Below are 110,114 nucleotides of genomic sequence, written 5' to 3' on the forward strand. Positions count from 1 at the left end.
CGGGGTCTCCCGCAGGAAGGCTTCGACGCGGGCGAGGTCGGCCGCATCGCCGAGATCGGCGGGCAGGACATCGACCTTGCGGCCGGTCTTCGCGCTGATCCGGCCGGCGACCTCGGCCAGCTTGTCCGCGCTGCGCGCCACCAGGACGAGATCATAGCCCCGCTGCGCCAGGCGGTCGGCATAGACCGCGCCGATGCCGCTCGATGCGCCGGTGATGACGGCGGTTCCCAATAGTTCTGACATGTTCGTTTTCCTCATCGATCCGACGGCGACGCCGTCGGGCGCTTCGTGATGCGGAGGAAACTAGGCGCGCCGGATTACATGCGGCAGCCGGCGAGACTGAAAGCCTGCCTCTCAAAAACGACCTCTGGGAATGTGCCGTCGCGAGCCCGGGCTCGCATCGGCCGAACGGCGCAACAATGCCCCCGGCGGCCTGTCGGGGCTGGTCGGTGCGTGGCATGGGCGGGGCGTCGGCGACTGACGCTTCCGCGGCCCGCAAGGCATGACCAGCGTGCGCGGGCGCTCTGGCTTGCGCGTCAACACCGGCGCCTCTCGGCCAAGCTGCGCGCCTTTGCCGATTGCCTCCGCGAGGCCTTAAGCAGCCCGCCTTACTGGGAGGCCTGAGCTTGCCGGGCCGACGGCGTTGAGGCGAATGCCGCGGCCGATCAGTTCTCCCGACAGGGTCCGGATGAAGGATTGCAGGGCGGCTTTCGAGGCGGCGTAAACGCTCGAATTCGGCATGCCGATATGGGCATTGACCGAGGTGTTCAGCACGATCGAAGCTGGATTGGCCAGGATCGGCAGAAGGACCTGTCCGGACCGCGTCGTCAAGCCAGTCGAGCCGGCCGAACAAGCCCGCCGGACGCGCCGCGAGCTCGACGATCCAGCCGCGCGCCGGCTTCGTGCCCGTGATCATTGCCATCTCGGGCTCGGAGATGAAGACCTGGCCATCGCGGGCGGTGACCTGGCCGCGCGGCATCAGCTGGACCCATCCGGGAGCGGTGCGGGCGCCGTCCTGCCCCGCCGGCCTCGACGGCGAACGCGACGCCGTCGAGGCCGGCGGGCAGCTAGTTGCAGAGGGCGAGATGCTTGGACCATGGCGGCGGCCCAAAACGAAAAGGCCCCGGACGCGCGTCCGGGGCCATCAGCTGTTCAGTCGAGATTGCTCACTGCGGCTGTTGTATAACGATATCGCCGGTTTTCGAGCCAGGGGCAATCTTGCCGACGTATCGAACGGTGAAGCCGCCCTTGCTGGACGGCGTGGTGGTGATATCGACCCAACGCCACATATGGCCCTCTTGAGTGTCCAAGATCAGCACCATGCTCGCGACGTTCCCACTACTGGGCAGCGGAACCATCTGATACCGATCGCCCTGAGCGAAGACGGAGCTAGCGCTCAAGGACAGGAGCCCAGCGACCAATAACGAGTGTTTCACGGGCTCGCGTTCTCCACTTGTTGGCTCGCGTCGAAGATTGACGTATATTTGCCTTGCGGTCGAGCCACGGATAACCGGCCCCGTGCCGAGGAGGAGTGCCAACCTCCCGACCGCTAGCCCCCCTTCGCGCATAAGCCTCTCCAGAACCGCATCACAGCCCCGATGCACGCTGTTGACGAAGATCTCGCCCTCGGTGCTGGCCTTCAGGATGACGCGCCAGGCGATGCCGTCGATCCGCTTCCAGAGTGCGGTCTTCTCCCCGCCGCCGACGGTGTCCGGCTCGTCGAGGACATCCTGCAGCCGCGGCCAGGATCGTGACGGGCGGGAAACTGCGGTTGAGGCAAACGGGGCTTCTCGGAAGGGAGCAAAGGTCCAATCCAAGGTCCAAAAACGCGAAAAGCCCGGCAGATGCCCAGGCTTTCAGCGGAATTCCATATAAGGGAGAAGTGGTAGCGGGAGAGGGACTTGAACCCCCGACACGCGGATTATGATTCCGCTGCTCTAACCAGCTGAGCTACCCCGCCACAGGGCCGAAGCCGGCAAGCCGGCTCGTCGTCGAGGCGCGATATAGGCGCCACGACCCGGCCTCGTCAAGCCTCGTGCTCAGCTCTTGTCAACAGAGGCGAGCTTGCGCAGCCGGACGACCTTGAAATAGCCGCGCCCGACATGGACCGTCTCGTAGCGGCCCGTCGCCTTCGCCCAGTCGGTCAGGCGGCTGACCTTGAAGTCGGAGCTCCAGCCGACAGCCTTCGACAGCGGCGCGACCGCGCTCCAGAACGGCGCCAGCACGCCGCCATCATCGACGAGGCGGCTGGAGATGATGATCTCGCCGCCCGGCTTCAGGACGCGGTCCATCTCGGCCAGGGCCTGTTCGGGATCGGGAACGAGCGTGATCACGAATTGCGCGGTGACGGCGTCGAAGCGCTCGTCGCCGAAGCCGAGCCGGCAGGCATCCATCACCATCAGGCCGCGGACATGGTCGAGCCTTTGGTTCACCACCTTGCGATGGGCGACCCTGAGCATGTCGAGCGAGAGATCGGCGCCCAGAACACGCGAACTCGGCGTGAAATAGGGCAGGGTGAGACCGGTGCCGACGCCGATCTCGAGGATGTCGGGGCCGCAGGCGCAGGCCGCTTCCACCGCCTCGCGCTGCGGGCGCGCCAGCATCTTCTGATAGATCCGGTCGTAGAACTTGGCCCAGGTCGCGTAGACGCGCTTCTGGCCGTCGAGATCGTAAGTCACCGGCATGATGGGGAATCCGAGCGGAAGAGCGGGCCTGAGCGGTCAGGACAGGGCGAGGGCGGCCGGCGAGGGCGCGGCAGGCAAGGCGAGGGGGCGCCGCAGGATGGTGCCACCGCCAAGGACGCGGGAGCCGGGGCCGGCATCGGCATAGATTACGCAGGCCTGGCCCGGCGACACGCCTTCCTCGTCGCTGGCGAGCTCGATACGCAGGCCGTCCGCGTCGCGGAAGAGCCGGGCCTCGCGCGGGGCGCGGGTCGAGCGCACGCGCACGGCGACATCGAGCCCTGCCAGCGGCAGGGCGTCGAGCGACGTCTCGCCCAGCCAGTTGAGGTCGCGCAGGCGAACCTCGCGCACGCTCAGCGCCTCGCGTGGACCGACGATGACGCGAGCGGCGTCGGCATCGAGCCGGAGCACGTAGAGCGGTTCGCTCGCGCTGATGCCGAGGCCCTTGCGCTGGCCGACGGTGTAGTGGAGCACGCCGTCGTGATGACCGAGGATGCGGCCGTCGAGATGAACGATGTCGCCGGGACGGGAAGCGCCGGGCTTCAGCCGCTCGATGACATCGGCATAGCGCCCGTTCGGCACGAAGCAGATATCCTGGCTGTCGGGCTTGTCGGCGATGGCGAGGCCGAGCTCGGCCGCGAGAGCGCGGGTTTGCGTCTTGTCGATATGGCCGAGCGGGAAGCGCAGCAGGTCGAGCTGCTCCTGCGTCGTGGCATAGAGGAAATAGCTCTGGTCGCGGCTGGCATCGGCGGCGCGGAACAGGCCGCGATGGCCGTTGCCGAGATCGCGGCTCAGCACGTAATGGCCGGTCGCCAGCGCGTCGGCGCCGAGCTCCCTGGCCAGATCGAGCAGGTCGCGGAACTTCACGGTCCGGTTGCATTCGACGCAAGGGATCGGCGTCTCGCCGGCGAGATAGCTCTCGGCGAAGCGCTCGATCACCGCGTCGCGGAAGCGGCTTTCGTAATCGAGCACGTAATGCGGGATGCCGATCGTCTCGGCGACGCGGCGGGCATCGTGGATGTCCTGCCCGGCGCAGCAGGCGCCCGCGCGATGGACGGCCGCGCCATGGTCATAGAGCTGGAGCGTGACGCCGATGACATCGTATCCCTCGCGCTTGAGCAGGGCCGCGACCACGGAGGAATCGACGCCGCCGGACATCGCCGCGACGACGCGCGTTGCCGAGGGCGGCTTGGCGATGTCGAGGGAATTACGGAGGGGCGCGGTCATTCTCGGCTGTGTCGTGGCTGGCTCGGGGGGCTCGAAAGGCGGCGTCGGCGCGTCTGCCGGCTCTATACCGGCTTTGCTCCGATGCCGCCAGCAGGATCGGCAAATCTTGCCGGTCTGGGCTCATGGAACCGGGCTCATATTGCCCGCTCCTGATGCCAGATGATTGTAAGCCTTTGATTCAGCAAGGGGTGTTTCTGGCTCGCAACTTGCTGGACCGGGTCGGGCGCGTTGTTGCCCGCGTCACGGGACCGTTCATGCCGATCCAGTCTGCGTTCACAAGTCAGGCCCCAGCCGAAGCGCCGGTTGCCCGGTCGCGCGCCGGTCAAACCGAGCAGCGCGAGAGCGGCGAGGTCTTTGCGCTGCCCGAAGCCGAGACGGCAACCGCCGGGTCGAGCAAGGCGGGCGCGGCCGGCAAGGGCGCGGTTTCGCCGGAAGCCGCAGCGGCCAAGGATGTGACCTCTGCGGAGCAGGTCGTCGATCCCGCCAAGGTGAAGGCGCAGCTGGAAGCTTCGAAGGCCGTCGTCTCGTCTGCCGTTCCGACCTCCTCCCCTGCCCAGACCGGCACCGCTGCGCCGCAGGAGCTAAAGACCGATGCGAGCGGGGTTGCTTTCCTGCTCGCGATGGCTGCTGCCCAGATGGAGGCGCAGGCCAAGCCTGTCGGCGAAGGCGAGGCGGCTGAGACCGGCGAGGCGCAGGACGGTTCGACGAAGAAGGACGCGAAGGCCGCAGGCGAGGGCGAGGCTGCGGTCGCGACTTCAGTCCCTGTCGTCGAAACCCAGACCCCGGCTGTACCGGTTCCGGTCGCTATTGCGCCTGCGCTGTTGCCGCAGGGCCCGCTCCTGGCCGTCGATGCCGCCGAGGGCGAGGCTGTCGAAGCGATGGCCGCGGAAGGCGGCGCGAAGAAAAATGCCGCTTGGCCGCAATTTGCAGCCGCTGAACTGTCTGTTGCGATGCCGGCGACGGACCAGGCGTCTGCCGCAAGCGCCGTCGCCGATGCGAGCAAGACCGCGCAGAGCGTGCATGCCGTCGGAACTGCCGGGCTGGGCGTGAAAGAGCTTGCGGACATCCTGACCAAGGTAGACCAGCCTGCGATCGCCAACGGCACGCAGGCGGCCCCCGAGCCTAAGGCGCTCGACAGCCTTCAGCAGCCGGCAACGCCGTTCGATCTCTCGACCTTGCTGCAGCAGACATCCGGAAAATCCGGGCAAGACCGCCTTGTCCAGTCGTTCGATCCGAATGCCACTCCCGGCGCTCCGGGGCAGGGCACGGCGAGCGGTCAGCCGACGCCGATCCATGTCGTGCCGATCGAGATCGGCCTGCGCGCGATGGCGGGCTCGCGGCAATTCGACATTCGGCTCGATCCGGATGAGCTCGGCCGCGTCGATGTCAACCTGTCGATCTCGGACAAGGGCGAGGTCAGCGCCAAGCTGGTCGTCGACCGGGTCGAGACCCTGCATCTCCTGCAGCGCGATGCGCGTACGCTGGAGCGTGCCTTCGAGCAGGCGGGCCTGAAACCGTCCGATGGCGGCGTCGATATCACCTTGCGCGACCCGTCCGACCAGTCGGCCTTCCGCCAGAACCGTCAGCAGGACGAGGCGCCGCAGCGCGCGCGCCAGCCCGACGGCACCGAGCTGGCCGAGGACGCTCCCCTTTCCATCGACCCCGTCCCGCAGCGCCGCTTCGTTCGGCTCGGCGGCGTCGATCTCAGTATCTGAACGAGGACAAGCGCCATGGCGGTCTCCGGTACATCGGGCACATCAGGCACATCGGGCACCAGCAACAGCACGGTGACCGGCTCCACGAGCGGCATTGCCAACAATTTCGACCAGTTCCTGCTGCTGCTGACGACGCAGCTCAAGAACCAGTCACCGCTGGACCCGCTCGACACCAACCAGTTCACCCAGCAGCTCGTGCAGTTCGCCGGCGTCGAGCAGCAGCTCAAGACCAACGAGACGCTGGGCTCGCTGCTCAGCCTCAGCGCTGCGGGAACGGCGACGAACGCGGTCGGCTTCATCGGGGCCACGATCACAGCCGACGGCACCACGACGCGGCTGGCCAACAACAAGGCCGACTGGAAGGTCAACATGGCCTCGGCCGGCACAGCCACGATCACGATCAAGGATTCGAAGGGCAGCGTCGTCCAGACGATGACCCGGACGCTGACCGCCGGCGATCAGACCTTCAGCTGGGATGGCTCGACCTCGCTCGGCACCAAGGCGCCGGACGGCGAATACAGCATCTCGATCGACGCCAAGAACGTCGCTGGCGAGAGCATCACGGCGAAGACGCAGATCAGCGGCGTGGTCGACGGCGTCGATTTCACCTCGTCGATCCCGATGCTCAAGATCGGCGGGATCAGCGTCCCGATCGACAAGGTCAAGAGCGTGGTGCGCAGCGAGTGAGCGGGCGCGAATCAGTCGTGGACATCCGAGGCGATCGTTTTAGCCAATTCTTAAAGCCACCCGCCTATGCTGCCCTCAGTAGCTCTGTTGAGTTGTGTGAGAGTACCATGACCGAGCCATTGCGACCGCGGGTAAAGTACGTGATCGGACCGGACGGAAGTCCGCTGACGATCGCGGACCTGCCCCCGATGAATACCAGGCGCTGGGTCATCCGGCGAAAGGCCGAGGTGGTGGCTGCCGTACGCGGCGGGCTGCTCAGCCTCGAAGAGGCCTGCCAGCGTTACACGCTGACCGTCGATGAGTTCCTGAGCTGGCAGATGTCGATCGACCAGCACGGCCTCGCCGGCCTGCGGACGACCCGCATCCAGCACTACCGCCAGTAAGAAGCAGATATTCTCGTTTCCTTTCAAAGGCGTCGGCCCGAACAGGGTCGGCGCCTTCGGCGTTTAGCTCACCAGAGCGGTTCCGTGTTCCTTCGGAACGCTGAACCGCTCTGAATTATTGTCTGGCGCATTTTCTTCACGCGAACCGGTTCCCACTTCGCTCGAAAATGCTCTGGCCTGCGAGAAAGTTTAACGACCCGCACCCAAAAATTAACCAGCCGCTAACCATGCACCGGGAAAAACTTGCCTAGTGGGGCGGGACAGGTGTGCCGTCTCCTGCGATTCTGTGGGACGGATGGCGGCGTGAACGGCCTGATCGAGCAGTTTGCCAAATTCGGCGCGGCGCGCCTGGCGGCCATGCTTGCCGTCACGCTGGTGCTCGTCGGCTTCTTCGGCTTCGTCATGCTCCGGATGTCGCAGCCGGCGATGAGCGTGCTGTTCTCCGAGCTGGGTAGCCAGGACGTGAGCGCCATCCTCAAGGACCTCGATGCGCGCGGCATCAAGTACGAGCTGCGCGGCGACGGCCAGACCGTGCTGGTGCCGAAGGCCGACGTACCGCGCCTGCGGCTCGACCTCGCCAGCAAGGGCATCCCGGCCGGCGGCGGCGTCGGCTACGAGATCTTCGACAAGGGCGACGCCTTCTCCTCGACCAGCTTCGTCCAGAACATCAACCATCTGCGCGCGCTCGAAGGCGAGCTGTCGCGCACCATCCGCTCGATCGGGCGGGTGCAGTCGGCGCGTGTTCATCTCGTCATCCCGGAGCGGCGCCTGTTCGAGCGCGACCGCGAGCCGCCGCGCGCCTCGATCGCGCTCAAGCTCGCCGGCGAGCTCGATGCCGCGCAGGTCCGGGCCGTGCGCCATCTCGTCGCCTCGGCGGTCGATGGCCTGAAGCCGGAGCGGGTTTCGATCGTCGACGAGCGCGGCCGGCTCCTGGCCGACGGCGCACAGAGCGACCAGGGCCTGATCGGGCTCGGCATCGAGGAGCGCCAGACCGCGATCGAGAAGCGCATCAAGAGCCAGGTCGAGGACATCGTCGCCAGCGTCGTCGGTTACGGCCGGGCGCGGGTGCAGGTCTCGGCCGCGCTCGACACCAACCGCGTCGAGAGCCGTTCCGAGAGCTACGATCCGGAAAGCCGCGTCCTGCGGTCGAGCCAGAACCGCACGGAAGCCTCGACCACGACCGAGGGCGGCAACGGCACGGTCACCGTGGGCAACGAACTGCCGGGCGCGCAGCAGACGCAAGGCGCGCAGCAGAACCAGCGCGAGAACTCCCAGAAGAACGAGGAAGTCGCCAATTACGAGATATCGCGCACGACCCGCACCGAGGTGTTGGAAGGCGGGCGCGTCAGGAAGCTGTCGGTCGCGGTCCTCGTCGACGGCAACTACACGCGCAGCCCGGCCGGCGAGATGTCCTACCAGCCGCGCAACAACGAGGAGCTGGAACGCATCGGCGAGCTGGTGCGCACCGCGGTCGGCTTCGACCAGGGCCGTGGCGACAAGGTCGAGGTCGTCAACCTGCGCTTTGCCGAGGCGCCACCGCCGCCGGCCGATCTCACCGAGCAGACGCTGCTGCAGCAGCTCACCTCCTTCACCCGGGAGGACCTGATCCGCTTCGCCGAGCTCGGCGTGATCTCGCTGCTCACCGTGATCGTGCTGATGACCGTGGTGCGCCCGCTGCTGAAGCAGGTGCTGGCAGCCGACAACAGCAATGTCCGCGCGATCCCCTCCTTCATGCGCAATGGCGCCGTCCTGGCCGGCCCCCCCGGCGAGACCGGCGATCCGGCCGGCAGCGGGCGGGCGATGACGGTTGGTGCCGATGGCGCGCCGCTGCCCGTCGACGTCGATGTGCCGCCCTCCGAGCGGATGCTGGCGATCGCCCAGGTCAAGGGGCAGCTCAAGGCGCAGTCCGTGGAAAAGATCGGGGCCCTGGTCTCGCAGAATCCGGCCGACTCGGTCGCGGTGCTGCGAAGCTGGATCCACGAGAAGTCCGCGGCGTGACGGGGCGCTGAGACATGGCCGATACCCGATCGATCGCAACCCGCAATCCCGGCCTCCCGGATGCCATCGAAGGCGGCGGCTTCGGTGTGACCACCGTCGCCGAGATGACCGGCCCGCAGCGGGCCGCCGTCATCCTGCTCGTGCTGGGCGAAGAGCACGGCCGCAAGATCTGGCAGGAATTCGACGACGACGAGATCCGCATCATCACGCGCGCCATGGCTGAGCTCGGCACGGTCGATGCCGACGAGGTCGAGCGCCTGATGCTCGATTTCGTCGGCAAGCTCTCCAGCGCCGGCGCGGTGACGGGCTCCTTCGACCGCACGATCTCGCTGCTCGAGAAGATCCTGCCGACCGATCAGGTCGCGCTGATCATGGAGGAAATCCGCGGGCCTGCCGGCCGCAACATGTGGCAGAAGCTCGGCAATATCGACGCGGTCGTGCTCGCGAACTTCCTCAAGAACGAGTATCCGCAGACCATCGCCGTGATCCTGTCGAAGATCCGGGCCGAGCATGCCGCCAATGTGCTGCGCAATTTGCCGAACGATCTCTCGATCGAGGTCGTCGGGCGCATGCTGCGGTTGGAATCGGTGCAGAAGGAGGCGCTCGACCATATCGAGAATACGCTGCGCACCGAGTTCGTCTCGACGCTGACCCAAACGCGCCGCCGTGATCCGCACGAGATGATGGCCGAGATCTTCAACGGCTTCGACCGGCAGACCGAGCTGCGCTTCCTGTCTGCGCTCGACGCCTCGAACCAGGAAGCGGCGGAGCGCATCCGCACCCTGATGTTCACCTTCGAGGACCTCGGCAAGCTCGACTCGGCCGGGCTGCAGACGCTGGTGAGCCAGGCCGACAAGGAAACGTTGGCGCGCGCGCTCAAGGGCGCCAGCCAGTCGATGCGCGACTTCTTCTTCGGCGCCATGTCGCAGCGCGCCTCGAAGAACATGCAGGACGACCTGGAATCCATGGGGCCCTTGCGCCTCAAGGAGGTCGACGAGGCGCAGACCAAGCTCGTGCAACTGACCAAGGACCTCGCCGAGAAGGGCGAGATCGTGCTGTCCAAGGGCAGCGCCGAAGACGAGCTGGTGTACTGACATGGCATCCGCGACCAAGTTCATGTTCGGGACGGATTTCCGCGAAGGCAGCCGCAAGGCCGCTGGCGAGGCCGATATTGCCGCGGCGCGGGCCGAGGGCTTCCATGCCGGGCACGAGCAGGCGCATCGCGAGGCGCAGGCCCAGCTCGTCGGCCTGACCGGGCAGCTCGCGCGTTCCGCCGAGCGGCTTTTCGCGCAGGAGGCTGCGCGCATGGCCGCTATCGAGGAACATGCGGCCCAGGTCGCGCTCGTGACGGCGAAGGCGCTGGCCGGGGCGGCGCTTGCCGAGAAGCCGCTGGCCTTGCTTGCCGGCGCGATCCGCGAGTGCCTGAGCCATGCCCGCATGGCGCCGCATCTGGTGCTGCGCGTGCATGAGAGCATGGTCGAGGCCGCCGAGGAGCTGGTCCGCAAGCTCGCAGCCGAACACGGCTTCTCCGGCAAGCTGATCGTGCTCGGGCAATCCGACATCACGCCCGGCGACGGGCGCATCGAATGGGCGGAGGGCGGCTTCGTCCTCGACAGCCAGCAACTCACGGCTCTGGTCGAACAGGCGGTCTCGCGCGTGTTTGGCCATGGTCATGCGGAACCATGAAGGTCTGAGCCATGAGCCAGGAGAACGATCTCAACCTGCCGCCGCTGAACCAGGCCGACCTGTCCTTCGACCAGGGGGACATGTCTGTTGCGCGCTCGGGCCCGGTCCCGGTCAAGACGGCCGAGGACCTGGAACAGGTCTTCGACGTGCCGGTCACGGTTTCAGCGGTGCTCGGCTCTTCGAAAGTGGCGGTCGGGGACCTGCTCCAGATCGTGCCGGGTGCGGTGCTCGAACTCGATCGGCGCGTCGGCGAGGCCATCGACATCTTCGTCAATGAGCGTCTGGTCGCGCGCGGCGAGGTCGTCGTGGTCGAGGACCGGCTCGGCGTGACCATGACGGAAATCATCAAGGCGGACCGGTGACGGCCCGCCCCATGACATCGACGAACGGAAGGACCTGAGCCATGCGCCTCATCATCGCCGGCGGTCTCAAGGGACAGATCATCGCAGCCGCCAAGATCGCCATGTCGCATGGCGCGGCCGTGACCCACACCGAAAGCCTCGACCAGACGCTCGCAGTGCTGCGCGCCAAGGGTGCCGACCTGCTGATGGTCGACGTCGCCCAGCCGATCGCGGGCTATGTCGCGGCGCTGGAGGGCGAGCGCATCCGCACGCCGATCGTCGCCTGCGGCACCTCGACCGATACCCGCGCCGCCGTGGCCGCGATCCAGGCCGGCGCGCGCGAATACGTGCCGCTGCCGCCCGATCCGGAGCTGATCGCGGCGGTGCTGGAGGCGGTGGCCGCCGACCAGTCCAGCCTGATCTGGCGCGATCCGGCGATGGAGCGGGTCGTGCAGCTCGCCTCGCAGATCGCGCGCTCGGAAGCGCCGGTGCTGGTCACCGGCGAGAGCGGCACCGGCAAGGAGGTGATCGCACGGCACCTTCACCAGAAATCCGGCCGCAAGGACCGTCCGTTCGTCGCGGTGAACTGCGCCGCGATCCCTGACAACCTGCTCGAGTCCGAACTGTTCGGCCATGAGAAGGGCGCCTTCACCGGCGCCATCGCGCGGCGCATCGGCAAGTTCGAGGAGGCCAATGGCGGCACGCTGCTGCTCGACGAAATCTCGGAGATGGATGTCCGCCTGCAGGCCAAGCTGCTGCGCGCGCTGCAGGAACGGATGATCGACCGCGTCGGCGGCACGCAGCCGGTCAAGGTCGATATCCGGATCATCGCGACCTCGAACCGCAACCTGGCCGATGCGGTGCGCGAGGGCTCCTTCCGCGAGGACCTGCTCTACCGGCTCAATGTCGTGCATCTGCGCCTGCCGGCGCTGCGCGAGCGCCCGAGCGACATCCTGGCTCTGGCGGACCATTTCGCCAAGAAATACGCGGATCTGAACGGGCTGCCGGCGCGGCCGATCGCGGCCGACGCCCGCAAGTTGCTGCTGGCCAGCGCCTGGCGCGGCAACGTTCGCGAGCTGGAGAACACGATGCACCGGGCGGTGCTGCTGGCGAGCGGAACCGAGATCGCGGCCTCAGCCGTGCTCAGCCCGGAAGGGGAAGCGCTCTCACCGGCGCCGTCCCGCGACCCCGCGGCGCGCGCAGCCCAGACGGCGGAGGCGATGACGCGCTCGCTGGTTGGGCATACGGTCGCCGATGTCGAGCGCGAGCTGATCCTCGATACGCTGGATCACTGCCTCGGCAACCGGACTCATGCGGCCAAGATCCTGGGGATCTCGATCCGCACGCTACGCAACAAGCTCAGCGAATATACCTCGGCCGGCATCACGGTCGCCGAGCCGGGTCAGACGCGCATCAGCGCAGCCTGACCCGAGAGCCGGTCAATAGTAGCGCCGACGGTAATAGTAGCGCGGCCGGGCATAATAGCGCGGGCGGTAGTAGTAGCGCGGGCGCACATAGTAGCGGGGTCGGGCATAGTAGCGCGGCCGGCGATAGTAGTAGTACTGGCTGAACTCGGCGTCGGTCTTGTCGAGCGCCTCCTTCACCTCGGCGGTTACGGCCTCGCCATCCTTGGCGGGCTCGGCTTCCGGCTTCGGTGCCAGCACAGGCTGGGCGGCCTCGGCTGCGGCGATCCCGCCCATGCCAGCCGCGGCGAAGCCACCGACCAATGTCATCAGGAATGAGCGTCTGTCCACGACGGCCTCCAGACTGTTGTCACCACATCTCCAACGACATTCTTAGAGAGGGAATGCCGGTGGGGAATAATGCATTTAAATGATGCTTTGTTCCATCGGGCCGGTTTTCGCCCGCGATGGTTACGGAATGCCATGGCGTCAGTCGACGGCGTTGAGCGGCCGCGCCACGCTTTCGAGCGGCTTGCGCTCGGCCGGAAAGGCGAAGCGCGCGGCGATGGCCGCAGCGGCCAGCATCAGGAACGCGCCGAGCAGATAGCCGCCGAAGACGCTGCCGCGCGAGCCGGTATCGATCAGGATGCCAAAGAGCCAGGGGCCCGCGATGCCGCCCGCGCCGGTGCCGATCGCATAGAACATCGCGATGGCCAGCGCGCGCATCTCGACCGGGAAGGTCTCGGAAACCGTGAGATAGGCCGAACTCGCGGCAGCTGAGGCGAAGAAGAAGACGACGCTCCAGCAGAGGGTGAGCTGCGAAGCGGTGAGCCAGTCTTTCCAGAACAGATAGCCGGTGCCGGTGAGCAGCAGGCCCGACAGTGCATAGGTCGCGGCGATCATCACGCGGCGGCCGATCGTGTCGAAGAGCCGGCCGATCAGGAGGGGTCCGAGGAAATTGCCGGCGGCGAAGGGCAGGATGAACCAGCCGATGTTCTGCGCGGGCACGGCGTAGAAATCGGTCAGGATCAGCGCGTAGGTGAAGAAGATCGCGTTATAGAAGAAGGCCTGCGATAGCATCAGCGCGAGGCCCACCAGCGCGCGCTCGCGATGGACGACGAAGAGGGCGTGGAAGACCTCGCCGAGTGGCGTCGCGGCGCGCGGGCGCAGGCGGGTCAGCGGCAGGACCTCGCCGGCCGGCGCGACGAAGCCGGCGCGGCGCTCGATATCGGCGACGATGGCCGCTGCACGCTCGGGTTGGCCGTGGCTGATCAGCCAGCGCGGGCTTTCCGGAATCCATTGCCTGAGGAAGAGGATGATCAGGCCGAGCGCCGCGCCGATGAAGAAGGCGAGGCGCCAGCCATGTTCGGGGTCGATCCAGGCGGGGTCGAGCAGGACGATGGAGCCCAGCGCACCAATGGCGGCACCGACCCAGAACGAGCCGTTGATGACGAGATCGGTCCAGCCGCGCACACGGGCCGGGATCAGCTCCTGGATTGTCGAGTTGATCGCGGTGTATTCTCCGCCGATACCCATGCCGGTCAGGAAGCGGAAGAGGATGAAGCTCCAGACGTTCCAGGAGAAGGCGGTGGCCGCCGTCGCCGAGAGATAGACGAGAACCGTGATCGTGAAGAGTTTCTTGCGCCCGAGCCGGTCAGTCAGCCAGCCGAAGAAGATGGCGCCCAGCACCGCGCCGGCGATATAGGCGGCGCCGGCAAGCCCGATCTCGGTATTGGTGAATTTGAGGACCGGGCTTTCCTTTAGGGCGCCGGAGACCGAGCCGGCGAGGGTGACCTCAAGCCCGTCGAGAATCCAGGTGATGCCGAGCGCGGCGACGACGAGCGTGTGGAAGCGCGACCAGGGCAGGCGGTCGAGCCGTGCGGGCACATCCGTGGTGACGATGCCGGGGTCGGTTCCCTGAAGCTGAGTCTGTTGCACGGGTTGCCCCCGGATGGAAACGGCGCTCTTGCGGCGCTTTGAAAGGCGGGCCGACGCGGCGGAGATGGCGTCCGAAGGCAACGGCCTCCGGCGGCTAAGGTTCCGGTGACGCATTCGGGGACAGGCTCCTGAGGCCCGGCTTAACCAATCGTTCACCATAGGCCCGGCAAGAATTGCCGAGCTGCGCCCTGCTTCGGGGCGCGTCCTGTCATGGACAGGCAACGGGCGTGGGGCGGAACGGTCGATGACCGATGTGACGGCAGGGCAAGGCAGAGGCTTTACCGTTCCCGACCGGGGGGCGCTCGGAAAGCTTTTCAACCGTCCGGACCTGTTCCTCGCCATCGGCGTCATGGGCATCCTGGTGGTGCTCGTATTCCCGATGCCGGCGGTCCTGCTCGACCTGTTGCTGGCGCTGTCGATCATCCTGTCCGTACTGGTGCTGATGACCGCGCTCTTCATCGAGGAGCCGCTGGAATTCTCGGCCTTCCCGACGGTGCTGCTGATCGTCACCATGTTCCGGCTGGCGCTGAACCTCGCCTCGACGCGCCTGATCCTCGCTCATGGCCATGAAGGCACCTCGGCTGCCGGTCACGTCATCGAGGCCTTCGCCGGCTTCGTGATGAGCGGCAATTTCGTGATCGGCGTGATCGTCTTCACGATCCTGATCATCGTGAACTTCGTCGTCATCACCAAGGGCTCGGGCCGTATCGCCGAAGTCGCAGCCCGGTTCAGCCTCGATGCCATGCCCGGCAAGCAGATGGCGATCGACGCCGACCTCTCCGCCGGCCTGATCGACCAGGAGACCGCGAAGGTCCGCCGCAGGGCGCTGGAGGACGAGTCGTCCTTCTTCGGCTCGATGGACGGCGCCTCGAAATTCGTACGCGGCGACGCCATCGCCGGCCTGCTGATCACCTTCATCAACGTACTCGGCGGCATCGTCATCGGCGTCGCGCAGCAGGGGCTGAGCTTCGGCCAGGCGGCGACGAATTATACCTTGCTCACCGTCGGCGACGGCCTCGTCAGCCAGGTCCCGGCGCTGATCGTCTCGACCGCGGCCGGCCTGCTCGTCTCGAAGGCGGGCGTGCGCGGCGCGGCCGACAAGGCGCTCGGCAAGCAGCTCTCGGGCTATCCCAAGGCGCTCGGCATGTCGGCGGCTGTGATGCTGCTGATCGCGCTCTTGCCGGGCATCCCGATGCTGCCCTTCCTGCTGCTGGCAGGTGGTGCGGGTTACCTGGCCTATCGTTTCGGCAAGGCGGCCAAGGCCCGCGAGGCGGAGCAGGGCGTGCTCGATCCGGCACAGGCCGGCGGCGCGGTCTCGGCCGACGGCACGCCGCGCGAGGAGACGCTGAACGACCTCCTCAAGATGGATGAGCTCAAGATCGAGATCGGCTACGGGCTCCTGCCGCTGGTCAATGCGCCGAGCGGGCAGGACCGGCTGACGGATCAGGTCCGGGCGCTGCGCCGGCAGCTCGCGGCCGAGCTCGGCTTCGTCATGCCCGCGGTGCGCATCGTCGACAACGTCCAGCTCGAGGCGAACCACTATTTCATCAAGATCAAGGAGATCGATGCCGGGCAGGGCATCGTCTATGCCGGCCAGTACATGGCGATGGACCCGATGGGCGGCGCCGTGAACCTGCCCGGCCACAACGTGCTGGAACCGACCTTCGGCCTGCCGGCGACCTGGATCGACGCGGCCTTGCAGGACGAGGCGCAGCTGCGCGGCTACACCGTGGTCGATGCCGCCACCGTGATCTCGACGCATCTCACCGAGGTGCTGAAGTCGAACATGCCGGAGCTGCTCTCGCATTCCGAGGTGCAGAAACTGCTGCGCGAATTGCCGAAGGACCATGCCGATCTCGTCAAGGAGATCGTACCGAGCCAGATCTCGACCACCGGCATCCAGCGCGTGCTCCAGCTCCTGCTCTCCGAGCGCATCTCGATCCGCGATCTCCCGACCATCATCGAGGGGATCGCCGAGGTCTCGTCCGGCATGCGCAATCCCCGAGAGATCGCCGAGCATGTCCGCGCCCGGCTCGCCCGCCAGATCTGCGCCCAGTTCTCGAACGGGCTCGGCGTGCTGCCGATCATCACGCTCTCGCCGGCCTGGGAGGGCGTCTTCGCCGAGTCGATCATCGGCCAGGGCGAGGAGCGGCATCTGGCCATGCAGCCCTCGCGGCTGCAGGAATTCGTGCATCACGTCCGCGACAAGTTCGAGGATGCGGCCCGCATCGGCGAGATGCCGGCGCTGGTCACCTCGGCGATGGCGCGGCCCTTCGCCCGCCAGATCATCGAGCGCTTCCGCCGGGAGACGCCGGTGCTGTCGCAGGCGGAGATCCATCCGCGCGTGCGGCTCAAGACGGTCGGCAGCGTCTGAGGCGCGCCTCCGCTTTCCACGGGGCCCCGATGCCTGCCGCGCAATGGTCAGCCTGAGGGCCCGGGGCTAAGCGGGAGAGATGTCGCGCAACGCCGCCCTCTTCGCCGTGATGTGTCTCGTCTGGGGGCTGACCTGGCTGCCGGTCAAGGTCGGCTCAATGTATGTTCCGCCGGTTTTCCTGGCGGCGGCGCGTTTTTCGCTCGCCGGACTCATCATGTTGCTCTGGGCCGGGCGCGATGCGCCGAAGGTTTCGGCCGGGGCCTGGCCCCGGTTGATCGCTACCGCGCTCTTGCTCAACACCGCCAATTACGCGCTGCTGTTCTGGGGCACGAAGCATGCCCCGAGCGGGCTCGCGGCCATTGTCAATTTTGCGACCATCCCGATCTACACGCTGCTGGCCAGCCGCGCGATCGAGGGCGTGCGGATCGACGGGCGTAAGCTTGTTGCGATCGCGCTCGGCACCGTGGGCCTGGGTTTCCTGTTCGCGACGCGGGCCATGGGCGGGCTCGCTGCGGCCCATGGCGATCCGCTGGAGGCGATGGGGCTCGCGGCGGTGGCCGGCGGCACATTGTTCTATTGCGTCGGCGCCGTGCTCTCGCGGCCGATCGCCGGGACGATGCCGACATTGACGCTGGCGGGCTGGCAGACGCTGATCGGTGGCATCGGGCTGACCGCAGTGTCGCTCACGCTGGAGCCGGTCGGGCTTGCCGATGTCCGGGCGCTGGCGAGCTGGCCGGTGTTGCCGGCCGTGCTCTTCCTGATCGTCGGCGGCTCGCTGATGGGCTTCACCATCTATATGCGGCTGCTGCGCGACTGGGGGGCGTTCCGGGCTGGGCTCTATGCCTTCGTCAGCCCCGCCATCGCGGTCGCGGTCGGCGTCGTCGCGCTGAGCGAGCCCTTCGGCTGGTCGGAAGCGATCGGCGCGCTGCTGATGTTCGGCGCGGCCGCGATCGCGCTCAAGCGGTAAGGTCGGCTCTCAAGGCGGCGGGGCGATGCGGGTGCTGCGCTTGAGCTGTGTCCGTTCGAAGGCGAGCACGATCGGCAGCGAGAAGACCAGCGGCAGGATGAGATAGAACATCCGCCAGACCAGCAGCGCGGCGAAGACGGCCGGCGCCGGAACGCCCGGCATCACCGCCAGGAAGACCGCCTCCATCACGCCGACGCCGCCGGGAACCTGGCTGAGCAGTCCTGCCGAGAAGGAGAGCAGGAAGGCGCCGAGCACGATCAGGAAGCCCGGATTGCCCTGGTCCGGCAGCGCGAAATAGATGATGCCGGCGGCGCCCGCGAGCTCGAGCGGAGCCGCGAGATATTGCCGGGCGACGATCGGCAGGCGCGGATAGATGATCTCGAACTTGCCGATCTTGAGCGGCTTGAAGCGCAGCCAGGAACCGATCGTGTAGAGCGCGACGAAGGCGAGCATGCCGACGCCGATCAGGCGCGCGGTATTGTCCGATATCGCGAACCATTTCGACATCCGTTCCAGCGGATGCAGGATCTGCGGCTCGTAGATGAGCACGAGCCCCATCAGGAAGATCGTGCCGAAGGCGAAGGTGAAGGAGCAGAGCGCGACGAGCACCGCGACCTCCGCCGCCGTCAGGCCCTTCGCCGTATAGGCGCGGTAGCGCACCATGCCGCCCGAGAAGACCGAGGCGCCGATATTGTGGGAGAGCGCATAGGTCACGAAGGAGCAGAGCGAGATATAGAACCAGGAGATGCCCTTCTCCTTGCCGAGATGGATCAGGGCGATGCGGTCGTACCAGGCGAGTGCCGCATAGGCGACCAGGGTTGCAAGCGCGGCATGGAGGAAGGCCTCGGGCGGGATCACCGCGATCTTGTGGCCGATCCGGAGAGCGATGATCTTCACGCTCTGCCAGAGCCCGGCATCGGCGAGCAGCGCCTCGATCGCGGCGTCCGATCCCGCCTCGGCCTTCAGCTTGTCCCAGAGCAATTCGACGGACCAGACGACCGCGATGAGCCCGATGATCGGCCAGAGGTAATCGAGATAGCGTTTCATGAAAGGCCGCGGGCTCGGGACAAGGTGGCGACGGGTAGGATGGTCCACGTCGTCACCGCTGCGGCGCGAACCTTCCCTCTCTGTGCCAGCGGGGAAGGGCGAGGGCAAGCGCCTGAGCTTGCTCGCCCTCACCCAAGGTCAGGGGGCGAAACTGAGGTCACCTGCCGTTCTTCTTCAGCCAGTCCCGCATCATCGCGACTTCCTTCTCCTGGTCGCGGATGACGTTCTCGGCGAGCTTGCGGATTACAGGGTCCTTGCCATGGGCGAGGACGATTTTGGCCATGTCGATCGCGCCCTGATGATGCGGGATCATGCCGCGGACGAAATCGGCATCTGCATCGCCGGAATAGGGGATGTCCATGTCCTTATGCATCTTGGTGTTTGCGTCGCGATAGGCCTTGGTCGAGGCGCTGTCGCCGGGCTTGGCGGCCGCAGCGGCCCCGTGGCCGGCATGGCCGCCATGGGATGGCTGGGCCTTGGCCGCGCCGGCAAGCAGGCCGGCGGCGAGAAGGGCTGCCAGGACGGCGGCGGTGCGGTTCATCTGGTCTCATCCTCGGTCAGGCGTGAAGGCGGATCGCGCCTTCCCGGCGGTTCGATCCATCGTGATGTCCGGCCGGGGAGGCGGGACGGGGCGCGATGCCGTGACGCCGGGCATGCATCGGCGTGCGGTGATCTTTCGACCTCGATCATGTCATGATCGCGGCAGATTCCCTTGTGAGCCGATCGAACAGCCTTTCATGACCCAGAGCCTGACCATCACCCTGACCGGAACGACCGACCTGCCGCCCGGCAAGATCGCGACCATCGTGACCTCGCTGGAAATGTTGGGGCGTCCTCCCGAGCGGCCCGACCCGGCCGGGATCGCAGGCTTTTCGCTCGATGCGATCGGCCGCTCCGATGTCGAGCGCTATCTTGCCGTCTATCGGCTGCTCGGCGAGCGCTGGATGTGGTTCAGCCGCCTGACCAAGCCGCGCGCCGAGATCGAGGCGATCCTCGCTGACCCCGCAGTCGAGTTCTACGCGGTTCGCTTCGAAGGGCGCGATGTCGGCCTGCTCGAGCTGGATTTCCGGGTGGCCGGCGAAGGCGAACTCGCCTTCTTCGGGTTGGACGAGGCCGTGGTGGGCAAGGGTGCCGGCCGCTGGCTGATGAACCGGGCGCTGGCGCTCGCCTGGGCCAAGCCGATCGCGCGTTTCTGGGTGCATACCTGCACGCTCGACCACCCCGCCGCGCTCGCCTTCTACCAGCGCTCGGGCTTCACGGTGTTCAAGCGCGGGGTCGAGGTCGACGATGACCCGCGCCTGACGGGCAAGCTGCGGCGCGACTCCGTCGAGCACCATCCCGTCATCGCATGACAAAAGGGCGGCGCCCCGAGGACGCCGCCCTTTCGTCTGAACTCTGGAAACCGGCTCAGACGCGCGAGCGCAGCCCGATCGCGTCCATGGTGGCCTGGTCGCGGGCGGCTTCCGCCGCACGCTCCGAAGCTCGCTCGCGATCGTCGAGGATCTCGACCTTCTTCATGTCCTCGAAGGCTTCCTGCAACTCGGCCTTGGCCTCGTCGAGCTGGCCCTTCAGGTTGTCGGCCGACTGGCGCAGGTTGTCGCGGCGGCCGAGCGCGGCCTTGGCATAGGTCGGATAGGCAAAATGGGCGGGGTCCGCGATGCCGGCGCGCGATTCCTCGGCCTGGATCTCGCGATCGAGATCGCTCGCCATCCGGTGAAAATCGGCGATCATCATCTCGATCTGGCTTACCCGGCGACGTTTCTCGTCGACCTGGAAGCGCTTGAGCCGAAGAAGCGTCTCTCGCGACTTCATGTCGTTTTCAACTCCTGATTACGCATCGGCGGCACCGACCCCTCGGCGCACGCCAGAACTCCATCCGCGAGACGAGGAGCAACATGGCGCAAGGAGGTTGACCTTTCCTTACCGGAACGGGCTGCCTTTGACGCATGATCCGCCCGCGTGGCGGCTGCTGCCGCCGGCTGTCGGGATGATCTAGTGAGTGAGGGGGCGTGGCCGTTCGGCCGATTTGCCTCCCGCGGATATCCTGTCTTGGCTGCCTCTTCTCGTTTCGGCGGGCACGGCCCCCTGCTTTCCGGCCTGGCGCTGACCCGCATCATCGGCTGGGGCTCGACCTTCTATTCGCCCTCGGTTCTGGTCGGCGCGCTCGACCGCGAGATCGGGCTCAATGCCGAGATCGTCTTCGGCGGCATCACCATCCTGCTGATCACCGGGGCGCTGGTCGCGCCCGCGATCGGGCGCATCCTCGATCGCGAGGGCACGCGCCGTTCCATGTGCATCGGCGCGGTGATCTGCGCGCTCGGCCTCGGCGTGCTGTCGCTGGCGCAGGGGCCGGTTAGCTATCTCGCGAGCTGGTTCGTGATCGGGCTCGGCCATGCGATGTCGCTGGCCAATACCGGCAACGTCACGATCTCCCAGTTGATGGGCGACCGGACGCGGCGCGTGATCGGCCTGATGATGCTGGTCACCGGGCTTGCCTCCAGCGTGTTCTGGCCCCTGACCGCTGCACTGATGAATGCCTTCGGCTGGCGGATGACGCTCGTCATCTTCGCCGCGATGCAGCTTCTGATCGTGCTGCCGATCTATGCGGCGATCCCGCGCTACCACCGCGCTGCCGCGCCGGCGCCCACCTCGGCGACCGTTCAGGGAGCCGGATCGGCGGGCGAACATGGCAGCGTGCCGGCGCATGCGCGGCGAGCGGCGTTCTGGCTGGTGGCGCTCGCCTTCTCCGCCAGCGGGCTTGTTTCCTGGGGACTGCCGCTGCACCTGATCAGCCTGTTCCAGGAGGCCGGGCTGACGCAGGCCGAAGCGGTTTGGGTCGCGACGCTCAGCGGCCCGGCGACGCTCGCGGCGCGGGCCATCGACGCGACGCTCGGCGAGCGGCTGCCGGCCGAGAAGGTTGCGCTGTTCGGCCTGCTGCTGGGGCCGGTCCTGTGTCTGGCGCTGCCCTTCGTGGCGATGACGATCACGGCGGCGGCGATCTTCGTCACGCTGTTCAGCGCGGCGCTCGGCGTGATCTCGATCGCGCGGGCGACGCTGCCGCTGGCGCTGTTCGGGCGAAACGGCTTCGCGACGATGCTCGGCAAGCTCACCGTGCCGCAGAACATGACCTTCGCCGCCGCGCCGCTGCTCTTCGCGGTGATGGTCGAGCGGCTCGGCGCCAGCCCGACGCTGATGATCTCGGCGGCCATTCAGGCCGTCGGCTTCATCGCGATGTTCGTTCTGGTGCGGGTGGTGGCGCGAGGCTGAGGCCGCTCATATCCGGGCCAGCAGGGCTGCGATGGCCAATGCGGCGGGCAGGGCCTGGATGTAGAGGATCTTGCGGCTGGCGGTCGCCGCGCCGAACAGTCCGGCGATGAGGACGCAGGCCAGGAAGAACAGCTTGATCGCGAAGCCTTCCGGGCCGAGCCAGAGCCCCCAGATGAGGCCGGCGACGAGGAAGCCGTTATAGAGCCCCTGATTGGCGGCGAGCACCTTCGTGCGCGCGGCGAAATCCGGCGTGAGGCCGAAGGCCTTGTGGCCGCGCGGGGTGTCCCACCAGACCACCTCCAGGATGACGATGTAGACGTGGATGAGGGCGACGAGGCCGATCAGAAGGGCTGCGATCATCGGTCGGACATCCTGCGGCGGGAGATTCTGGCGCCCATCAGACCGTGCCGCTCATGATGGCGGCAAGGCGGGCGTAGCATTCATGCAGCGGGGTCGCGTCGTCCTTGGCCTGCTTGAGGAAGGCTTCGAGCGCGGGATGGAGGCGGATCGCCTCGTCGACCTCGGCCGAGGCGCCCTGGCGATAGGCGCCGAGGCGAATCAGTTCTTCCATGTCGGCATAGGTCGCGAGCGTCGAGCGCGCCTTCTGCACGACCGGATAGTAGGCCGGGTCGCAGGAACGCGGCATCGTGCGCGAGACCGACTTCAGGATGTTGACTGCCGGATAGCGGCCGCGCTCTGCGATGGAGCGTTCCATGACGATATGGCCGTCGAGGATGCCGCGCACCGCGTCGGCGACGGGCTCGTCATGGTCGCCACCGTCGACCAGCACGGTGAAGAGGCCTGTGATCGCGCCGTCGCCGGTGCCGGGGCCGGCGCGTTCGAGCAGGCGCGGCAGTTCGGCGAAGACGGTCGGGGTATAGCCCTTGGTGGTCGGCGGCTCGCCGGCGGCCAGCCCGATCTCGCGCATCGCCATGGCGAAGCGCGTCACCGAATCCATCAGGCACATCACCTGCAGGCCGCGATCCCGGAAATATTCGGCGAGCGTCAGCGTGGTGAGCGCCGCCTGCTTGCGCATCAGGGCCGGTTCGTCGGAGGTCGCGACGACGACGATCGAGCGGGCGAGGCCCTGCGGCCCGAGGTCCTCCTGCAAGAACTCCTGCACCTCGCGGCCGCGCTCGCCGACGAGGCCGATGATGTTGACATCGGCCTGGGCATAGCGGGCGAGCATCGAGAGCAGCACGGACTTGCCGACGCCGGAGCCGGCGAAGATGCCCATGCGCTGGCCGATGCAGCAGGTCAGGAAGGTGTTGAGCGCGCGCACGCCGAGATCGAGCGGGCGCCCGACCCGGCGCCGCTTATGGGCGTTCGGGGGATCGTTGCGATAGGCGAAGAGCGTGTCGCCTTGCGGCAAGGGCGGGCCGCCATCGACCGGCCGTCCGAGCGCATCGACGACGCGGCCGAGCCAGGCTGGCGTGGGACGCAGGCCCGGCTGGGCCCGGTCGACATGGACGGGGCAGCCGCGGCGGACGCCGTCGAGCCCGCCGAAGGGCATGACCAGCGCCTTGTCGCCGGAGAAGCCGACGACCTCGCAGGGAACGCGCGTGCCCGGCGCGATCTCGATGCCGACGCGCCCGCCCAGGCTCATCGCGCCGATCGGCCCGGCGACCTCGACCAGCAGGCCGCGTACGCCGATGACGCGGCCATAGATGGTCACGCCCTCGATATGCTCGATGGCGGTCGCCAAAGCGGACAGGCGGTCATGGCCGTGGGAGGGCGAATTCATCGGGTCGTGTCAGCTTGATCGGCAGGGTTCGCGCATATCATAGCCGCCGCCGGGAGCCCTGTGGATGATTTGGTAAGGGTTCCTAACAAATTGCGCTCATTTACCAGCTGTTAAGCTCTGTGGTTAAGACTGCAAATCGAGGCTGCCGCGTGTCGCAAGGCGATTATCGCCCTGTTTCCCGAAGCTAGCTTCCGCGAAAGGCGCTTTCGCGGCCGAGAAGTTCAGCGATCCGTGTCAAATTCGACTCACCTCGACAAGGATCGTTCACTTTCTCCGAGGAAGCGCTTGCGCTCGGGAATCACGGTTTGTTAACCAGTTTCCTCGTAGCGTGTCGCGTGGCGTTTCATTGGGCAAGTGCGTCGTCGCCGAGGGCCGGGAAGGCTCGGGCGGAAACAACGGTCAAACCTGCCCTGCGGGCGAAATTGGGGACGTGGACATGCGGGTTCTGCTGATCGAGGACGATAGCGCGACCGCTCAAAGCATCGAGCTCATGCTCAAATCGGAGAGCTTCAACGTCTATACGACGGACCTCGGCGAAGAGGGCGTCGATCTCGGCAAGCTCTACGATTACGACATCATCCTGCTCGACCTGAACCTCCCCGACATGTCGGGTTACGAGGTTCTGCGCAGCCTGCGCGTGGCGAAGGTCAAGACGCCGATCCTGATCCTCTCCGGCCTTGCCGGCATCGAGGACAAGGTAAAGGGCCTCGGCTTCGGCGCCGACGACTACCTCACCAAGCCGTTCCACAAGGACGAGCTGGTTGCCCGCATCCACGCGATCGTGCGCCGCTCGAAGGGCCACGCCCAGTCGGTCATCACCACCGGCGACCTGGTCGTCAATCTCGACACCAAGACGGTCGAGGTCGATGCCGCCCGCGTGCACCTGACCGGCAAGGAATACCAGATGCTGGAGCTGCTCTCGCTCCGCAAGGGCACGACGCTCACCAAGGAGATGTTCCTCAACCATCTCTATGGCGGCATGGACGAGCCCGAGCTCAAGATCATCGACGTCTTCATCTGCAAGCTGCGCAAGAAGCTCGCCAACGCGTCGGACGGCAAGAACTACATCGAGACCGTCTGGGGCCGTGGCTACGTCCTGCGCGAGCCGTCCGATGTCGACGAGCGCATCCCTGCCTGACGCATTTCCGTCGCCCGCCCGTCATCGGGCGGTCATGAAGCGACGCTAGACCAGTTCTTGACCTGATCGTCGGATGTACACGACAGGTCGATGGGGACCCCGCCGAGAGGCGGGGTTTTTGTTTGTGCGATGAGCCTCGGGAGCCGTAAGGCCGCTTCAGCCGCGTAGTGCGGAGACGGCGACGACAGGGCGCGGCCGCAGACCCGGCGCGGGGGAAGAGGCAAGGGGAGCCGCCGTCATCGCTGGATGCCGGTAAAGACCGCGGTGCTGCGGGTCGCAGGTGAGCTTCGTCGCCAGCCCCAGCACGGTTTCGGCGGCGCCGAGCACGAAGGCTCCATCCGGCACGAGGCGTGGCGTCAGCAGCTCCAGCACCTTCACCTTGGTCGGCACGTCGAAATAGATCAGCACGTTGCGGCAGAAGATCACGTCGAAGCGGCCGAACGGGTCGTTGCGCTCCAGCAGGTTGTGCGGCTTGAACTCGACCATCGAACGGATGCGCTGCGACACCTGCCATTTGTCGCCGACCTGCTGGAAATGCTTCAGCAGCATCTGGATCGGCAGGCCGCGCTGGATCTCGAACTGGCTGTAGATGCCGGCGCGGGCCTTTTCCAGGATCTCCGAGGAGATATCGGTGCCGAGAATCTCGATCTTCCAGCCGGCGAGCCGGTCGCCCAACTCGTCGATCAGCATGGCCAGCGAATAGGCTTCCTGGCCGCTGGAGACGGCGGCGCACCAGATCCGCAGCGAGCGACTGGCGGCATTGGCGGCGAGCCGCTCCGGCAGGATCACGTCGCGGAACAGGTTGAACGGCGTCTGGTCGCGGAAGAACAGGGTCTCGTTCGTGGTCATGGCATCGACCACTGCGCTTTCCAGGCCCGGATCGCGCGAGAGCCTGAGCTGGCGGACGAGGGCCTCGAGATCGGCGATGCCTCGGCGCCGGCAGAGGATGCCGAGCCGGCTCTCGGCGAGATAGCGCTTGTCCGCTGTCAGCGACAGGCCGGAGCGCTGTTGCAGCAGGAGGCGCAGGAAGGCGAAATCGGCTTCGGTCATGCCGTTTGCACCCCCCGCACGAGGCAGCGGATCGAAGCGCCGATCTCGTCGAGCGCGACGACGGTGCTGGCATGGCGGGCCCGCACGACTGAACCCGGCATGCCCCAGATCGTGCTGCTCGGCTCGTCCTGGGCGATGACGGCGGCGCCAGCCTTGCGCAAGGCCCCGGCGCCGTCGGTGCCATCGCTGCCCATGCCGGTGAGAACGAGCCCGAGCGCGGCCGCGCCGAGATGGCGGGCGGCATCGCTGAACAGCACATCGACGGCCGGACGGCAGAAATTGACGGGCGGCTCGTCGCCGATGCGGGCGACGATATGGCCGAGCCGGCGGTCGATGCCGAGATGGCGGCCGCCGGGCGCGATATAGACGGTGCCGCGCATCAGGCGCTCACCGTCGAAAGGCTCGCGGGCGGGAACCCCGATATGGTTGGCGACCTGCTCGGCGAAGGAGGCGGTGAAGAGCGGTGGCATATGCTGGACGACGATCGTCGTCAGGTCGTTGAGCCCCTCGCCGATGTCGAACAGCACCTTGGCAACGGCGCGAGGGCCACCCGTCGAGGCGCCGATCACGAGATAGCGCGGCATTACCGAGACGAGGGGGCGCAGGTTCGTCGGCCCGGCATGCGGCAGGTCGGTGTCGAGCTCCGGCGGCAGCGCGCCTGGTCTGATCGGCGTGTGGACGATGTTGCCGAGCTTGAGCAGGAACTCGCTGCGGAAGTCGAGCGACAAGGTCATGCCGCTGCGGCTGTCCGGCTTGGAGACGACATCCATCGCACCCCGGGTCATGCATTCCAGAGCGAGGCGCGTGTTGCGCTCGTTCAGCGTCGCCGCGAGCAGTACGCCCGTATTCGGGCTTTCCTTGAGAATCTGGGGCAGGGCGGCGGCGCCGTCGACGCCGGGCATGTCGAGGTCGAGCACCATAACGTCGGGCTTGAAGCGGGTCGCGTGGGCGACCGCGGTCTCGCCGTCGCCAGCGACCGCGACGACATGAAAATTGCCGGCCTCGCCCAGCCAGCGCGCGAAGAGCCCGCGCACGACGACGGAATCGTCGGCGATCACCACGGTCTTGTGCCGTGAGGCGGGGCTTGCGGGAAGCGCGCGGGGAGACAACATCGGCATGTTTCTCTCTAGGCCGGCTACATAGGCGAAGGCGTCTCGGTCAAGGCGCGGCCGATGCGGGATCGCATCGGCACACCCTCGTTCAGAGCAGTCCGACCTGATGGAATTTCGAAGCCACGATCTCCTTGTCGAAGGGCTTCATGATGTATTCGTCGGCGCCGGCATGCATGGCGCGCGCGATATGGGCGATGTCGTTCTCGGTGGTGCAGAACACGACCTTGGGGCGCTTGCCGCCCGGCATCTGGCGCAGGGTCCGCAGGAACTCGTAGCCGTCCATGATCGGCATGTTCCAGTCGAGCAGCACGGCATCCGGCATCTCGCCCTTGCAGGCGTCGATGGCGCGCGCGCCGTCCTCGGCCTCGGCGATGCGGAACTGCAGCCCTTCCAGGATGCGGCGGGCCACCTTGCGGATCACCGCTGAGTCGTCGACGACGAGGCAGTATTTCATGACTGGGTCTCCAAAAGCTGTGGCGCCGCCGTCAGGCCGCGCTGCGAAGGTCGAGATCGAGGACGGCGTCGAGGTCGAGGACGACGAGAAGCTCGTCGGCGAGGCGATGGATGCCCGTCGCCAGCGCCGCCCAGACGCGATCGAGATGGACCGGAAGCGGCTCGAAGGTGGAGCGGTCGAGCCGGATGACTTCGCCGACCGCATCGACGATGAGCGCATAGGCCTCGCCGCCGTGGTCGATGCCGATCGCCGTCAATTCGGTGCGGCCCTGGCCGTCGAGCCGCAGGGGAGCGGGGCGCCCGAGCCGCTTGCGCAGGCAGATCGCCGTGACGATGCGGCCGCGCAGGTTGATCAGGCCGACGATCTCGTCGGGCGCGCGCGGGACGACCGTGATGCGGTTGGCGATGAAGACGTCCTGGACGCGGCCGATCGGCAGACCGAGCAGCTGCTCGCCGACGCGGATCGTCACGTAGTCGAGCGAATCGCCGAAGCCAGGCGCGGCGGGCACGGGAGAATGAGGTTCGTTCGCCATCATGCTGCATGCCTCAGGTCGGCGCTGGCCGTATTGAGCTCGCTCAGCAGGGCGCGGCGGTCGAATTTCGCGACGACATCGTCCAAACCGGCCTGGACAGCCCGCATGTGCAGATCCGGCGTGGCACAGGTGGTGAGCCCGATGATGCGCAGGCGCTCGCCCGTGGCGCGCTCGCGCAGGATCGCGGCAAAGGCGAAGGCGGCGTCGCTGTCGCGATCGAGATCGAGCATCGCGGTCATGACCGGCTCGCCGCCGGTCAATCCCGTCTCGCTGAAGTCGGACAGTGTCGCGATGGTCCGGCCCGAAGCCTTCAGGACTGGGCCGAGCATGTCGCGCAGGAAGTCGGAGGGCTCGACCAGCAGGATCCGGCCGGGAAGCTCCGCGCTACGCCCGGCGGCGAACCAGCCGGGCTCGTTCAGCGGCAGGTAATGGGCGAGGTCGAGCACGTCGGTGGCGCGGCCGCGGATCATGGCCGAGCCGATGATGCCACGCTCCTCCGCCGCCGCCATTTCCAGCTCGAAGGTATCCTCGACGATGTCGACGATCGCCTCGACGGCAAGCGCCACGGTGAGATCGCCATTCGAGACGATGACCAGTGGCTGGATGCCCTTGTCGCGCAGCTGCGTGTCAGCCACCGGTGTCACCGGAACGAGGCGTCCGCGATAATGCAGGAGCGTCCGGCTGCCGCTGCGCTGGAACTCGCCGGCCTCGATCTCCTCCAGCCGCGTCACGAGAGAGAGCGGCAGGGCCTGCAGGGTGCCGGTACCGGCCCGGAAGACGAGCATCGTCGTGCGCTCGCCGCGATGTACCTGGGCCGCGGCCTCGCGCGGCTCCTGCTCGACATCCTCGCTGATCGCCGCTCCGACCAGGCGGGCGACGCCGTTGGGGTCGACGATGAGCACCACGGTGCCGTCGCCGAGGATCGTGTTGCCGGAAAACAGGTGGATGTGGCGCAGCTTGCTCGACATCGGCTTCACCACGATTTCCTCGGTGTGGAAGACGCTGTCGACAAGAATGCCGAATTGCCGCTCGCCGATCTGGGTAACGACGATAAAGCCCTCGCCATCCGTTCGCCCGGCATGCTCCTCGCCGTTGGAGGCCATCAGTCCCGGCAGGGAGACGATCGGCAGCAGGCGCCCGCGCAGCCGCAGCACGGGAGCACCGTTGATCTCCTCGATACGGTTGTCGTCGCCCGCTTTCGCCCGCACCAGCTCGCGGACGGCGATCTGGGGGATCGCGTAGCGGTCCTCGCCCGCGACCACGATCAGGGCGGAGATGATGGCAAGGGTCAGCGGAATCTTGATGGTGATGGTCGTGCCGAGCCCGGGGCGGCTCGCGACATCGACCGTGCCGCCGATCGAATCGACATTCGCCTTGACGACATCCATGCCGACGCCGCGACCCGAGACCGCCGTCACGTTGTCGGCGGTGGAGAAGCCGGGATGGAAGATGAAGCGGCCGATCTGCCCGTCGCTCAGCCGTTCAAGCTCCGCCTCCGTGGCGAGGCCCTTGGCGATCGCCTTGCCGCGGATGCGCTCGATGTTGAGGCCGCGCCCGTCATCGGCGATCGAGATCGTGACCGAGCCGCCCTCGTGATAGGCGGCAAGGCGGATCGTGCCGTGCTCGGGCTTGCCGGCCTCGCGCCGGTCGGCCGGCAGTTCGATGGCATGGTCGGCGCAGTTGCGGACCATGTGGATGAGCGGGTCCTTGATCAGGTCGAGGATCTGCCGGTCGAGTTCGGTCTCGGCGCCTTCGGTGATCAGCTCGATACGCTTGCCCAACTCGGCGCTGAGATCGCGCACGATACGCGGCAGCTTGGACCAGGCGTTGCCGATCGGCTGCATGCGCGTCTTCATCACGCCGTCCTGCAGTTCGGCCGTGATCAGCGACAGGCGCTGGAGCGGGGCCTTGAGACCGGCATCCTCTTGCCGCCTTGAGACCTCGAGGAGCTGGTTGCGCGTCAGCACGAGCTCCGAGACCATCGTCATCAGATGCTCGATCGTATCGACGTTGACGCGCAGCGTGGCCGGGCCCGGGTTGCTGCTGCGCGCCGGGCCATGCGTCTCCTCGGCCGGGGCGGCGATTTCGGTGCCTTCGATCCGGCCATCGGGGCCACGCTGCGGGCCCGGCGCGCTGCGAAAGATGATGTCTTCCGCGCTGCTCGCGACAGGAGCGGCCTGGCCGTGGCGCGCGAGATAGGCGGCGACCGGATCGAGCGAAGGATCGGCCGGCGGATTCAGCTTGAGTTCGCCCTTGGCGTGCTCGGCAAGCGCGAACAATTCGCCGATCAGCGTCTCGTCATTGCCTTCCGGCTCCTGCCCCTTCTCGGCGAGCTCGGCGAGGATGTCCTTGATCCGGTCGATGGTCTCAAGGATCGCGGTGACGGCGCTGGGCTTGACGGTCGCGCCGTCACGGAACTGCCCGATCACCGACTCGGCGGCATGGGTCAGCGCTTCCAGCCGGGGCAGGCCGATGAAGCCGCAGGTGCCCTTGACCGTGTGGACCAGCCGGAAAATGTTCCGCAGGATATCGCGGTTATTGGGGTCCTGCTCGAAGCGAACGAGTTCCCGATCAACCGTGTCGAGATTCTCGCCGGTCTCCGTCAGGAACTCTTGCAGCAGCTCGTCCATGCAGGAACTTCACTCAACGCGGAACGCTGCAGGAACTAAAGCAGGAGAACGGTTTATGATCGGTTGAGATCGCGTCTCGACCGGTAACGATCATTCAGGCCGCTTTCGCGGCCTTGATCGTCACCGTGTCGCCCTCGATGGCGAAGGTGATGCCCATTCCGGCGGCGCGGGCGACCATGCCGGTATAGAGCGGCTGGACGGCGTGGGCGTCGATCGTGCCGGTCTCGGAACGGCCGGCGATGAGCTCCTCGACATGAGCCGGAATCCGGGCATGCGAGCCGGTCGCGGTGATCTCGAACGTGCCCTGCTCGCCCTCGACCGTGGCGCGCGAGACGAGCTTGCCGCCGCGCGGAACGGCTTGCGTCGCCAGCACCAGCAGGTTGAGCAGGAGCTTGACCTGGTTCTTCGGCAGCAGGGCGCGCGGGGCCTCCCAGTCCAGCGAGAGCTTCTCGTCGTTGAGGAAGCCGTTGGCGACATTGCCGGCATCGCCGAGATCGATCATCGCGCCAGCAGAGCCGGCCGCGCCGAAGGCGAGACGGGCGAATTGCAGCCGGGCCGAGGCGGCGCGCGCGCTCTTCTTGATCAGCTCCAGCGCGAAATCGCGCATCGACGGATCGTCTTCCTCCAGAACCTCGAGAGCGTTGACAATCGCGCCGACCGGGCTGATCACGTCATGACAGACGCGGCTGCAGAGAAGCGCAGCCAGATCGAGCGGCTCGAGCGAGATGTCGGTCATGGGGGCGAGGTCCTGGAAACGGGGGCGCGCCCGGATTGGGGCGTCGTTGCCGCTTGATATGCTGCTATCTTGGTTTTCATGTGGTTAATCGCCATATGAGGGCGGTTATGAGAAGGACAGGCCGCGATGATCGGCCATGATGATCCCCGCCTGCGCGACCGTGACGGGCTTGGGCGCAAATTGGCGGAAGCTGCCGGCGTGAGCGCCGCCGTCCTGCTGGCGAAGCGGGCGGCGCGCGATGTCAGGCTGAAGAGCGATGGCACGCCGGTCTGCTCCGCCGATCTTGCGGCGGACCATGCCGCGAAGGACGCCCTGGCGCGTCTGCTGCCGGGCTTTCCGATCGTCAGCGAGGAAACCGCGCAGGACGCGGCGCCCGGCGCGATCTTCATCCTGCTCGATCCGCTCGACGGCACGCGCGAGTTCCTTGCGGGCGGCGACAGCTATTGCGTGGCGATCGCTGTCGTCAGCGACGGCCGGCCGATCGCGGGCGCGATCGCGGCCCCGGCCATCGGGCGGCTCTGGTTCTCGGGCGAGCATGCCTTTGAACAGGACTTTGCTCCGGACGGTGCCCTTCTGGGCGAAGCGCGGCGGACGAGCGTCAGGGCCGTGCCGGGCGAGGGGCCGGTCGCGCTGGTCAGCCGCTTCCATGGCGACGGCCGCAGCGACGGCATCGCGGCCTCGATGTGCTGCAGCAAGGGCATCCCGGTCTCGTCGGCGGTGAAATTCGGGATGATCGCCTCGGGCGAGGCCGATATCCATGTCCGCTGCGGGCAGACGATGGAATGGGACATCGCCGCCGGCGATGCCATCCTCTCGGCGGCGGGCGGGATCGTGCTGACGCTGGACGGCGCACTGCCCGATTACGGCCGCAGCGAGCGGCAATTCCGCAATCCGCCCTTCGTGGCAGCATCGAGCGAAGCGTTGGCCCGACAGGCGATCGCCGGGGATTGCGGCGGCTGAGGCAGGGCGGCTAGCGGGCGACGGAGCGCAGCACGGCGTTCCAGCGGCTTTCAGCCTGGGCCAGCAAGCCGGCTTCCCGCAGGAAGCGCTGACGATTGTCGGCCGAGCGGAACAGGTAAAGGCGCGATCCGATCACCGCGAACTGGCTGGGATCGCTCTCGATTGCGAGGCCATTGGCGACGCCGGTCGGATCGAAGCCGCCAAAGGCGGGCGCGTAGACCTGTGGAGCGTCGCGGAAGGCTTCGAGATTGGCCTGCGAGGCGAAACGCCAGACGAAGCGGTCCTGGATGAGTTCGTGCTCGGCGCGTCCTGCCAGTGGCTTGGATCCCAGACGATAGGAAACAGGGTCGAGGCCGTTGATGGCGAGGCCGGTGTGCAGGTCCCGCTGCATCACCTCGCCGAGGGAGGGCATGTCCGGCAAGGCCGGGAAGGGCACGGGTGTTGCCGTGTTGGGCGCGGCGGGCGGAGTGCTCGCGAGGGCTGGCCCTCCGATCGGGGAGAGGATTGCGAGGCCGGCTGCGAGCAAGACCCAGCGCTGCCTTGTTGCGGCCTTCATCGCATCAAATCCTCAATGGGACCTCATCCCGGGCCGAGCGGCTCTCCGGAATCTTCACGCCTTGGATAGATTTACGGCGTATCAAATCCGTTACCGAATTGATTCGCATTCGCCGAGCGTCACGATTCGACGTTCGGTCGGGCGGCGGATGGCCCAGGATCGGCCCGCCCCCCGGCCCGTATCGCATCCATCCCGGGCCGGCTGCCGCGCAGTCGCCGCCGGTGCCGAGCGGACGGACGATCGAACCGCCCCGGCGCTCTGCCTTGTCTGGCGCCCTGCCTGGAGATGTCGCTGATGACCCAGACCCGCCGCAACCTGATCACGGGCGGTCTCGCCGTGGCCGGCGCGAGCCTGACCGGGGCGCCGCTTCCCGCGCTCGCCCAGAACTACAAGAACCAGCAATCGTTCAGCCAGAACGAACTCGTCGGCTCCGGCCACAAGTTCTTCGGCAACGTGTCGCGCGGCCTCGCGCTGACGATCGAGGAAGCGGTGCGTCGCTGGGGCGAGCCGAACGGTTATGTCCTCGGCCAGGAAGCCTCCGGCGCTTTCGTCGGCGGTTTGCGCTTCGGCGAGGGACAGCTCTACACCCGCAATGCCGGCGACCGCCGCGTGTTCTGGCAGGGCCCCTCGATCGGCTTCGATTTCGGCGGCGAAGGCGCCCGCACGATGATGCTGGTCTACAACCTGCCGGTGGTCGATGCGCTCTACCAGCGCTTCGCCGGTATCGACGGCTCGGCCTATTTCATCGGCGGCTTCGGCTTTACCGCTCTGACGGCGGAAGGCATCATGGTGGTACCGATCCGCACCGGCGTCGGCTGGCGGCTCGGCGTCAATCTCGGCTATCTCAAGTTCACGCCGCAGGCGACCTGGAATCCGTTCTAGGCCGGGGCGACTATCTCTGGCCATGGCGCCGTCGCCATGGCAGATTCGGCCTCAGCCCATAGCCGGGAGTCCTGAGACTTGATCGAAGCCGTCATGCTGTTCGCGCTCGGCTTCCTCTGTGCCGCCCTCATGGCCCTGGCGGCCGTGCCGGCGCTGGCGCGGCGGGCCGACAGGCTGGCGCGCAAGCGGGCCGAGGCCGCGTTTCCGCTGTCGCTCGCCGAAATCGCCGCCGATCGCGACCACCTGCGCGCCGAGCTTGCCTTGCGCATGCGCTCGGCGGAGCAGGATGCCGAGCGCGGCTTCGCCGCCAAGGCCGGTGCGATGCAGGAACTCGGCCGGCGCGACATGACGATCGGCCGGCTGGAACGCGAGCTTGGCGAGCGTGATACACGGATCGGCGGGCTCGAGGGCGATCTCGCGCAGACACGCGGCGAGCTTGCCGATACGCAGGGCGCTCTCGCGACTGAGCGCACGGGCCATGCCGAAACCACTGCTACGCTGGAGAAGCGGGTGGCGGACCTTGCGAGCCTCGAGCGCAACCTGGAAGAGACGCGCTCGGCTTTGACCGGTACCGGGGCCGACCTCGTCGCGCGCAACGGCGAGCTGGAGCGCGAGCGCGAGACCGTCAGACGGATCGAGACCCTGCTGGCGGAGCGCGAACGGGAGCTGGCCGAGAGCCGCAGCGGCTTCGAGAAGCTGCGCGTCGCGCATGTCGAGGACGGAACCCGCATCATGGTGCTGCAAACCAAGGGTGACGAGCTTGCCGGCAAGCTCGCATCGACCGAGGAGCGTCTTGCCCAGAGCGAGACGGCCCTTCGCACGATGACCGGCGAGCGTGATGGCGAGCGGGTGCGGGCCGATGCCTTCGATGCGCGGGCCGCACAGGCTGAGGCCGGGCTCGCGGCGGCCGATGCCCGCGCCAGCGGGGCGGGCGTGGCGGCGCAGCAGCTCGACACGCAACTCCGGCAGGAACGGGCCGAACATGCCGCGACCCAGGACCTACGCGAAGCATTGAACCTGGCGCTGACCGCCGCGAAGACCGATCACGAGGCCGCCATGCAGAAGAACCGGGAGGAGATCGCGAGCTTGCAGGACGCCCAGATCGAGCGGGACGGCCAGATTGCGATGCTGCGGGCCGAACTTCAGACGCTTCAGGGCGCGCTGGCCCAGGCGCGGACCGACCGGACCCAGCTGATGGACGAGATATCGACCTTGCGCAGGGCCGGAAGCGAAGGCGCGAGGGTCAACCATGCAGCGTTGCGCCAGGAGATCGTTTCACTGGCGGACCGGCTCATGAGCACGGCGCCGAAGCGGGAAGCGGCGGAGTAGCCGGTCGAGCCCGGGCATCCCCGGCTGCCCAATTCTTCGCCGACAGCGGATTTCACTTTGCCATTCGATGTTCTAGGAAGGCTGTGTTCCCCGGCGTTCCCGCGCCATCTGAATGGTTTGAAACGTGACCGATAGCCGCTTCGATCTCCTTTGCCTCGGCGAACCGCTCGGCGAGTTCAACGCGACCCGCGCCGAGAGCGGTGCCTTCCTGTTCGGTCATGGCGGCGATACCTCGAACTGCGCGGTCGCGGCGGCGCGCCAGGGCATGTCGGTCGGCTATCTCGGGGCGCTCGGCGATGACAGCGCCGGCCATTCGATCCGCGGCCTGTGGAAGCGCGAAGGTGTCGACGACAGCCATGTCTCGACCCATCCGAGCGCACCGACCGGGCTCTATTTCGTCGATCACGGCCCTTCCGGCCATGTCTTCTCCTATCTGCGCGCCGGCTCGGCCGCGAGCCTCTACGGCCCGCGCGACCTGCCGCGCGAGCTGATCCGTTCCGCCCGAATCATCCAGGCCTCCGGCATCAGCCAGGCGATCTCGGCCAGCGCCTGCGACGCGGTGTTCGACGCGTTCGATACCGCCCGCAAGGCCGGGGTGCTCACCGCTTACGACACCAACCTGCGCCTGAAGCTCTGGCCGCTGACCCGCGCGAGGGCAATCATCCATGCCGCCTGCGCCATGGCCGACATCATCCTGCCCGGCCTCGACGACGCGGCGCAGCTCACGGGCCTGAACAACCCCGATGCCATCGTCGATTTCTATCTCGGCCTCGGCGCGCGGGTCGTGGCCCTGACGCTCGGCCATGAGGGCTCGCTGGTGGCGACGCCGGTCCGCCGCGAGCGCTTCCGGCCGATCAAGGTCGATGCGATCGATGCGACCGGTGCGGGCGATTGCTATGACGGCGCTTTCCTCGCCGAATACCTGCGCACGGGCGATGCCTTCGCAGCCGGGGCCTACGCCAATGTCGCGGCAGCCCTGTCGACGCTGGGCTATGGCGCGGTGGCGCCTTTGCCGCGCCGCGCCGATGTCGAGGCGCGCATCGCCGCGGAGGCGCGTTCCTGATGAGCGTTCCGGTTCTGAAGCGGGCGGGCGATCTTCTCGCCCGCTACGATGTGCTGATCAGCGATGTCTGGGGCGTGGTGCATGACGGGCTCTGGGCGCTGGAGCCGGCTTGCGAGGCGCTGATGGCCTATCGCGAGCGCGGCGGCACGGTGGTGCTGCTCTCGAATGCGCCGGGGCCGTCGCAGCAGGTCGCCGGGTTGCTCGACGCCAAGCGCGTGCCGCGCGAGGCCTGGGACCGGCTGGTCACCTCCGGCGACGTCACGCGCGCCCTGATCGCGCAGAGCCACCACAAGCGCGCCTATCATATCGGCTGGCAGAGCGACCGGGCCGTGTTCGACGGACTCGATGTCGAACTGGTGGGCGAGGACAAGGCCGATATCGTCGTCGCGACCGAACTCAACGACTACCGCACCGAGACGCCGGAGCAGTACCGCCCGCTGCTGGAGCGCTTCGCCCGGCGCGGCCTGCCCTTCATCTGCGGCAATCCCGATCTCGTCGTGCATGTCGGCGAGGACCTGCTGCCCTGCGCCGGTGCGCTGGCGACGATCTACGAAGAACTCGGCGGCTCCGTCGCCTGGGCCGGCAAGCCCTACCGCCCGGCCTATGACCTCGCATTGGCAGCCGCTGCCGACGCGCGAGGCGGCCGCTCGGTCGAGCCCAGCAAGGTGCTGGTGATCGGCGATGCGGTGCGCACCGATCTGGCCGGCGCGCGCCTGATGGGCTTCGACAGCCTCTTCATTGCGGGAGGCATCCATCGCGACGAGACGATGCGAGGCGGGGAGGTCGACGCGGCCGGCCTCGCCAGGGTGCTGGACGAGCTTCCCGTCCAGCCGATCGCGGCGATGGGCGCGCTGGCCTGAAGGCCAGCGCTATTAGTGCGCGTCGCCCGTGCGGGCGTCGCGCAGGGTCGTCAGCGTGATGACGATGCAGAGCAGCATGCCGATGATCGACAGGATCGCTGCCGCGCGGAAGCCGACCATGAAGGCTTCGCTGGCCCGCGCCAGCATCGGCCCGGCCTGATCGGGCGAGAGCCCCGTTGCCAGTGCCAGCGCACCGCCCAAAGTCGAGCGTGCGGGAGCCAGCGCATCCGCACTGACGCCGGACACCGCGACATCCGCCATGCGGCTGCGATAGAGCGCGGCGCCCAGGCTGCCGAGCACGGCGATGCCGAGCGCGCCGCCCAGTTCGGCTGACGTCTCCGACATGGCCGAGGCCGCGCCGGTGCGCTCGGGCGGGGCGGAGCCGACGACGATGCCGGTCGTCAGCGTGATCACCGGCGTGAAGCCGATCGAGAACACGACCGAGGCCGCGACGATCTGGATCAGATTCGGAGCGAAGACGAGCCAGACGAAGCCAAGCGCCGAGAGCGCCATGCCGCCGGCCATCAATGTCGCGGGCTTGTAGCGCCCGACGAGCGCAGGCGTGACGAAGGAGGCGAGCGTGAAGGCGATAGCCGAAGGCAGTGACCAGAGCCCGGCCTGAAGCGGCGTCAAACCGGCGACGAGCTGGAAATACTGCGCCATGAAGATGAAGCTGCCGAACATGAAGAGGATGCCGGCGAGGTTGATCGCCAGCGCCGCCCGGAAGGCGGGAATCCGGAACATCGCGAGATCGACCATCGGATCGGCGAGCCGCTTCTGACGGCGAATGAAGATCAGGACGAAAGCAAGGCCGACAAGGATGGCCGCTGCGGCCAGCCAGTCGAAGCCTTCGGCTGCCCAATGCTTGATGCCGTAGACAAGGCTCAGCACGGCGGCGAGCGAGAGTAATGCGCTGAAGACATCCAGGTTGCCGGCGTTGGGGGCGCGGTATTCCGGCAGCAGGATCGGGCCGATCGCGAGTAGCAGCAGCATCGGCGGCACGGCGATCAGGAAGACCGAGCCCCACCAAAAATACTCGATCAGGAAGCCGCCGACGACCGGGCCGATGATGGCGCCGGCCGAGAAGCTGGCGATCCACATCGAGATCGCGAAGGTGCGTTCCTTCTCGTCGGTGAACATCACGGTGATCAGCGAGAGGGTGGAGGGCGCCAGCGTCGCGCCAGCGATGCCGAGCACGGCGCGCATCGCGATCAGCATCTCCGCGCTGTTCGAGAAGGCTGCGACCGTCGAGGCGACGCCGAAGAAGGCGGCGCCGATCATCAGCAGGCGGCGCCGGCCGATGCGGTCTCCCAGCGTGCCCATGGTCATCAGGAAGCCGGCGACCATGAAGCCGTAGATGTCGATGATCCAGAGGAGCTGGCTGGCGCTCGGCCTCAACTCGCGCGTCAGCGTCGGCACCGCGAGGTTCAGCACCGTCAGATCCATCGAATAGAGCATGCAGGGCAGGGCGATCGCGATCAGGCCGAGCCATTCGCGCCGCGTCGCCTTCTCACCCCGGGTCGAAGCGGGTGCCGCCGTCATGGTTGTCTCGCAAGTCTGGTTATCACGCGGGGCTCTCTGCCACGACAGCGCGGCCAAAACTGGCAGGAGAGGCGTTTTCGCCGCTTGGCCGAGGCCCGCCGCTAGCCCGGCTGTGTTGCCGGAGGCTTGCGCAGATGCGTGGCGATGTCCTGCCAGAGGCCGTGCAGCGGGCGGAAGACGAAGCGCACCGTCGACTTGCCGGGCGGCACGACGACCGCCCGGAACAGGACGTTGGCGCGCAGCAATTCGGCCGGCTGGCCGTCGATCTCGACCTGCCACCAATGATGCCAGACATCGTTGAGCACTAGATAGCCGCCGCGCGCCGTCTCGGCCGCGAGCGTCACGGTCGTGGTTCCGTAGTCGCGGATCGCGACGCTGTTTTGCCCGAGCGGGCCGGTTGGCAGCGGCGGGGGATCACGGTCGAGCAGGACGGTCCGGCGTGGATCGAAACCTTCGGGCCATGCACCGGTCCTGAGGATCGCGTCGAAATCCGCCTTCCGGGCGTCGGTCACCAGCAGCACGCGCGGCAGGGCGCGCGGGTTCTCGTAGACGAAGGCGTCCTTGGTGCGGGCGATCTGCCTGAGGTCGCCGGGCTTCAGGCGCTTGTCGATCTGCTCGGCGGGTACGCCCGTCGCGATGAAACGCAGGCCGAGCATGTCGGCGAGCAGCGAGCGGTAGCCCGGCATCAGGGCTGAGAAGGCGCGCTGGTCGGGCAGGGCGACATGGTCTCCGGCACCGGTCGCCTTGCTGTAGAGGCCGAGCCGCAGCGGGTTGTACCCCAGCGTGTTGTCGAGATCGTGCACGAGGCTGGCATTGGGCCAATGGAAGTCGATGCCCGCGAGCTCGATGCGGTCGCGCCGGTCGGGAGCGGCCGTGCGAGCCGTCTCGCGCTTCAACAGGGCGATGGTATCGTTGCTGCTGTCCTTGCGCAGGACGTCATAGGTCTTGGCGGGCAGGGCAGTGGATTCGCTTGGGCCGTTGTTGACCGAGAGGTCCATGGTCAGCGTCGCCGCCAGAACCATGGTCGCGGCCAGAACGGAACCGCGTTGCGCCAGTCCGCGCGCGGCGACGAGGCCGCCGAGCGAGAGCAGGCCGCAGAGCGCCGCGATGACGAGCGGCATGGTTGCGACAGGGATGCGCCCGACCGTCCAGGCCAGCCAGAGCGCGAGCGCGAGCGCGCCGGCGAAGATGAGCGCCTCCAGGGCGCGATGCCAAGGCCGCGCCTTGGGCGCCGTGCCGGTCATGACGAGATGGGTCAGATAGCCGCCGAGCAGGGCGAGCAAGGCGCCGAGGATGAAGAGCGCATCGGCGGGACGGCGGTAGAAGCTGATGCCGGGCAGCTCGAACAGTACGCGGAAGGCCGGCGTGTAGCGGCCGAGCGCGAAGAGCAGGACGATGATCGCCGCGACGGTGAGCGGGACGATCTCGCGACGCCAGAGCGCGCCGCGGACGAGGCCGATGGTGAGGATCAGGCCCATCGGCAGCAGGCCGAGATAGAGCTGGCTCATGTTGCGCGCGAGGAAGAGGCTGAGGGGGCCGAAGCGCGCTTCCCAGGCCGGGCTAGGGGCACCCCAGAAATCGGCGAGTGGCCCGGCCGCGCCATAGAGATTGGCGAAAAGCCCGGTCAGCAAGGCAGCCGGATGGAGCGAGCCCTTGCCGGCCTCGACGAAATCGATGACGGGACGGTTCGATTCCTGCGCGATGAAGGCAGTCAGCAGGATCGGCACGGTCGCGACGAGGATGGCACCGAGCGTTCCGGCGACGAGCGGCGGCAGGCTGGCGCGGAAGGCCCGCCATGGGCTTCGCGCCATCAGGATGGCGGCGATGGTGAGCCCAGCGAGGACATAGACGCCGAGGAGTGCGACCTGATCGCGCCCCAGCACCATGAAGCCGGAGACGATGCCGGCGGCGAAGCCATAGCCGATCGAGCTGCGCTCCAGCGCCCGCGAGAGCAGGAAGAGCGTGATCGCGAAATAGCCGAGGCTCAGCACTTGCCCGACATGCTGGATACGCCAGGCCGCCGCTGCGCCAAAGGCGAAGGACAGGGCCGCAACCACTGCTCCCGCTGGATGCCAGCCGCGATCCCGAAAGATCACGACGATCGACAGCGCTCCAAGCAGCAAGGTGCCGAGCAGGGCACCGTCGCTCCAGCGGAAATCCGGAGCCGGGTTCAGCGCCGCGATCAGGGCGAAGGAGGGCGAGAAGATCAGCGATTGCGGATCGGCGACCTGTGGCGAGCCGGAAAAGACATAGGGCGTCCAGAAGGGCGAGAGGCCCTTGTGGAAGGTATCGGCGAGAAACTGGAGCTGCGGATGGAAATGCGCCTTGGCATCCCAGGGGATGGTCAGCGTGCCCGAAAGCCAGGGCCAGGACAGAGCGAGCCAGGCGATGAACACGATCGCGCAGACGCTGGCGAGCGGCCAGCGTCCGGGGCTGTCGGGCAGGGTGTCGTCGGGCGCGGGCATCAGCCTGGCCTGATCACGGGCGGGATCGGGGTCAATCCGTCGGGGCGGCGCGCGCCATCAGCGCGTCCATGTCGATGAAATGGCCGGCGCGGTCGCGCTTGGAGGCGAGATAGCGGACGTTGTGTGCGTTCGGGCGCCCGAGCACGCGCTGGGTCGCGGCGACCTCGAGCCCGGCGGCCTCGATCGCGCCGATCTTCTGTGGGTTGTTGGTCAGCGCCACGACGCTGGCAACGCCGAGCTGCTTCAGCATGGTCGCGGCGAAGTCGAAATGGCGCTGGTCGAGATCGAAGCCGAGGACCTCGTCGGCGTCATAGGTGTCCCAGCCCTGGCTCTGCAGCTTGTAGGCGCGCATCTTGTTGGAGATGCCGTTGCCGCGGCCTTCCTGGTCGAGATAGAGCAGGATGCCGCCCTCGTTCTCGGCCATCCACTGCACGGTCTCGCGGAGCTGGTCGCCGCAATCGCATTTCAGCGAACCGAACAGGTCCCCGGTCAGGCAGGCTGAGTGCAGGCGCACCGGCACGGCAGACGCAAGGTCGGGCTTGCCGACGATGATCGCGACCTGATCGCGCAGGCCCTCACCGCCGCGGAAGACGACGAATTCGGTGTCGGGCGCGCCTTCGAGCGGCACCGGGGCGCGGCCGACGATCTTCAGCGTCGCCGCCTGCTCGGCGCGGTAGCCGTTTACGGCGGCGATCGCGACCTCGACGAGCGGCTCGTTCGCGACGGTCTCGGCGCTTACGGGAACGAGGATCACGGCCGGCAGCACGAGCGAGAGGCGGGCGAGTTCCAGCGCGGCCTCGTCCAAGGCCGAGGCCGGGGCGACGGGCGCATCCATGCGGCCGTCGAGCTTGAGTGCGAGTGTTTCGATGCGGCTGGTGTCGATGGTCGGAAGTGCAAAAATCCCGGTCTCCAGGCGCCCCTTGGCACCGAGCCGGCGCAAGCGCGCAGCGCTCAGCACGAGATGGCCGCGGCCCTGTGCCAGGCCATCGAAGCGGCGGGCGAGTTCGGCGTCGGCGAGCTCGGCGGCAAGGGCGAGCGCCAATCGCTCGCCATCGCGGAGCAGGACGGGGCGGCCGGCGCGAAACTCGGCGATCGCCCGTTCGACCTTCACGAGATCCGTCTGGAGGGATGGGCCGAAGAGCGTACGCGACTCAGGCATCGAAAAGTCCGTCAGATTGGGCCGGCGAACGGCCGAGGGGGCATCCAGGGCACCATCGGGTATCGATATAGGGCCTTGCAGTGCGCTCTGCCAGCAACGTGGCGGGCGGGGCGCCGGTTCCATGATCAAAACCGCGTCAGATGATGTCCGTCGGCAAGCGAAAACGGGAACTTTCGGAGCATGTCGTCGTCCTATGGGCGCACGCGCTTGAACGTGAGATGAATATCGTTTCGGCAGCAGGTGAGGAGGCTTTCCGATGCAAGGCGACATGCCGGCAACCCGCGTCTACAGCCCGGTTGCCCGGGCCCTGCACTGGATCACCGTGGTCGCGGTCTTCGCGATGATCCCGGTCGGGCTCGCGATGAGCTATCGCGGCAATGTCCTGAATATCTGGGATGGGCTGACCAACGGGCTCTACAGCGCCCATAAGCTCGTCGGTTTCCTGTTGCTCTGGCTGATGGTCGGGCGCCTGGCCTATCGCCTGCTGCACGGTGCGCCGCTGGACGAGCCGACTCTGGCCTGGTGGCAGAAGGCCGCCTCGCATCTGGTGCACTGGTTGCTCTACGGCCTGCTGATCGTCGTGCCGCTGCTCGGCTGGATCGGAGTGTCATTGTTTCCGGCACTGACGATCTTCGATCTGTTCAACCTGCCGGCGCTGGCGAAGCCCAACGAGGACGCGGCCAAGCGCGTGCTCGACATCCACGGCAAGCTCGCGCTGGCGATCGGGGCGCTCGCGCTGATGCATATCGGCGCCGCCCTGCATCACTACCTGATCCTCAAGGATGGCGTGATGCGGCGCATGCTGCCATGGCTGAAGTAGCGCCCGGCTAGATCGGCCGAGCCCAGAGGTCCTGATGGCCGACCATAGCTGATTGGGCTTCGCGGCGTGCGGCGAGCCAATCCGCGATCGTTTTGGCATCGAGGCGGCCAGTTTCGCCGACGGCCATGGCGATGCCTTCAGCCAAGGCCTCCTGCAGAGGCCGGCGCTTCGCATCGAGCAGCCAGTTGCTGTCGCCGCTGGAAACGGCGAAGCCCGACTTGCGGAAGGCTTCGGCCATGAGCTCGCAGGCATCCGGGCCAGCGGCGGGGCCAAAGCCCTTGTCGCGATGCTGATGATCGGTGAAGGCGGCATGGATGCCGATATCGGCCGGATGCTCCGGCAGCCAGGTCTCGTGGCCGTCATGAGTCAGCACGGCGTAGAGGGGTAGATGCTGGCTGGCGAGCGCGGCGACGAAGCGCTCGATCCAGCGCTTCGAGGCGATATCGAACAGCGCGGCGGCGGTGACGAGGTCAGGCTGCCAACCCAGTACCCATTCTAGATCGGTGTTCAGGTCGACCTTACGGGTGTCGACCGTGATCGTCTTGTCGCCCTTGGCGAGAACGAGTTCCTCGCCCTGCTCGCGCGCTTCGTCGGCCCAGCCCGTCAGGCGCTCGCGGGCGAAGGCGAGGAGTTCCGCGTCATGGTCCACGAGCGTCCAGTGCTGGCGGTCGGGCAGGGCGGCGTAGGTCGCGCGCAGGTTGGAGCCGGCGCCGCAGCCGAGATCGAGCACCGAGAGCGAGGCCTTGTCGGCGAAGTAGCTGCCGACCGCCGCGAGAACCTGCGGATTGCGCGCCGCATGATCTGCGGGCTCGCGCAAGGCGAGCCATTCCGGAGAGAAACCAGCCATTACCCCACCTTTCGGCCGTCGCCGCGCAGGCAGACGTCTGCGACGATGCGCGCGGTCTCGCTCCAACGCGTCAAGTCGCCGGCTGCGGTCCACGCTGCATCGGCACGCTGCCGACGCTCTGCCGGCGCATCAATCAGTCTCGCGAGTGCCTTGGCAAGTGCCGCTGCGTCGCCGGGCGGCACCTTGAGGGCTGCAGCATCGGGCAGGGCCTCGGCGCCGGCGCCGCTCAGCGTGGTGACGATCGGCAGGCCGCGTGCCAGCGCCTCGGTCAGCACCATGCCGTAACCTTCATAGAGCGATGACATCACGAAAAGATCCGCTTCGTCATAGAGTTGCGCGAGCCTGTCGGCACCGATACCTCCGGCCAGCAAGATCCGTTCCGAGAGGCCGGCACGGGCGATGCCATCGCGCAATTCCGCTGCCGTCGCGGGCGCGTGATCGGGCGTGCCAGCGATGGTCAGGGTCCAGGGCCGGTCCGCGATGGCCGTCAGCGCGGCGATGAGGACGCTGTAGCCTTTGCGCGGGATCAGCGAGCCGACGGCGAGAATATGCAGCGCCTCGCCGCGACCGGACCCCTTCGATCGTGGCGCCGGGTCCGTGCCGGGGATCGCGACGGCGATCTTGTCGGCGGGGACATCGAATTCCGTCGCCAGGGTCAGCTTCGTCGCGGGGCTGGAGGCCACGACGGCGCGTGCATGGCGCAGCGCCAGGGTTTCGCTGCGACGCAGTGCCGTGGCTACTGCCGGATTGTGTCCGGTCTCCAGCGCCAACGGATGGTGGACCAGTGCGACCAACCGGTCCGCAAACCGTGCGGCAAGTGCTTCCGGAAAGGCGCCATAGGCGAGGCCATCGACGAGCAGGATGTCGTCGGGTGCGGTTGCAGCGAGGAGCTTTTCCGTTGCTGTGAAATCGGCCTCAGTCGGAAAGGGGAAGGAGCTGGGCAGCGCGAGATGGCGGGCTTCGATACCCGCTTCACGCCATTCGCGCAGGAGACGCCGGTCGTAACCGTAGCCGCCTGTCGGCGCGTCGATGTCGCCGGGGATGGCGAAGACGATGGCACTCACGCCAGCGCGCCCTCATAGCTGGCGCGGGCGAGGTCGGTCTCGTGCAAGGTGACGCGAATCCTGTCCAGCCCCGCGCCGTCGGCGCCGAGCGCGCCGGATTTCGCCGCCGCCGCCATGGCATCGAAGATGTGCTTGCAGAGGAATTCGGTGGTGGTCAGCACGCCGGCGAATTGCGGGAGGGCGTCGAGGTTCTGATACTTTAACGGCTTCAGCGTCTCCGCGAGGGTGTCGAGCGCGGCGCCGATATCGACGACGACGTTCTGCCTGTTCAGCGTCTCCCGGAAGAAGGCGACATCGACCACGAAGGTGGCGCCGTGCATTTTCTGCGCCGGACCGAAGAAGGGATCGGGCAGGGAATGGCCGATCATGATGCGGTCGCGGACTTCGACGGAAAACATGCGATCTCCCGGAGATGGGTTGGCGATGCGGCCCGGTCAGGGCCGCGTTTCATAGCAAATCGCGGCGGTCAGGCCAGCCGCTCCGGGCGCGAGCAGGCCGGGCAGCCTTTGCGGCAGATCGGGGAAAGCGATCTCGTCGGTGATCAGCGCATCGAGCCGGTCGTCGGCGAGCAGGGCCATCGCGGCTTCCGCTCGGCGGGCATAGCTCCATCGCGCGCGCCGCGAGGCCGAGACAAGGCCGACCTGCGAGGAGATGAGCTGGAGGCGCCGCGCATGGAAGGCGCCGCCGAGAGCGGCGGGAACGGCGCCTTCGCCATACCAGCTGAGCTCGACGATCCGCGCTTCGGTGCCCGCTGCTGTGATGGCGGTGGCGAGGCCCGCCGCTGTCGCGCTGGCGTGGAAGACGATGTCGGCATCGCGCGGCGTGGCATCGGGTAGCGCGAAGCCGAAGCCCAGTTCGGCGGCGAGCGCGGCGCGGCTTGGTTCGACATCGACGAGCGTGACCTCGGCTCCGGGCAACCGGGCCGCCAGCCAGGCGACGAGCAGGCCGAGAACGCCACCGCCGACGATCACGATCCTGTCAGCGGGGCCGGAACCGGCATCCCAATGGGCATTGAGCGCGGTCTCCATGTTGGCGGCGAGGATGGCGCGCCGGGGCGGGACGCTAGCGGGCACGAGGACGAGCCTGTCGCGCGGGGCGACGAAGCGGTCCTGATGCGGATGCAGGCAGAAGGCGACGCGGCCGAGTATGTCCCGAGGGCCGGCATCGACGCGGCCGACGGCGCAATAGCCGTATTTGACGGGGAACGGGAAGCTGCCCTCCTGGAAGGGGGCGCGCATGCGCTTGTGCTCGGAACAGGGCACGCGGCCCTCGCAGACCAGCCGCTCGGTGCCGCGACTGACGCCGCTCCAGAGTGTCGTGAGCAGGCAATCCTGCGGCCCCAGCGCGGGCAGGGCGACCTCGTTCAGGTTGCATTCACGGGGCGCTGTATACCAAAGCGCAAGAGCCTTGGTCCTTGCGTCAATCGGTGTTGCAGGCTTTAGCTCCCGCGCCATTCGCGTCCGATCCCGTCCGTCCGAGCCTGTCTGCCTACCATGACAGAGACCGCCATGAACCAGCGTCCCGCTCCGACCACGTTCCGGCGGGCGGCGCAAGAGGCCGGGCCGAACGGTCTGACCCCGGCCGGGCTGCAGGCGGAAACGGTGCTGCGCCGCCGGCGGTTCCTCGTCCTTGTCCTGAATCTCGTCACGCTGGCCCTGCTGCTTGCCGGGCTTGCTCGCGTGCTGGGTGCGGGCGGCTGGAGCGTCGCGGATGTCGCGATCTTCATCGCCTTCCTGTTCGGCGCTCCCTGGACCGTGCTCGGCTTCTGGAATGCCGCGATCGGGCTTTGGCTCCTGCATGGCAAGGCGGACGGGCTCGCCGAGGTCACGCCCTTTGCCTCGGCCAACGCAGAGGCGGTGCCGCTCACCCTGCGCACGGCCGTGCTGATGACCTTGCGCAACGAAGACCCGGCGCGCGCCTTCCGTCGCCTGAAGGTCGTCAAGGACAGTCTCGATGCGACCGGCGAGGGCGGCTGGTTCGATTATTTCGTGCTGTCGGACACGAACGATCCGGCGGTTGCCGAAGCCGAGAAAAGGCTGGCCGAGGCCTGGGCGCGAGAACTCGGCGATCCGGCGAGGCTGACCTATCGCCGTCGCAGCGACAATGCCGGGTTCAAGGCCGGCAATCTCCGCGATTTCTGCGAGCGCTGGGGCGAGCGCTACGAACTGATGCTGCCGCTCGATGCCGACAGCGTCATGGCGGGCGAGACGATCCTTGGGATGGCCCGAATGATGCAGGCCCATCCGAAGCTCGGAATCCTGCAGAGTCTCGTGGTCGGCATGCCCAGCCGTTCGGCCTTCGCCCGTATCTTCCAGTTCGGCATGCGTCATGGCATGCGGCCCTACACCATGGGCTCGGCCTGGTGGGGCGGCGATTGCGGGCCGTTCTGGGGACATAACGCGCTGGTGCGGATCGCGCCGTTCCGCGATCACTGCCATCTGCCGCTACTGCCGGGCGGGCCGCCGCTGGGCGGCGCGGTGATGAGCCATGACCAGGTCGAGGCGACCCTGATGCGCCGCGCCGGCTATGAGGTGCGCGTGCTGCCGGTCGAGGGCGGAAGCTGGGAAGAGAACCCGCCGACCATGCTCGACTTCGCCACGCGCGACCTGCGCTGGTGCCTCGGCAACCTGCAATATCTCAAGCTCCTCGACCTCCCCGGCCTCAAGCCGATGAGCCGCTTCCAGCTGGTCTGGGCGATTCTGATGTTCCTCGGGCTGCCGGCCTGGACGCTGATGATCGCGCTTCTCCCGCTCAAGGTCTTCGAGGATCGGGCGATTGCCGACTACCCGGTCGTGCTGGCCGGCGGGCTCTACCTGCTGTTCCTGGCGATGTACCTCTCGCCGAAGCTCGCGGGCTTTGCCGACATCCTGCTGACGCGCGGCGGCGTCGCACGCTATGGCGGCAAGGCGCGGTTCCTCGTCTCGGCGGCGATCGAACTCGTCTTTGCCTTCTTGCAGGGCGCTGTGTCGAGCTTCCGGACGACGCTGTTCATGATCGGGCTCGCGTTCGGGCGGGTGAGGATCGGCTGGAACGGGCAGGCGCGCGACGCCCGCGCGCTGTCCTTCGCCACCGCTTTAGCAGGGCTGTGGCCGCATCTGCTGTTCGGGGCTTATCTCTTCGTCACGCTGGGCCTGATGGCGCCGGCTGTGCTGGTCTGGTCGCTGCCGCTGACCGCGGGCTATGTGCTGGCGATCCCCTTCGCGATGCTGACGGCAGCGCCGGCTTGCGGCGCCTTTCTGGCGCGGCGCGGGCTCTGCGGCATCCCCGAGGATTTCGACCTGCCGCCCGTGCTCGCGGCGATCCGCGATGGAGAGGCGGCATGAACGCCGTCACCTACCCCAAGGGAACGGTGAAGGCACTGTCGCGCTCGCTGCGCATCTATCACGGCGACAAGGAGCGCCATGCGGCGATGGACCGCCTCTACGGGGCCTTCCTGAAGCCGGGCGACCTCGCCTTCGATATCGGCGCCCATGTCGGTGACCGGATCTCCTCCTTCCGTCGGCTGGGCGCGCGTGTCGTCGCGCTGGAGCCGCAGCCGGGCCCCGCCCGCGTCATCCGCCTGATCCATCGGCGCGACCCGCTGGTGACGCTGGTCGAGGCGGCCTGCGGCGACCATGAGGGCTCGATCGCGCTCCGGATCAACAGCAAGAACCCCACGGTCTCGACCGCCTCGGCCGCCTTCATCGGCGCCGCCGCGGGGGCCGGAGGCTGGGAGGGACAGGTCTGGGATCATGAGATCACCGTTCCCTGCACGACGCTCGATCGGTTGATCCAGCGCTATGGCCTGCCGAAGCTGCTCAAGATCGATGTCGAGGGCTTCGAGGCGCATGTGCTGGCCGGGCTGACCAAGGCGGTGCCGGTGATTTCCTTCGAGTTCACGACGATCCAGCGCGATGTCGCGGAGGCTTGCCTCGTGCTGCTGGAAACGCTCGGCCCCTATCGCTTCAATGTCGCGATCGGCGAGAGCCAGGTGCTCGAGCTCGCTGAGCCGGCGAGCGCCGAGGCGATGGGCGATTACTTGCGCAGCCTGCCGCATGAGGCCAATTCGGGCGATGTCTACGCCATCTTGACGGGCTGAAGCGCGGCTTCAGAGGCTGCTACCGCCGAGCCAGGCCAGGATCGCGGCGACCAGCAGGCTGAACCAGCCGGGATGGCGCCCGCGCGTCGCGAACAGCACCAGAGCCGAGCCTGCCAGCGAGGCGGCAATCGCGACCTTCAGCAGCCACGCGTTCGGCAGAGGCGTGGCCGGCGTCTGCGCCATCGCGATCAGGATCGCGGCGAGCGCCCAGCCCAGGATACTGACGAGGTGCCAGCTCGCCCAGAGAATCCTGACATGGCGCTCCCGGAGCAGCGGGCCGCCTTCGGTCGGAACGATGTTGCCGCGGCGCAGTTGCCGGAAGATCAGGAGTTCGCCGACGACCGAATGGACCAGCGCCGTCAACGCCATCACCACCCCGGCACCCAAAAGCAGCGGCTGCATCGATCGCTCCGTGCGTTGCGGAAATGGGAACTTCTGCGTCTCCCGTTCGTAGCAGTGCGGTGCCGGCTGCCGGAAGCGGGCTCGTTGTCGCGGCTGCCGCCGTTTCGCCACAAGCCGGTCAGCCGCGGTTCATCTCATAGCGCTCAGGCTGGCCGAACCTCATTATCAGGGATCACCATGACTCGCTGTCTTCGCCCACTCGCGGTTTCGCTCGCTCTCCTTGCCTCGCTGACGGTCGCGCGGGCAGCAGGCGAGGTTGCCGTCGAGGTGAAGAACGAATCCGAGCCGGTGCTCTGCGCCGAGAAGGACAACGTCACGATCAAGGCGGTCTCGCCCGAGGTGCGGCGCTTCCAGATCGAGGCAGCGCATCCGGCCTATGTCGCGGGGCTCGTGCGCGACAACTGGGATGCCGACTGGACGAATTGCGACATGAAGGGCGATCCGTCCTTCGCGCCGCCGACGCCGCCGCGCCGCGTCACCTTCTACGAATCGATCGACTACTGGCTGGTCGGGTATACCTTCCCGAGCTTCTGGCGCCCGGCCGAGGCGACCTTCCGCGTCGGCGAGCGCGTGGAAAAGGGGCTGCACCTCGTCCAGCTCTGGAAGCTCGGCAAGGACAAGTCGCATGAGGTGCTCGTCGTCTATCCGCAGGACGGCAACTGGCGCGCAAGGCCGCTGCCGCCGGAGCATCTCGGCTTCTCCTCCTATGGCTCCTCCTTCCTGTTCGGGCCGATCGAGCAAGAGGGGCGCCCGGTCGTGAACATCAAGGAGATCGAATTCGATCCGAAGACGCTGACCTTCAAGCTGAACTTCAAGGACGGCTCGTCCGGCAGCCTCAAGCTGGACAGCGTCGACGAGAACCGGATGGTGCTCGATGCCGTGCTCGACAAGCCGGTGACGGGGGGCAAGGGCTTCCTGGCGCTGCGCTCGATGTATGTCACCGAGTTCAACAACGACGTCGCCCGCATCGCGCTGCGCGAGCCTGGCGCCAAGGGCTGGCGCGAGGAGGCGCTGATGTCCTATCCCGGCGGCAAGGCGACCGACATCTGGATGGGGCGCACGACGCATTCGCGCCACAACACCTCTTCGCCCGACATGGTGTTCCGGCGCTTCTCGACCGATCCCAACCCGCCGCCGAAGCCCGAGAAGAAGTGAGGCCAGGCGGGTCGTAGCGGAACGCATTGCCTCCCCGTCGCGTTTGGCCATGACGCGGCGGGCGCATCGGTTTAGCCTGCGGCGACCGATACCGCCGAGCCTGCAGAGAGACCCATGCCGCGTTTTGCCGCCAACCTGTCGATGATGTTCACCGAATGGGAATTCCTCGATCGCTTCAAGGCGGCCGCCGAGGCGGGGTTCGAGGCGGTCGAATTCCTGTTTCCCTATGAGCATACGCCCGAGCAGGTCGGGCTCGCGCTGACGGGCGGCAACCTCACGCAGGCGCTCTACAACCTGCCGCCCGGCGATTTCGCCAAGGGTGAGCGTGGTATCGCCTCGCTGGCGGGCCGCGAGGACGAATTCAGGGCCTCGGTCGAGACCGCGCTGTCCTATGTGCACGAGACCGGGGTCAAGCGCCTGCACATGATGGCGGGGCTTGCCGACCCCAACGACCCCATCGCGCAGAAGACCTACCGGGCTTCGCTCGCCTATGCCGCCGACAAGCTCGGCGAGCAGGGCATCGACCTCCTGCTGGAGCCGATCAACGGCAAGGACATGCCGGGCTATTTCCTCAACGATTTCGATCAGGCGGCGGCTTTTGTCCGTGAATCCGGTCGGCCGAATGTGCGGCTGCAATTCGACATGTATCATTGCGAGCTGATCCATGGCGACGTCTCGGCCAGGCTGAAGGCGCTCTACCCGCTCGTCGGCCATGTCCAGATCGCCCGCGCCAACGGCCGGCATGAGCCGGACGCCTCGGGACCGGACTATCCGACGCTGTTCAACCAGCTCGACGGCCTTGGCTATGACGGCTTCGTCGGCTGCGAGTACCGTCCGGAGGCCGGCACGCTCGAAGGGCTCGGCTGGTTCGCGCCCTGGCGGAAGCCGCTCTGATGCGCCCGCCCTCGATCTCCTATCCGGTGCTGGTCGCCGATATCGGCGGTACGAACTGCCGCTTGTCGCTGGTGAGCGATGCGGATTGCGTGCACCGGCCGTTGGCACGGATCGGCACGGGCAGCCACCCGACGGCGGAAGCAGCCTTTGCCGCCGTCCTCGCCGATCTCCCGGAGAAGCCGCGCTCCGCCGTGCTGGCGGTGGCCGGCCCGCTCGATGGCCGGCAGGCGCAACTGACGAACGCGGTCTGGCATCTCGACGGGCCGCGGATCGCGGAAGCGCTCGGCTTGACTCAAGGGCTGATGGTCAATGATTTCGAGGCGCTCTCGGCCTCGCTCGCGGTGCTCAAGCCCGGCGATCTCACGACATTGGTCGAGGGTGATCCCGAGCCCGAAGGCGTTAAGTTGGTGCTGGGGCCGGGGACCGGATTTGGCGCGGCCGCCCTGCTGATGCGGGGCGAGCGCGGCGTGCTGATCCCCACCGAATCCGGCCATATCGGCATCGGACCGGAAGACCAGACCGAGCAGAAGATCTGGCCGGCGCTGAGCGAAGGCATTCCACGCCTGACGGTCGAGCATCTCCTGAGCGGCGACGGGCTCGTGCGCCTGCACAAGGCGGTGGCCCGGACCTCCGGCATGCTGGAGGCGGAGGTCAGCGCGGCGGATGTCTCCCGCCTCGCGCATGACGGCGATCCGGCGGCCTTGATGGCGGTGGTCTGCTTCTGGCGCCTGCTGGCGCGTGTCGCCGGCGATCTTGCCCTCGTCTTCAAGGCGACCGGCGGCGTCTACATCGCTGGCGGCATCGCGCCGCATCTGCTGCCGCTCGCCGACAAGACGGCGATTCGCACGGCCTTCGCCGGCAAGCCGCCGATGGAGGAGCTTGCGGAGCGTTTCGCGCTGCATGTGATCACCGCGACGGACGCGGCCGAGCAGGGGCTGGCGGCGATCGCCGCCAATCTGCATCGCTTCGGGCTCGACGATCCCAAGCGGCTGTGGTTTGGCTGAGCGGCCTTCTCACCACGTCGCATAGGTTCGCGTGCAGCCCATCCATTCGATCCAGGTCCTGCGCGCGCTCGCGGCCTTCATGGTCGCGATTCACCATGTCCAGCCGGATGCGGCCGTGGTCGCGGCGCGCGCGGGCCTGAGCTTCACGCGCAGCGACCTCTTGCCCTGGATGGCGGGCGTCGACATCTTCTTTGTCGTCTCCGGCTTCATCATGGTCCATGCTTCGCAGGACCTGTTCGGCCGGGATGGCGCCTCCAGCCTGTTCCTGAAACGGCGGCTGGCCCGGATCGTGCCGCTCTACTGGGCGATGACGACGCTGTTCCTGCTGGTCGGTCTCGCCGTTCCGGCCGTGCTCAACTCGGGCGTGCCGAACCTCCAGCAAATCCTCGGCTCCTACCTGTTCTGGCCGGTGGTCTCGACGCAAGGCTTCGTCCAGCCGGTCTATTCGCTGGGCTGGACGCTCAATTACGAGATGCTGTTCTACGTCCTGTTCGCGGCCGGGCTGATGCTGCCGCGACGCTGGACACTGCCGGCGATCACGCTCGTGCTGGCGCTGCTGGTCTCGGCCGAGAGCCTGAAGGGGCCGCTCTCGCTGCCCTTCGGCTTCTGGGGCCAGCCGATCGTGCTCGAATTCGCGGCGGGTATGGGGATCGCGGTTCTCAGGCAGAAGGGCCTTCGGCTGCATGGGGCATTGCGGATAGCCATTGCGATGGCCGGTGCCGCACTATTGGTCGCGGCTGCCCATATTCCCGGCACGGATGGGCCGTGGAGCAGCGTGTTGTGGCGCGGTGGGGCCGCCGTCCTGCTGATGCTCGCCGCCGGCTGCGGCCGTGAGGGCATAGTGCCCTTGCCGCCGGTGAAGGCGCTGGCAGCGGTCGGCGACGCCTCCTATGCGCTCTATCTCGTCCACCCCTTCGTGATCCGGGGGGTGCGCGAGGTCGTGCTGCGGCTCGGACTGCATTCGCCGGCGCTCTATATCGCGCTGGCGCTCGTCGGTTCCGTCATTGCCGCGCTGCTGCTCTACCGCTTCTTCGAGAAGCCGGCGACGCGTCTGGCCCGGCGCTGGCTCGGTGGCTGAGGCGGCTCAGCTCAGCTTCATGCCCTTCAGGGACTGGCCGACCACGCCGCCATCCTTGCGTCGCTGGGCCCGTTTCGACTTGATCGTTTCGACATGTTCGGGCTGCGGGAAATACCCGCGCTCCATGACCTCCAGCGAATATTCCTCATAGGTGAGGCCGAGCGCCGAGGCCTTCTCCTCGCGCCGAAGCGCGATCTCGCGCGGCTTCTTCCAGGCCTTGCGATGGGCGAAGCGCCAATCGAAATAGCGGCCGATACTGCCTGAGCCGGTGGCGGCGCGGCGCTTGCGCTCCTTCAAGGGCGGGCCGCCATTATGGCCGATCCCGATCGGGCGTTCGCTGGGCATCGCTCTTGGACTCATCAGGCCCCGCTCCCGATCACGATAAGGGGTGGGTAGGAGCTGGCAAGGGCCGTGCCATGGCATGCGGGCGTGACAGCGGAGCAGTGGCGGTCTATCCCGCAGGCGAACACAGGACGGATCATGGCCCCCTTGCTGCATCTGCGCGACGTCGCGCTCACTTTCGGCGGACAGCCTCTGCTCGAAGCCGCCGAGATCGCGGTCTCGGCCGGGGAGCGCGTCTGCCTTGTCGGCCGCAATGGCTCGGGCAAGTCGACGCTGCTCAAGATCGCGGCGGGGCTCGTCGAGCCCGACCATGCCGAGCGCTTCGTCCAGCCGGGCTCGACCATCCGCTACCTGCCGCAGGAGCCTGACTTCACCGGGTTCGATACGGCGCTCGCCTATGTCGAGGCTGGCCTTGGACCGGGCGACGACGCCTATCGCGCGCAATACCTGCTTGCCGAACTCGGCCTGACCGGGCAGGAGAACCCGGCCTCGATGTCGGGCGGCGAGGGGCGTCGCGCGGCGCTGGCGCGGGTGCTCGCGCCGGAGCCGGATATCCTGCTGCTCGACGAGCCGACCAACCATCTCGACCTGCCCGTCATCGAATGGCTGGAGCAGGAGCTGAAATCGCTGCGCTCGGCCATGGTACTGATCAGCCACGACCGGCGCTTCCTGACCTCGCTCTCGCGCGCGACGATCTGGCTCGATCGCGGCGTGACCAAGCGAGCCGAGAGGGGGTTCGGTGAGTTCGAGGCCTGGCGCGACGAGGTTTTGGCGCAGGAGGAGCTTGATCGCCACAAGCTCGACCGCAAGATCGCCCGCGAGGAGGACTGGCTGCGCTATGGCGTCAGCGCCCGGCGCACGCGCAACCAGCGCCGGCTCGGCGAGCTGCATGCCTTGCGCGACCAGCGCCGCACCGCACGAGCCGCGCAAGGCAATGTCCGGCTGGAGGCGAGCGAGGCGCAGGCCTCCGGCAAGCTCGTCATCGAGGCGATCGACGTTGCCAAGGCCTATGGCGACAATACCATCGTCAAGAACCTGTCGCTGCGCGTCGCGCGCGGCGACCGGATCGGCATCGTCGGACCGAACGGCGCCGGCAAGACCACGCTGATCAACCTGCTGACCGGGGCGCTCGCGCCGGATTCCGGCAAGGTGAAGCTCGGCACCGCGCTGGAGATGGTGACGCTCGACCAGCGCCGCGAGAGCCTCGATCCGGAGACGCCGCTCGGCGATGTCCTGACCGGCGGCGGCTCGGACCAGGTCATGGTCGGCGGCCAGCCGCGCCATGTCATCTCCTATATGAAGGACTTCCTGTTCCAGCCGATCCAACGCGGCACGCCGGTCGGTGCGCTCTCGGGCGGCGAGCGCGGACGTTTGATGCTGGCGCGCGCGCTGGCCAAACCCTCGAACCTGCTGGTGCTGGACGAGCCGACCAACGATCTCGACCTCGAGACGCTCGACCTGCTGCAGGAACTGCTTGCCGACTATCAGGGCACCGTCCTGCTGGTCAGCCACGACCGCGACTTCATCGACCGTGTCGTCTCATCCGTGCTGATCTCCGATGGCGACGGCGTCTGGACCGAATTCGCCGGCGGCTATTCCGATATGCTGGCGCAGCGCGGGCGCGGCGTCGGGGCCAAGGCGCGGCCGGTCGAGAAGGCAGCGCCTGCCGCGCCCAAGACCGCTGCGTCGGCGCAGGCCGCATCCACCTCCAAGCGCAAGCTCTCCTTCAACGAGAAGCATGCGCTGGAGACACTGCCGAAGAAGATCGACGCCTTGCAGGCGGAAGCCGCGAAGCTCAACACGGCGGTTGCCGGCGATCTCTACACCCGCGATCCGAAGCTCTTCGCCAAGGCGACGGCGCGGTTGGAAGAGGTCGCTCGCGAGATCGGCGAAGCCGAGGAGCGCTGGCTGGAGCTGGAAATGCTGCGCGAGGAGATCGGGGCCTAAAGCCCCGCTATTCGATTTCCGTATCGGCCTGCGCGCGAAAGCGCATTTACCGGGGCGCTCAATCGTTTCAAACATCGCGCAATCGCAGAGCACGAGGAGCGACCATGAGACTGAAGGGCAAGACCGCGCTGGTGACCGGCGCGGCGCAAGGGTTCGGCTTCGGCATCGCCGAGACCTTCGTGCGCGAGGGCGCGCGCGTCGCGGTGCTGGACATCAACGGCGACAAGGCCAAGGAAGCCGCCAAGGCGATCGGCCGCAAGGCCTTCGCCGTGACCTGCGATGTCGGCAAGGCCAAGAGCGTCGACAAGGCGGTCGAGAAGATCCTCGCCAAGGTCGGGCGGCTCGACATCGTCGTGAACAATGCCGGCACCACCCATCGCAACAAGCCGATGACCGAGGTGACCGAGGAGGAGTTCGACCGGATCTTCGCGGTGAACGTGAAGTCGATCTACCTGATGGCGCGCGCGACCGTGCCGCATTTCCGGCAGCATGGCGGCGGCGTGATCCTGAATATCGGCTCGACGGCTGGTGTGCGCCCGCGTCCGGGCCTGACCTGGTACAACGGTTCGAAGGGCGCCGCGAACCTGATCTCGCAGTCGATGGCGGTCGAGCTCGCGCCGGACAAGATCCGCGTCAACGCCATCGCGCCGGTTGCCGGCGAGACGCCGCTGCTCGCCACCTTCATGGGCGAGGACACGCCTGAGCGCCGCGCACAGTTCACGGCCTCGATCCCGTGGGGCCGGTTCTCGACGCCGCAGGACATCGCCAATGCCGCGCTGTTCCTGTGCTCGGACGAGGCCGACATGGTGACGGGCTCGGTGCTCGCCGTCGATGGCGGCCGCTGCGTCTGATCGCAGACGGGTTACTTGACGCCGCGCCGGCCGAACTCGGTTCGCTGGGGCGGCGGTGGGGGCCGCCGGACCGATCCGAGAAAGCCCTGCGGCTGGACCGGTATGGGCGCGGCCGGAATCGGCTTGGTGCCGGCGATCGCCTGCTCCATGGCGAGCGAGAGATGAGAGGGGGCGGCGGTCGTGTCGCCCTCGCTGCCGCGGCCGAAGCCTGAGAAAAATGGGCTGTTCGCGGTTGCGGCGCCCGGAGCGGAGGCGGCGAACAGCAGGTAGAGCCACATGCCGATCAGGATGAAGGCGAGAATTCCGGCATATTGCGTATTGTTGAACGGGCTGTCATTCGTCCGCACGATCAGGGCCTGGGTCTGCAGGACGAGCGCCGTGCAGATGCCGATTGCATAGAGGCCGGGCAGGATATCGCCGCCGCCGGCATCGCGATTGCGACGGATGGCGAAGCCGATGCGCTTGAAGCCGAAGAAGGCGCTGATCAGGAAGGTGATCGCGGCAAGCCGGTGCCGCCCTTCTCCGGGAGGGCCGAAGAACGCCTCGTATTGCACGGCGACGCAAATGATGAGCAGGACGGCTTCCGCGATGCCGACCAGGCAGGATCTGACGAAGAACTGGCTTCTGCCGAGCGTCCCAGCGAACATGGCGCATTCCTTCCGCAAGGGAATTCTAGGCGCCGGCCGTGAAAGACCCGTAAACGGCGCTCTCGAAACCTCGCGGTATCGCGTCAGACTGCCTTTGCGTGCAGCGCGATCTCCTGGCGGCGGATGACGGTGCCGTCCGGCTCGAAGCCGCGCTGCTCCAGCGTGATCCGTGGCGCGCCGGCATCGCCCTCGATGCGGAAGAGGTGCCAGGTCCCGAGTTCGCCATGCCCGCGCGGGCCGATCGAGGCCGAGGGTACGCCGACGATCGGCACATCGCGAAGCAGGCCTGGCCGCCAGGCCAGCGAGAAGCTGTGATTATGGCCATGCAGGACGAGATCGGCGCCCTTGCGCTTGAGCATCGCCTCGAAGGCGGCGGCGTCGACCAACTCGCGGCCGCGCTTGGCGCCGCCGGTATAGGGCGGGTGATGGATCAGCACGACGCGGATCAGGCCCTCGTCGCGGGCGCGGTCCAGCAGCGCCTCGGTGCGGGCGATCTGCTCGCTGCCGACGCGGCCTGTGGCCATCAGCGGCAAGGTGGGCACGCCGCTATTGACGCCGATCAGCGCGACGGGGCCGCGGCGCCGATACCAGGGGTAGCCCGGCTTGCCCTCGTCATCGGCGATCCAGGGCGCGAGCAGGCCGGCCAGTGGCTTCAGCGAGGAGCGGGCATAGGCATCGTGATTGCCCGGCACGAAGCTGACCGTCTCGCGCGGGCCGAGCTCGTCGAGGAAGGCGATGGCGGTCTTGAATTCGTCGGGCAGGCCGATATGGGCGACATCGCCGGTGCAGGCGACGTGGTCCGGCTCATGGGCGTGGATATCGGCGACGATGCGCGCCAGGATATCCATGTCATGGGCGTGCCTGCGCTTGCGACGCCAGTTGACGTAGCCGGTCGCGCGCTTGCCGAAGAGCTGATGCAGCGAAAACCCGGCGAGCGGGCCGAGATGCGGGTCGGACAGATGCGCGAGCTTGAACACGCTCTAGCGCTTGCCCTCGCAAGAGGCCGTCAGTCAAGCGCGCCGATGGCGCGCCTGGACTGCGGAAAGGTCGGAAGACCTCAGTTGGCGGCGCCGGTCAGTTCCGACACGATGCGGGAATCGGTCATGGTGACGGCGGGCTTCCAGACATAGGCCGGCTTGGCCTTGAAGCGAGCGATGATGAAAGAGAGCAGCATGGTCCTGGTGTCCTGTGGTTGGGCAGCGATATCTGCCTCATTTGGGGCGCGTTTGTGGCAGAACAACCGATCTACTTGACGGTCCGTCATGCGATTTTTGCATAGACAATTAACTCGCCCTTGAGACTCGATCGGATGCAATCAGCGACGCCCCAACCAGCCGAGATCGATCTGGAGAAGCCGCGCTCGCTCGGGCAGCGCCTGCTCAGCCGGCTGCTGCATGTCTATTTCCGCTTCGCGCGAGGCATGACGCTCGGGGTCCGGGCCGCCGTGCTCAATGATCGCGGCGAGGTCTGTCTGGTACGCCATACCTATATCCCCGGCTGGTATCTGCCGGGCGGCGGCGTCGAGGTCGGCGAGACGATGCTTGACGCGCTGGAGCGGGAGCTGTCGGAGGAGGCCGGTGTTATTCTGGGCGGAAGCCCAAGCCTTCACGGACTCTTCCTGAACCGGCGCATCTCGCGGCGTGACCATGTTGCGCTGTTCGTCGTCCGCTCCTTTTCGATCGAGCAGGCCAAGCAGCCCGATCGCGAGATCGCCGAGGCCGGCTTCTTCGCGCTGGACCGCCTGCCGGAGGGGACGACACCGGCGACGCGGCGGCGGCTGGCGGAGATCATCTCCGGACAGCCGCCTGCCGCGGAGTGGTGAGGGCGGGAGCCCGGCCGTTCAGTTCGCGCCTTTCGCCAGCGTGCCGAAATCGGCGTCGAGCTTGGCCAAGCCGGCGGTGATCCTGGCGCGGCGATCCTTGATCCAGACATCCTGCCGGTCGAGGCGCTGTTTCGCCTCGACTAGCATCCGGTCCATCTCCGCCGGCTGCGGACCGCCCGATGTCGCGCGGTTCTTGATGATCGCCAGGGGATCGAGCGTCGAGCGGAACTCGGCCTCGCTCATCGGCAGATCGGCAGCGGCGAGCCCCATCTCCGGCGCGGCCTTGCGGTAGATCGCCTGCGCCTGCGCATAGGGAAATTCGGTCGGCTTGATGTTGTTGAGCTTGGCGTAGTCGACGACCTCCGACGCGAAATGATGGCCGGCCCTGAAGGGCAGCTTGTATTTCCGCATCAGCACGTCAGCGAGTTCCTGCGACGCGGTCCAGTCGCTGTTCAGCTCTTCCAGCGCACGTTCCGGGTCGATTGCGAGCGCCTTCAGGATGCGGTCGAGGCCCTGCAGGGCCTTGGTCGCGCTGTCGGTCATGGCGCTGTTGGCTTTCGCGTCCTTGGCGTCGGGCATGCCGGGCGGGATGTTATGCGCCCGGAAGACTGGTCCCATCGCCAGCGAGAGCGCGGTCGAGGCGTCCTCGCGGGTGCCGTTCAGCAGGCCGGGATTGCGCTTCTGCGGCATGGCGCTGGAGACATAGGTGTTGCCGCCACCCTCGCGCAGGATGATCCAGGGGCGCGACTGCGCATATTGCGTCATCACGTCCTCGATGAAGCCGCCGACATGCAGCGCGATGCCGGTGACGATGCCGCCGACCTCCACGGGCAGATCGGCTGCGGCGATCTGCGAGGCGTCATAGGCATTTTCGACCAGGCCGGCGAAGCCGAGATAGTCGGCCATGCGCTGGCGATCGAGCGGCCAGCTCGTGCCGTTGAGCACGGTCGTGCCCATGGGCGAGCGATCGACGCGGGCATAGGTCTCGCGGATGCGCTGTGCGTCGCGGTCGAGCCCGGCGACGAGGCCGAGCAGGTAATGGCCGTAGCTGTTGGGCTGGGCGGCGACGCCGTTGGTGTAGTTGGGCACGATCGTGTCGCGATGGGTCCCGGCGAGCTCGACCATGGTCCGCGTCGCCCGGTTGAGCTGTTCGGCCAAGGTCAGGAGCCGGTCGCGCATGATCGCGGCGCGATAGGTCGCGTGCATGTCCTGGCTGGAACGGCCGGCGTGGATCAGCGTGACCTCGACGCCGGCTTCCTTGATCATCAGCGGCTCGAAGGTGATGACGGTCGAAGGCCGCCTGGCGCCGGGCTGGTTGCCGGCCTCGATCACCTTGGCGATGCCCTGCGCCAGCTTCGGCGCCAACGCCCGGTCGAGCAGGCCCTGCTCGGCATTGATGACCGTGCTCGCCTTGTTGATCTCGCCGAGCCAGAAGAACTCATCCCGGACGGGCTCTTTCGGCGGCGCCGGCTGCTGGGCATGAGCGGGCAGGGCAATCGCCGCCAGAAGCAGGGCGGCGGCGAGCGGCTTATATCCGGGCATCGGTCGTCTCCGTTCCGACAGGCGAGATCGCCTGCCGCTTCCGTGGCCTGTTCCCCCGCTTGGAAACCGGAGTTGAGACCAAAGCCGCGAGACCGACAAGCCCCCGCAGATGATCGACACAAGACGGATGGACGCCGCTCGGGTGCTCTGCTAGACGCGCTTTCCATGATGATCCGGCTGAGCCTGCGAGACCTGCGACGACCGGCGCGCTGAATGCGCCCTTCCGCTCATGCGCCCGCACGCGCCTGCCATCGCTCAGCCGATCCGCCTCCCGCCTAAGCGTCGATCATCATGACATCCCTGCCTCTGACCATCCGCCACGAACTCCCGGTGGACGCTGCTGCCATCGAGCGCCTGCATGAGCGCGCCTTCGGCCCCGGCCGCTTCGCCCGCACCGCCTTCCGGCTGCGCGAGGGCGTGCCGCCTGATCACGCCCTGTCCTTCGCCGCGCATGTCGGAACCTTCCTCGTCGGCTCCGTGAAGGTGACGGCGGTGCTGGCCGGTGGTCATAAGGCCCTGATGCTCGGCCCGCTCACCGTCGATCCCGCCTTCGAGGGCCGGGGCATCGGCGCTGCGCTGATGAACCGCTCGATCGAGGCGGCGCGCGAGACCGGGCATGACCTGATCATGCTGATCGGGGACGCGCCCTATTACGCCCGCTTCGGCTTCAAGGTCCTGCCGCCCGGCCAACTCGTGCTGCCTGGCCCGGCCGATCCGGCGCGTTTCCTGGCGCTGGAGCTGGTCGAGGGCGTGCTGAAGCAGCGCAGCGGGTCGGTGACCTCGATGCGCTTCAGCCCTGACGCCTGAGGCGCCTGCCGCTCTCGCCGAGCCAGCCGGCGACGAGGGCGCCGAACAGAACGGCCAGGCCGAGCAATCCGATGAAGAGCGGCGATATGCGCACGCCGCGCACGATGCCGGAATCGCTGATCCGCAGGCCGATCCAGTCATTGCCGGCGAACTGGCTGCCTGAACGCACGGGCACGATGCGCGGCACGTTGACGGCCGAGCCGCTCTCGCGGCCGATGCGGCGCGAGGAACCGCCGGTAGCTTGCGCTAACGTCTGGAGGGCGCCGGGATCGCTGACCACCTCCATCAGTTCGCGCGGGTTCTCCGGCCCGACGCTGGCGAAGGCGGTGAGGTTATCGGAGGTCAGGCGGTAGAGGCCGAGATCGCCGGTCGGGATGCGGGCGGTGAACAGGCCGGGCCGTCCGGGCTCCAGCGTGATCGTGCGCGATTGGCCGTCGGGGCCGGTGATGGTGATGGGGCCTGGATTGTCGCGCAGTGTCTGGCGCTCGACCTCGACGGTCGCGCCGCGGACGGTCGCGCGCAGCGCCTCCTCCTCCAGTTCCGGTTCCTTCATCAGCCAGTGGCTGAGGCGGCGCAGCAGGTCGAGATAGGGGCCGCCGTCGCGGAAGCCGCGCGCCCAGAGCCAGGCATGATCGGAGAGGAAGAGCGCGACGCGGCCCTTCTGCTCGCGCGCCAGCATCAGCAGTGGACGCTCGCCGGGGCCGGTCATGACGGGTGCGCCGCCGGCCCGCGCCTGGGCGCCGACCATGCGCAGCCATTCGCCCCAGCGCGGCGGCGAGACTTCCGAGCCCGGCAGGTCGCGGGTGACGGGGTGACGCTTGCCGGGCTCGCTGACCGTGGCGCGATAGGCTTCGTCGATGACGCTGCCATCCGGCAGGGCCGGCAGGATCTGGCCGAGCGGCGTGCGGGCCAAGGTCTGCGAGCCCGCATATTCCGGACCTGCCGCGACGAGCAGCGCGCCGCCGTCGCGGACATAGCGCACGATATTCTCGAAATAGAGCAGCGGCAGGATCGACTGGTTGGCGTAGCGGTCGAAGATGATCAGGTCGAATTCCTTGATCTTGACCTGGAACAGCTCGCGCGTCGGGAAGGCGATCAGCGAAAGCTCGTTGATCGGCGTGCCGTCCTGCTTCTCCGGCGGGCGCAGGATGGTGAAATGCACGAGGTCGACATTGGCGTCGGCCTTGAGCAGGTTGCGCCAGGTGCGCTCGCCCGGATGCGGCTCGCCCGAGACCAGCAGGACGCGAAGCTTGTCGCGCACGCCCTCGATGGTGATGACGGCGCGGTTGTTCGCCAGCGTCAGTTCGTTGTCGATGGCTTGCGCCTCGATCTCGACCACGTTCGGCCCGCCCCGGTCGATGCGGACGGGGACCTGCACGGTCTGGCCGGTCGCGACCTCGCGGCGGGCGACGATCTCGCCGTCGCGGCGGATGGTCAGGCCGGCGCGGCCGGGGCCGCCCTTGTCGACGACACGCAAGCGGATGATCTGGTCCTTGCCGACGATGCCGAAGCGCGGCGAATCGATCAGCACGATGCGCCGGTCGATCTCGGCATTGCGGCCGGTGGTCAGGACATGCAGTGGCGCGCGCAGGCCGAGCGCCTCGGCCGTGGCCGGTGCGTCATGGGCGAGGCCGTCGGTGATCGCGATGGCTCCGGCGACGCGCTCCGAGGGTATGTCGGCGAGGCTCGACGACAGGGCCTCGAACAGGCGGGTGCCGTCATTCGTGCCCTGGGCATCACGCAGCTCGACGATGCGCGGCTCGACATTCGGGATGCCGCGCAATTGCCGCTCGATCTCGGCGACGGCCGCATCGGTCTGGGCCGCGCGGTCGGCAAGGCGGTTCGAGGCCGAGCGGTCGACCACGACGGAGACGACGTCCTTCACCGGCTCGCGATCCTCAAAGACCAGCGAGGGATCGGCCAGCGCGGTCGTCAGCACGACGAGCGCGAGCGCGCGCAGGATGGCGCTCCGACCGGCCAGTACGATTGCGGCGCCAGCGGCCAAAGCCGCAAGCACGGCCAGGCCGATCAGCAGCGGCAAAGGCACCATCGGGGCGAGGGAGACGCTCCACATGGCTATTGTCCCAGACGCTCGAGCAGGGCCGGGACATGGACCTGATCGGCCTTGTAGTTGCCGGTGAGCGCGTACATCACGAGGTTGACGCCGGCGCGCAGCGCCATCTCGCGCTGGCGCGGATCGCCGCCGGAGAGCGGCACCAGCCCTTCGCCGCGACGATCGATCGCCCAGGCGGAGGCGAGGTCGTTGGCGGTGATGATGATCGGCGAGACGTTGTCGCCGGCGCGGGCCGGACGGCGCCCGTCGCTGTCTGCGGGCGGCAGTGTCTCGACCCAGGTCGTGCCGGTGTCGTAGCGGCCGACGAGCTCGTCGAGGATGTAGAAGGTCTTGGTCAGGACGTGGTCGCGCGGCAGGGGCTCCAGCTCGGGAATGTCGAGCGTCTGCAGCATGCGCTTGAGCTGGTCGCCCTCGGGCGTGGTGCCGCCGCCGGGCCGGGCGCTCATCGCGTCGCGGGTGTCGAAGATCACGAGGCCGCCGCCCTTCATATAGGCTTCGAGCTTGCGCAGGGTCTCGGCCGAGGGCAGCGGCCGGCCGGCAACGATCGGCCAGTACAGCACCGGGAAGAAGGCGAGTTCGTCGCGCTCGACGCTGACGCCGACCGGCTCGCCCGGCTCCAGCGCCGTGCGGGCGCCGAGGACCGTGTTGAGGCCGAGGAGCCCGGCCTTCGACATGTTGTCGACGGATGTCTCGCCGGTGACGACATAAGCCAGCCGCGTCTGCGCGCCATTGGCGAGCAGGGCGCGCGGGATCGGCGGGCGTGTATCGGCCTGTGCGTTCGGGGCGGGTTGCTGGGCGCGGGCAGTATCGGGCGCGAGGCCAAGCGAGGCGCCGAGCGCGAGCAGGATCGCGGCCGGTGCTGCGACCTTGCGCAGGCGGGCGAAGCTGAGGCGCCCCCCGAGCCAGAGCGTCGCCAGGGTGTCGGCGACGAGCAGGAGCAGGGCCAGGACGAGGAGCAGCGGGCGGATATCGCGTGCGACCGGCTCGTCGATCGGCAGCACGGCGACGCCGAGGCTGGCGAGGTCGAGCGCCGCGAGCGTGTCGGTCGGCGTCAGCGCATTGACCGCGAGCGAGCCGTCGGTTGGGCCATAGAGGCCGGGCGGATGGGCGAGCGTCGCGCGGCCGGCATAGTTGCGCGCCACCGGCTGGGCGGTCGCAGGTGCCGAGCGGAACTGGCCGATGCCGTCAAGCACGCGGGCCGGCGACAGGGTCTCGACGCGCGCGTCGTCCGCTTGCGCCTCGGCCGCGGCGGGGCCGTTGCCGGCGAGATTGACGATCTTGCGGAGCATGTCGACGAAGAGGCCCGAGAGCGGAAGGTTCGACCAGGTGGTGTCGGCGGTGACATGGACCATGGCGATCAGGCCGTCGCCGCGCCGCTCGCCGGTGACGACGGGTGTGCCATCCTCCAGCGCCGCCCAGGTCTTGCGCGAGAGATTGGGCTCGGGCTCGGCCAGGATCTGGCGGCTGACGCGGATGTCGTCGCTGATGGTCAGGCCGAAGAAGGGGCTCTCGCGGGTGAAGGGCGCGAGCTTGCGCGGCGTCTCCCAGGACAGGCCGCCGCCGAGCGTGCGGCCGCCACGGCGCAGGCGCACGGGCGTCAGGTCGTCGGAAGCGGCGGCGAGGCGGGCGCCGGCAAAGCGCAGCAGCACGCCGCCGCGCTCGACGAAGCTCGTGACCTTCTCGGCGGTCTCGCGATCGAGCGCGCCGATATCGGCGAGGACGAGCACCGAGAGGTTCTGCGCCAGCAATTCGCCGATCGGATCGGTCGAGCCCTGGCGCGGCTCGCGGATCTCGGCGAAGGGCTGGAGGGCGCGGGAGAGGTAATAGGTCGGCGAGAGCAGCGGCTGCGCGGTGTCGGCGGTCGCGCCGGAGACGAGGCCGATGCGGCGGCGCTTGGCCCGGTCGTCGAGCAAGGCCACGGCGCCGGCGCTGCGCTCGCCGATGATCTCCAGCCGCGACACGGCGTTGCGGACCTCGATCGGCAAGGTTAGGCGCGCGGTCGTTTCGAGGTTGCTGCCCTCGAAGATGAAGGGCGCGTTGCCGAGCGGCAGGCCCTTGAGATCGAGCGCGCGGACCTGTCCGGTCGCGGCGGCGCTGGTGGTCGGGCGCAGCACCTTGACGGTGAGGGCGCCCGCGAGGTTTTCGGGGGCGGACAGAGCGAGCTGTGCGGCCGGGGCGGCATGAACAGCGAGGCGGCGGGCCTCGGCATCCTGCTTCAGGCGGGCGAGGAAGCTGCCGTCGTCGGAGACGCCGAGCCCGTCGGCGACCCAGACGATCTCGGCGCCGGGAGAGCCCTGCAGGAAGGCCTCGATGCGCGTGAGATGGGCGGCGCGGTCCGGGGCATGCGGCTGAAGGGGAAGCGCGCGCAGGCGATCGAGCGCGATGCGCGGCTCGGCCAATGCAATCGCGGCCGGCGCTTCGGCGAGGCCGAGCACGGCAACCGGGCGACCCTCACGGGTCGCGGCGGCGATGCGCGATTCGGCGACCGCGACGCGCTCGGGCCAATCGGTGGCGGCGCCGAAGCCATTGTCGATCAGCAGCAGGACCGGGCCGCGCGAAGGGGCGGCATCGCGCACGGGATTCCAGACCGGGCCGGCGACGGCGAGGATGGCGAGCGCGGCGACGGCCATGCGCAAGGCGAGCAGCCACCAGGGTGTATGGGCCGGCGTCTCGCGCTTGGCGATCAGATCCGCCATGATCTTGAGCGGCGGGAAATCGATCCGGCGCGGGCGCGGCGGCGTGACGCGCAGGATCAGCCAGAGCGCCGGCAGCAAAGCGAGCGCGGCGAGAGCGAGCGGGGCGGTGAAGCTGAAGGGCAAGGCGCTGAGCATCGGCGTTTCCCCTCAGAAGCCCGAGGCGCTGCGCGAGGCGGCAATGAGGCTCGCGATGCGCAGTACCGCTTCGCTGGCCGGCTTGTCCGTGCGATGCAAGGTCAGGGTCCAGCCGGCCTTGCGGCAGGCCTCCGCGATGGCCTCGCGATGGGCGGCGAGGCGCTGGCGATATTCATCGCCCCAGGCGCCGGCATCGCCGACGCGCAAGGTCAGCCCGTCTTCCAGGTCGAACAGCTCGGCCTGGCCGCTGAAGGGGAAAGTCTCCTCGATCGGATCGGCGATCAGCAGGACATGGCCGCGTGCGCCTGACGAAGCCAGCGTGGCGATTCGCTGGGCGAGCGCGGAGGCGGGCGAGAGCCCGTCGGTGATGATGATCGCGTCCGACAGCCGGGGCAGCGGCGCTTCCGGGGGCAGGTCGGAGGAGGCGTTGCGCTCATCCGCGAGGATCGCCTGCGCAAGCATCTCGACAATGCGGCGCGATGCGAGCGCCCGCGTCAGCCCGAGATGGCCGACGCGCTCGCCACCTTCGACCATCGTCTCGGCCAGCGCGAAGCCTGCGACCAGCGCGCGGTCGAGCTTCGAGGCCATGGCGAGCGAGGAGGCGAAGCCCATCGAGGGCGAGCGGTCGATCCAGAGCCAGATCGAGTGCGAGGCTTCCCATTCGCGCTCGCGGACGAAGAGATGGCCGTCGCGGGCGGAGCGACGCCAGTCGATGCGCGAGGCCGATTCGCCGGCGACCAGCGGGCGGTATTGCCAGAAGGTCTCGCCCGGGCCGGAGCGGCGTCGGCCATGGATGCCGTGGATGCTGGCCGAGACGCGGCGCGCCTCCAGGATCAGGCGCGGCAGGCGCGCGGCGAGGTCGAGCGCATCCGTGAGGACCGGCCGCGACGGCCGCCTTTCGCTCGGACCCAGGACGCGCGTGCGCAACATCGGCCTATCCCAGCCGTTCCACGAGCTTGCCGATCAGGCCCTCGACCGTCTCGCCATCGGCACGGGCGGCGAAGGTCAGGGCGACGCGGTGCTTCAGAACGGGAATGGCGAGCGCCGCGACATCATCCACCGAAGGGGCGAGCCGGCCCTCGACGAGCGCGCGAGCGCGCACCGCCAGCGTCAGCGACTGGCTGGCACGCGGGCCGGGGCCCCAGGAAAGCTTGTCGGTGACCGAGGCTTCGCCCTCGCCGGGGCGGGCGGAGCGGACGAGGTCGAGGATGGCCTCGACCACGGCGTCACCCACTGGTAGGCGGCGGACGAGGCGCTGGATCGACATCAGCGTCTCGGAGGTCATTGCCGGGGAGGGCTTGTATTCGGCGGCGCCGGTGGTCTCCAGCAGGATGCGGCGCTCGGCCTCGCGGTCGGGGTAGCCGACGTCGATCTCGAGCAGGAAGCGGTCGAGCTGGGCCTCTGGCAGGGGATAGGTGCCTTCCTGCTCGATCGGGTTCTGCGTCGCCAGGACATGGAAGGGCGCCGGCAGGTCGTAGCGCTCGCCGGCCACCGTGACATGGTGTTCCTGCATCGCCTGGAGCAGGGCCGACTGGGTGCGGGGCGAGGCGCGGTTGATCTCGTCCGCCATCAGCAATTGGGCGAAGACCGGGCCCTTGATGAAGCGGAAATGGCGCTTGCCGTCGCTCGATTCGTCGAGAACCTCGGAACCGAGGATGTCGGAGGGCATCAGGTCCGGCGTGAACTGGACGCGCCGCGCCGCGAGGCCGAGCACGGTGCCCATCGCCTCGACGAGCTTGGTCTTGGCGAGGCCAGGGACGCCGACGAGAAGGCCATGGCCGCCCGAAAGCAGCGTCACCAGCGAGAGATCGACGACTTTCTGCTGGCCGAAGATGACCTGGCCGATCTCCTTGCGCGCCGCGCCGATGGCGCCGAGAGCGGCTTCGGCCGCCTCGACGATGCCTGTGTCGAGGTCGATCGGCGAAGTGCTCTCGTTTGCCCGGGCTTGCGCCGCCATGTCGGTCTCCTTCACTGTCGCGGGCCGTTGCGCCGTCCTGCGAACCGTCGATGCGTTCGGCCGTTCAGTGTGGACGGGCCATCACGGCGGCTCAAGCGCCGAATGGAATGGTACACATCAACTCGGCTTCACGATTATGTGGAGTTCAAGGCGGAAACGCGATGCAAGCACGATGCCGCAGCAAGTGGGGATTGGCCTTTCGATGATCGCACCGGGCAATGCGATGGAGCGCCTGATGGCCTCGCTCGGGACTGGCCAGACGCGCGGCCTGCCGCCGGTGGAGCGCTGGAACCCGCCTTTCTGCGGCGATCTCGACATGCGGATCGCTGCCGACGGCACCTGGTTCTACATGGGCACGCCGATCGGCCGGCCGGCGCTGGTGAAGCTGTTCTCCTCGGTGCTCAAGCGCGAAGGCGACGATTACTTTCTCGTGACCCCGGTCGAGAAGGTCGGGATCACCGTCGACGACGCGCCGTTCCAGGCGGTCGAGATGCAGGTCGATGGTACGGGCGATAGCAGGACGCTCGCCTTCCGGACGCAGGTCGACGATCTCGTCTGCATGGGTCCGGACCACGCCTTGCGTTTCGCGCGGGCTGCGCAGGACGGGCTGACGCCTTATGTCCATGTCCGGCGCGGCCTCTGGGCCCGGCTGACGCGGGCGCTGACCTATGACCTGCTGGCGCTCGGCGAGATCAGGGAGGTCGAAGGCGAGGCGATGTTCGGGGTTGCCGCCGCAGGACAATTCTATCCGGCAGTGCCGGCGAGCGAGATCGAGGGCCTCTAGCGTTGATGAGATCGGAAACCGCCCTCAACCTGAGCAGCGAGGGTTTTGCGGCGCTGGCGCGTGAGCGGCTGCGAGCCGAGCCGCCCCTACTGGGCGACGTGATCAGCCGGCCGCGCGGCGATCACGAGCATCAGGCGGCATCCGTGCCGATCCCCGACGAGAAGCGCGCCGTGCCGGCGGCCGTCCTGATCGGCATCGTGCCGCGCCCGGAGGGGCCGACCGTGCTGCTGACGCAGCGCGCGGCGGCGCTCCGCAACCATTCGGCGCAGGTCGCCTTTCCCGGCGGGCGGGTCGATGCCGTCGATGGCTCGCCGGTCGTCACGGCGCTCCGCGAGACCGAAGAGGAGATCGGCCTGTCGCGGTCGCATATCCGCACGCTCGGCTTCCTCGACGCCTATCTCACCGGTACCGGCTACCGGATCGTGCCGGTGGTGGCGCTGGTCGAGCTGCCCTTCTCGTTGACGATCAATCATAACGAGGTCGACGAGGCTTTCGAGACGCCGCTCTCCTTCCTGCTCGATCCCGCCAACCACAAGCGCGAGGGCATCGAGTGGAAGGGACATTTCCGCACCTACTATGCGATGCCGTTCGAGGGTCGCTATATCTGGGGCGCGACTGCTGGCATGATCCGTAATCTCTATGAGCGGCTGGCGGGCTAGAACTGTGTTGCGCGGATGCCGCGCCTGGGAACGACGAAGCTAATGCTGCGCGCGATCATCGAAGAGGTCCTGCTCTTCGTCCTGCCCTTCTGCATCTTTGCAGGTTATCTCGTCATCAAGCGGCGCAACCCCTTCGATGTCGAGCACTGGAGCCGCCATGTCTTTGCCCTGGCGGTAGCCGGATTCCTGCTGGCTATTGCGGTGCTGGTCTATGGCGGCTTCATCGCCCCCCGCAGCAAGGGCGCCTATGAGCCGCCGCATATGGAAAACGGGGTGCTGGTGCCCGGCCGCTTCAAATGAGCGGGGAACGCGGTGGCGACATCGCGCGCTTCCTGGCCCAGCCGGCACTTTCGCGGCTGCTTTCCGCGCTCGACGGTGACGGCGAGGAAACCCGCGTCGTCGGTGGCGCGGTGCGCAATCTCCTGCTTGGGGAACCGGCGAGCGATATCGATCTTGCGACCACTGCCCTGCCGCAGGAGACGATGCGACGCGGCAAGGCGGCCGGCTTCAAGGCGGTGCCGACCGGGATCGAGCACGGCACGGTGACGCTCGTCGGCGATGGCACGAGCTTCGAGGTGACGACGCTGCGGCGCGACGTCGAGACCGATGGGCGCCGGGCCAAGGTCGTGTTCGGCCGGGATTTCACGGCGGATGCGCTGCGGCGCGACTTCACCATCAATGCGCTCGGGCTCGGCCGGGACGGCAAATTGCACGATTATTGCGGCGGGCTCGACGACCTTGCCCGGCGGCGCGTCCGTTTCATCGGCGATGCCGGTACGCGTATCCGCGAGGACTATCTGCGCATCCTGCGCTTCTTTCGCTTCCACGCTCGCTATGGGATAGGCGCGCCCGATGCAGCGGGCTTGAGCGCCTGCATCGCCGGCCGGGATGGACTCGATGGGCTATCGCGCGAGCGGGTGCGGGCGGAGTTGCTGAAGCTCCTGGTGGCGCCCGGCGTCGTCGCGACGATCAGGGCGATGGCTGGCGCCGGGTTATTGATGCCGGTGATCGGCGGCGTGCCGCATCTCTCGCGCTTCGCCGCGATCGCGGGAGATGATGGCGCGGGCGTCTATCCGGCTTTCCGGCTGGCGGCGCTGGCGGTTTCTGTCGGCGAGGACGCCTTGCGCCTGCGCGAAGGCTTGCGGCTATCGAACGAGGAATTCGACCGGCTCGAACGGATCGCGCGGGCGCTGGAAGGTCTGGGAGGCCGGGCGGGACTGCCCGGCATCGCCGCGTTGCGCCATGTCGCCCATGGTGCCGGGAGCGACGCGGCGGCTGCGGCCCTCGTCCTGCTCAATGCGTCAGCGGGGGGCGAGGACAGGGACGGGGTGCAGCGGCTCATCGCCGAGCTCGGTCGGACGCCGCCCTTCCTGCCGACGGGCAAGGACGTCATCGGACGGGGAGTTCTCCCCGGACCGAGTGTGGGGCAGGCCCTTGAGGCGACCCGGCGAGGCTGGATCAAAGCCGGTTGCCCGGCTTCGGCAGACGCCCAACTCGCGTTGCTCGATGCCGCGATCAAGCAAATGGAGGCCTAGGGCCAGCGCACCGTCGGCGGCATCGAGGACAGGATGGAATCGACATTACCGCCGGTCTTCAGCCCGAAGATCGTGCCGCGGTCGTAGAGCAGGTTGAACTCGACATAGCGGCCGCGCCGGACCTGCTGCTCGTGGCGTTCGGCCTCGCTCCAGGGCTTGCCGATATTGCGGCTCAGGATCGTCGGGTAGCTGTCGAGGAAGGCCTCGCCGACGGCGCGGGTGAAGGCGAGATCGGCCTCGGCATCGCCGGTCCAGACATAGTCGTAGAAGATGCCGCCGATGCCGCGCGGCTCGTTGCGGTGCTTCAGGAAGAAATACTCGTCGCACCAGCTCTTGAAGCGCGGGTAATCCGCCACGGCCGGGTGATCGTCGCAGGGTTGGCGCATCGCGGCGTGGAAATCACGCGCGTCGGGGTCGTCCTGATCGCGGCGAGCGTCGAGCACCGGCGTCAGGTCGGCGCCGCCGCCGAACCAGGGTTTCGTCGTGACGACGAAGCGCGTGTTCATGTGCACGGTCGGTGCGTGCGGGTTCCAGGGATGGGCGATCAGCGAGATGCCGGTGGCATGGAAGCGCGGGTCCTGCGCCGCGCCCGGAATTTGCGCCGCGAAATCGGGATGGAAGCTGCCATGCACGGTGGAGACGTGGACTCCGACCTTCTCGAAGACGCGGCCCTTCATGATCGACATGACGCCGCCGCCGCCAGGCGCGCCGTCATGGTTGGTGCGCTGCCAGGGCGTGCGAACGAAGCGCCCGGCCGCGCCCGCCTCGGGCGGGAAGGGGCCGGCGGCCTCATCCTCGACCGCCTCGAAGGCGGCGCAGATGCGGTCGCGCAGGCTCTCGAACCAGGCGGCTGCGCGCGGCTTGAGCGCTTCGACGACGGCCGGATCGGCGGACGGGGATTCAACGGGTTTCGAGGTGGTCATCGTCTGTTCCATCGCGGCCCGGGAAGCCGCCTGTCTGTCGTAATGCCTCGCCCATTACCATTGCTGCCGCCAATGCGACATTGAGCGAGCGCAAACCGGTGCGCATGGGAATGTGAAGGCTGGTGTCCGCCGCTGCGCGAGCCTCGGCCGTGACGCCGGCCGATTCGCGTCCGAGCAGGACGATGTCGCCGGGTTGGAAGTGAAAATCCGGAAGCGGGATCGCGCCATCGGTCTCGGCAAGGACGAGGCGATGGCCATGCTCGCGCCGCCACTGGTCGAAGGTCGCAAAGGAATCGTGCCGGGCAACGGCGGCGCGTTCGAGATAGTCCATGCCGGAGCGGCGGAAATGCCGGTCCGACACGTCGAAAGCAGCGGGCTCGACAATATCGACGGCGAGGCCGAGGCAGGCGGCCATGCGGATCATCGTCCCGGTGTTCTGCGGGATGTCCGGCTGGAAAAGGGCGAGACGAAGCATGCCGGGGTGATGACGGGTCGTGCTGCGAGACGTCAAGGCGGCAGATGGGTTCGGCTTGCTCTTGCTGGTCCGGCCGCGTTGAACCGGGAGGGCTTTCCGGCTTGCCGCCGGCGAGCGCTCCCGGCTCTGTGGTTTCGCGGATCAGTTGAGGCCGACACCGACCCCGAGACCGCCCGAGGAATTGCCGACGCCCGCGCCGACCCCGACGCCATCGCTGCCGATGCCAACGCCGGCCGCTGCTCCGAGGCCGCCCGTGGCGTCGCCGAGCCCGGCACCAAGGCCGGCCCCAATGCCGCCGCTGCCGACGCCGGCACCGACTCCGGCGCCAACGCCACCCGTGCCGGCATTGCCCACACCGGCGCCAACTCCGGCACCGATGCCGCCATTGCCGGCACTGGCTCCTGCGGTTGCACCGACGCCGCTACTACCGGAACCCGCATTCGCTCCGGCTCCGACACCAAGACCGCCCGAGCCCACTCCGGCGTTGGCTCCGGCATCGGCACCGAGCCCGCCGCCATTGGCGCCGAGGCCAAGCGCGAGACCGAGAATGCCGCCCGAGGTGCCGCCACCGGGGGAGCCGGGACTGCCGGGGTTGTTCGGATTGTTCGGGTTGCCGGGCGTGCCCGGGCTACCAGGGCTTCCCGGATTGGTGTTCGAACCGGGCCCCGTCATCGCGCCGCGCGAACTTACGGTCGGGCTATAGGATGCGGCGAGCTTGAGGCATTTGCTCATCGCCGCTCCGCGCAGGCCGTCGCATCCATCGAACGAGGCATATTCAGCTACGCTGTTGCAAGCAGCGAGAAGTGTGCAGGCGCTCAACGCGCCGAGTATTCGTAGCCGCATGGCTCTCTCCTTGGCGGTTAGTCTATGCAGCCGAGAACAGGATCCGTTGCTTTCGGGTTCCTTTCGAGTGTTTCCAAAGGATATCAGGCGCTATACGCCGCCGCGACGATTTTATGATTATTCGATCTTTGGCGTCTGCATCTGGTTTCGGGCGGCCGGAGTCTTTGCCCTTGCCCTAATCCCGCCATCGGAGGCGCCTAGCTGCATCTGTGGCGACGCCTGCCCGACCGAATCCTGACAAGGGATGGCACCGGGAAGCCGGTATCCCGAATTGTCGTTTGTTCCGTCCTCTCATTCTCGCTAGCGAAGCAGGCATGTTCGCTCCGCTCTTCCGTTGGCTCGAAAGCCGAATCGACGTCTTCGCTCCATTCGACGAGCGGGAGACGCCGCCGCGTGGCGTCTGGCCCTTCATGTGGCATCACATCAAGGGCGTGAAGGGCTGGATGGCCCTGATCATGCTGACGGGCCTCGGCTTCAGCGGCATCGAGGCGGCGATGTACCTGATGGTCGGCTGGTTCGTGGACCTGCTCTCGACGCAGTCGCCGGAGACGATCTTCCGCGACCATGGCTGGCTGCTAGCGGGCGCGGCATTCCTGCTCGTCGTCGTCCGGCCGCTGATCTATTTCGCCAACCACGCCATCGTAGACCAGGTCGTGGTGCCGCAGATCACCAACCAGATCCGCTGGCGCAACCATGTCTACACGCTCGGCCATGCGCTCGGGTACTTCCAGAACGACTTTGCCGGGCGCCTTTCCGCCCGCGTCATCCAGGCCGGCCAGTCGATCCGTGGCGCGACGATCGAGGTCATCGACGATCTCTGGTACGCGCTGGTCTTCGCCACGGTTGCGATCGGCTTCTTCGGCAAGACCAGCCTGTGGCTGGCGCTGCCGGTGATCCTGTGGCTGTCGGCCTATGTCGCGCTGCTGATCTATTTCGTACCGCGGGCGAAGCAGCGCTCGGAGGCGAATTCACTGGGGCGCTCGACGACGACCGGGCGCATCGTCGATTCCTACACCAACATCCTGACGGTGAAGCTGTTCGCGCGGGCCGATGCCGAGCGCTCGGCCGTCCGCGACTCGTTGACGCGGTGGAACGCCTCCTTCCTCAACCTGTCGCGCCTGATCACCGGCGTCAGCGTCATCCTGCAGACGATGAACAGCCTGCTCGTGGTGGCCACGGCCTGGCTCGCGCTGCTGCTCTGGAGCCAGGGCGAGATGACGCCGGGCGCGGTCGCCGCCGCCATCGGGCTCGTGCTCCGGCTGGTGCAGATGTCCGGCTGGCTGATCCATCTCGTGCGCGGCATCTTCGAGAATATCGGCTCCGTGCAGGAGAGCATGGAGACGATCGCCAAGCCGCATGACCTGCCGGATGCGGCCGATGCCGTACCGCTCGTCGTCGACAAGGGCGCGATCAGCTTCGACAAGATCCGCTTCAATTACGGGCGAGGGCAGGGGCTGTTCGAGGGGCTCGACCTGCAGATCAGGCCCGGCGAGCGGGTCGGCCTCGTCGGTCCGTCGGGCGCGGGCAAGTCGACATTGGTGAACCTGCTGCTCAGGCTCTATCCGCTCGAAGGCGGCCGCATCCTGATCGACGGGCAGGATATCGCGCATGTCACGCAGGATAGCTTGCGCGCCCAGATCGGCATGGTGACGCAGGATAATTCGCTGCTGCACCGCTCTATCGGCGACAATATCGCCTATGGCCGGATCGGTGCGAGCGAGGCCGAGATCGCGCTCGCGGCGCAGCAGGCCGAGGCGCATGACTTCATTCTCGGCCTCGGCGATCAGGACGGGCGCAAGGGCTTCGATTCGCGCGTCGGCGAGCGCGGCGTGAAGCTTTCGGGCGGGCAGCGCCAGCGCATCGCGATTGCCCGCGTGCTGCTCAAGGACGCACCGATCCTGATCCTCGACGAGGCGACCTCGGCGCTCGACTCGGAGGTCGAGGCAGCGATCCAGCAGCAGCTCGCCGCACTGATGCAGGGCAAGACCGTGATCGCGATCGCGCACCGGCTCTCGACCATCGCCGCGCTGGACCGGCTGATCGTGCTCGATCAGGGGCGGATCGCCGATACAGGCAGCCACGACGAGCTGATCGCACGGGGCGGGCTCTATGCCCGGCTCTGGGCCCGCCAATCGGGCGGATTCCTGGCCGCCGCGGACCCGGAAAAGCTCGCCGTCTGACGTCTACGCCGAAGGACTGTGCGCCATGCATGGCCGGGGCGTTCCAGACAGTAGACTTCGTCCAATCTGCATGTCAAAGAGCCGAAGGTGACGCACCGCCGCATTGCGGCGGCAGCGGCGCGCCCCTATGAGGGCGAGAGGCGATAATTTCGAGCTGTTCCAGCTCGCAAGACGTGTAAGAGGATTGGATCGTGGCGCACGCGACCGATACATCGACCGGAACAACCCGCCGCGACTTCCTGATGCTCGCTACCGGCGCCGCAGGTGCGGTGGGTGTCGGCGCACTTGTCATCCCGCTGATCAGCCAGCTCGCGCCCGACGCGCAGACGGTCGCCGCCGGCGCCCCGGTCGATGTCGACCTGACCCCGATCGCCGAAGGTCAGGCGATCAAGCTGTTCTGGCGCGGCAAGCCGATCTTCGTGCGCCATCGCACCAAGAAGGAGATCGAGGAGGCCAAGGCGGTCGATGTCGCCACGCTGCGCGACCCGCAGACGGATGCCCAGCGCACCAAGGCAGGCCACGAGCAGTTCCTCGTGATCTTCGGCAACTGCACCCATCTCGGCTGCATCCCGCTGGGCACCGCGCCCGGCGAATCGAAGGGCGACTACGACGGCTGGTTCTGCCCCTGCCACGGCTCGCACTACGATTCCTCCGGCCGCATCCGCAAGGGCCCGGCACCGCTCAACCTGCCGGTGCCGCCCTACGCCTTCAACGGCGACACCAAGATCCGGATCGGCTGAGCCATGCGCTCGACGCTTTCCCGCCAAGATGAGACAGCCTTGAGGCATTCTTCATGAGTGGTCACAGTTCCTACGTCCCGAAGACCGGTATCGAGCGCTGGCTCGACGCGCGCCTGCCGATCATCCGCCTCGCGCATGACTCGGCGGTGTCCTATCCGGTCCCGCGCAACCTGAACTACCTGTGGACCTTCGGTGGCATCCTCGTGTTCATGCTGGTGGCGCAGATCATCACCGGCATCATCCTGGTGATGCACTACACCCCGCATGCGTCGATGGCATTCAACTCCGTCGAGCACATCATGCGCGACGTGAACTACGGCTGGCTCCTGCGCTACCTGCACTCGAACGGCGCCTCGATGTTCTTCATCGCCGTCTACGTGCACATCTTCCGCGGGCTTTATTATGGCTCGTACAAGGCGCCGCGCGAGGTGCTCTGGATTCTCGGCGTCGTCATCTTCCTGCTGATGATGGCCACCGCCTTCATGGGCTACGTCCTGCCCTGGGGCCAGATGTCCTTCTGGGGCGCGACCGTCATCACCAACCTGTTCTCGGCGCTGCCTGTGATCGGCGAGACGATCGTCACCTATCTGTGGGGCGGCTACTCGGTCGACAACCCGACGCTGAACCGCTTCTTCTCGCTGCATTACCTGCTGCCGTTCATGATCTTCGGCGTCGTTGTGCTGCACATCTGGGCGCTGCATGTCGTCGGGCAGAACAACCCGACCGGCGTCGAGGTGAAGAACGTCCAGAAGGACACCGTGCCGTTCACGCCCTATGCGACCGTGAAGGACATCTTCGGCATGGTCGTGTTCATGATCCTGTTCTCCTGGTTCGTGTTCTACCAGCCGAACTTCATGGGCCATGCCGACAACTACATTCCGGCGAACCCGGCCTCGACTCCTGCCCACATCGTTCCGGAATGGTACTTCCTGCCGTTCTACGCGATCCTGCGCGCCATTCCCGACAAGCTCGGCGGCGTGCTGGCTATGGGCGCGGCCATCGTCGTGCTCGCCTTCCTGCCCTGGCTCGATACCTCCAAGGTCAAGTCGATGAGCTACCGGCCGATCGGGCGCCAGCTGTTCTGGGCCTTCGTCGTGGTCTGCATCGGCCTCGGCTATCTCGGCGCCATGCCGGCGGAGGGCGGCTACGTCATCGCCTCGCAGATTTTCACCGTGCTGTATTTCGGCTTCTTCGTGGCGCTCTTCGTCGTCGGCCTGTTCGAGCGGCCGAAGGCGCTGCCGACCTCGATCGCAGACTCCGTGCTTGCTTCCGCCAAGGGCGGGTCGGCGGCCGGCGTCGCGGCCGCTACCGCTGCCGAACCGAACGTCAAGGGCTGACGGAACCATGAGCAGAATCTCGTTTCGTCTCGCCCTGACCGGGCTCACAGCTGCCCTCTCGCTGGCGCTGATCCAGCCGGCGGCGCAGGCCGCCGAAGCCGGCCCGAAGCCGCCGCAGCTGACCTGGTCGTTCTCCGGGCCGTTCGGCAAGTTCGACCGGGCCCAGCTGCAGCGCGGTTTCAAGGTCTACAAGGAGGTCTGCGCGAGCTGCCATGGCGCGAGCCTGGTCGCCTTCCGCAACCTGTCGCAGCCCGGCGGCCCCGAGTTCACGCAGGGCCAGGTCGCTGCGCTTGCCGCGACCTACCAAATCAAGGATGGCCCGAACGACGCCGGCGAGATGTTCGACCGGCCCGGCCGTCCGGCCGACCGCTTCCCGTCGCCGTTCGCCAACGAGCAGGCGGCACGCGCGGCCCAGGGCGGTGCCTATCCGCCGGACTTCTCGGTGCTGGCCAAGGCGCGGACCTATACCCGCGGCTTCCCGACCTTCATCTTCGACATCTTCACGCAGTATCAGGAGCAGGGGCCGGACTATATCCATGCCCTGCTGACCGGCTACGAGGACCCGCCGGCGGGCGTGACCCTGCTGCCGGGGCAGAACTACAACCGCTACATGCCCGGCCACCTGATCGCGATGCCGAAGCCGCTCGCCGATGGTCAGGTCGAGTATCCGAAGGGCCCGGACGGCAAGTCGCCGGTGCCGGAGACCGTCGACCAGTATTCCCGCGACGTCACCGCCTTCATGATGTGGATGGCGGAGCCGCATCTCGAGGCGCGCAAGCGCATCGGCCTGCAGGTGATGCTCTTCCTCGTGATCTTCGCGGGGCTGCTCTACTACACCAAGAAGAAGGTGTGGTCGCGCATGCCGGACGGCTCGCCGGCTCACTGATCCGGCTGGATATCGTTTCAGGAAAGGCCCCGGTGACGGGGCCTTTTTCGTTATGGCATCCGTCACTCTCGAACGAAGCGAAGCGCAGATCCGAGAAGCTCTAGCAGGGCAAAGTCCCGGAGCTTCCGCCGGCGGGAGGCGCGCGGGTCAAGCGCGAGCATGACGGCATCCTGCCGGGCGTATTGCGACCGTCATCGAAAGGTGGTCCTTTCCGCGCCGAAACAGGGAATCGACCATGAGCGAAGCCGTTCTCGGAATCATCGGCGGATCGGGCATCTACGATCTGCCGGGCCTGACCGACCTGCGCGAGGAGCGCATCGAAAGCCCCTGGGGCGAGCCTTCGGACGTACTGCGAATCGGCCGGATCGGTCAGACCAAGATCGTCTTCCTGCCGCGTCATGGTCGCGGCCATTCGATCCCGCCTTCCGAGATCAACTACCGCGCCAATATCGACGTGCTGAAGCGGGCGGGCGTGACCGATCTCGTCTCGCTCTCGGCCTGCGGCTCCTACAAGGCCGAGCTCTATCCCGGCCTGTTCGTGTTGGTCGACCAGTTCGTCGACCGGACGAGCCGGCGCGAGAACTCCTTCTTCGGCAAGGGCTGCGTCGCCCACGTCTCGGTCGCCCATCCGGTCGGCCCGGCCCTGCAGGCTCGGATCGCGGCGGCGGCGCAAGCGGAGGAACTGCCCTTCGTGCGCGGCGGCACGCTGGTCACGATGGAAGGCCCGCAATTCTCCACCTATGCCGAATCCACGACCTATCGCGGTCTCGGCTACGACCTGATCGGCATGACGGCGATGCCTGAGGCCAAGCTCGCCCGGGAAGCCGAGATCACCTATGCGACGGTCGCGATGGTGACCGATTACGACTGCTGGCATGAGCTCCATGGCGCCGTCGATGTCGCTTCGGTCATTGCCGTGCTGCACGAGAATGCCGACAAGGCGCGGCGCCTCGTGGCGCGGCTCGCCGCCGATTTCCCGACGCAGCGCGAGCCGTGTCCGGCTGGCTCCCACAACGCGCTCGACAACGCCATCGTGACGGCGCCGGCCTTCCGCGATCCGGCCCTGCTGGCGAAGCTCGATGCCGTCGCTGGGCGTGTGCTCAAGGCGGCGTGATGTCGGCGCCCTTGACGAAGCCGGCCCGGCGTCCGACCAAGGCGACCGCCTTAGTTTCCGAGACGGTGTCCATGAACCTCGCCGACAGCATCCGCGCGATCCCGGATTATCCCCGGCCCGGCATCGTCTTCCGCGACATCACCACGTTGCTCGGCGATGCGCGGGCTTTCCGTCGTGCCGTCGATGAGTTGGTGCAGCCCTTCGCGGGTCTGAAGATCGCCAAGATCGCGGGGATCGAGGCGCGGGGCTTCATCCTGGGCGGGGCGGTTGCGCACCAGCTTTCGGCCGGGTTCATTCCGGTCCGCAAGAAGGGCAAGCTGCCGCTGGAGACGCTGCGCGCGACCTATGCGCTCGAATACGGTACCGACGAGATCGAGATCCATCGCGACGCGGTGCAGCCGGGCGAGCGCGTCCTGCTGGTCGACGATCTCGTCGCGACCGGTGGCACGGCGGAAGCCGCGGTCAACCTGCTCGCAGGGCTCGGCGCCGAGGTCGTGGCGGCCTGCTTCATCGTCGATCTGCCGGAGCTCGGCGGCGCCGACAAGATCCGGCGGCTCGGCGTGCCCGTGCGGACGCTGGTCTCCTTCGCGGGCGACTGAGCGACCATGAAGATCAATGGCCAGCACTACCGGACGATCTGGCTCGCGCAGGATGGTTGGCGCGTCGTGGTGATCGACCAGACGCGTTTGCCTTTCCGCTTCGAGACCGTGGCGCTCGGCTCGGCCGAACAGGCGGCGGATGCGATCCGCAGCATGGTCGTGCGCGGCGCCCCTCTGATCGGCGCGACGGCTGCCTATGGCGTGGCGCTGGCCATGCGAGCGGATGCTTCCGACGCAGCGCTGGAAGCTGCACTCCAGCTGCTTGGCGCGACACGGCCGACCGCCGTCAATCTGCACTGGGCGCTGGCACGGATGCGCGGTGCCCTGGCTCCCCTATCTCCGGAGGCCCGCATCGCGGCCGCCTATGCCGAGGCCGCCGCGATTTGCGACGAGGATGTCGCGCTGTGCCGATCGATCGGCGAGCACGGCCTGTCCTTGATCGCGGAGATCGCGGCGCGGAAGCCCGCGGGCGCGCCGGTCAACATCCTCACCCATTGCAATGCCGGCTGGATCGCCACTGTGGACTGGGGAACGGCGCTGGCTCCGATCTACCTTGCCCATGATGCCGGCATTCCCGTCCATGTCTGGGTCGACGAGACCAGGCCGCGCAACCAGGGCACGGCATTGACGGCCTATGAACTCGGCGCCCATGGCGTGCCGCATACGGTGATCACCGACAATGCCGGCGGGCACCTGATGCAGCGCGGGCAGGTCGATATGGTGATCGTCGGAACCGACCGGACGACGGCTTCCGGCGATGTCGCCAACAAGATCGGAACCTATCTCAAGGCGCTCGCCGCGCATGACAATGGCGTGCCCTTCTATGTGGCGTTGCCCTCGCCGACGATCGACTGGAGCATCCGCGATGGCCTCGCCGATATCCCGATCGAGGAGCGCGCGGCGCGCGAGGTGACGCATCTCTCGGGGCTCGCCGATGACGGCGAGGTCAGGACCGTGCGCGTCGTCGCGCTGGGGAGCGGCGCGGCCAATCCCGCCTTCGACGTGACGCCGGCGCGGCTCGTCACGGGGCTGATCACCGAGCGCGGCGTCTGCACGGCCAGCGCTGACGGCCTCGCGCGGCTCTTCCCCGATCTGGCGAACAGGGACAAGACATGATCGAACAGGAACTGCGCCAGGAAATCGTCGCGGTCGCGCAGGCGATCGACCGGGCGGGGTTCTGCCCGTCGAAATCCGGCAATGTCTCCGCGCGTTTCGGCGACGGCCTGCTGATCACGCCCTCGGGCCTGCCTTATGCGCAGACGAAGCCGGAAGACCTGATCCATCTCGGGCTTGACGGCACGGTGCTGAATGGTAGCCGCAAGCCATCCTCGGAATGGCCCTTCCATGTCGCGATCTACAAGGCGCGCCTGGACGCGCAGGCGATCGTCCATACCCATTCGCCACGGGCCACGGCCCTGTCCTCCACGCGGCGCGGCATCCCGGCCTTCCACTACATGGTCGCGCTCTGCGGCGGCGCCGATGTGCGCTGCGCCGATTACGCTACTTTCGGCACGCCGGAGCTGGCCGAGAACGCCGTGAAGGCACTGGAGGGGCGCAAGGCCGTGCTGCTGGCCAACCATGGCGTCATCGCGCTCGGCCAGACGCTGGCGGGCGCGCATACCATCGTCGCGGAGGTCGAAAACCTCGCGGGGCAGTATCTCGATATCCTGGCGGCGGGGATCGAGCCGGTCATCCTCGACGCAGCCGAGATGGAGCGCGTCGGCGCCAAATTCGCGGGCTACGGCAAGGTCGGTTGACCTGAGCCCAATCGTCTTACGCTCCGTTAAATACTACCACCATAGGGTGGCGCATGATCGTTTCGCGCTACCTGCACGAGTCATTCGATGTACTGTCGGTCGGCGTCTGCGAGTACGATGCGGAGCATCGTGCCGTCGGCTGGAACCGCACGTTCCTGCATTTCTTCCCGGAAGACGACGGGCTGATCTATCCCGGCGAGCCCTATATCGAGAACCTCCGGCGCTTCTACACGCTCAGGCTCGCGCCCGAGGAGATGCACGACATCGACCGCTACATCGCCGAGGGCATGGCGCGGCACGAGCACCAGACGCAGGCCTTCGAATTCCTGCATAACGGCCGGCGGCTGCGCGCGACCTCGCTGCTGGCGCCCTGTGGTGGCCGTGTCAGGATGTGGCAGATGCTCGAGGCGCCCCGCCGTGCGGGAGCAGGCGCCGAGGCGCTGCTGCCGGCTTTCGAGGCGCTGCGCTTCATTCCCGATGGCGCCATGCTCCTCGATAGCGAGGACCGGATCATCGCCACCAACGATGCCTTCCGGGATCTCTACGACATTCCGGCGGATACCCTGGTCGTCGGGTTGAAGTTCGATGAGATTGTCAACGAGTGCTGGCGCGGCGTCTCGGCTGTCGCGGGCCTGCGCGCCAGCATCCTCAACGGTCTGCGCTATGACGGGGCGCCCTTCGAGATCGAATTGCCGGGCCAGCGCTGGCGGCGCGTCGTCGCCCGGCACACGCTGGAAGGCCTGAGCTGCTTCATCCATGCCGATACGACGGCGGCGAAGCGCCAGCAGGCCGCGCTGATCAGCGCGCAGGATGCCCTGCGCGAGGCCAATGCCGAGCTGGTGAAGCTCGCTCAGACGGACGGGCTGACCGGGCTCGCCAATCGCCGCCGCTTCATCGAGTGCCTCGCGAGCGAAGCGGCGCGTCCGCAGGCGCTGGCGCTGCTGATCGTCGACGTCGATCATTTCAAGGCGATCAACGACCAGTTCGGCCATGTCGCGGGCGATACCTGCCTGCGTCTGGTGGCGCAGATCATCGCCGGGCCGCCGACCGGCAGCGCACGTTTGGTCGCACGGCTCGGTGGCGAGGAATTCGGCGTGCTGATAGCGGATGCGACACCGGGCGAGGCGATGGCGGTCGCGGAGGCGATCCGGCAGGCGCTGGCGCAGGCGCCCTGGCGGGCGGTCGATGCGCAGTTGCGGGCTGCGACAGTGTCGATCGGGCTATGCTGCGGGCATGGGCCGCTCGATGGCGATGCGCTCTATGCTCATGCCGACGCGGCGCTCTACGCCGCCAAGCGCAATGGCCGCGACCGGATCGAGATCGCGCATTTGCCGGCAGCGGCAGGTCTGAAAGCGGGCTGAGCTCAGCTCGGCTTACGCTCGACGAAAACGCAGCCGTCGAAGCTGAAGACCTCTTCGCCGTGCTGGTTCGTGCCGGTGTTGCGGTGGAAGAACAGGCCCCATTGCGGGCGCGAAGCGCTTTCGCGCTTGTCGATCACCTCTGAGCGGTAGGTGATGCGATCCCCGGCGAAGACAGGTTTCGTCCAGCGCAGGTTCCTGAAGCCGGGGGAGGGGCCGAGACGTGCGGGGCGGTCCGATGCGGCCGCGAGCTGGCGCCTGCGATGCTGGACCATGCAGGCCATCCAGACAGCGGCCGTATGCCAGCCGGAGGCAGCCAGCCTGCCGAACGAACTGTTGCGCGCCGCCGCCTCGTCCATGTGGAACGGCTGCGGATCGAAGCTGCGGGCGAAGGCGACGATCTCCTCGGGGGTGAAGACGAAGCTGCCGAGCTCGTGGCTGTCGCCGATTGAAAGCTCTTCGAAGAAGCGCGGCGGGCCGGGTGGTTCGGCCGGGTTTTCCAGCGGGCTTTCGACGAGCGGGCGCTCATAGATCGGCGCATGGTCGAGCCAGGGGCCGGCCGGGTGCGTGCCGATGCCGGAGCCCTTGCGGCCGAACATGATCCAGTTGGTCTGTTCCAGGATCGGTTCGTCGCGCTGGTTCAGCAGCTCAAGCTTGAAGCGAACGAGGCCCATCTCCGGGCGCGAGCGCGAGGCCTTGGTCTCCAGCACGGTGCGGCGCGCGCTGACGCTGTCGCCCGGCAGGAGCGGGCGCAGCCATTTCACCTCGTCGATGCCCGGCGCGCCCATGCTGGCGGCGTCGAGCAGGAAATCCTCCGCCATCAGGCGCATCAGCAGCGAGCAGCTATGCCAGCCCGAGCCGATCAGGCGGCCGACGAAGCTCGCCTTGGCGGCTTCGGGATCGACATGAAAATCCTGCGCGTCATAGCGCGAGGCGAAGGCGACGATATCGTCCTGCGAGACGTCGAGGCTGCGCGAGCGTGCGCTCTGACCTGGAACGAAATCCTCGAAATACGACATCGCCGGCTTTCTCAGTTCGCGAAGCGGAAATGCAGCACGTCACCATCGGCGACGACGTATTCCTTGCCTTCGAGCCGGAACTTGCCGGCTTCGCGCGCTCCGGACTCGCCCTTGTTGGCGATGTAGTCCTCGTAGGCGATGGTCTCGGCGCGGATATAGCCCTTCTCGAAATCGGTATGGATCACGCCCGCGGCCTGCGGCCCCTTGGTGCCCTTCTCGATCGTCCAGGCGCGGGCCTCCTTGGGGCCGACCGTGAAATAGGTGACGAGATGGAGCAGGGCGTAGCCGGCGCGAATGACGCGGTTCAGACCAGGTTCGTCGAGGCCGACGGCTTCCAGATACTCGGTCTGCTCCTCGGCCGGGAGGACGGCGATCTCGCTCTCGATCTTGGCAGAGACGACGACAGCGACGGCGCCCTCCTCGGCGGCGCGCTTCTTGACCAGCTCGGAGAAGCTGTTGCCGTTGTCGGCGCTGGCTTCCTCGACATTGCAGACATAGAGCACAGGCTTCGACGACAGCAGTCCGAGCAATTCGAACGGGCGACGTTCTTCTGCCGAAAGCTGGACGAGGCGGGCGGGCTTGCCGTCGCGCAGCAGGGTGAGGCAGCGGTTCATCAGGTCGACCGCTTCCTTGGCCTCCTTGTCGCCGGACTTCGCCTTCTTCTCCAGCGGCAGCACGCGCTTCTCGAGGCTGTCGAGATCGGCGAGCATCAGCTCGGTCTCGATCGTCTCGATATCGTCGACCGGCGAGACCTTGCCCTCGACATGGGTGATGTCGCCATCCTCGAAGCAGCGCACGACATGGGCGATGGCGTCGCATTCGCGGATATTGGCGAGGAACTGGTTGCCGAGCCCTTCGCCGCGTGAAGCGCCGCGCACGAGGCCGGCGATATCGACGAAGGTCAATCGCGTCGGGATGATCTCCTTGGAGCCGGCGATAGCGGCGAGTTTCTCCAGCCGCTCGTCGGGCACGGCGACGTCACCGACATTCGGCTCGATCGTGCAGAACGGGTAATTCGCGGCCTGCGCCGCGGCCGTCTGCGTCAGCGCGTTGAAGAGGGTCGACTTGCCGACATTCGGCAGGCCGACGATACCGCATTTGAAACCCATGGATCGCCTGTTCCGTTGCCCGTGGCGGATCAGCCGCGGCCGGGCGTGAAGCTTTGAAAGTTGCGGCCTTATTGGGGGGCTTGCGCGATAAAGACAAGTGCCGCGGGCCTTATGGCGGCTGTGCCCTTCACGCGAACGTGCATGGCGGTGTGGCAGGCGCGGGTGCTGGATCGGTCGGTATGCCTGCCCGCATCGTTCGGAGCCTCGCCATGAACCGCATTCGCCTCGCGCTCGCCCTGTCGATCGTTGCCTTTGCCGGCGGCGTGGCCGTCGCCCAGGCGCCGGGAACGCGGTTGCGCGGCACGGTCGAGCGGATGGAAGGCGCGACGCTGGAGCTCAAGGCCGCGGACGGGCGGGAGATCAAGGTCGCGCTCGCGCCGGGCTTCTCGGTCGGCGGCATGGTGGCTGCGAAGACCTCCGATATCGCCAAGGGCAGCTTCATCGGCGTCGGCGCCAAGCCGCAACCCGACGGCACTCTGTTGGCCGTGCAGGTCGTGATCTTCCCGGAGGCGATGCGCGGCACGGGTGAGGGGCATCGGCCCTGGGGCGTGCTGCCGGACGCGACCATGACCAATGCGACGGTGGCGGAGACGGTCTCCAAGGTCGACGGCGCCAATCTCGTGCTGAGCTATCCCGGCGGCGAGCAGAAGGTCGCGATCACGTCGGAGGCGACGATCCTGATGGCGGCGCCGGCGGAGGCGAGCGAACTCAAGCCCGGCGCGCAGGTTGCGATGACGGCGAGCCGGCAGGCCGATGGCAGCTTCAGCACGAGCCGGGTGACGGTGGCGAAGGCGGGCGCGAAGCTGCCGCTCTGAGCGAAATCAGCCGTCGCTCTTCTCGCCGAGGCGCTTCACGGCGGCGTGGCCGCGCGCATCCATGAAGAGATGCACCTTGTTCTGGAAGCCGGTGTCGTCATGGGCCGAGAGCAGGGCGGCATGGTCGGCGCAGGCCGTGCAGAGATCCTCGACCCAGGGCTGCTCGGGCTTGCCGAAATCGTTGAGCACGTAGGCATGGACCAGTGCCTTGTCGCCGGGATGGCCGATACCCATGCGAACCCGGCGATAGTCGTTGCCGATGGCGGCCGTCGTCGAGCGCAGGCCGTTATGCCCGGCATTGCCGCCGCCGAGCTTCACGCGCAGCTTGGCCGGCGCGAGGTCGAGCTCGTCATGGAAGACGACGACATCGGCCGGCGCGATCTTGAAGAAGCGCGCGGCCTCGCCGATCGAGCGACCCGACTCGTTCATATAGGTCTGCGGCTTGAGCAGGATGACCTTCTCAGCCCCGATCGTCGCCTCGCAGGCTTCGGCCTGGAAGCGGGCGCGCCAAGGCGAGGCGCGATGCAGGCGCGCGATCTCATCGACGGCCATGAAGCCGATATTGTGCCGGTTGCGGGCATAGCGCGCGCCGGGATTGCCGAGGCCGGCGAAGATCAGCATGGCGGGACTCCGGCAGGCGTGTCAGTTCAGCATCGGATTGGTCCGAAAACCGGAAACCACTTTTCGGTCCGATGCCATAGCAAAACGGCCGGGGCTGGCCCGGCCGTCTCGTGATCGTTCCAGGATGGAAGCGGCGCCGGCTGGCGCCGTTTCATCAGGCCTTGGCTTCGGTCGAAGCTTCGGCGGCCGCGTCGGCGGCCGGCTCGGCCTCGACGGTCGGCGCGGAGACCGTGACGATCGTGGCTTCAGCGCCGACCGAGAGCTTGGCACCGGCCGGGAGCTTGATCGCGTCGGCATGGACGGAGTCGCCGATGTTCAGGCCGGCGACCGAAACGTCGATCGATTCCGGAATGCTGTCGGGCTCGACAGTGACTTCGAGGGCGTGCTCGACGATCTGGACGAGGCCGCCGGCCTTGACGCCCGGGCTCTTGTCCTGACCGACGACGTGCACCGGAACCTGGACCGTGACGGTCTGGCCCTTGGCGACGCGCAGGAAGTCGACATGGATCGGGAAATCCTTGACAGGGTCGAGCTGGTAATCGCGCGGAATGACGCGCTGCTTCTTACCGGCTACGCTGATCTCGAAGATCGTGGTCAGGAAGTGGCCGCCGAAAATCAGCTGGCGGGTCTTGTTGGCGTCGAGCGCGATGGCTTCGGGAGCAGCGCCCCCACCATAAATCACGGCAGGCGTCTGGCCCTGGCGGCGAACAGCACGAGCGGCCCCCTTGCCGACCTGTGCGCGCGCCGAAGCCTCGATTTGCTTCACGGCGGTCATGTTGGATGTCCTTGACTTGTAAATGACAAGGCCGCCTCGTGGCGGCCATGGGCTGGCGCGTTCAGAGCCTCCAAGGGTGTCAGCCGAACGCAGGGGTGCTCATAGGCGAAAACCGCCGCGATCTCAAGCCCGGCTCAGGCTGCGTTCGCAACCTTGCTGTCGGCGAGGGGCGTTGCCTGCAGGGGCTGGGCGAAGCGCAGCAGCCATTCGCGGATGACCGAGGCCGGAACCGGCGGCGAATACAGATAGCCCTGGCCGAGACGGCAGCCCATTTCGGTCAGCCGCTCGGCCTGCGCCTGACGCTCGATACCCTCGGCGACGATCTTCATGCCGAGGCGGCGGGTCATCGTCAGCAGCGCCTCGATGATGATCTCGCTGCGGGCACCGCTATCGATCGAGCCGACGAAGGAGCGGTCGATCTTGATGATATCGATCGGGAAATCGAGCAAATGGGTCAGTGAGGCGAAGCCGGTGCCGAAATCGTCGAGCGCCACCGGCGAGCCGCAGGCGCGCAACGCCTCCATGGTACGCGCGACGCCGTCCTTGCGGCCGCCCATGAAGACCTGCTCGGTGACCTCGACCACGAGCTGCCGCATGGGCACGCCGGCCTTCTCCAGGATGCGGCCGGCGCGCTGCACCAGGTCGCCCTTCTGGAAATCGGCTGAGGTGACGTTGACCGCGACATGCTGGAAGTTGAGGCCGCTCGCCCGCCACTCCGCCATGTCGGCGGCGACCGCCGTCAGCATCTGCGTCGTCGTGCGGTGCGCGATCTTCGGATCGCGGAGCGCGTCCTGGAATTCGCCGGCAGTGACGATGCGGCCGTCGTCGAGGCGCATCCGGGCGAGGGCCTCAAGGCCGACGACCTCGGTCGTGTCGAGGCGGATGACCGGCTGGTAATAGGGAATGATGCGCTCGTCGCCGAGCGCGCCATCGACGTCCCGGCGCACGCGGATGCGCTGCATCATCGCGCTGCGCAATTGCCGGCGGAAGCGGACATAGCGGCCGCGCCGCGTCTCCTTGGCGTGATAGAGCGCGAGATCGGCATTCTGCCGCAATGTGACGCTGTCGAGCCCGTCCTCGCCGGCGATCGCGCCGCCGATGGTGACGCTGGGAACGACGCTATGACCGTCATGGTCGAGGGGCAGAGCCATCGCGGCCGTCGCTGCGGAGGCTAGGGAGCGCATGCGCGCTGGCCCCTCGCAATCCGGGATCAGGACGGCGAATTCGTCGCCGCCGATCCGGCAGGTCAGGCAATCGGCGAGCGCCGTGCCGAGCCGGGTGCCGACCTCGGCGATCAAGGCATCTCCAGCGGCGTGGCCGAGCGTATCGTTGACCAGCTTGAGATGGTCGATATCGATCAGCATCAGGCCGTAGCGGCGGCCGGCGGCGCTCATCTCCGCGATGGCGCCGTTGAACTGGCTGCGGTTCGGCAGGCCGGTCAGCGTGTCGAAATAGGCGAGGCGGTGATTGCGGGTGCGGACCTCGTCATGCTCGATGGCGATGGCGCAGAGATGGACGCAGGTCGCGACGATCTGGCGTTCGAGCAACTGGGCGCAACGGGGGCGGTTGAAATAGAAGGCGAAGGCGCCGACGACGCGACCGTCGCGCGCCTTGATCGGCGTCGACCAGCAGGCGCGCAGGCCGAGCGGCAGGGCAAGCCCGGTATAGGGCGCCCAGAGCGGATCGGTGGCGATGTCGATGACTTCGACGGGCTCGCCGCGGAACACCGCGGTCCCGCAGGAGCCGACATTGGGGCCAACAGGCAATCCCCTGACGCAATTCACATAATGAGCCGGCAGGCTGGGGGAGGCGAGGGGCTGCAGGCAGCCCTGGTCGTCGACGGTGACGACGGAGCAGATCACGCCGGGGGAGATCGCCTCGGCGCGATGGCAAAGCCGCTCCATGCAGGCGATCAGCGGTTCGCCGCGCGCGATATCTTCAAGAATATCGTTCTGAAGAGCCTGCAGGCGGCCCGAAGGTCTGATCACGGATTATCCGACTGAATGCTCGTCGAAGAACCCGTTCCCTATCGCAAATGCCTTAAGGTCAGATTGAGGCGCGGCTGCAAAGTTTATGCGGCGCCGCGCTTTCCGGTTTTCAGGCGGCCACGAGGCCCAGCCGCTCGTCGCGGCGGCGCAGGAGATGCATCAGCGGTAGCGCGAGCAGCACCATCCAGGCCTTGCCGATGATCTGGCCGGCGAGGAAGTCGAGGCTGCCGAAGGCGAGATGCAGGAAGACGAGGCTGTCGACGACGAGGCCGATCACGCTCGAGGCAAAGACCGCGGTGACGAAGCGTCGGCGCTGCAGGGGCGTATAGACCGCGAAATCGGCCAGCTCCGAGAGCAGGAAGGCGGCGACCGAGGCGAGCACGATCGCGGGCGGGGCGAGCATGGCCGAGATCAGCGTGCCGACCGCGATGGCACCGAGACCGGCCAACGGGCCGAGGCGGCGCTGGACGATGTCGCGCAGGACGAGCGCGAGGCCGACCATCAGGACGCCGCTCGGCGCCATAATGCCGGGCCAGACCGGGACGAGGCAGGGACCATTCGGCACGCAGACCGCGCCGGCATTGCCGATCAACCAGTTGGCGGCGGGGATGGTCAGAGCGAACAGGGCCAGGGCAATGAAGCCCTCCGTCTGGCGCTGGCGGTCACGGGTCATGGAATAAGTCCAGTATCGTCGGGGGCTGCGAGGTAAGCCGCGAAGCCTTTTGCTCGCAAATCGCATGCCGGGCAATGGCCGCAGCCGTAACCCCAGTCATGCCGGGTCGTCCTGTCGCCGAGATAGCAGCTATGGCTGTCCTCGATCACGAGGTCGAGCAGAGGCTTGCCACCGATGGCGCGCGCCAGGGCGAAAGTCTGCGCCTTGTCGCGCCACATCAGCGGCGTGTGCAGCACAAGCCGGCGGTCGAGCCCGAGGCCAAGCGCGACCTGCATCGCCTTGATCGTGTCGTCGCGGCAGTCGGGATAGCCGGAATAGTCGGTCTCGCAGACGCCGAGCACGATGTGCTTGAGGTCGCGGCGATAGGCCAGCGCTGCAGCGAAGGTCAGGAAGATCAGGTTGCGGCCGGGCACGAAGGTCGTGGGCAGGCCGGTCTCGGCAAAGGCGATCTCGGTCTCGCGGGTCAGGGCCGTTTCGGAGATCGCGCCGAGCGCCTTGAGATCGACGACATGGTCGGGCCCGAGCCGCTCGGCATAGCGAGCAGAGAGCGCGGGCAGCTTGGCGCGGATCGTCTCGCGGCACTCCATCTCGATGCGATGGCGCTGGCCGTAGTCGAAGCCGATCGTCTCGACCGCGTCGAAGCGGTCGAGCGCCCAGGCGAGCGTCGTGGTGGAGTCCTGGCCGCCGGAGAACAGGACGAGGGCGCGGGAGTTGCCCAAGCCGAACCTCTCAGTCGAACAGGCTCGACACGCTGGTCTCGCTCGCCGTGCGTTCGATGGCCTCGCCCATCAGGCCGGCGATGGAGATGACGCGGATGTTGCGGGCAACCTTCACGGCCTCGGTCGGCATGATCGAGTCGGTGATGACCAGCTCCTTGAGCTTGGAGCCGGCGATGCGGGCGACCGCGCCGCCGGAGAGCACGCCATGGGTGATATAGGCGAAGACTTCCTTGGCGCCCTGCTCGAGCAGGGCATCGGCCGCGTTCACCAGCGTGCCGCCGGAATCGACGATGTCGTCGATCAGGATGCAGGAACGGCCCTCGACCGAGCCGATGATGTTCATGACCTCGGACTCGCCCGGCCGGTCACGGCGCTTGTCGACGATGGCGAGCGGGGCGTCGATGCGCTTGGCGAGCGCGCGCGCCCGGACCACGCCGCCGACATCCGGCGAGACGACCATGGCGTTCTTCCATTCCAGCCGGTCCTTGATGTCGCGCGCCATCAGCGGGGCGCCGAACAGGTTGTCGGTCGGAATATCGAAGAAGCCCTGGATCTGGCCGGCATGGAGATCGAGCGTCAACACGCGGTCGACGCCGGCATGGGTGATCAGGTTGGAGACGAGCTTGGCCGAGATCGGAGTGCGGCCCGAGGCGCGCCGGTCCTGGCGGGCATAGCCGAAATAGGGGATCACCGCCGTGATGCGCTTGGCCGAGGAGCGGCGCAGCGCATCGGTGATGATCAGCAGCTCCATCAGATGGTCGTTGGTCGGGAACGAAGTCGACTGGATGATGAAGACATCCTGGCCGCGCACGTTCTCCTGGATCTCGACGAAGACCTCCATGTCGGCGAAACGCCGGACGGAGGCCTTGGCGAGCGGGATGCTGAGATGGTTGCAGATCGCCTCGGCCAGCGGACGATTGGAGTTGCCGGCGACGACTTTGAAGTGGGAGGCCATGCCGTAGCGCACCGTTGCAGTAAGGCTGAGCAGGGAGGGCCGGCATTGCCGGCTCAATTCGAACGGCTCTTAACAGCGCGGTCGGACGGAGTCGACCGTTGCAGTGCAATATCGGTCGTCAAAAAGCGCAGGGCGGTGCGCCGTGACCCGGAAACCACTGCCGCAGCGTCGCCGGGAGGCGACGCAGACCTGCAAGGTTCAGCTCTTCTTGTCGGTGGTCGCGGCGACGCGGGTGCCCGCTCTCGCGGGTTTCGCGGGCTTGTCGTCGATCGCGAGCGTCTCGACGCCCGGCGCGGTGACGAGGAAGCCGGCGATCGCGTCCATCGAGTCGGAGGCCGCCTTGGCGACGATCGTCTGGTCGATGCCGGCCCAGGGGTCGGAACCGCCGCTGCGCTTGCCGATGCTCTCGCCCTGCACGCGCTGGGCGCGCTGCTTGGTCGAATCATAGACGTCCCAGACGAAGGCGAGCGCGGTCTGGCCGTCCTCGGTCGGCTGGGCCGTGAGGTAGCCCTTGACGCGGAAGCGCGCCGGCTTGTTGCCGGGGACGATCTCCATCTTGCGCTCGGCCGCCGCCTCGCCGAGCAGGCCGGCGAAGCTGGTGGTGACGTTTTCCGGCGCTCCGGAGATGCTCTGGACCGAGACCGGGACGCCGGGCGCATCGACGCGCGGCCGGGCGGCGGTCTGGGTGGTTTCCTGGCAGCCGGCGAGCGCCAGCGCGAAAACCGGCCCCAAAGCGAGGCCGCTAAAACGGTTGATCATGACGCCTCCCGCCCTTTGGGCTGTGGACTGCTTCGAGATTCCCTGCGCGCCCTTAGTAAGCTCAACGGATGGCGAGGTCCAGATCAGGCAGGTTCAAGGCCTCGGCGCCGCCTTCGCCGACCAGATAGGTCCGGCCCAGGCACATCGCGGTTTCGCTGGCGGAATCCATCAGGATCATATGGGCGAACATCACCATGCCCGGCACGATCGGCCAGTCATTGGCCTCGTAGAACATCGGCCAATCCATCCAGGACGGGGTGAATTTGGCGCCCAGCGAATAGCCGCAGGCATTGAGCCGGTGCTGCGCCAGGCCATGCTCGTCGAAGACGCGGGCATGGGCGGCGAAGACGTCTCCAGCGGTGCGGCCGGGCTTCAATTCGGCCTCGCAGGCGAGCAGGGCGTCGCGGGCGGCGGCGTGATAGGGGCGGTGGAGCGGGCGCGGCTCGCCGACGATGACGGTACGCATCGCGGCGACGTGATAGTGCCGGTCGGTGCCGGCGAATTCGAGGGTGATCTGGTCGTTGGCATCGAGCCGGCGCCGGCCGGACTTGTAGCGGCAGAGCAGGGCATCGCGGCCGGAGCCGATGATGAACTCGTTGGCGGGATAGTCGCCGCCGCCTGCGAAGATCGCGTTGTGCTGGGCGGCGAGGATCTCGCCCTCGTCGGCGCCCGCCCGGATCGCGGTGAGCGCCGCGCGGTCGGCCGCGTCGGCAAGCACGGCGGCACGCCTGACATAGGCGATCTCCTCCGCCGATTTCACGGCGCGCAGGCGCGTCACGATCAGCGAGGCGTCGGCGAGATCGGCCTGCCCGGCGAAGCGGGCTTCCAGCTTGCGGTAGTTCGAGGCGACGAGGCCATAGGATTCGAATTCCACGCCGATGCGCTTGCCGGCGAGGCCGAGATCGCGGGTCAGCGCCAGCAGGTCGGCTGTGGGATCGGCGTCGCGGCCGTCCTTCCAGATGCGGATATCGCTGAGATTCGAGGTCTGCCGCGCCTGCCGGAGATCAGCGGAGCGGGTCAGCAGCGCCATGGTGCCGTCGGCCCTGACCACGAGGCACTGGAAGAAGCAGAAGCCGAAGGTGTCGTATCCGGTCAGCCAGAACATCGATTCCTGCTGGAACAGGAAGAGCGCGTCGAGGCGGTCTTTCTGCATCGCGGCCAGCAGGGCCTCGCGGCGGCGGGCGAATTCGGCGGGCGTGAAATGCAGAGCCATGGCGCTGTTCCTCCGGGCGGTCGCGCATGTGAGCGTGCCGGCTGCCGAGGAGCAAGTCCGACAACCGGTCGCAATTGCGGCCCTCGTGCAGGCTGCCTATAGGCTGTCGTCAGACAATTTCGCCCCTAAGGGAGAGAGCCATGGTCAACCCCGGCAACCGCATCCTCGACGATATCGCCCGGCTCGCCACCGATGCTGCCGGTGCGGCGCAGGGCGTGCGGCGCGAGGTCGAGACGGTGGTGAAGACGCAGATCGAACGCCTGCTGCGCGACCTCGACGTCGTCACCCGCGAAGAGTTCGAGGCGGTGCGCGAGATGGCGCTGATCGCCCGCGAGGAGAACGACAAGCTCGCCGCGCGGCTGACGGCGCTGGAAGAGAAGCTCGGCAAGGCCTGATCGCCCTGAGGTTATGTCCACAGCCATGTGCTGTGGACAGCCCTCCAGAGGGATTGAGCCCGCCGGCCGAATCCGCGGAGCTTGGCGCCGTGTTGGGAGCGTCACAGCGCCTGCGCTATCGTCGGTGGAAAGAATTGATTCGTCGGGCGGATTCGTCCTGCCGCGCCGGATGGGAGCCTCTCCGTCGAGAGGCTCCGGAGGTGTGTTGCGTTCCTTCGGCTTTCCAGTCGCCGTGTTCCTCTTCTCGAACGCGCCGGATGCACCCGCATCCGGAAGGTGGACCTTAGGGCATGATAGACCTCGATATGGACGCCGAGCTCGATCGGCCTTCCAACCCGCTCGACCTGTTCGAACGCCTCGCCGCACTCAATGACTGGGCGTTCGACCGCGACAGCGAGGACGAGCTTTCGGTCGCCGTCACCGGTGGCTGGTCGGAATACCAGGTTGCCGTCACTTGGCTCGCCGAGGTGGAGGCGCTGCATATCGCCTGCGCCTTCGACCTGAAGGTGCCGGAGCGGCGGCGCGGCGAGGTGCTTCAGCTCGTCAGCCTCGTCAACGAGCAGCTCTGGCTCGGCCATTTCGATCTCTGGAGCAGCGAAAGCGTGGTGATGTACCGCCACGGCCTGTTGCTCTCCGGTGGGGCCGAGCCGACTGAGGAGCAGGCGGCGGCGCTGGTGAAGGCCGCGGTCGAGGCCTGCGAGCGCTACTACCAGGCTTTCCAGTTCGTCGTCTGGGCCGGCAAGACCGCCCGGGAAGGCATGGAAGGCGCGATCCTGGAGACGGTCGGCGAGGCCTGAGCCGCCGCGCCGCCACCTTGACCGGGCTTGACCCGGTCAGCCCTTGCAGGCTCTGGTCTTGTGCTGCCCGGGAGCAAGTCCGGGCGCGTGCCCTGTCTCCAAGCGATGAGAACCGCCATGACCGCTTCCCTGCCGCAATCGCTCGTCCTCATCGGCGCGGGCAAGATGGGCGGCGCGATGCTGGAGGGCTGGCTGCGCATCGGCATCGATCCCAAGGGCATCAGCCTGATCGATCCCAAGCCGTCGGACGAGATGGTCGCGCTCGCCAATGAGAAGTGCATGAGGGTCAATCCTTCGGCCAAGGAGATTCCTGCCGCCGATGTCGTCGTGCTCGCGACCAAGCCGCAGATGCTCGATACGGCGGCCCCGGCCGTGCAGGCCTTCATTCATCCCCGCACGCTGCTGATCTCGATCCTCGCCGGCAAGACGCTGGGCGATCTCGCGGCGCGCCTGCCCAATGCCGGCGCGATCATCCGCGCCATGCCGAACCTGCCGGCGGCCGTGCAGCGCGGCGCCACGGCGGCTGCTCCCGGCAAGGGTGTGAGTGCCGCCCAGCGCGCCACCGCCGATGCGCTGCTCGGCAGCATCGGCAAGGTCGAATGGCTCGACGACGAGGGGCTGATCGATGCGGTCACAGCCGTGTCGGGTTCCGGCCCTGCCTATGTCTTCCATCTCGTCGAATGCCTTGCCGCCGCAGGCAAGGATGCCGGCCTGCCGGCCGATGTCGCGGAACGGCTGGCGCGGGCGACGGTCGAAGGCGCTGGTGAATTGCTGTTCCAGTCGCCGCTGCCTCCGGGCACGCTGCGCCAGAATGTGACCTCGCCCGGCGGGACCACCGCCGCTGCGCTCGAGGTGCTGATGGCCGAGGACGGCATGAAGCCGCTCATGCGCAAGGCGGTGGCTGCTGCCAAACGTCGCGCCGGCGAGCTTTCCGGCTGAATTTTCCTGCCTTTCTGTCGAAAGGCCAGAAAATTCAGATTGTTGCATGACGCATTTTCTTCACGCGAACCGGTTTCCACTTCGCTCGAAAATGCTGCCGACAGCCTTCCACCCGCCACGATAGCGGCCTAACCTCCTCTCGACGCGAAGCGAGAGGAGCTGTCCCATGGCCCGCAAACCCGTTTCCACCCAGCCCGAGGCTGCGCCCGTGATCGATCCGCGCCGTCGCGCGGTCGATGCCTTGATGAAGCTCGCCACCGAGCGGCCCTGGGACCAGATCGAGCTGCCGGACATCGCCGCCGAGGCCGGGCTGACGTTGGCGCAATTGCGCGGGCTGTTCCCGTCGAAGCTCGCGATGCTCGGCGGTGTGACCCGCATCGTCGACGATGCCGTTCTGGCCAATGCCTCGGACGATCTTGCGGGCGAGCCGGTCAAGGAGCGGATGTTCGACCTCGTGATGCGCCGGCTCGATGCGATGGCGCCCTACAAGGCCGGCTTGCGTAAGATCGCGCCGGTCATCCGCCGCGATCCGCTGGCGCTGGCGGCGCTCAATCGCGGCGCGGTCAATTCCTGGCGCTACATGCTGGCCTCGGCCGGCATCCCGACCGAGGATTCGCTGGGGCACCTGCGCGTGCAGGGCGCGGTGCTGCTGATGGCGCGGGTCTCCGAGGCCTGGCTCGACGATGACGAGCCGGAGCTGTCGAAGACGATGGCGCGGCTCGATCGCGAGCTGAAGACGGCCGGGCGCATCATGGCCCGCGTCGAGGACGTACACCGGCTGACGGCGCCGTTCCGCGGGCTGGCGCGGGCGATCTGTTCGGGACGCCCTCTCAGGGGCCGCCGCCGCGAGCGGGCGTCGGAGCGTGGGGAAGACAACGAGGATTACGCGCCGGCGATCTGAACGCAGGGGCGGCTTCGCGGCCCTGCGACAAAATGTGGCGAAATCGGGTCAACGTTAAGCGTACCTTAGCCAATTTTGAGCGAATGAGGGGAATCCCCATCCGCGCAGGATACGCGAATGTCGTTCACCCGGAAGCTTGCTACCCTCTCGATCAGCCGTTCCTTCGGCCTGATCGCCGCCTTGGCCGTGCTGATCGCCGTAGGCAGCGTCGGCTACACACTCAACGCCGCCCGCAACGAGATGATCACGCTCAAGCGGGCCGAGATGAAGAATGCCGTCGAGTCGGCCGCAACGACGGTCAAGGGCTATCTGGCGCGCGTCCAGAGCGGCGAGCTGAAGGAAGACGAGGCCAAGAAGCTGGCGATGGCCGCGCTCGACAGCGCGCGCTTCGACAGCGGCAACTATTACTTCCTGATCAATTACGACGGCATCAGCGTTCTGCACGCGAACAAGAAGATCCAGTCGACGGACATGAAGCCGCTCAAGGACGCGGACGGCAAGTTCTTCGTCCAGGATATGATTTCGCTCGCCAAGGCGAAGACCGAAGGCTTCGTCGACTATGGCTGGCTCAAGCCTGGCGACAAGGAGCCCTCGCTCAAGATCTCCTACATCATCGGCATTCCGCAATGGCAGTGGGTCGTCGGCTCCGGCCTGCACGTGCATGACGTCGATGCCGCCTTCATGGGCATGGTCGGCGGCGTGGCCAAGGTTCTGGTGCCGCTCGGCCTCATCATGCTCGGCCTCGTGATCGTGCTCAGCCGCCGCGCTTCCGGCATGCTGCACTCGGTGCGCGGCTCGATGGAAGGTCTGGCCGCCGGCCAGCTCGACACCCCGATCGCGCATCAGGAGCGCTCCGACGAGATTGGCGCCATGGCGCGCACGCTCGTCGTCTTCCGTGACGCCGCCCTCGCCAAGGAGGCGATGGAGGCCGACAAGATCCGCATGGAGGAGGAGGCCACCGGCCACCGCCACGCTGCCGATGGCGAGCGCCGTCGCAACGAGGCCGACCGCGCCGAGCATGCCCGCGTGCAGGCCGATGTCGTCCATGCGCTCGGCCAGGGCCTCGAGCATCTCTCGGACGGCGACCTGACCTACCGGATCGAGGACAATTTCACCGCCGAGTACGTCAAGCTCAAGGACGACTTCAACGGGGCCATCGCCAAGCTGCAGGACGCGATGCGCCAGATCGCGACCAATACCGAAAGCATGAAGGCGGGCTCGACCGAGATCAGCCAGGCGGCCGACGACCTCGCCAGCCGCACCGAGCAGCAGGCCTCCTCCGTTGAAGAGACCGCCACGGCGCTCGACGAGCTCACCGCCACCGTCCGCCAGACGGCCGAGAGCGCCCGCCTTGCCAACCAGGCGACGGAGCAGGTCAAGACCGAGGCCGAGCAGTCGACCAGCATCGTCCGCGATGCTGTGACGGCGATGGGCGGCATCGAGAAATCCGCGCAGGAAATCTCGCAGATTGTCGGCGTGATCGACGAAATCGCCTTCCAGACCAACCTGCTCGCGCTCAACGCCTCGGTCGAGGCGGCGCGGGCTGGCGATGCCGGCAAGGGCTTCGCGGTCGTGGCCTCCGAGGTGCGTGCGCTGGCGCAGCGCTCCGCCTCCGCGGCCAAGGAGATCAAGACCCTGATCGATGCCTCGACCATCGAGGTCGAGAAGGGCGTCACGCTGGTCGGCCAGACCGGCGGAGCGCTGCAGCGCATGGCCTCCGAGATCACGCGTGTCACCACGCTGGTCGCCGAGATCGCCGGCGCCGCGCAGGAGCAGGCCTCGGGCCTCCAGGAGGTCAATTCCGCCGTCGGCGAGATGGACCAGGCGACGCAGCAGAACGCCGCGATGGCCGAGCAGTCGACCGCCGCCGCGCATTCGCTCTCGCAGGAAGCCGACCGGCTCTCTTCGCTGGTCGCGCGCTTCCAGCTCGGCGGCGACGTCGCCCGGCTCAAGGCGATCTCGCAGACCATGCGGGCGGCGGTGGCCTCGGCGCCGCGCCCGGCGGTTCCGCGGGCCAAGGCTGCTAACGGCGCTGCTGCGGCGCCCAAGACCGGTTCTCGCGACGACGGTTGGGCGGAGTTTTGAGCACGCCTGCGGCCCCAGCCGCACCGATCGGCTTCGATGATTTCCTGAAGGTCGACATCCGTGTCGGCACAATCGTCGAGGCCGAGCCTTACCCTGAGGCGCGCAAGCCCTCGATCAAGCTCGTGATCGATTTCGGCGGCACGATCGGCCGCAAGAAATCCTCGGCGCAGATCACGAAACACTACCGGCCGGAAGAGCTTCCCGGCCGGCAGGTCCTCGCGGTGGTGAATTTCCCGCCGCGCCAGATCGGCAAGTTCATGTCGGAGGTGCTGACCCTTGGCATTCCCGACGCCGAGGGTGAAGTCGTGCTGATCGGGCCGGGGCACGAGGTCCCGATCGGCGGCAGGCTCTTCTAGGCCGCCACCGACCACAGGCCGGTCTGCAAAGTGGTCGGCGCGAATTCAGGTGCCGACCAGCGCAGGCGGAGCGCGCCGGGCCGGCGCCAGCCGCGCTTCACATGAAAGCGCCACAAGCGTTCGGCCCCATCGAGCTGTGCCAGCTCCGGTCCCTGCCAGACGATCTCCACCTCGCCCTGCAATTGCAGCAGTGTGCCCGTCGCGAAATCGACGAAGAGCAGCGCGGCGCGCGGCTCCCGCAGCAGATTCCCGAAGGTGTTGAAGTAGTTGTTGCCGGCAAAGTCCGGGATCGTGAGCGTGTCCCCATCGATGCGGACGAAGCTGGGCCGGCCGCCGCGATGCGAGATGTCGACGCCGCCGGTCTCGGCTTCGAGCGCGGCGGCGCTGGCGATGAACAGCGTGTCGGCTCCGGCGATCAGTGCGCGCGCCTCTGTATCCAGGCCTGACAGGTTGACGGGCGCTGCCGCCGGTTCGTCGCTGTCCTGAACCCGATTGCGCACCTGGATGTACTTCGCGCAGTTGCCGAAGCTCTGCGCGATCTCGACGGTGAAGCCATGCGCAGCGATCGTGCCGATTTGGCCATTAGCGCGATTGCGGCGGCGGGTTTCCAGTTCGAGGCCGAGCAGGCCGATGAGGCTGCCCGGTTGGAACGCCTCAAAGGCCGGATCGTCCTTGGAGGGCAGCGTCGCAATCGACAGCATGGTCGGCGTCGGACTTTCCACGAAGCCGGGCGCGGCGGCCAGCGCCGTCGCCACCGGCCAGCCGCCCTCGTCGAGCACGCCCGCGAAGAGCCAGGGCAATTGGCCGAAGAAGATGCGGTGCTGATCCGGCATGAACGGACGGATACCAGCGCCGCGCGAGGCGACGCCGGCCAGTGCCTGAGCGGCCAGCTCGCCGGTGTGGAAGGGGCCGTCAGGCAGCATCGTCGTCGAGCTCCGGCGGCAGGGGCGAAGGCGGGATCGGCTTGAAGAAGGGCAGGGCCTCGATGCGGGCTAGCCAACGGCGCACGGCGGGGTAGGGGCGCAGCGAGATGCCGCCCTCGGGTGCATGCGCGACATAGGAATAGCAGGCGAGATCGGCGATCGTCGGATGGGCGACCGCAAGATAGTCGCGCATTGCCAGATGCTCCTCCATGAAGGTGAGCAGCCGCGCCGCGATCCGCTGCGCGCGCGCCTTGTCGTCCTTCAGACCGAACTGGGTGACGAGGCGGGCAATGGAGGGGCCATGCATGACTTCGCCGGCGGCGATCGAGAGCCAGCGCTGGACATGGGCGGCGCCGACGGGATCGAGCGGCAACCAGGCGCTGTCCGGGGCATAGCGCCGGACGAGATAGACCATGATCGCGTTGCTGTCGGCGAAGGTGAGGTCGCCATCCTGCAGCACCGGGATCTGGCCGAGCGGGTTGAGCTTGCGGAAGGCGGCCCCCCGACGGACATCGGCAGGGGTCTCCTCGCTGCGATAGGGCAAGCCGAGCGCCAGCAGCAGCAATTCGACGCGGTGAGCATGGCCCGAAAGGGGTGTTCCGTGGAGGATGATCTCTGACGATGGCATGGCGGTGCTCCTGCTTGTGCCGGGCATCATGATCGTTTCGAAGATCAGCAGAAACCTGCTATCGGTTGAACTCAGAATTTCAATCTGCGGAATGATAAGATGGACCGGATCGAGGAGCTGGCGATCTTCGTTGGGATCGTCGACGCCGGCAGTCTCGCCGGTGCAGCCCGGCGTTTGCGCAAGTCGCGCCCGGCCGTGACGCGCGCGCTGGCCGGGCTGGAGGAGCGCGTCGGGACGCAACTGATCGCGCGAACGACACGGCACCTGACGCCGAACGATGCCGGCCGGGAGCTCGCCGCGACGGCTCGGCGATTGCTCTCGGATTATGAAGCGGCGCTCGGCGTCGCTGCGGCCGAGCCGGTCAGCGGTTTGCTGCGGATCACGGCGCCGCTCTCCTTCGGCCGGCGGCATGTCACGCCGCTGGTGAGCGAGTTCCTCGATCGCTATCCGCAGGTGCAGGTCGAGCTCGTGCTGGCCGATCGCAATCTCGACCTGATCGAGGAAGACCTGCAGCTGGCGGTGCGGATCGGTCCTTTGCCGAATTCCGGCCTGCTGATGCGCAAGGTGGGTGAGGTCCGGCGCATCCTCGTCGCAGCGCCGTCCTATCTCGCCGACTGCCCGTCCTTGCGGCGTCCTGCCGATATCGCCGCGCATGAAACCGTCGTGAGCGTCGCTGCCAACCAGACGCTGACCTGGCGCTTCGGCGGGCCGCGTTCAGGCAGCGCCGTCGTGCTGACGCCGCGGCTCATCGTCAATGAGGTGGAATCGGTGCTGATCGCGGCGCGGGCCGGCCGCGGGCTGGCGCGCGTGCTGTCCTATCAGGCGGCGGATGATCTCGCGGCTGGTACGCTGGTGCGCCTGCTCCCTGAATTCGAGCCGCCGCCACTGCCGGTCCAGCTCGTGGTGCCGGGCGGCCGGCAGCCTGCGCCGCGCGTGCGGGCCTTCATCGACCATGCGGTGGCGCGTTTGCCCGCGCTCGCGCCGATCAGAGCCGACAGCCAGCCCTAGACCGGCAACCGCACCGTCGCGCGCAGGCCGCCGAGCGGCGAATCGGTGAGCATGATGTCGCCGCCATGGGCGCGGGCGATATCGCGGGCGATGGCAAGGCCGAGGCCGGTGCCGCCGCCATCGACGTTGCGGGCCTCGTCGAGCCGGAAGAAGGGGCGGAAGACGTCCTCACGCTGGTCGGGCGGGATGCCGGGACCATCGTCGTCGACCATCACGATCAGGTAGCGCGCGTCATGCGTTGCACGGATCGCGATGCGGTCGCCATAGCGGGCGGCGTTTGAGACGAGGTTGGTCAGCAGGCGGCGGAAGGCGTCCGGGCGGATCACCACGAGCGGATCGCCGATCACCGTCAGTTCGGTCTGGTGGCCCTGGCGCTCGGCATCGGATTTCAGCTCCTCGAGCAGCGAGCGGATATCGGTCTCGACCGCTGTCTCGCCGGCATCGCCGCGGGCGAAGGCGAGATAGTCCTCGAGCATGCGGCTCATCTCGTCGACGTCCTTCTCCAGCGCCTCGATCTCGGAGGAACGCTCCATCAGGGCGAGCGAGAGCCGGAAGCGGGTGAGAATGGTGCGCAGGTCATGGCTGACGCCGTTCAGCATCGTCGTGCGCTCGCCGATCGAGCGCTCGACGCGCCGCTTCATCTCGATGAAGGCATTGCCGGCACGGCGGACCTCGCGGGCACCGCGTGGCCTGAAATCGGCGTCGCGTCCCTTTCCGAAGGCTTCCGCCGCATCGGCGAGCTTCAGGATCGGGCGGATCTGGTTGCGCAGGAACAGCACCGCGATGGTCAGCAGGATCAGCGACGTCCCTATCATCCAGAGCAGGAAGATATGGCTGTTCGAGGCATAGGCCGAGTTGCGCCGTGTCAGGATGCGCATCACGTTCTTGCCGAGCTTGATGCGGATTTCGATCAGGCTGGAGCGGCCGACCGTGTCGAGCCAGAAGGGGCGTGCGACCTGCTGGCTGAGCTCCGTCGAAAGCGCGTTGTCGAGCAGCGAGAAGAACGGGCGCGGCCCCGGGGCCGGCAGGTCGGAATCGGGGATGATGTCGAGGTCCATGCCGAGCCGCTCGGCGGCGATGCGCGACAGGGTCGCGGTGTCGGCATCCTGCGGATAGCTCTCGTAGACATCGATCAGCATGGCGATGTCGGCGGAAACGGCCGAGGAGAGGCGCTGCGTCACCGTCTGCCAGTGCCGTTCCATGAAGACATAGGCGATGACGGATTGCAGCAGCACGACCGGCGCGATGACGATGACCAGCGCGCGGGGGTAAAGCCCCTTGGGCATGTAGCGCGCTATGATCTGCAAGGGCCGGCCGATGCGCTTGACGGCCGGTCTCACGGCCTTGCCGAGGCTTTCGAGCGCTTGTTCCAGCCAGGCAAGGACGCGGGCCAGCGCGCGCGCAGCGACGCGCAGCGCGGATGGGCCTTTCCTGCCGGGTTGCAGCGGTGTCACGTCCGGTCCGTCACCAGCCTGTAGCCGACGCCGCGCACGGTCTGGAGATAGAGCGGATCGGTCTGGTCGCGCTCGACCTTGCGGCGCAGGCGGTTCATCTGGACGTCGACGGTGCGGTCATTGGCGGCCGAGCCCTGCGCGGCCAGTTCCTCGCGCGGCACGACCTCGCCGGCACGCTCGGCCAGCGCGGTCAGGATTTCGCGCTCGCGCTCGGTCAGGCGGATGGTCTCCTCGCCCTTGCGCAACTCGCCGCGCGCCAGCCCGTAGATGAAGGGGCCGAAGCGAACGAAATCCGGCCGCGTGCCGGATTGCGCGGCCTCGACGATCAGCGTGCGCTTCAGGATATTGCCGAGCCGGAGCAGCAATTCGCGCGGCTCGAAGGGCTTTGAGAGATAGTCGTCGACGCCGATCTCGAGGCCGTTGATGCGGTCCTTGCCGTCGGCGCGGGCGGTCAGCATCAGGATCGGCACGGCCGAGCCGCCGCGGAAGCGGCGGGCGAAATCGAAGCCGTTCTCGCCGGGCATCATCACGTCGAGCACGATCGCGTCGAAGACGAGATTGCCGAGCCGCGTATCGGCTTCGGCGGCGTTGGCGGCCGTCGTCACCCGGTAGCCGTTATCGCTGAGGAAACGGCCCAGCAATTCGCGCAGGCGCCGGTCGTCGTCGACGACGAGGATATGCGGCGCCTCGTCGGGTACGGGCTTGCGGGCCGGCTTCGCCAGGGTCTCGGTTGCGATCATCTCGCGCCTTTCTCCTGCGCCGGTCTTGCCGGCGCGCTCGCGGTGCAGGGCTCCCATAGCATAACGTAGGGAGCCGGTCGCCGCTAAGGCTTGTCGAGAAGTCGCTCCACCTTCGGCCGTTCGGCGGGATCGATCAGGGCGGCGAGATAGCGCGCGGCGATGGCGGCGGTCTCCGGCGTGGCGCCTTCGAGCGCGCGGTTGATGCGCTTCGCCTGCAGGCGGACGAGGCGCAGCGCCAGGTCCTGGCCTGAAGGCGTGGTGTGGAGGTGGCGCTGGCGCTTGTCCTGCCGGCCGGTGCGTTGCTCGATATAGCCCTTTTCGACCAGCTCCTTGAGGACGCGGTTGAGGCTCTGCTTGGTGATCTGCAGGATGTCGAGCAATTCGGCGATGGTCAGGCCCGGCCGGCGCTGGACGAAGTGCAGGACGCGGTGATGGGCGCGGCCGAAGCCGTAATCGGCGAGGATGCGGTCGGGATCGCCGACGAAGTCGCGATAGGCGAAGAACAGGAGCTCGATCAGGTCGTGCGGCACCGCCTCGGAAGAGGGCCTGAGCGGGAAGTCTTCGACGTCGGGAGAGGATGGGGCCAAAACGCGCTTCCAAAAATTTGGGTCAGCCTTATTGACATATCTCAGACGGAAGATTACCGGTCAAGGGCGCTGAGCGAACGATTATTTCAAAGCGTGCCGCTGCAGCGCAGTTTTAGACTTGAGCTTGCGTTCCGAAAACGGCTGTGCCGGAGTTCCGGAAACAAGCACCCAGGAGAAGGTCCATGTCAGTCATTCCTTTCGACCAGCGCGATGGCGTCATCTGGTTCGACGGTAAGCTCGTGCCGTGGAAGGACGCCCGGATTCACGTACTGACCCATGGGCTGCATTACGGCTCGTGCATCTTCGAGGGCGAGCGCTCCTATGACGGCGTGATCTACAAGAGCACCGAGCATTCGCAGCGCCTGCACAAGTCCGCCGAGATCATGGATTTCACGATCCCCTATTCGGTCGCCGAGCTCGACGAGGCCAAGTATCTCTGCCTGAAGGAGAACGGCCTGAAGGACGCCTATATCCGCCCGGTCGCCTGGCGCGGCTCGGAGATGATGGCGGTGTCCGGCCGCAACAACACGATCCATACCGCGATCGCCGTGTGGGAATGGCCGAGCATGTTCGACATGGCGGCGAAGCTGAAGGGCATCCGCCTCGACGTCGCCGACTATCGCCGGCCGGACCCGGCCTGCGCGCCGGTTCATGCCAAGGCGGCGGGCCTGTACATGATCTGCTCGCTCTCCAAGCACAAGGCTGAGCGCGGCGGCTATGCCGACGCAATGATGCTCGACTGGGAAGGCAATGTCGCCGAATGCACCGGCGCCAACATCTTCTTTATCAAGGACGGCGTGATCCATACGCCGCTGGCCGACCGCTTCCTGAACGGGCTTACCCGCCAGTCGGTGATCGACCTGTGCCGCCAGCGCGGCTTCGAGGTGGTGGAGCGGCGCATCCGTCCGGAGGAGCTGGAGAGCTTCAACGAGTGCTTCATCACCGGTTCTGCCGCCGAGGTGACGCTGGTTTCCGAGATCGGCCCGTACAACTTCATCACCGGCAACATGGGCAAGGTGATCATGGAAGATTATTCGGCTGCGGTGCGCCCGCAGACGAAGGCGGCTTGAGCGCCCGATCGCATCATCGTTCGCCGTCATCCCGGGCGTAACGAAGTGAAGACCCGGGATCCATGTCGGAACGGTTCAGGCATGGATCCCGGATCAGCGCCGCCAGAGGCGGCCTGTCCGGGATGACGCGCGTTTCTAGGGGCAACGCCGCTCCCTACTTGATCTCGCTGCGATAGAGCGTGATCCAGTCCTCGGAACCGATGCCACGGCATTCGCCCATCAGACTGAGATCGGTCTGGACGAAGGTGCTGCCGGTCCAGGCATAGCCGCCCGAGGCGCCGCAATCGCCGATGCCGCGTCCCTTGGCGAAGAAATTGATGCGGCCACTCTTCGGGTCGAACTCGGCATTCACCAGCGTATTCTTCGCGTCGCCGTCGCCTTGCGGGAAGACCACCGGCTTGGCCGTCTTCGCGTCGCCACGCTCGATCATCCAGAATGCATGCGAGACATTGTAGGCGCCGCGTGAGCAGGCCAGCGAAACGAGGCTGTGCGTGCCGTCGAGCGTCCAGGCCTCGTCGATGCTGATCAGGGTTTCGTCGTCCTCGCAGCCGTCGGGGTCGCGCTGCTTGAGTTCCTTGCGCAGCGCGGCAGCGAGCGCCTTGCCGTCCCTTTCCGACAGTGTGCCGCTTGCGGGCTTCGCGGTGACGACCGGCAGGGCAGGGGCGGCCGGAACGTTCGTGCCGCTGCCCTTGCGGATCAGGGCGGAGGTCGTGTTGAGGCGCCCCTGCTGCTCGTCGATCCAGAGCAGGGCCGCCACCGAGCCCGACAGCGAAACCTCGGCTGATACCTGCGGAGCGGCGATGGCGAGCTTCGTGGCCTTGCGGGCAGCCTCGATGAGGGCCGTGACTTCGGCCGGCTTGAAGGTCAGGGACAGCAGGTCGCCATCGGTTTCCGCCGGCATCGCCTTGCCGCCGGCGGGGAAGGGCGCGCCATCGAGCTTGAGTTGGACGGACCGGGGCGGGGTCTTCCAGTCGCCGCGCAGGCGCAAGGTCAGTTCGGCCGGCATGTCCGGCCCGGCAGAGCGCTCCAGGCGCAAATAGGCGACCGGGTCTGCCGTCTCAGCCGGGAGCGACAAAGCGGTGCAGCTTTTGAGATTGTCGCAGCCGGCCATCCAATCGCGGAAACTCTTCGGTTCCGGGTCAGCTGCGAAAGCGAGGGCCGGCGCAAGAGCGAGGCCGGCGCCGAGCGCGGCGCCCTTCCAGCCGTCAGGAATCCTGTTTCCAGCGTTCCGCCGCATCGTCGTCATCCGCCTTGGCTTCGACCCAGCCGCCGAGCGTGCCGTCGGCGCGGTGCTCGCGCTTCCAGAATGGGGCGCGGGTCTTGAGATAGTCCATCATGAAATCGGCGGCCTCGAAGGCGGCGCGGCGATGGGCCGAGGCCGCCAATACCAGCACGATCTGCTCGCCCGGCCTGACCAGCCCGTAGCGATGGATCGCGACGAGGCCGAGCAATGGCCAACGCTCCGATGCTTCAGCCGCGACGCGGGCGATCTCAACCTCGGCCATGCCGGGATAATGCTCAAGTTCCAGCGCGGCGAGCGTGCCGGCTTCGTCGCGGCAGAGTCCGGTAAAGGAGACGACGGCGCCGATATCGGCGCGGCCGGCCGAGAGCGCATCGATCTCGTCCTGGAGCGAGAAATCTTCCCGCTGGATGCGGACGAGGGGCGTCATCACGGCCTCAGCCGCCGGTCATTGGCGGAAAGAAGGCTATCTCGCGGGCCTGGCCCAGCCGGGCCTGAGGCTTGGCATGGACATGGTCGAGCGCTGCCCGCACGATTGTCGCGTCGGCGAAGGCAGCCTCGTAGCCCTCGCCGCGGGCCTTCAGCCAGCGCACGAGATCGGCGATGGTGGCGAGATCGGCGGGAATATCGAGCGTTTCCTCGGGCAGGCCCACGCGCTCGCGCACCCAGGCGAAATAGACGATGCGGACCGGGCGTGTGCCCGCCGCGGCGGTCGCTGTCGCGGTGCTCATGGCGCGCGCTCGTCTTCCGCGACGAGATGGCGGATGCCGGCGTTGAAATAGTCCCAGCCGGTATAGATCGTCAGGCCGGCAGCGGCCCAGAGCAGGACGATGCCGATGGTGGTGTTGCCGGGCAGGACCTTGTCGCCGGCCGGACCGGCGATCAGGAAGCCGAGCGCGAAGAGCTGCGCCGTCGTCTTCCACTTCGCGACCTTGCTGACGGGGACGCTGACCTTGAGATCGGCCAGGAACTCGCGCAGGCCCGAGACCAGGATTTCGCGGCAGAGGATCACGATCGCGGCCCAGAGCGTCCAGCCCTCGATCTGGCCGGTATAGACCAGCATCAGCAGCAGGGCGGCGACGAGCAGCTTGTCGGCGATCGGATCGAGCATGCGGCCGATCGCCGATTGCTGGCTCCAGGCACGGGCGATGTAGCCGTCGAGATAATCGGTGATGGCGGCGACGGTGTAGATGCCGAGCGCGAGCCAGCGCATCCAGTCGTCCCGCGGCCAGAACAGGATCGCCACCAGGGCCGGGATCGCCAGGATCCGCCCGTAGGTGAGGAGATTGGGCAGCGACCAGGGGCCGCGCCGCCTGATGGCGTCTGGAAGAATCGTCACGAGATGCACCAAAGCAAGCCGGTCGTCGCAGCGTCAACACGCAACCGCGTGAATGTGGCAGAACTTTCAAGCATCGTGAAAGAAATCATGCACAGCCTTGGCAGTCGCGGCATTCACGCCCGGCGTGCGCATGAGGTCGTCGAGCTTGGCGCGCTGGATCGCCTTCACCGTGCCGAAATGCAGCAGCAGCGCGCGCTTGCGTGAGGGGCCGATGCCGGGGATCTCGTCGAGCGGATTCTTCATCGTCTCGCGCTTGCGCTTGGCGCGGTGGGTGCCGATGGCGAAGCGATGCGCCTCGTCACGCAGGCGCTGGATGAAATAGAGCGCAGGGTCGCGAGGCTGCAGCTTGAAGGGCTCCTTGCCCTCCATGTGGAAGGTCTCGCGCATGGCGTTGCGGTCTTCGCCCTTGGCGATGGCGACGAGCGGGATGTCGGCCGCGCCGAGGTCCTTCATGATCTTGAGCGCGGCGGTGAACTGGCCCTTGCCGCCGTCGACGATGACGAGGTCGGGGCGGGACGGAAAGCCGTCCTCGTCCTTGCGCGGTTTCGCCGCCTTGCGGGGCTTCTTCCGCGGGGCTTCGTCCTTCATCGCGCGGTCGGGCGCATCCTGGAGAATGATCGCTCCGGTTTCGTCGTCGGCCGGGGGATGCTCCTCGGTTATCGGATCAAGGGCGATGCCGCTTTCTTTCGCCAGCTTGGCGAACCGGCGCGTCAGCACCTCGCGCATCATGCCGAAATCGTCGCCGGCGATGGTTTCGGTCGAGATGTTGAAGGTGCGGTACTGGTTCTTCATGAAGCCGTCCGAGCCGGCGACGATCATGCCGCCGACCGCGTTCGTGCCCATGATATGCGAGTTGTCGTAGACCTCGACGCGGCGCGGGGCCGCCTCCATGCCGAAGGCGGCGCCGAGCGCAGCGAGCAGCGCGCTCTGGCCGGCATTGTCGGCGAGCTTGCGGGAGAGGGCCTCGCGAGCGTTCTTGACGGCATGGGCCATCAGGTCGGCGCGCTCGCCGCGTTTGGGATGGGCCACCTCGACCTTGCGGCCGGCGCGGGCCGACAGTGCCTGCCCGATCAATTCGATCTCCTCGACCGGATGCGAGAGCAGCACGAGGCGCGGCGGCGGCTTGTCGTCGTAGAACTGGGCGACGACGGAGGCCAGAACCTCGGCCGGCGTCAGCGAGCGGTCGGCGCGCGGGAAGAGGGCGCGGTTGCCCCAGTTCTGGTGATTGCGGAAGAAGAAGATCTCGACGCAGAACTGCCCGGCCTGCTCGTCGATGGCGAAGACGTCGGCTTCCTCGACGCCCTGCGTGTTGATGTCCTGCCCGGCCTGCACGGCCGAAAGCGCGGCAAGGCGGTCGCGATAGCGCGCCGCCTTCTCGAATTCGAGCTCTTCCGCCGCTTCCTGCATCCGGGCGGAGAGCAGCTGCTTCACCGTCGAGGAGCGGCCGGAGAGGAAGTCGCGGGCCTGGCCGGCGAGCGCCTGGTATTCGGGAATCGAGATTTCGCCGGTGCACGGGCCGGCGCAGCGCTTGATCTGGAAGAGCAGGCAGGGGCGGGTGCGGTTCTCGTAGAAGGAATCCGCGCAGGTGCGGATCAGGAAGGCCTTCTGCAGTGCGTCGATGGTGCGGGTCACCGCCCAGACCGAGGCAAAGGGGCCGAAATAGTCGCCCTTGCGCTGGCGCGAGCCGCGGTGCTTCAGGATCGCGGGCGCGTCATGGTCGCCGGTCAG

General features: G+C 67.5%; 108 protein-coding genes, 1 tRNA gene and 1 pseudogene (2 of these 110 only partly in view). 51 read left to right on the plus strand and 59 right to left on the minus strand.

Going from position 1 to position 110,114, the window contains the following annotated elements; genetic code table 11:
• From NUV79_RS01120 to mnmA, 6 genes and pseudogenes are all read right to left on the minus strand, one after another.
• Positions 1–243 carry the start of an SDR family NAD(P)-dependent oxidoreductase gene (locus NUV79_RS01120; RefSeq protein ID WP_257731241.1) on the minus strand. Its footprint begins 555 nt before the window's first position, so only the first 243 of its 798 coding nucleotides appear in the window; it begins with the start codon at positions 241–243; its stop codon lies off the left edge, out of view.
• A 366-nt stretch (positions 244–609) separates the two neighbouring features.
• Positions 610–852 (minus strand): annotated as a pseudogene (locus tag NUV79_RS01125) (SDR family oxidoreductase); the annotation flags it as partial.
• Positions 853–1,166: 314 nt separating this feature from the next.
• Positions 1,167–1,817 carry a hypothetical protein gene (locus NUV79_RS01130; protein ID WP_257731242.1) on the minus strand — a complete coding sequence of 217 codons (651 nt, stop codon included), beginning with the start codon at positions 1,815–1,817 and terminating at the stop codon, positions 1,167–1,169.
• A gap of 66 nt (positions 1,818–1,883) precedes the next feature.
• Positions 1,884–1,960 (minus strand) — tRNA-Met (locus NUV79_RS01135).
• A 79-nt stretch (positions 1,961–2,039) separates the two neighbouring features.
• Positions 2,040–2,684 (minus strand): class I SAM-dependent methyltransferase, encoded by a 645-nt coding sequence (locus tag NUV79_RS01140; protein ID WP_257731243.1) that lies wholly within the window; start codon positions 2,682–2,684, stop codon positions 2,040–2,042.
• A 36-nt stretch (positions 2,685–2,720) separates the two neighbouring features.
• On the minus strand, positions 2,721–3,908 hold the full coding sequence (mnmA, locus tag NUV79_RS01145; protein ID WP_257731244.1) for a tRNA 2-thiouridine(34) synthase MnmA: 1,188 nt from the start codon (positions 3,906–3,908) through the stop codon (positions 2,721–2,723).
• Between the two features lie 254 nt (positions 3,909–4,162).
• Here mnmA and NUV79_RS01150 point away from each other — a divergent pair, with 254 nt between their 5' ends.
• From NUV79_RS01150 to flbD, 8 genes are all read left to right on the plus strand, one after another.
• Positions 4,163–5,623, plus strand: coding sequence for a flagellar hook-length control protein FliK (locus NUV79_RS01150; protein WP_257731245.1), 1,461 nt, complete (start codon positions 4,163–4,165; stop codon positions 5,621–5,623).
• Positions 5,624–5,638: 15 nt separating this feature from the next.
• Positions 5,639–6,310, plus strand: coding sequence for a flagellar hook assembly protein FlgD (locus NUV79_RS01155; RefSeq protein ID WP_257731246.1), 672 nt, complete (start codon positions 5,639–5,641; stop codon positions 6,308–6,310).
• Between the two features lie 107 nt (positions 6,311–6,417).
• Positions 6,418–6,693, plus strand: a complete 276-nt coding sequence (gene sciP / locus NUV79_RS01160) for a CtrA inhibitor SciP (protein ID WP_038359348.1) — start codon at positions 6,418–6,420, stop codon at positions 6,691–6,693.
• A 303-nt stretch (positions 6,694–6,996) separates the two neighbouring features.
• Positions 6,997–8,691 carry a flagellar basal-body MS-ring/collar protein FliF gene (gene fliF, locus NUV79_RS01165; protein WP_257731247.1) on the plus strand — a complete coding sequence of 565 codons (1,695 nt, stop codon included), beginning with the start codon at positions 6,997–6,999 and terminating at the stop codon, positions 8,689–8,691.
• Between the two features lie 104 nt (positions 8,692–8,795).
• On the plus strand, positions 8,796–9,785 hold the full coding sequence (gene fliG, locus NUV79_RS01170; protein WP_257731528.1) for a flagellar motor switch protein FliG: 990 nt from the start codon (positions 8,796–8,798) through the stop codon (positions 9,783–9,785).
• 1 nt (position 9,786) lies between these two features.
• Positions 9,787–10,377, plus strand: coding sequence for a FliH/SctL family protein (locus NUV79_RS01175; RefSeq protein ID WP_257731248.1), 591 nt, complete (start codon positions 9,787–9,789; stop codon positions 10,375–10,377).
• Between the two features lie 11 nt (positions 10,378–10,388).
• On the plus strand, positions 10,389–10,739 hold the full coding sequence (gene fliN / locus NUV79_RS01180; protein ID WP_374678612.1) for a flagellar motor switch protein FliN: 351 nt from the start codon (positions 10,389–10,391) through the stop codon (positions 10,737–10,739).
• Positions 10,740–10,780: 41 nt separating this feature from the next.
• On the plus strand, positions 10,781–12,145 hold the full coding sequence (flbD, locus tag NUV79_RS01185) for a sigma-54-dependent transcriptional regulator FlbD (RefSeq protein WP_257731249.1): 1,365 nt from the start codon (positions 10,781–10,783) through the stop codon (positions 12,143–12,145).
• Positions 12,146–12,157: 12 nt separating this feature from the next.
• Here flbD and NUV79_RS01190 read toward each other — a convergent pair whose 3' ends face one another.
• Both NUV79_RS01190 and NUV79_RS01195 read right to left on the minus strand, forming a co-directional pair.
• Positions 12,158–12,472 carry a hypothetical protein gene (locus NUV79_RS01190; protein WP_257731250.1) on the minus strand — a complete coding sequence of 105 codons (315 nt, stop codon included), beginning with the start codon at positions 12,470–12,472 and terminating at the stop codon, positions 12,158–12,160.
• Positions 12,473–12,610: 138 nt separating this feature from the next.
• On the minus strand, positions 12,611–14,173 hold the full coding sequence (locus NUV79_RS01195; protein WP_257731251.1) for an MFS transporter: 1,563 nt from the start codon (positions 14,171–14,173) through the stop codon (positions 12,611–12,613).
• Positions 14,174–14,303: 130 nt separating this feature from the next.
• Here NUV79_RS01195 and flhA point away from each other — a divergent pair, with 130 nt between their 5' ends.
• Both flhA and NUV79_RS01205 read left to right on the plus strand, forming a co-directional pair.
• Positions 14,304–16,433 (plus strand): flagellar biosynthesis protein FlhA, encoded by a 2,130-nt coding sequence (gene flhA / locus NUV79_RS01200; RefSeq protein ID WP_257731252.1) that lies wholly within the window; start codon positions 14,304–14,306, stop codon positions 16,431–16,433.
• Between the two features lie 79 nt (positions 16,434–16,512).
• Positions 16,513–17,400, plus strand: coding sequence for a DMT family transporter (locus NUV79_RS01205; protein ID WP_257731253.1), 888 nt, complete (start codon positions 16,513–16,515; stop codon positions 17,398–17,400).
• Between the two features lie 9 nt (positions 17,401–17,409).
• Here NUV79_RS01205 and NUV79_RS01210 read toward each other — a convergent pair whose 3' ends face one another.
• A complete protein-coding gene (locus tag NUV79_RS01210) occupies positions 17,410–18,447 on the minus strand; it encodes a lysylphosphatidylglycerol synthase transmembrane domain-containing protein (protein WP_257731254.1) in 1,038 nt (345 codons plus the stop codon).
• Positions 18,448–18,604: 157 nt separating this feature from the next.
• On the minus strand, positions 18,605–18,988 hold the full coding sequence (gene copM, locus NUV79_RS01215; protein ID WP_257731255.1) for a CopM family metallochaperone: 384 nt from the start codon (positions 18,986–18,988) through the stop codon (positions 18,605–18,607).
• Positions 18,989–19,184: 196 nt separating this feature from the next.
• Here copM and NUV79_RS01220 point away from each other — a divergent pair, with 196 nt between their 5' ends.
• Positions 19,185–19,799 (plus strand): GNAT family N-acetyltransferase, encoded by a 615-nt coding sequence (locus NUV79_RS01220; protein ID WP_257731256.1) that lies wholly within the window; start codon positions 19,185–19,187, stop codon positions 19,797–19,799.
• Positions 19,800–19,854: 55 nt separating this feature from the next.
• On the opposite strand, the gene fliJ is transcribed toward NUV79_RS01220, so the two are convergent.
• The gene (fliJ, locus tag NUV79_RS01225) at positions 19,855–20,259 is read right to left on the minus strand and encodes a flagellar export protein FliJ (RefSeq protein ID WP_047574070.1); all 405 of its coding nucleotides are present in this window, start codon (positions 20,257–20,259) and stop codon (positions 19,855–19,857) included.
• Positions 20,260–20,496: 237 nt separating this feature from the next.
• Here fliJ and NUV79_RS01230 point away from each other — a divergent pair, with 237 nt between their 5' ends.
• Positions 20,497–21,714: an MFS transporter gene (locus NUV79_RS01230; RefSeq protein ID WP_257731257.1), complete on the plus strand. Its 1,218-nt coding sequence runs from the start codon at positions 20,497–20,499 to the stop codon at positions 21,712–21,714.
• A 6-nt stretch (positions 21,715–21,720) separates the two neighbouring features.
• On the opposite strand, the gene NUV79_RS01235 is transcribed toward NUV79_RS01230, so the two are convergent.
• Together NUV79_RS01235 and fliI are read right to left on the minus strand one after the other, a co-directional pair.
• A complete protein-coding gene (locus NUV79_RS01235) occupies positions 21,721–22,074 on the minus strand; it encodes a DUF1304 domain-containing protein (protein ID WP_257731258.1) in 354 nt (117 codons plus the stop codon).
• Positions 22,075–22,111: 37 nt separating this feature from the next.
• On the minus strand, positions 22,112–23,428 hold the full coding sequence (gene fliI, locus NUV79_RS01240) for a flagellar protein export ATPase FliI (RefSeq protein WP_257731530.1): 1,317 nt from the start codon (positions 23,426–23,428) through the stop codon (positions 22,112–22,114).
• Between the two features lie 466 nt (positions 23,429–23,894).
• Here fliI and ctrA point away from each other — a divergent pair, with 466 nt between their 5' ends.
• Positions 23,895–24,596: a response regulator transcription factor CtrA gene (gene ctrA, locus NUV79_RS01245; RefSeq protein WP_056711445.1), complete on the plus strand. Its 702-nt coding sequence runs from the start codon at positions 23,895–23,897 to the stop codon at positions 24,594–24,596.
• Between the two features lie 156 nt (positions 24,597–24,752).
• Here ctrA and NUV79_RS01250 read toward each other — a convergent pair whose 3' ends face one another.
• From NUV79_RS01250 to chpT, 6 genes are all read right to left on the minus strand, one after another.
• The gene (locus tag NUV79_RS01250; protein ID WP_257731259.1) at positions 24,753–25,646 is read right to left on the minus strand and encodes a CheR family methyltransferase; all 894 of its coding nucleotides are present in this window, start codon (positions 25,644–25,646) and stop codon (positions 24,753–24,755) included.
• Complete coding sequence (gene cheB / locus NUV79_RS01255; RefSeq protein ID WP_257731260.1) at positions 25,643–26,764, minus strand: chemotaxis-specific protein-glutamate methyltransferase CheB; 1,122 nt, start codon at positions 26,762–26,764, stop codon at positions 25,643–25,645. Before cheB ends, NUV79_RS01250 begins: the two co-directional genes overlap by 4 nt.
• Before the next feature lie 82 nt (positions 26,765–26,846).
• Positions 26,847–27,212 carry a response regulator gene (locus NUV79_RS01260; protein WP_038359309.1) on the minus strand — a complete coding sequence of 122 codons (366 nt, stop codon included), beginning with the start codon at positions 27,210–27,212 and terminating at the stop codon, positions 26,847–26,849.
• A gap of 31 nt (positions 27,213–27,243) precedes the next feature.
• Positions 27,244–27,744 carry a chemotaxis protein CheW gene (locus tag NUV79_RS01265; protein WP_374678696.1) on the minus strand — a complete coding sequence of 167 codons (501 nt, stop codon included), beginning with the start codon at positions 27,742–27,744 and terminating at the stop codon, positions 27,244–27,246.
• On the minus strand, positions 27,744–30,374 hold the full coding sequence (locus tag NUV79_RS01270; RefSeq protein WP_257731262.1) for a hybrid sensor histidine kinase/response regulator: 2,631 nt from the start codon (positions 30,372–30,374) through the stop codon (positions 27,744–27,746). Before NUV79_RS01270 ends, NUV79_RS01265 begins: the two co-directional genes overlap by 1 nt.
• Positions 30,375–30,468: 94 nt before the next feature.
• Positions 30,469–31,110, minus strand: coding sequence for a histidine phosphotransferase ChpT (gene chpT / locus NUV79_RS01275; RefSeq protein WP_257731263.1), 642 nt, complete (start codon positions 31,108–31,110; stop codon positions 30,469–30,471).
• A 126-nt stretch (positions 31,111–31,236) separates the two neighbouring features.
• Between chpT and NUV79_RS01280 the strand changes: the two genes are divergently transcribed.
• Positions 31,237–32,070, plus strand: a complete 834-nt coding sequence (locus tag NUV79_RS01280; protein ID WP_257731264.1) for a 3'(2'),5'-bisphosphate nucleotidase CysQ family protein — start codon at positions 31,237–31,239, stop codon at positions 32,068–32,070.
• A gap of 10 nt (positions 32,071–32,080) precedes the next feature.
• On the opposite strand, the gene NUV79_RS01285 is transcribed toward NUV79_RS01280, so the two are convergent.
• The gene (locus NUV79_RS01285) at positions 32,081–32,626 is read right to left on the minus strand and encodes a YHS domain-containing (seleno)protein (protein ID WP_257731265.1); all 546 of its coding nucleotides are present in this window, start codon (positions 32,624–32,626) and stop codon (positions 32,081–32,083) included.
• A 294-nt stretch (positions 32,627–32,920) separates the two neighbouring features.
• Here NUV79_RS01285 and NUV79_RS01290 point away from each other — a divergent pair, with 294 nt between their 5' ends.
• From NUV79_RS01290 to NUV79_RS01305, 4 genes are all read left to right on the plus strand, one after another.
• A complete protein-coding gene (locus NUV79_RS01290) occupies positions 32,921–33,508 on the plus strand; it encodes a DUF1134 domain-containing protein (RefSeq protein ID WP_257731266.1) in 588 nt (195 codons plus the stop codon).
• Between the two features lie 78 nt (positions 33,509–33,586).
• Positions 33,587–34,837 (plus strand): coiled-coil domain-containing protein, encoded by a 1,251-nt coding sequence (locus NUV79_RS01295; RefSeq protein ID WP_257731267.1) that lies wholly within the window; start codon positions 33,587–33,589, stop codon positions 34,835–34,837.
• 124 nt (positions 34,838–34,961) lie between these two features.
• On the plus strand, positions 34,962–35,900 hold the full coding sequence (locus NUV79_RS01300; protein WP_257731268.1) for a sugar kinase: 939 nt from the start codon (positions 34,962–34,964) through the stop codon (positions 35,898–35,900).
• The gene (locus NUV79_RS01305) at positions 35,900–36,760 is read left to right on the plus strand and encodes a TIGR01459 family HAD-type hydrolase (RefSeq protein WP_257731269.1); all 861 of its coding nucleotides are present in this window, start codon (positions 35,900–35,902) and stop codon (positions 36,758–36,760) included. Before NUV79_RS01300 ends, NUV79_RS01305 begins: the two co-directional genes overlap by 1 nt.
• A gap of 12 nt (positions 36,761–36,772) precedes the next feature.
• Here the strand turns inward: NUV79_RS01305 and NUV79_RS01310 are convergent, their stop codons facing one another.
• The 3 genes from NUV79_RS01310 to ribA form a co-directional block, all read right to left on the minus strand.
• Positions 36,773–38,302: an MFS transporter gene (locus NUV79_RS01310; protein WP_257731270.1), complete on the minus strand. Its 1,530-nt coding sequence runs from the start codon at positions 38,300–38,302 to the stop codon at positions 36,773–36,775.
• A gap of 101 nt (positions 38,303–38,403) precedes the next feature.
• Complete coding sequence (locus NUV79_RS01315; RefSeq protein WP_257731271.1) at positions 38,404–40,767, minus strand: glycosyltransferase family protein; 2,364 nt, start codon at positions 40,765–40,767, stop codon at positions 38,404–38,406.
• A 31-nt stretch (positions 40,768–40,798) separates the two neighbouring features.
• Positions 40,799–41,926 carry a GTP cyclohydrolase II RibA gene (gene ribA / locus NUV79_RS01320; protein WP_257731272.1) on the minus strand — a complete coding sequence of 376 codons (1,128 nt, stop codon included), beginning with the start codon at positions 41,924–41,926 and terminating at the stop codon, positions 40,799–40,801.
• Positions 41,927–42,182: 256 nt separating this feature from the next.
• Between ribA and NUV79_RS01325 the strand changes: the two genes are divergently transcribed.
• Positions 42,183–42,746 carry a cytochrome b gene (locus NUV79_RS01325; RefSeq protein WP_257731273.1) on the plus strand — a complete coding sequence of 188 codons (564 nt, stop codon included), beginning with the start codon at positions 42,183–42,185 and terminating at the stop codon, positions 42,744–42,746.
• A 7-nt stretch (positions 42,747–42,753) separates the two neighbouring features.
• Here the strand turns inward: NUV79_RS01325 and NUV79_RS01330 are convergent, their stop codons facing one another.
• The 4 genes from NUV79_RS01330 to NUV79_RS01345 are packed head-to-tail and all read right to left on the minus strand — an operon-like array spanning position 42,754 to position 46,111.
• Positions 42,754–43,593 carry an SAM-dependent methyltransferase gene (locus NUV79_RS01330; RefSeq protein WP_257731274.1) on the minus strand — a complete coding sequence of 280 codons (840 nt, stop codon included), beginning with the start codon at positions 43,591–43,593 and terminating at the stop codon, positions 42,754–42,756.
• Positions 43,593–44,657: a glycosyltransferase family 4 protein gene (locus tag NUV79_RS01335; RefSeq protein WP_257731275.1), complete on the minus strand. Its 1,065-nt coding sequence runs from the start codon at positions 44,655–44,657 to the stop codon at positions 43,593–43,595. Before NUV79_RS01335 ends, NUV79_RS01330 begins: the two co-directional genes overlap by 1 nt.
• Positions 44,654–45,055 carry a 6-pyruvoyl trahydropterin synthase family protein gene (locus NUV79_RS01340; RefSeq protein ID WP_257731276.1) on the minus strand — a complete coding sequence of 134 codons (402 nt, stop codon included), beginning with the start codon at positions 45,053–45,055 and terminating at the stop codon, positions 44,654–44,656. The genes NUV79_RS01335 and NUV79_RS01340 overlap by 4 nt, the downstream gene beginning before the upstream one ends.
• 36 nt (positions 45,056–45,091) lie before the next feature.
• Positions 45,092–46,111: a zinc-dependent alcohol dehydrogenase gene (locus tag NUV79_RS01345; protein WP_257731277.1), complete on the minus strand. Its 1,020-nt coding sequence runs from the start codon at positions 46,109–46,111 to the stop codon at positions 45,092–45,094.
• Between the two features lie 54 nt (positions 46,112–46,165).
• Between NUV79_RS01345 and mdoH the strand changes: the two genes are divergently transcribed.
• Entirely contained in the window at positions 46,166–47,980 is a 1,815-nt protein-coding gene (gene mdoH / locus NUV79_RS01350; RefSeq protein ID WP_257731278.1) for a glucans biosynthesis glucosyltransferase MdoH, read from the plus strand.
• Positions 47,977–48,735: an FkbM family methyltransferase gene (locus NUV79_RS01355; RefSeq protein ID WP_257731279.1), complete on the plus strand. Its 759-nt coding sequence runs from the start codon at positions 47,977–47,979 to the stop codon at positions 48,733–48,735. The genes mdoH and NUV79_RS01355 overlap by 4 nt, the downstream gene beginning before the upstream one ends.
• A 9-nt stretch (positions 48,736–48,744) precedes the next feature.
• Here the strand turns inward: NUV79_RS01355 and NUV79_RS01360 are convergent, their stop codons facing one another.
• Complete coding sequence (locus NUV79_RS01360) at positions 48,745–49,137, minus strand: hypothetical protein (protein ID WP_257731280.1); 393 nt, start codon at positions 49,135–49,137, stop codon at positions 48,745–48,747.
• A gap of 177 nt (positions 49,138–49,314) precedes the next feature.
• On the opposite strand from NUV79_RS01360, the gene NUV79_RS01365 reads away from it, so the two are divergent.
• The 4 genes from NUV79_RS01365 (at position 49,315) to NUV79_RS01380 (ending at position 53,268) form a co-directional block, all read left to right on the plus strand.
• Positions 49,315–50,292: a hypothetical protein gene (locus NUV79_RS01365; protein ID WP_257731281.1), complete on the plus strand. Its 978-nt coding sequence runs from the start codon at positions 49,315–49,317 to the stop codon at positions 50,290–50,292.
• 114 nt (positions 50,293–50,406) lie between these two features.
• Positions 50,407–51,186, plus strand: a complete 780-nt coding sequence (gene otnI / locus NUV79_RS01370) for a 2-oxo-tetronate isomerase (protein WP_257731282.1) — start codon at positions 50,407–50,409, stop codon at positions 51,184–51,186.
• Positions 51,186–52,190: a glucokinase gene (locus NUV79_RS01375; RefSeq protein WP_257731283.1), complete on the plus strand. Its 1,005-nt coding sequence runs from the start codon at positions 51,186–51,188 to the stop codon at positions 52,188–52,190. The genes otnI and NUV79_RS01375 overlap by 1 nt, the downstream gene beginning before the upstream one ends.
• 31 nt (positions 52,191–52,221) lie before the next feature.
• Positions 52,222–53,268, plus strand: a complete 1,047-nt coding sequence (locus NUV79_RS01380; RefSeq protein ID WP_257731284.1) for an acyltransferase family protein — start codon at positions 52,222–52,224, stop codon at positions 53,266–53,268.
• A 6-nt stretch (positions 53,269–53,274) separates the two neighbouring features.
• On the opposite strand, the gene NUV79_RS01385 is transcribed toward NUV79_RS01380, so the two are convergent.
• Positions 53,275–53,613, minus strand: a complete 339-nt coding sequence (locus NUV79_RS01385) for a hypothetical protein (protein WP_257731285.1) — start codon at positions 53,611–53,613, stop codon at positions 53,275–53,277.
• Between the two features lie 132 nt (positions 53,614–53,745).
• Here NUV79_RS01385 and NUV79_RS01390 point away from each other — a divergent pair, with 132 nt between their 5' ends.
• Both NUV79_RS01390 and NUV79_RS01395 read left to right on the plus strand, forming a co-directional pair.
• A complete protein-coding gene (locus tag NUV79_RS01390) occupies positions 53,746–55,557 on the plus strand; it encodes an ATP-binding cassette domain-containing protein (RefSeq protein ID WP_257731531.1) in 1,812 nt (603 codons plus the stop codon).
• 104 nt (positions 55,558–55,661) lie between these two features.
• Positions 55,662–56,408, plus strand: coding sequence for a glucose 1-dehydrogenase (locus NUV79_RS01395; protein WP_133562802.1), 747 nt, complete (start codon positions 55,662–55,664; stop codon positions 56,406–56,408).
• A gap of 11 nt (positions 56,409–56,419) precedes the next feature.
• Here NUV79_RS01395 and NUV79_RS01400 read toward each other — a convergent pair whose 3' ends face one another.
• Positions 56,420–57,055: a hypothetical protein gene (locus NUV79_RS01400; RefSeq protein WP_257731286.1), complete on the minus strand. Its 636-nt coding sequence runs from the start codon at positions 57,053–57,055 to the stop codon at positions 56,420–56,422.
• Positions 57,056–57,138: 83 nt separating this feature from the next.
• The gene (locus NUV79_RS01405; protein WP_257731287.1) at positions 57,139–58,032 is read right to left on the minus strand and encodes a metallophosphoesterase family protein; all 894 of its coding nucleotides are present in this window, start codon (positions 58,030–58,032) and stop codon (positions 57,139–57,141) included.
• A 332-nt stretch (positions 58,033–58,364) separates the two neighbouring features.
• On the opposite strand from NUV79_RS01405, the gene NUV79_RS01410 reads away from it, so the two are divergent.
• Positions 58,365–58,877 (plus strand): NUDIX domain-containing protein, encoded by a 513-nt coding sequence (locus NUV79_RS01410; protein ID WP_257731288.1) that lies wholly within the window; start codon positions 58,365–58,367, stop codon positions 58,875–58,877.
• Between the two features lie 18 nt (positions 58,878–58,895).
• On the opposite strand, the gene NUV79_RS01415 is transcribed toward NUV79_RS01410, so the two are convergent.
• Positions 58,896–60,419, minus strand: coding sequence for an argininosuccinate lyase (locus NUV79_RS01415; RefSeq protein ID WP_257731289.1), 1,524 nt, complete (start codon positions 60,417–60,419; stop codon positions 58,896–58,898).
• A gap of 291 nt (positions 60,420–60,710) precedes the next feature.
• On the opposite strand from NUV79_RS01415, the gene NUV79_RS01420 reads away from it, so the two are divergent.
• A complete protein-coding gene (locus tag NUV79_RS01420; RefSeq protein WP_257731290.1) occupies positions 60,711–61,226 on the plus strand; it encodes a GNAT family N-acetyltransferase in 516 nt (171 codons plus the stop codon).
• Here the strand turns inward: NUV79_RS01420 and NUV79_RS01425 are convergent.
• The 4 genes from NUV79_RS01425 to NUV79_RS01440 are packed head-to-tail and all read right to left on the minus strand — an operon-like array spanning position 61,210 to position 68,088.
• Positions 61,210–63,300, minus strand: a complete 2,091-nt coding sequence (locus NUV79_RS01425; RefSeq protein ID WP_257731291.1) for a hypothetical protein — start codon at positions 63,298–63,300, stop codon at positions 61,210–61,212. The genes NUV79_RS01420 and NUV79_RS01425 overlap by 17 nt on opposite strands.
• A gap of 2 nt (positions 63,301–63,302) precedes the next feature.
• On the minus strand, positions 63,303–66,131 hold the full coding sequence (locus NUV79_RS01430; protein WP_257731292.1) for a DUF4159 domain-containing protein: 2,829 nt from the start codon (positions 66,129–66,131) through the stop codon (positions 63,303–63,305).
• A 12-nt stretch (positions 66,132–66,143) separates the two neighbouring features.
• Positions 66,144–67,061: a DUF58 domain-containing protein gene (locus NUV79_RS01435; protein ID WP_257731293.1), complete on the minus strand. Its 918-nt coding sequence runs from the start codon at positions 67,059–67,061 to the stop codon at positions 66,144–66,146.
• A gap of 4 nt (positions 67,062–67,065) precedes the next feature.
• Positions 67,066–68,088 (minus strand): AAA family ATPase, encoded by a 1,023-nt coding sequence (locus NUV79_RS01440; RefSeq protein WP_199089337.1) that lies wholly within the window; start codon positions 68,086–68,088, stop codon positions 67,066–67,068.
• Between the two features lie 202 nt (positions 68,089–68,290).
• On the opposite strand from NUV79_RS01440, the gene NUV79_RS01445 reads away from it, so the two are divergent.
• The 4 genes from NUV79_RS01445 to NUV79_RS01460 are packed head-to-tail and all read left to right on the plus strand — an operon-like array spanning position 68,291 to position 71,066.
• The gene (locus tag NUV79_RS01445; protein WP_257731294.1) at positions 68,291–68,872 is read left to right on the plus strand and encodes a DUF1285 domain-containing protein; all 582 of its coding nucleotides are present in this window, start codon (positions 68,291–68,293) and stop codon (positions 68,870–68,872) included.
• Positions 68,873–68,877: 5 nt separating this feature from the next.
• Entirely contained in the window at positions 68,878–69,531 is a 654-nt protein-coding gene (locus NUV79_RS01450; RefSeq protein ID WP_257731295.1) for a CoA pyrophosphatase, read from the plus strand.
• Positions 69,532–69,573: 42 nt separating this feature from the next.
• Positions 69,574–69,831 carry a DUF6111 family protein gene (locus tag NUV79_RS01455; RefSeq protein WP_257731296.1) on the plus strand — a complete coding sequence of 86 codons (258 nt, stop codon included), beginning with the start codon at positions 69,574–69,576 and terminating at the stop codon, positions 69,829–69,831.
• Positions 69,828–71,066 (plus strand): CCA tRNA nucleotidyltransferase, encoded by a 1,239-nt coding sequence (locus NUV79_RS01460; RefSeq protein WP_257731297.1) that lies wholly within the window; start codon positions 69,828–69,830, stop codon positions 71,064–71,066. The genes NUV79_RS01455 and NUV79_RS01460 overlap by 4 nt, the downstream gene beginning before the upstream one ends.
• On the opposite strand, the gene hemF is transcribed toward NUV79_RS01460, so the two are convergent.
• From hemF to NUV79_RS01475, 3 genes are all read right to left on the minus strand, one after another.
• Positions 71,063–71,989 carry an oxygen-dependent coproporphyrinogen oxidase gene (gene hemF / locus NUV79_RS01465; protein ID WP_257731298.1) on the minus strand — a complete coding sequence of 309 codons (927 nt, stop codon included), beginning with the start codon at positions 71,987–71,989 and terminating at the stop codon, positions 71,063–71,065. The two genes, NUV79_RS01460 and hemF, sit on opposite strands and share 4 nt — an antisense overlap.
• Positions 71,967–72,464: a tRNA (cytidine(34)-2'-O)-methyltransferase gene (locus NUV79_RS01470; protein ID WP_257731299.1), complete on the minus strand. Its 498-nt coding sequence runs from the start codon at positions 72,462–72,464 to the stop codon at positions 71,967–71,969. The genes hemF and NUV79_RS01470 overlap by 23 nt, the downstream gene beginning before the upstream one ends.
• 141 nt (positions 72,465–72,605) lie before the next feature.
• Positions 72,606–73,196 carry a hypothetical protein gene (locus NUV79_RS01475; protein WP_257731300.1) on the minus strand — a complete coding sequence of 197 codons (591 nt, stop codon included), beginning with the start codon at positions 73,194–73,196 and terminating at the stop codon, positions 72,606–72,608.
• 425 nt (positions 73,197–73,621) lie between these two features.
• Between NUV79_RS01475 and NUV79_RS01480 the strand changes: the two genes are divergently transcribed.
• The 9 genes from NUV79_RS01480 (at position 73,622) to NUV79_RS01520 (ending at position 83,281) form a co-directional block, all read left to right on the plus strand.
• Positions 73,622–75,487, plus strand: coding sequence for an ABC transporter ATP-binding protein (locus tag NUV79_RS01480; protein ID WP_257731301.1), 1,866 nt, complete (start codon positions 73,622–73,624; stop codon positions 75,485–75,487).
• A 191-nt stretch (positions 75,488–75,678) separates the two neighbouring features.
• The gene (gene petA, locus NUV79_RS01485) at positions 75,679–76,227 is read left to right on the plus strand and encodes a ubiquinol-cytochrome c reductase iron-sulfur subunit (RefSeq protein WP_257731302.1); all 549 of its coding nucleotides are present in this window, start codon (positions 75,679–75,681) and stop codon (positions 76,225–76,227) included.
• 53 nt (positions 76,228–76,280) lie between these two features.
• The gene (locus NUV79_RS01490) at positions 76,281–77,564 is read left to right on the plus strand and encodes a cytochrome b (RefSeq protein ID WP_257731303.1); all 1,284 of its coding nucleotides are present in this window, start codon (positions 76,281–76,283) and stop codon (positions 77,562–77,564) included.
• 7 nt (positions 77,565–77,571) lie between these two features.
• Entirely contained in the window at positions 77,572–78,450 is an 879-nt protein-coding gene (locus tag NUV79_RS01495; protein ID WP_257731304.1) for a cytochrome c1, read from the plus strand.
• Positions 78,451–78,685: 235 nt separating this feature from the next.
• Positions 78,686–79,564, plus strand: a complete 879-nt coding sequence (locus NUV79_RS01500; protein WP_257731305.1) for an S-methyl-5'-thioadenosine phosphorylase — start codon at positions 78,686–78,688, stop codon at positions 79,562–79,564.
• Positions 79,565–79,635: 71 nt separating this feature from the next.
• Positions 79,636–80,163, plus strand: coding sequence for an adenine phosphoribosyltransferase (locus tag NUV79_RS01505; RefSeq protein ID WP_257731306.1), 528 nt, complete (start codon positions 79,636–79,638; stop codon positions 80,161–80,163).
• A 6-nt stretch (positions 80,164–80,169) separates the two neighbouring features.
• Positions 80,170–81,279, plus strand: coding sequence for an S-methyl-5-thioribose-1-phosphate isomerase (mtnA, locus tag NUV79_RS01510; protein ID WP_257731307.1), 1,110 nt, complete (start codon positions 80,170–80,172; stop codon positions 81,277–81,279).
• Complete coding sequence (locus tag NUV79_RS01515; protein ID WP_257731308.1) at positions 81,276–81,920, plus strand: class II aldolase/adducin family protein; 645 nt, start codon at positions 81,276–81,278, stop codon at positions 81,918–81,920. Before mtnA ends, NUV79_RS01515 begins: the two co-directional genes overlap by 4 nt.
• Before the next feature lie 53 nt (positions 81,921–81,973).
• On the plus strand, positions 81,974–83,281 hold the full coding sequence (locus NUV79_RS01520) for a sensor domain-containing diguanylate cyclase (RefSeq protein ID WP_257731309.1): 1,308 nt from the start codon (positions 81,974–81,976) through the stop codon (positions 83,279–83,281).
• A 2-nt stretch (positions 83,282–83,283) separates the two neighbouring features.
• Here the strand turns inward: NUV79_RS01520 and NUV79_RS01525 are convergent, their stop codons facing one another.
• Both NUV79_RS01525 and ychF read right to left on the minus strand, forming a co-directional pair.
• The gene (locus tag NUV79_RS01525; protein ID WP_257731310.1) at positions 83,284–84,297 is read right to left on the minus strand and encodes a MaoC family dehydratase; all 1,014 of its coding nucleotides are present in this window, start codon (positions 84,295–84,297) and stop codon (positions 83,284–83,286) included.
• Positions 84,298–84,308: 11 nt separating this feature from the next.
• Positions 84,309–85,406 carry a redox-regulated ATPase YchF gene (ychF, locus tag NUV79_RS01530; protein ID WP_257731311.1) on the minus strand — a complete coding sequence of 366 codons (1,098 nt, stop codon included), beginning with the start codon at positions 85,404–85,406 and terminating at the stop codon, positions 84,309–84,311.
• Between the two features lie 209 nt (positions 85,407–85,615).
• On the opposite strand from ychF, the gene NUV79_RS01535 reads away from it, so the two are divergent.
• On the plus strand, positions 85,616–86,221 hold the full coding sequence (locus NUV79_RS01535) for a single stranded DNA-binding domain-containing protein (RefSeq protein WP_257731312.1): 606 nt from the start codon (positions 85,616–85,618) through the stop codon (positions 86,219–86,221).
• Between the two features lie 6 nt (positions 86,222–86,227).
• On the opposite strand, the gene pth is transcribed toward NUV79_RS01535, so the two are convergent.
• The 8 genes from pth to NUV79_RS01575 form a co-directional block, all read right to left on the minus strand.
• Positions 86,228–86,842: an aminoacyl-tRNA hydrolase gene (gene pth / locus NUV79_RS01540; RefSeq protein ID WP_257731313.1), complete on the minus strand. Its 615-nt coding sequence runs from the start codon at positions 86,840–86,842 to the stop codon at positions 86,228–86,230.
• A 154-nt stretch (positions 86,843–86,996) separates the two neighbouring features.
• Entirely contained in the window at positions 86,997–87,617 is a 621-nt protein-coding gene (locus tag NUV79_RS01545; RefSeq protein WP_257731314.1) for a 50S ribosomal protein L25/general stress protein Ctc, read from the minus strand.
• Positions 87,618–87,751: 134 nt separating this feature from the next.
• Positions 87,752–89,605, minus strand: coding sequence for a putative bifunctional diguanylate cyclase/phosphodiesterase (locus NUV79_RS01550; protein ID WP_257731315.1), 1,854 nt, complete (start codon positions 89,603–89,605; stop codon positions 87,752–87,754).
• Between the two features lie 109 nt (positions 89,606–89,714).
• Complete coding sequence (locus NUV79_RS01555) at positions 89,715–90,278, minus strand: VUT family protein (RefSeq protein ID WP_257731316.1); 564 nt, start codon at positions 90,276–90,278, stop codon at positions 89,715–89,717.
• A complete protein-coding gene (queC, locus tag NUV79_RS01560; RefSeq protein ID WP_257731317.1) occupies positions 90,275–90,997 on the minus strand; it encodes a 7-cyano-7-deazaguanine synthase QueC in 723 nt (240 codons plus the stop codon). The genes NUV79_RS01555 and queC overlap by 4 nt, the downstream gene beginning before the upstream one ends.
• A gap of 10 nt (positions 90,998–91,007) precedes the next feature.
• A complete protein-coding gene (locus NUV79_RS01565) occupies positions 91,008–91,952 on the minus strand; it encodes a ribose-phosphate pyrophosphokinase (RefSeq protein WP_199089353.1) in 945 nt (314 codons plus the stop codon).
• A 198-nt stretch (positions 91,953–92,150) separates the two neighbouring features.
• A complete protein-coding gene (locus NUV79_RS01570; protein ID WP_257731318.1) occupies positions 92,151–92,711 on the minus strand; it encodes a hypothetical protein in 561 nt (186 codons plus the stop codon).
• Between the two features lie 61 nt (positions 92,712–92,772).
• Positions 92,773–93,924, minus strand: a complete 1,152-nt coding sequence (locus tag NUV79_RS01575) for a M24 family metallopeptidase (RefSeq protein ID WP_257731319.1) — start codon at positions 93,922–93,924, stop codon at positions 92,773–92,775.
• A 140-nt stretch (positions 93,925–94,064) separates the two neighbouring features.
• On the opposite strand from NUV79_RS01575, the gene NUV79_RS01580 reads away from it, so the two are divergent.
• The 6 genes from NUV79_RS01580 to NUV79_RS01605 all read left to right on the plus strand — a co-directional run bounded on the left by NUV79_RS01580 (position 94,065) and on the right by NUV79_RS01605 (position 99,397).
• Positions 94,065–94,319 carry an accessory factor UbiK family protein gene (locus NUV79_RS01580; RefSeq protein WP_257731320.1) on the plus strand — a complete coding sequence of 85 codons (255 nt, stop codon included), beginning with the start codon at positions 94,065–94,067 and terminating at the stop codon, positions 94,317–94,319.
• Between the two features lie 290 nt (positions 94,320–94,609).
• Positions 94,610–95,116, plus strand: coding sequence for a type III secretion system chaperone family protein (locus NUV79_RS01585; protein ID WP_257731321.1), 507 nt, complete (start codon positions 94,610–94,612; stop codon positions 95,114–95,116).
• 117 nt (positions 95,117–95,233) lie between these two features.
• Positions 95,234–96,055 (plus strand): pyrroline-5-carboxylate reductase, encoded by an 822-nt coding sequence (proC, locus tag NUV79_RS01590; protein ID WP_257731322.1) that lies wholly within the window; start codon positions 95,234–95,236, stop codon positions 96,053–96,055.
• Positions 96,056–96,221: 166 nt separating this feature from the next.
• Positions 96,222–96,956, plus strand: a complete 735-nt coding sequence (locus NUV79_RS01595; RefSeq protein WP_257731323.1) for a TetR/AcrR family transcriptional regulator — start codon at positions 96,222–96,224, stop codon at positions 96,954–96,956.
• Positions 96,957–97,073: 117 nt separating this feature from the next.
• Positions 97,074–99,041: a methyl-accepting chemotaxis protein gene (locus NUV79_RS01600; protein ID WP_257731324.1), complete on the plus strand. Its 1,968-nt coding sequence runs from the start codon at positions 97,074–97,076 to the stop codon at positions 99,039–99,041.
• Complete coding sequence (locus NUV79_RS01605; protein ID WP_257731325.1) at positions 99,038–99,397, plus strand: tRNA-binding protein; 360 nt, start codon at positions 99,038–99,040, stop codon at positions 99,395–99,397. Before NUV79_RS01600 ends, NUV79_RS01605 begins: the two co-directional genes overlap by 4 nt.
• On the opposite strand, the gene NUV79_RS01610 is transcribed toward NUV79_RS01605, so the two are convergent.
• Together NUV79_RS01610 and NUV79_RS01615 are read right to left on the minus strand one after the other, a co-directional pair.
• Positions 99,394–100,320, minus strand: coding sequence for a pyridoxamine 5'-phosphate oxidase family protein (locus NUV79_RS01610; RefSeq protein WP_257731326.1), 927 nt, complete (start codon positions 100,318–100,320; stop codon positions 99,394–99,396). The two genes, NUV79_RS01605 and NUV79_RS01610, sit on opposite strands and share 4 nt — an antisense overlap.
• Positions 100,310–100,948: a glutathione S-transferase gene (locus NUV79_RS01615; RefSeq protein ID WP_257731327.1), complete on the minus strand. Its 639-nt coding sequence runs from the start codon at positions 100,946–100,948 to the stop codon at positions 100,310–100,312. Before NUV79_RS01615 ends, NUV79_RS01610 begins: the two co-directional genes overlap by 11 nt.
• 99 nt (positions 100,949–101,047) lie before the next feature.
• Between NUV79_RS01615 and NUV79_RS01620 the strand changes: the two genes are divergently transcribed.
• Positions 101,048–101,956: a LysR family transcriptional regulator gene (locus NUV79_RS01620; RefSeq protein ID WP_257731328.1), complete on the plus strand. Its 909-nt coding sequence runs from the start codon at positions 101,048–101,050 to the stop codon at positions 101,954–101,956.
• Here NUV79_RS01620 and NUV79_RS01625 read toward each other — a convergent pair.
• From NUV79_RS01625 to NUV79_RS01635, 3 genes are all read right to left on the minus strand, one after another.
• Positions 101,953–103,350 carry an ATP-binding protein gene (locus NUV79_RS01625; protein WP_374678698.1) on the minus strand — a complete coding sequence of 466 codons (1,398 nt, stop codon included), beginning with the start codon at positions 103,348–103,350 and terminating at the stop codon, positions 101,953–101,955. The two genes, NUV79_RS01620 and NUV79_RS01625, sit on opposite strands and share 4 nt — an antisense overlap.
• 56 nt (positions 103,351–103,406) lie before the next feature.
• Positions 103,407–104,150 (minus strand): response regulator, encoded by a 744-nt coding sequence (locus tag NUV79_RS01630; protein ID WP_257731329.1) that lies wholly within the window; start codon positions 104,148–104,150, stop codon positions 103,407–103,409.
• 83 nt (positions 104,151–104,233) lie between these two features.
• A complete protein-coding gene (locus NUV79_RS01635; protein WP_374678638.1) occupies positions 104,234–104,737 on the minus strand; it encodes a MarR family winged helix-turn-helix transcriptional regulator in 504 nt (167 codons plus the stop codon).
• A gap of 182 nt (positions 104,738–104,919) precedes the next feature.
• Between NUV79_RS01635 and NUV79_RS01640 the strand changes: the two genes are divergently transcribed.
• Positions 104,920–105,807, plus strand: coding sequence for a branched-chain amino acid aminotransferase (locus NUV79_RS01640; RefSeq protein WP_257731330.1), 888 nt, complete (start codon positions 104,920–104,922; stop codon positions 105,805–105,807).
• A 154-nt stretch (positions 105,808–105,961) separates the two neighbouring features.
• Here the strand turns inward: NUV79_RS01640 and NUV79_RS01645 are convergent, their stop codons facing one another.
• The 5 genes from NUV79_RS01645 to uvrC all read right to left on the minus strand — a co-directional run.
• Complete coding sequence (locus NUV79_RS01645) at positions 105,962–107,044, minus strand: DUF1176 domain-containing protein (protein WP_257731331.1); 1,083 nt, start codon at positions 107,042–107,044, stop codon at positions 105,962–105,964.
• The gene (locus NUV79_RS01650; RefSeq protein WP_257731332.1) at positions 107,013–107,477 is read right to left on the minus strand and encodes a molybdenum cofactor biosynthesis protein MoaE; all 465 of its coding nucleotides are present in this window, start codon (positions 107,475–107,477) and stop codon (positions 107,013–107,015) included. The genes NUV79_RS01645 and NUV79_RS01650 overlap by 32 nt, the downstream gene beginning before the upstream one ends.
• A gap of 7 nt (positions 107,478–107,484) precedes the next feature.
• Entirely contained in the window at positions 107,485–107,778 is a 294-nt protein-coding gene (gene moaD, locus NUV79_RS01655) for a molybdopterin converting factor subunit 1 (RefSeq protein WP_257731333.1), read from the minus strand.
• Complete coding sequence (gene pgsA / locus NUV79_RS01660; protein ID WP_257731334.1) at positions 107,775–108,386, minus strand: CDP-diacylglycerol--glycerol-3-phosphate 3-phosphatidyltransferase; 612 nt, start codon at positions 108,384–108,386, stop codon at positions 107,775–107,777. The genes moaD and pgsA overlap by 4 nt, the downstream gene beginning before the upstream one ends.
• 66 nt (positions 108,387–108,452) lie before the next feature.
• Positions 108,453–110,114, minus strand: the 3' portion of a protein-coding gene (uvrC, locus tag NUV79_RS01665) for an excinuclease ABC subunit UvrC (protein WP_257731335.1). The gene runs 432 nt beyond the window's last position; only the last 1,662 of its 2,094 coding nucleotides appear in the window; its start codon lies beyond the right edge, outside the window — the gene reads right to left on this strand; its stop codon occupies positions 108,453–108,455.

Source organism: Allobosea sp. 47.2.35, from assembly GCF_024655635.1.
Classification (GTDB): domain Bacteria; phylum Pseudomonadota; class Alphaproteobacteria; order Rhizobiales; family Beijerinckiaceae; genus Allobosea.

What these genes read in the sequence shown, in the direction of transcription:
- NUV79_RS01615 (WP_257731327.1), bottom strand. Translation starts at nt 100,948, where the DNA reads ATGCCATCGTCAGAGATCATCCTCCACGGAACACCCCTTTCGGGCCAT.
- proC (WP_257731322.1), top strand. Translation starts at nt 95,234, where the DNA reads ATGACCGCTTCCCTGCCGCAATCGCTCGTCCTCATCGGCGCGGGCAAG.
- NUV79_RS01155 (WP_257731246.1), top strand. Translation starts at nt 5,639, where the DNA reads ATGGCGGTCTCCGGTACATCGGGCACATCAGGCACATCGGGCACCAGC.
- NUV79_RS01500 (WP_257731305.1), top strand. Translation starts at nt 78,686, where the DNA reads ATGAGCGAAGCCGTTCTCGGAATCATCGGCGGATCGGGCATCTACGAT.
- NUV79_RS01640 (WP_257731330.1), top strand. Translation starts at nt 104,920, where the DNA reads ATGTCAGTCATTCCTTTCGACCAGCGCGATGGCGTCATCTGGTTCGAC.
- ribA (WP_257731272.1), bottom strand. Translation starts at nt 41,926, where the DNA reads ATGCCTGAGTCGCGTACGCTCTTCGGCCCATCCCTCCAGACGGATCTC.
- NUV79_RS01480 (WP_257731301.1), top strand. Translation starts at nt 73,622, where the DNA reads ATGTTCGCTCCGCTCTTCCGTTGGCTCGAAAGCCGAATCGACGTCTTC.
- NUV79_RS01330 (WP_257731274.1), bottom strand. Translation starts at nt 43,593, where the DNA reads ATGGCTGGTTTCTCTCCGGAATGGCTCGCCTTGCGCGAGCCCGCAGAT.
- flbD (WP_257731249.1), top strand. Translation starts at nt 10,781, where the DNA reads ATGCGCCTCATCATCGCCGGCGGTCTCAAGGGACAGATCATCGCAGCC.
- NUV79_RS01360 (WP_257731280.1), bottom strand. Translation starts at nt 49,137, where the DNA reads ATGCAGCCGCTGCTTTTGGGTGCCGGGGTGGTGATGGCGTTGACGGCG.
- chpT (WP_257731263.1), bottom strand. Translation starts at nt 31,110, where the DNA reads ATGACCGACATCTCGCTCGAGCCGCTCGATCTGGCTGCGCTTCTCTGC.
- mtnA (WP_257731307.1), top strand. Translation starts at nt 80,170, where the DNA reads ATGAAGATCAATGGCCAGCACTACCGGACGATCTGGCTCGCGCAGGAT.
- NUV79_RS01445 (WP_257731294.1), top strand. Translation starts at nt 68,291, where the DNA reads ATGATCGCACCGGGCAATGCGATGGAGCGCCTGATGGCCTCGCTCGGG.
- cheB (WP_257731260.1), bottom strand. Translation starts at nt 26,764, where the DNA reads ATGCCGATGTTGTCTCCCCGCGCGCTTCCCGCAAGCCCCGCCTCACGG.
- NUV79_RS01310 (WP_257731270.1), bottom strand. Translation starts at nt 38,302, where the DNA reads ATGACGGCGGCACCCGCTTCGACCCGGGGTGAGAAGGCGACGCGGCGC.
- NUV79_RS01280 (WP_257731264.1), top strand. Translation starts at nt 31,237, where the DNA reads ATGATCGGCCATGATGATCCCCGCCTGCGCGACCGTGACGGGCTTGGG.
- NUV79_RS01490 (WP_257731303.1), top strand. Translation starts at nt 76,281, where the DNA reads ATGAGTGGTCACAGTTCCTACGTCCCGAAGACCGGTATCGAGCGCTGG.
- NUV79_RS01515 (WP_257731308.1), top strand. Translation starts at nt 81,276, where the DNA reads ATGATCGAACAGGAACTGCGCCAGGAAATCGTCGCGGTCGCGCAGGCG.
- NUV79_RS01305 (WP_257731269.1), top strand. Translation starts at nt 35,900, where the DNA reads ATGAGCGTTCCGGTTCTGAAGCGGGCGGGCGATCTTCTCGCCCGCTAC.
- mdoH (WP_257731278.1), top strand. Translation starts at nt 46,166, where the DNA reads ATGAACCAGCGTCCCGCTCCGACCACGTTCCGGCGGGCGGCGCAAGAG.
- NUV79_RS01585 (WP_257731321.1), top strand. Translation starts at nt 94,610, where the DNA reads ATGATAGACCTCGATATGGACGCCGAGCTCGATCGGCCTTCCAACCCG.
- hemF (WP_257731298.1), bottom strand. Translation starts at nt 71,989, where the DNA reads ATGACCACCTCGAAACCCGTTGAATCCCCGTCCGCCGATCCGGCCGTC.
- NUV79_RS01195 (WP_257731251.1), bottom strand. Translation starts at nt 14,173, where the DNA reads ATGCGTCACCGGAACCTTAGCCGCCGGAGGCCGTTGCCTTCGGACGCC.
- NUV79_RS01205 (WP_257731253.1), top strand. Translation starts at nt 16,513, where the DNA reads ATGTCGCGCAACGCCGCCCTCTTCGCCGTGATGTGTCTCGTCTGGGGG.
- NUV79_RS01645 (WP_257731331.1), bottom strand. Translation starts at nt 107,044, where the DNA reads ATGCGGCGGAACGCTGGAAACAGGATTCCTGACGGCTGGAAGGGCGCC.
- NUV79_RS01375 (WP_257731283.1), top strand. Translation starts at nt 51,186, where the DNA reads ATGCGCCCGCCCTCGATCTCCTATCCGGTGCTGGTCGCCGATATCGGC.
- NUV79_RS01315 (WP_257731271.1), bottom strand. Translation starts at nt 40,767, where the DNA reads ATGCCCGCGCCCGACGACACCCTGCCCGACAGCCCCGGACGCTGGCCG.
- NUV79_RS01575 (WP_257731319.1), bottom strand. Translation starts at nt 93,924, where the DNA reads ATGGCTCTGCATTTCACGCCCGCCGAATTCGCCCGCCGCCGCGAGGCC.
- NUV79_RS01410 (WP_257731288.1), top strand. Translation starts at nt 58,365, where the DNA reads ATGCAATCAGCGACGCCCCAACCAGCCGAGATCGATCTGGAGAAGCCG.
- NUV79_RS01270 (WP_257731262.1), bottom strand. Translation starts at nt 30,374, where the DNA reads ATGGACGAGCTGCTGCAAGAGTTCCTGACGGAGACCGGCGAGAATCTC.
- NUV79_RS01580 (WP_257731320.1), top strand. Translation starts at nt 94,065, where the DNA reads ATGGTCAACCCCGGCAACCGCATCCTCGACGATATCGCCCGGCTCGCC.
- NUV79_RS01420 (WP_257731290.1), top strand. Translation starts at nt 60,711, where the DNA reads ATGACATCCCTGCCTCTGACCATCCGCCACGAACTCCCGGTGGACGCT.
- NUV79_RS01175 (WP_257731248.1), top strand. Translation starts at nt 9,787, where the DNA reads ATGGCATCCGCGACCAAGTTCATGTTCGGGACGGATTTCCGCGAAGGC.
- sciP (WP_038359348.1), top strand. Translation starts at nt 6,418, where the DNA reads ATGACCGAGCCATTGCGACCGCGGGTAAAGTACGTGATCGGACCGGAC.
- NUV79_RS01535 (WP_257731312.1), top strand. Translation starts at nt 85,616, where the DNA reads ATGAACCGCATTCGCCTCGCGCTCGCCCTGTCGATCGTTGCCTTTGCC.
- NUV79_RS01345 (WP_257731277.1), bottom strand. Translation starts at nt 46,111, where the DNA reads ATGGCGCGGGAGCTAAAGCCTGCAACACCGATTGACGCAAGGACCAAG.
- NUV79_RS01150 (WP_257731245.1), top strand. Translation starts at nt 4,163, where the DNA reads ATGCCGATCCAGTCTGCGTTCACAAGTCAGGCCCCAGCCGAAGCGCCG.
- NUV79_RS01285 (WP_257731265.1), bottom strand. Translation starts at nt 32,626, where the DNA reads ATGAAGGCCGCAACAAGGCAGCGCTGGGTCTTGCTCGCAGCCGGCCTC.
- NUV79_RS01570 (WP_257731318.1), bottom strand. Translation starts at nt 92,711, where the DNA reads ATGATCAACCGTTTTAGCGGCCTCGCTTTGGGGCCGGTTTTCGCGCTG.
- NUV79_RS01620 (WP_257731328.1), top strand. Translation starts at nt 101,048, where the DNA reads ATGGACCGGATCGAGGAGCTGGCGATCTTCGTTGGGATCGTCGACGCC.
- moaD (WP_257731333.1), bottom strand. Translation starts at nt 107,778, where the DNA reads ATGAGCACCGCGACAGCGACCGCCGCGGCGGGCACACGCCCGGTCCGC.
- mnmA (WP_257731244.1), bottom strand. Translation starts at nt 3,908, where the DNA reads ATGACCGCGCCCCTCCGTAATTCCCTCGACATCGCCAAGCCGCCCTCG.
- NUV79_RS01475 (WP_257731300.1), bottom strand. Translation starts at nt 73,196, where the DNA reads ATGAGCAAATGCCTCAAGCTCGCCGCATCCTATAGCCCGACCGTAAGT.
- NUV79_RS01495 (WP_257731304.1), top strand. Translation starts at nt 77,572, where the DNA reads ATGAGCAGAATCTCGTTTCGTCTCGCCCTGACCGGGCTCACAGCTGCC.
- NUV79_RS01365 (WP_257731281.1), top strand. Translation starts at nt 49,315, where the DNA reads ATGACTCGCTGTCTTCGCCCACTCGCGGTTTCGCTCGCTCTCCTTGCC.
- NUV79_RS01555 (WP_257731316.1), bottom strand. Translation starts at nt 90,278, where the DNA reads ATGACCCGTGACCGCCAGCGCCAGACGGAGGGCTTCATTGCCCTGGCC.
- NUV79_RS01400 (WP_257731286.1), bottom strand. Translation starts at nt 57,055, where the DNA reads ATGTTCGCTGGGACGCTCGGCAGAAGCCAGTTCTTCGTCAGATCCTGC.
- NUV79_RS01340 (WP_257731276.1), bottom strand. Translation starts at nt 45,055, where the DNA reads ATGTTTTCCGTCGAAGTCCGCGACCGCATCATGATCGGCCATTCCCTG.
- ctrA (WP_056711445.1), top strand. Translation starts at nt 23,895, where the DNA reads ATGCGGGTTCTGCTGATCGAGGACGATAGCGCGACCGCTCAAAGCATC.
- NUV79_RS01520 (WP_257731309.1), top strand. Translation starts at nt 81,974, where the DNA reads ATGATCGTTTCGCGCTACCTGCACGAGTCATTCGATGTACTGTCGGTC.
- NUV79_RS01425 (WP_257731291.1), bottom strand. Translation starts at nt 63,300, where the DNA reads ATGTGGAGCGTCTCCCTCGCCCCGATGGTGCCTTTGCCGCTGCTGATC.
- NUV79_RS01220 (WP_257731256.1), top strand. Translation starts at nt 19,185, where the DNA reads ATGACCCAGAGCCTGACCATCACCCTGACCGGAACGACCGACCTGCCG.
- NUV79_RS01385 (WP_257731285.1), bottom strand. Translation starts at nt 53,613, where the DNA reads ATGCCCAGCGAACGCCCGATCGGGATCGGCCATAATGGCGGCCCGCCC.
- NUV79_RS01415 (WP_257731289.1), bottom strand. Translation starts at nt 60,419, where the DNA reads ATGCCCGGATATAAGCCGCTCGCCGCCGCCCTGCTTCTGGCGGCGATT.
- fliN (WP_374678612.1), top strand. Translation starts at nt 10,389, where the DNA reads ATGAGCCAGGAGAACGATCTCAACCTGCCGCCGCTGAACCAGGCCGAC.
- NUV79_RS01650 (WP_257731332.1), bottom strand. Translation starts at nt 107,477, where the DNA reads ATGACGCCCCTCGTCCGCATCCAGCGGGAAGATTTCTCGCTCCAGGAC.
- NUV79_RS01430 (WP_257731292.1), bottom strand. Translation starts at nt 66,131, where the DNA reads ATGCTCAGCGCCTTGCCCTTCAGCTTCACCGCCCCGCTCGCTCTCGCC.
- fliG (WP_257731528.1), top strand. Translation starts at nt 8,796, where the DNA reads ATGACCGGCCCGCAGCGGGCCGCCGTCATCCTGCTCGTGCTGGGCGAA.
- NUV79_RS01355 (WP_257731279.1), top strand. Translation starts at nt 47,977, where the DNA reads ATGAACGCCGTCACCTACCCCAAGGGAACGGTGAAGGCACTGTCGCGC.
- NUV79_RS01470 (WP_257731299.1), bottom strand. Translation starts at nt 72,464, where the DNA reads ATGCTTCGTCTCGCCCTTTTCCAGCCGGACATCCCGCAGAACACCGGG.
- NUV79_RS01435 (WP_257731293.1), bottom strand. Translation starts at nt 67,061, where the DNA reads ATGTTGCGCACGCGCGTCCTGGGTCCGAGCGAAAGGCGGCCGTCGCGG.
- NUV79_RS01505 (WP_257731306.1), top strand. Translation starts at nt 79,636, where the DNA reads ATGAACCTCGCCGACAGCATCCGCGCGATCCCGGATTATCCCCGGCCC.
- NUV79_RS01210 (WP_257731254.1), bottom strand. Translation starts at nt 18,447, where the DNA reads ATGAAACGCTATCTCGATTACCTCTGGCCGATCATCGGGCTCATCGCG.
- NUV79_RS01595 (WP_257731323.1), top strand. Translation starts at nt 96,222, where the DNA reads ATGGCCCGCAAACCCGTTTCCACCCAGCCCGAGGCTGCGCCCGTGATC.
- NUV79_RS01565 (WP_199089353.1), bottom strand. Translation starts at nt 91,952, where the DNA reads ATGGCCTCCCACTTCAAAGTCGTCGCCGGCAACTCCAATCGTCCGCTG.
- NUV79_RS01450 (WP_257731295.1), top strand. Translation starts at nt 68,878, where the DNA reads ATGAGATCGGAAACCGCCCTCAACCTGAGCAGCGAGGGTTTTGCGGCG.
- NUV79_RS01455 (WP_257731296.1), top strand. Translation starts at nt 69,574, where the DNA reads ATGCTGCGCGCGATCATCGAAGAGGTCCTGCTCTTCGTCCTGCCCTTC.
- NUV79_RS01460 (WP_257731297.1), top strand. Translation starts at nt 69,828, where the DNA reads ATGAGCGGGGAACGCGGTGGCGACATCGCGCGCTTCCTGGCCCAGCCG.
- NUV79_RS01290 (WP_257731266.1), top strand. Translation starts at nt 32,921, where the DNA reads ATGACCCAGACCCGCCGCAACCTGATCACGGGCGGTCTCGCCGTGGCC.
- ychF (WP_257731311.1), bottom strand. Translation starts at nt 85,406, where the DNA reads ATGGGTTTCAAATGCGGTATCGTCGGCCTGCCGAATGTCGGCAAGTCG.
- NUV79_RS01630 (WP_257731329.1), bottom strand. Translation starts at nt 104,150, where the DNA reads ATGATCGCAACCGAGACCCTGGCGAAGCCGGCCCGCAAGCCCGTACCC.
- pth (WP_257731313.1), bottom strand. Translation starts at nt 86,842, where the DNA reads ATGCTGATCTTCGCCGGCCTCGGCAATCCCGGCGCGCGCTATGCCCGC.
- NUV79_RS01235 (WP_257731258.1), bottom strand. Translation starts at nt 22,074, where the DNA reads ATGATCGCAGCCCTTCTGATCGGCCTCGTCGCCCTCATCCACGTCTAC.
- otnI (WP_257731282.1), top strand. Translation starts at nt 50,407, where the DNA reads ATGCCGCGTTTTGCCGCCAACCTGTCGATGATGTTCACCGAATGGGAA.
- NUV79_RS01440 (WP_199089337.1), bottom strand. Translation starts at nt 68,088, where the DNA reads ATGGCGGCGCAAGCCCGGGCAAACGAGAGCACTTCGCCGATCGACCTC.
- flhA (WP_257731252.1), top strand. Translation starts at nt 14,304, where the DNA reads ATGACCGATGTGACGGCAGGGCAAGGCAGAGGCTTTACCGTTCCCGAC.
- NUV79_RS01250 (WP_257731259.1), bottom strand. Translation starts at nt 25,646, where the DNA reads ATGACCGAAGCCGATTTCGCCTTCCTGCGCCTCCTGCTGCAACAGCGC.
- NUV79_RS01395 (WP_133562802.1), top strand. Translation starts at nt 55,662, where the DNA reads ATGAGACTGAAGGGCAAGACCGCGCTGGTGACCGGCGCGGCGCAAGGG.
- NUV79_RS01600 (WP_257731324.1), top strand. Translation starts at nt 97,074, where the DNA reads ATGTCGTTCACCCGGAAGCTTGCTACCCTCTCGATCAGCCGTTCCTTC.
- fliJ (WP_047574070.1), bottom strand. Translation starts at nt 20,259, where the DNA reads ATGAAGTCGCGAGAGACGCTTCTTCGGCTCAAGCGCTTCCAGGTCGAC.
- copM (WP_257731255.1), bottom strand. Translation starts at nt 18,988, where the DNA reads ATGAACCGCACCGCCGCCGTCCTGGCAGCCCTTCTCGCCGCCGGCCTG.
- NUV79_RS01140 (WP_257731243.1), bottom strand. Translation starts at nt 2,684, where the DNA reads ATGCCGGTGACTTACGATCTCGACGGCCAGAAGCGCGTCTACGCGACC.
- NUV79_RS01610 (WP_257731326.1), bottom strand. Translation starts at nt 100,320, where the DNA reads ATGCTGCCTGACGGCCCCTTCCACACCGGCGAGCTGGCCGCTCAGGCA.
- NUV79_RS01265 (WP_374678696.1), bottom strand. Translation starts at nt 27,744, where the DNA reads ATGGCGAACGAACCTCATTCTCCCGTGCCCGCCGCGCCTGGCTTCGGC.
- NUV79_RS01325 (WP_257731273.1), top strand. Translation starts at nt 42,183, where the DNA reads ATGCAAGGCGACATGCCGGCAACCCGCGTCTACAGCCCGGTTGCCCGG.
- NUV79_RS01545 (WP_257731314.1), bottom strand. Translation starts at nt 87,617, where the DNA reads ATGACCGCCGTGAAGCAAATCGAGGCTTCGGCGCGCGCACAGGTCGGC.
- NUV79_RS01525 (WP_257731310.1), bottom strand. Translation starts at nt 84,297, where the DNA reads ATGTCGTATTTCGAGGATTTCGTTCCAGGTCAGAGCGCACGCTCGCGC.
- NUV79_RS01260 (WP_038359309.1), bottom strand. Translation starts at nt 27,212, where the DNA reads ATGAAATACTGCCTCGTCGTCGACGACTCAGCGGTGATCCGCAAGGTG.